Genomic DNA, 113058 nt, shown 5'->3' on the forward strand with positions numbered 1-113058 from the left:
GGGGCCCACCTTGCAGTGGGCCCCGCCTGCCGTCACGCGTACATCCCGGTACGCCCCCGTGTGGGCAATCGTCCCGCTGGGCTGGGGGCGACCCCTCTGGGGCCCCGCAGGGTGTGCGCCAGGTGGACCACTCCGAGGCGCGCCCCAGCACCCCGCTCCCAAGACTGGGAAGCATGATCACGCGCCGCCGCTCCCACCTCCGAGCCTGGGCCCTCCTCGGCGCCCTCCTCGGAGCCACCGGCACCGCCTGGCCCGCCGAGGCGCACCAGGCTCGGGCTCAGGCGCCCGCACTCTGCACCTCGTCCCGCGAACCCGCCCTCGCCGCCCGTATGTCCCAGGACATCGCCGCGGCACTGAAGGACCGCGACGGCACGGTCTCGGTCGCCGTCCACGACCCCGGCCGCGGACTGCGCTGCCGGCTGGGGGACACCCGGCTCTACGACTCCGCCAGCATCGCCAAGGTCCTCATCCTGCAGGCCGTCCTCGGCCGGGCCGAGGAGCTGGGCCGCGCCCCCACCCGCCTGGAGGCCCAGCGGATGAAGGCCATGATCACCCGCTCCGACAACACCGCCGCCACCGACCTCTGGCAGAAACTCTCACGCGCCCGCCTGAACCGGGTGCTGCGCGAGGCCGGCGCCCAGGACACCGTCCTCGGCCACGACCGCTACTGGGGCCTCACCCGCACCACCGCCCGTGACCAACTGGCCCTGCTCGCCGCCGTCTCCCGCCGCACCCAGGCACTCGATCTGATGGGGCAGGTCGTCAGCAGCCAGGCCTGGGGCGTCACCGCGGGCGCGCCCCGCACGGTCAAGGTCCACCTCAAGAACGGCTGGCTGCCCCGCGCCACCCACGAGTGGCGCGTCCACAGCATCGGCATCGCCCGAGGCACGGGCACCACCGGCACCGCCGCCGTCGACTACCGGCTGGCCCTGCTGAGCCACGACAACCCCACCATGCGGTACGGAGTGCGCACCCTGGAGGGGGTCGCCCTCGCCGTGCACCGCGGACTCGCCGGCGGCACGGCGGCCCGCGGCTTCACCCCCGGGCACAGGATCAGCGAGACCCCGGACGGGAGCGTTCCGTCCGGCGCACCGGGACCTCTGCCTCCTGCGCCGCCGCACCCGCCGCAGGAGTGGGGGACGTTCCCAGGAACCGTGCCCCCGTCCCGTACAGCACGAGACCGACGGCGAGCCCCGCGCCGGCCCCGAAGCAGGCCGTCGGAATGACGTCCAAGGGCGTCTCGATCCGGTCCCAGCCCCAGTACGCGGCCCAGCGCAGCACCCGGTGCGCGACACCGGCGAGGACACACCCGCCGATGAGGCCGACCGCGACGAGCCGCCCTCGCCGGCCCGGGACCGGCACGGCGGCGGGCAGCTCCGTGTCCGGCGCGGTGGAGCGCAGCGCCCGCAGCGTGAACCAGCCGAGGAGCCCCAGGGCCAGCGCGGAACCCCCGTACTGCGCGTAGAGGTAGACGGGGAACCCGGCCACGAGCTCGCCGAGGAAGGGGATCGCCCGCGTGCCCCAGCGGTCGAGGTGGGTGAAGGAGTCCCACACCACGTGGGTCGTCGAACCGAGCACCGCCGAGAGGAAGAACCAGCCCGCGAGCACCGCCGTGTGCCGGTCCCGCCAGGGGCGTCCCCGCACGAGCCCGAACACCCGCGCGCGCCACCGGGCGGGCAGCAGCGCGACGAGCGGTTCGCGCACGATCAGCCACAGGGCCACGAGCGCCGCGGTGATCAGCACGTCGGCCGTGACGATCCCGACGGGGGAGTGGGTGACGTCGCCGAAGACCATCGCCCCGGGCACCGCCGTGGCCGCGAAGTAGGTCATGTCAGGCGCGAAGGAGCCCGCGACGAGCGCGGAGGCGACGAGCGGTCCGCGCGCGGTCCCGTCGCGCCGCAGCCCGGGCAGGACGGCGGCGGCATGGCTCAGCGTGAACGGCAAGGCGGGCTCCAACTCGGTTCCGGTGGCGGCGGCCGGGGCGGACGACGGCCGCAGTGCAAGAGGTGTCGGACCCGCAGGTCGGTTCCCGTTTCAGGCCGTTCGGCCCGTATGTGTGCGGAGGTCACCGGTCCGGCTCCGGTCGCGAGGAGGCCGAGAGGTGACGAAAGCGTGAAACACGGTCAGGCGTCAGTACCCGGCGGTACGGAGTTGGCATAGGGTCGCCAGAGGTCACACGCGGGGAGCGTGGGACGCAGTCGATGGGGAGGGGACCACAGGTATGGCAGCGCAATTGGGCCGCCGGCTGCGCAAGGGGGCCACCAGCGGTGCGGTGGTGGCCGCGGCGGTCGCGGCGCTCGCCGCCTCGCAGGCGCCGGAGATGATCCCGCCGCCCACGGACAACGCGGGAGGCGACCGGGCCATCGGCACCGGGGACGCCACGACGCCGCCGTCCGACGGTTCCGCGACGGGCGATTCCCCGTACTTCACCGAACTGCCGCCCCTGAACACCCCGAACAAGCCGGGGGCGCCCACCCACCTGCCGGTGATCACCGGGCCCGCGGAGGCCGGCATACCCGCGTCCGTCCTCGCCGCCTACAAGCGCGCCGAGGCGTCGGTACGCTCGACCGACCCCGGCTGCAACCTGCCGTGGCAGCTGCTCGCCGGCATCGGCAAGGTCGAGTCGGGGCAGGCGCGCGGCGGTGGCGTCGACGCCAACGGCACGACCCTCTCGCCGATCCTCGGCCCCGCCCTCAACGGCGTCGGCTTCGCCAACATCTCGGACACCGACGGCGGCGCCTACGACGGCGACAAGATCCACGACCGAGCCGTCGGCCCGATGCAGTTCATCCCGTCCACCTGGGCGACCTGGGGTCAGGACGCCAACAGCGACGGCAAGAAGGACCCCAACAACATCTACGACGCCGCGCAGGCCGCCGGTCTCTACCTCTGCGCCAACGACCGGAACCTCGCGCTCAAGGCCGACCTCGACCGCGCCGTCCTCAGCTACAACCGCTCGACGGAGTACCTGAACACGGTCCTGTCCTGGTTCGAGTACTACAAGCGGGGCACCCACCAGGTCCCGGACGGCACGGGAGTGCTGCCGGTCGACCGCAGCGACAACCGCGGCCGGGGCAACCGCCCCGCGTCCACCCCGCCGTACTCGCCCCTCCCGACGACGCCCGCGCCGACGACGTCCGCGCCGAAGCCGGTGACGCCGGACCCGAAGCCGTCCGAGACGGGCGTCCCCCCGAAGACCCCGCCGGCGACGACGGACCCCGGCAAGACCCCGACCACCCCGCCGACGAAGCCCACGGTTCCGCCGACGAAGCCGACCGTCCCGCCGACGACGAATCCCACCGTCCCGCCGGCCGCCAGGGTCGCGCGGCTGACGACGGTCGCGACCGGTGCGCTGACGGCCACCACCGGGAACGCCTTCGGCAAGGCCCCCACGGTCGCGGCGCTCGACGCCTCGGGCGCGCCGGTCACCGGGGTGAGCATCAAGTTCGAGATCGTCGGAAGCACCGACGCCCGCTTCGCCGGCGCGAGGACCACGGCCACCGTCACCACCGGGTCGAGCGGCCTGGCGGCCTCTCCCGCGCTGCAGGCGGGCCAGAAGGTCGGCCCCTTCACGGTCCGGGCCACCGTCGTGAACCGCACCCTGGCCGCCGAGTTCACCGCGACGGTCACCGCCCGTCAGGCGGACACCCTCACGCGGCTCGACGGCGACGCCGCCCTGGCCGCCACCACCGGCACCGGGTTCACCCAGCAGCTGCGGGTGAAGGCCACCGACAAGGGCGCGCTCGCCCCCGGTGTCCTCGTCACCGGCGCTGTCGTCACCTCGAAGACCGCGACCGACGCGAGCACCGAGGGCCCGTACTTCAAGGGCGAGGCGGGCGCGACGGCCAGGACCAAGGTCTTCACGACCGACGCGGACGGCCTGATCACCCTCGCCCCCGGCGACCTCCTCGCGGGCGACAAGGCCGGCACGTTCTTCCTCAAGCTGACGGCGCCCGGCGGCGGCAGCACCTTCGTCGAGCTCACGGTCGCGGCGCCCGAGCCCACCCCCGAGCCGTCGACCCCGGAGCCCACGCCCTCCACGAGCGACGCTCCGACCGACTCGCCCGAGGCCACCTCCTCCCCGTCGCCCTCGGCCTGACCCAAGGACCCCTCCCCGCGTCGCGTCCTCCAGCGCCGCCCCTCCGTCCACACCGGACGCGGGGGGGCGGCGCTCCGCGTTACCCGGGTGCAACGTGTTCTCATCTCACGGCCGCGTTGCTACGGTGCCCGACCTGACGCCCTATCAGATCGAGCAGTGGGAGGCCGACCATGCGCGCCCTTGTCGCCGTCGCCATCGGACTCGCCCCAGTCCTCCTCTTCGTCCTCCTCGTCTCCCTGGTAGATCTGCCGCCCGACGGGCCCACCTCGCCCAAACCGCTACTGACCGCCGACCCCGGCCCGAAGAAGTAGGGGGCGACCGTGCGCCGCCGAGCCAGCCTCGTCCTGCTCGCCCTCGCCGTCTGCTGCGCCGCGATGGCCCCGACCCTGCGGTGGTACGCCTTCCCGCGCCTGGCGAAGATCCCGCCGAACCAGTACCAGGAGACCGTCCTGGAGGCCCGGCCGGCGACCCTCCTCAACTACTCCACGCTCAAGGCCGAGAAGGTCGAGAAGATCACGATCATCCAGACCCTCAAGGGCAACGTGGAGGAGTCGAAGCGGATCGAACGCGACGCCGGGCGCGACGTCGTCGTCTGGGACGCCCTCGCCTATGTCACGGGCCCCGACGGCAAGATGGTCTCCAAGATCCCCGAGCGGTACATCTTCGACGCCCACACCCAGGACCCCGTCAACGCCACCGGCGAAACGGTCGACGGCGACCCGGTCCGACGCGAGGGCATCGAGTTCAAGTGGCCCTTCCTCACCGAGAAGCGGGACTACCAGTACTTCGACGCCCAGACCCGGACCTCGGCCCCCATCCACTACAAGGGCACGCAGACCTTCCGCGGCCTGGAGGTCTACTACTTCGAGCAGACCGTCCCCTGGACCAAGGTCCCCATGCCCAAGGCCATGCCGGTCAAGGGCATCACCCCGCAGGTCCTCGCCGACTCGGGCCTCACCCGCTGGTACACCACCAAGCGCATGTTCTGGGTCGAACCGGTCACCGGCGCCCCCGTCAACGGCGAGGAGATCCACAGGGAGGAGCTCCGCAACGCCAAGGCCCTGATGGGCCAGGACACCATCACCGTCTTCGAGGGGCACGTGAAGATGCGCGGCGACTACGTCGACAGCATCGTCGAGATGGTCGGCTCCAACCGTCTGATGGTCATGATGCTCGTCTCCTACATGCCCTGGAGCCTCACCGTCCTGGCCCTCGCCCTCCTCGCCCTCGCCTTCTGGCTGGAGGCCCGCTCCCGTCGCCCGGCGGCGCCGCCGGCAGGATCGCCGCCGCCGGGCCCCGTCACCGCTCCCGTCTGAGCCGCGCGCTGGTGTGCCGAGTCGCTTCCGCCACGGACGGGTCCTCCGGCCACGGATGCTTCGGATACCGGCCCCTCAGCTCCGCCCGGACGGCGCGATAACCCTCCCGCCAGAACGACGCCAGGTCGGCGGTGACGGCCGCCGGCCGCCCGGCGGGGGAGAGCAGATGGACCAGGACCGGCACGCCCGCCACCCGGGGCGTCTCGGCCAGGCCGAACATCTCCTGGAGCTTCACCGCGAGCACCGGCCGCCCGTCGCCGTACTCGACCCGTATCCGCGAACCGCTCGGCACCTCGATCCGCTCCGGCGCGAGCTCGTCCAGCCGGCCCGCCTCGCCCGTCGCCCAGGGCAGCAGCCGCCGCAAGGCCTGCCCGGCGTCGATCCGCCCCAGATCGGCCCGGCGCGCGGCCCGGGACAGCTCCGGCTCCAGCCACTCCTCGGCCCGGTCGACCAGCGCCCCGTCCGCCACGTCCGGCCAGGGCTCGCCCAGCTCCCCGTACAGGAACGCGAGCCGCTCGCGCAGCTCCGAGGCGTCCCGGCTCCACCGCAGCAGCCCGACCCCCTCCCGCCGCAGCCCGTCGAGCAGCGCCTCCCGCACGAGAGCGGGCGCGGCACCGGACCCCAGGGGCCGCACGGTCAGCTCGACCGCGCCCAGCCGGTCCACCGAGCGCGCCACCACATCGCCGTCCTCCCAGTGGACCTCCTCGCCCGTGGCCCGCAGATGACCCGCCGCCCACCGGGCCGTGCCCTCGTCCACCACGGCCGCCAGCCGCACCCGCGCCGTGGCGTCCCGCGCCGTGCGGTCCGCCACCGCCACGGCCAGCCACGGAGTGGACCGCAGCCCCGAACCCTCGGCGAGCCGGGCCCCGCTGCCCGACACCATCAGATAGCCGTCCTGCTCCCGGGCCCTGGCCACCCGCTCCGGAAAGGCCAGCGCCGTCACCAACCCGGCCACGGCGTCCTCACCGCCCGCCCGCGAGCCGACCCCGCCCGTTCCTTCCCTCCCCGCCTCGGCCGCCTCGCCGGCCGAACGCTCCAGGCGCCGCGCCTCCGCCTTCCACCGGGCCGCGTACCCGTCCCCGCCCCGGCGAGCCGACCGCCAGGCCGCCGTCAGATCGTCCCCGTACTCCCGGGGAGGCTCCTCGCTCAGCAGCGCCACCACCTCCGCCGCCCGCCGGACGCCCACCTCGGCGGCGCCGTCGACCAGGGCCCGACCCAGCCGGGGGTGGAGCCCGAGCCTCGACAGCCGCCCCCCGCGCTCGGTGGCCCGGCCGTCCTCGTCCACGGCGCCCACCGCCGCCAGCACGGAACGGGCCGCCGCCATCGCCCCCGCGGGCGGCGCATCGAGCAGAGCGAGCCCCTCCGCCGTCGGATCGCCCCAGCACGCGACCCGCAGGGCGAAGTCCGCGAGGTCGGCGATCCTGATCTCGGGGGAAGGGAACCGAGCCCGGTTCCCGTCCTCGGCCTCCGCCCAGCACCGGTAGACGGTGCCGAAGGCCTCACGCATCGAGCGCCCGGACCGCTGGGTGGCCGCCGCGGTCGACACCGGCACCGTCGCCAGCGACCCCAGCCCCCGCGCGTGGTCCATCCGGGGCTCCCGCGCGAGCCCCGAGTCCACGACGATCCGGACCCCGGGCACCGTCAGGCTCGACTCCGCCACCGAGGTCGACAGCACCACACGGCGCCGCCCGTCCGGCCCGGCACCCCTCAGGACCGCGTCCTGCACCGCCGCCGGCGCCCGGCCGTGCAGCTGGAGCACCTCCGCGTCCAGACCCGCGAGCAGTCCCGCCGTCCGCGCGATCTCCCCCGTACCGGGAAGGAAGCAGAGGACGTCCCCCTCGTGCCGCTCCATCGCCAGCCGGACCGTCGCCGCCACATGCCGCAGCAGCGCCGGGTCCACCCAGGTGCCGTGCGCGGGCCGGATCCCGGCCGGGGGAGCGGCGAACCGGACCGCGTACCCGTGCCCCTCGCCCTCGCTCCGCACGATCGGCGCGGGGTCGCCGCCGTCCACGGACGTCAGAAGCCGCGCCCACGCCTCCGCGTCGCTCGTCGCCGAGGCCGCGATCAGCTTCAGCTCCGGCCGCAGGGCCGTGCGCACGTCGACGAGGAAGGCCAGGGCCGTATCGGCGTCCAGATGCCGCTCGTGGCACTCGTCGAGCAGCACCACGTCCACACCCACCAGCTCGGGGTCGCGCTGCAGCCGCTGGAGCAGGAGACCCGTCGTCACCACTTCGACCCGGGTCGCGGGACCCACCCGCCGCTCACCGCGCACCGAGAAGCCGACGGTCCCGCCGACCTCCTCGCCGAGCAGCCAGGCCATCCGCCGCGCCGCCGCGCGCACCGCCATCCGGCGCGGCTCGGCCACCAGCACCCGCCGCTTCGGTCCGTCCCCTATGAGCCCCGCGAGCGCGAGCGGCACCAGCGTCGTCTTGCCGGTGCCGGGCGGCGCGTGGAGCACCGCCGTGCCGCGCTCCGCGAGCGCGGTCAGCAGCTCGGGCACGGCATGGCGGACGGGAAGCAGGTCGAGTGCGTCGTTTCGGATCACGCACTCAGTCTCGTACGCGCCGAGAAAAGGCGGGTCCGGTTGTCCACAGGACCCACCCATTAATAGGACTGCTCCTGTTAAGAGGACTGATCCTGGCGTTCGCAGACGAAGATCGCCGTGCCCGGGATCAGGTTCCCCCGGAGCGGGGACCAGCCGCCCCACTCCTGACTGTTCCAGGCCGGCCACTCCGGCTCGACCAGATCCACGAGCCGGAAGCCGCCGGCCACCACGTCCCGCACCCGGTCCCCGAGCGTCCTGTGGTGCTCCACGTACACGGCCCGGCCCTGCTCGTCCTGCTCGACGTAGGGCGTGCGGTCGAAGTACGAGGCCGCCACCGACAGACCCTCCGGCCCCGGCTCGTCCGGGAACGCCCAGCGGATCGGGTGCGTCACCGAGAAGACCCAGCGGCCGCCGGGCCGCAGCACCCGGCGGACCTCACGGAAGACCCGTACCGGATCGGCGACGAACGGGACCGCGCCGTACGCCGCGCAGACCAGGTCGAAGGAGCCGTCCCGGAAGGGCAGCGCCCCGGCGTCCGCCTCGACCAGCGGCACGCCCCCGCCGATCCGCAGCGCGTGCTGGAGCTGCCGGTGAGAGAGGTCGAGGGCGACCGGCCGCGCGCCCTGCGCCGCCAGCCAGCGCGAGCACTGCGCCGCCCCCGCGCCGATCTCCAGGACGTCACGCCCCTTCAGCGAGGCGGCCGGGCCGAGCAGCTCCGCCTCGGCCTCGTCGAGCCCCTCGGGCCCCCATACGAACCGGTCGTCGCCCAGGAAGGCCCCGTGCTCGCTCTGGTACTCGTCCGCGTTCCGGTCCCACCAGCCGCGGCTCGCCCGGCTGCTCTCCGCGTCCCCCGCGTCACGCCGGGTCGCCTCGGCGTCGTCCTCGGCCTCGTCCCGGCCCTCGTGCTGTTCGTACTCTTGGTTCATCTCGCCCGCCGATGTAGTTTGCGCTCAGTGCCGCCCGTGGCCGACCCGCCGATGCGGCGTGGATCCGGCGCGGCGGACAAGAAAATGTGCCGGGTTTGCGCGGTTCTGCCCCTGGTGCGCGCTTCGCGCATTGACCCTGTCCGGCCGCCCCCGTATGCTAAAGGTTGCGCTGCGGGCCTGCGCGCCTCAGACGGAGCAGGCCGCGCTCGTACCTGTTGTATGTCCCCTCGGTTTTCGAGGCACCTCCCGTTTCGCGGGCAGGGGCTTCATTGGCTGTCCGGCTTCTTGGTGCGATACGGGCTCTCGGCGTAGCAGTACCTACGACTTTCTGTCCGTAACCGGAGCCCTTTCCCACATGACGAGCAGCACCGAGACCACCGCCACCAGCACCACCCCGCAGGTTGCGGTCAACGACATCGGTAACGAGGAAGCCTTCCTCGCCGCGATCGACGAGACGATCAAGTACTTCAACGACGGCGACATCGTCGACGGCGTCATCGTGAAGGTCGACCGGGACGAGGTCCTGCTCGACATCGGTTACAAGACCGAAGGCGTGATCCCGAGCCGCGAGCTCTCGATCAAGCACGACGTCGACCCGAACGAGGTCGTCAAGGTCGGCGACGAGATCGAGGCCCTGGTTCTCCAGAAGGAGGACAAGGAAGGCCGCCTGATCCTCTCGAAGAAGCGTGCCCAGTACGAGCGCGCCTGGGGCACCATCGAGAAGATCAAGGAAGAGGACGGGATCGTCACCGGTACCGTCATCGAGGTCGTCAAGGGTGGTCTCATCCTCGACATCGGCCTCCGTGGCTTCCTGCCGGCCTCCCTCGTCGAGATGCGTCGCGTCCGCGACCTCCAGCCCTACGTGGGCAAGGAGCTCGAGGCGAAGATCATCGAGCTGGACAAGAACCGCAACAACGTGGTCCTGTCCCGCCGTGCCTGGCTCGAGCAGACCCAGTCCGAGGTTCGCCAGACGTTCCTCACCACCCTGCAGAAGGGTCAGGTCCGCTCCGGCGTCGTTTCCTCGATCGTCAACTTCGGTGCCTTCGTGGACCTGGGTGGCGTCGACGGTCTCGTGCACGTCTCCGAGCTGTCCTGGAAGCACATCGACCACCCGTCCGAGGTTGTCGAGGTCGGCCAGGAGGTCACCGTCGAGGTTCTCGACGTCGACATGGACCGCGAGCGTGTCTCCCTGTCGCTGAAGGCGACGCAGGAGGACCCGTGGCAGCAGTTCGCCCGTACGCACCAGATCGGTCAGGTCGTCCCGGGTAAGGTCACCAAGCTGGTTCCGTTCGGTGCGTTCGTCCGCGTGGACGAGGGCATCGAGGGTCTGGTCCACATCTCCGAGCTGGCCGAGCGCCACGTGGAGATCCCGGAGCAGGTCGTCCAGGTCAACGACGAGATCTTCGTCAAGGTCATCGACATCGACCTCGAGCGTCGTCGCATCAGCCTCTCGCTGAAGCAGGCCAACGAGTCCTTCGGTGCCGACCCGGCCTCGGTCGAGTTCGACCCGACCCTGTACGGCATGGCCGCGTCCTACGACGACCAGGGCAACTACATCTACCCCGAGGGCTTCGACCCCGAGACCAACGACTGGCTCGAGGGCTTCGAGACCCAGCGCGAGGCCTGGGAGACCCAGTACGCCGAGGCGCAGGCTCGTTTCGAGCAGCACCAGGCTCAGGTCATCAAGTCCCGCGAGGCCGACGAGGCCGCCGCTGCCGAGGGCGCTGCCGCCCCGGCCGCCGGTGGCAACGCCGGTGCGGGCATCTCGGGTGGTTCGTACTCCTCGGAGTCGGACGACAACTCCGGCGCCCTGGCGTCGGACGAGGCGCTCGCCGCCCTCCGCGAGAAGCTCGCCGGCGGCCAGAGCTGAACAGGCTCTCCGCTGAGCGCTAGCCGCTAGCGAATCGAGGCCCGCTTCCCTTCGGGGGAGCGGGCCTCGGTCGTTTCCGCGACTTTGCCGAGGCCCTGCCGGACTCCTCCTCCGGAAGATCGGCCCGCGCGGGAATGGTGGTGCGGCTCACGGCGTTGCCAGAGAGAACACGAGGAGGAGCGGTAATCGTGCTTGATCCCCAGGATTTGTACGAATGGGACCCGAAGGGCCTGGCCGTCGTGGACCTGGCCCTGGCGCAGGAGTCGGCCGGGCTGGTCATGCTGTACCACTTCGACGGCTACATCGACGCCGGCGAGACGGGTGAGCAGATCGTCGAGCGGCTGCTCGACACCCTTCCCCACCAGCTGGTGGCCCGCTTCGACCACGACAGGCTCGTGGACTACCGCGCCCGCCGCCCCCTGCTGACCTTCCGGCGCGACCGCTGGACCGCGTACGAGACGCCGTCCATCGAGGTCCGCCTCGTCCAGGACGCCACCGGGGCACCCTTCCTGGTCCTCTCGGGCCCCGAGCCCGACGTCGAGTGGGAGCGGTTCGCCGCCGCCGTCGGGCAGATCGTCGAGCGGCTCGGCGTGCGCCTCGCGGTCAACTTCCACGGCATCCCCATGGGCGTACCGCACACCCGCCCCGTCGGCCTCACCCCGCACGGCACCCGGACGGACCTGATGCCCGGGCACACCAGCCCCTTCGACGAGGCCCAGGTCCCCGGCAGCGCCGAGTCCCTCGTCGAGTACCGGCTCTCGGAGTCCGGCCACGACACCCTCGGCGTCGCCGCCCACGTCCCGCACTACGTGGCTCGCTCGCCGTACCCGGATGCCGCCCTGACCGTCCTCGAGGCCGTCACGGCCGCCACCGGCCTCGTGCTCCCGGGCGTCGCCCACGCGCTGCGGACGGAGGCCCGCCGCACCCAGACCGAGATCGACCGCCAGATCGGCGAGGGCGACGAGGAGCTGGTCGCGCTCGTCCAGGGCCTTGAGCACCAGTACGACGCGGTGGCCGGCGCCGAGACCCGCGGCAGCCTGGTCGCCGAGCCGGTCGACCTGCCGTCGGCCGACGAGCTGGGCCGCGAGTTCGAGCGCTTCCTCGCCGAGCGGGAGGGCGACGCGTAGCCCTCCCCGGGGGCGACGCGCGGTCCTCGTCGGACAGGCCCTAAGCTGCCGCTCATGCTGAAGGTGGGCCTGACCGGCGGGATCGGCGCCGGCAAGAGCGAAGTGTCGCGGCTGCTCGTCTCGTACGGAGCCGTGCTGATCGACGCGGACCGGATCGCCCGCGAGGTCGTCGAACCCGGGACACCGGGGCTCGCGGCCGTCGTGGAGGCCTTCGGGGAAGCCGTCCTGACCGAGAGCGGGACGCTCGACCGGCCGAAGCTCGGCTCCATCGTCTTCGCCGACGCCGACCGGCTGGCCACCCTGAACGCCCTCGTGCACCCCCTGGTCGGGGCGCGATCTGCGGAGCTGGAGAGCCGGGCGGGCGCCGGAGACGTCGTCGTCCACGACGTACCCCTGCTCACCGAGAACGGGCTCGCGCCGCTCTACGACCTGGTAGTGGTCGTGGACGCGTCTCCCGAGACCCAGCTCGACCGGCTCGTACGCCTCCGGGGCATGGCCGAGGCCGAGGCCCGGGCCCGGATGGCCGCCCAGGCCACGCGGGCCCAGCGACTGGCGATCGCGGACCTCGTGATCGACAACGACGGCCCGCTGGAGGCGCTGGAACCGCAGGTGCGGAAGGTCTGGGACGAGCTGGAGCGCCGGGCCGCCGACCCGGCCTGAGACCCGTCACCCGCCACCCGGCGCTGCGCGTCAGGCGCCGGGGTCGGCAACCGGGCGGAGCACCGGCGGAATGCGGCCGCCGGGTTCGGTGTTCCTTCACCTCATCAAGGGAAGGATGCCATCGTGGCCGACACGAACCCGGAAACGCACGTCATCGACTTCCGCGCCGCCGAGCACCTGCTGGCCGCGCGGGACCCGCGTGGCGCCGTGAAGCTGCTGGACTCGGTGATCGCCGCCCACCCCGAGAACACGGCCGCGCGACTGCTGCGGGCCCGGGCGTTCTTCGCCGCCGCCCAGCTCCGTCCGGCCCAGCTGGAGTTCGAGCTGGTCCTGGAGCGCGAGCCGGACAACGCGTTCGCCCACTTCGCCCTGGCCCGCACCTTCGAGCGCTCCGGGCAGACCGCGCAGGCCACCCGGCACTTCCGGCTCGCCGCCGCACTCGACCCGAAGCCGGAGTACCTCCAGGCGGCGGGGTTCGACACGCGGAACTGACGGCCGCGGTTCAGCGGCCCGTGCCGCCGTGATCGGGTTCGTACGGCGGGATGTTCCGGCCCGGCTGCCAGTGCGGGCCCTGGTGGATGTGGTGCAGCACCATCGCCAGGTCGCACACCACCACGAGGAAGAGCACCCCGCATGCCGCCGCCCAGCCGGGACGGCCCACCAGTGAGAAGACGGTCGTACCGAAGGCGGCCCAGAGCAGTCCCCACACAGCCAGCCAGAACCGCATGCGCAGGGGACTGCGCGCGGTCGCCGGTTCGTTCCCGGAACGCATGACGGTCACCATCTCCCGTCCGAGCCCCGAAGGGGGCTCTTCCAGGATGGACCCTGCGGCGGGTGGAGGGAACCGGTCAGTGGATGACGCTGTAGCTGCGCCACGGCAAGGCGCCCGGCGCGATCTCGTTGCTGGTGCTGGTGGGGAGGTAGATGTTGTGCTTCCCCTTGCAGTCGCGCGTCGGGTACAGCCTGATGTCGACGAGGGTGTCGTTCTCGACCCTGGTCGCCCCGCGCGGGACGAGGAGGCGGTGGCAGCCGTTCACCGAGGGGCTCGTCACGGTCACCACGACGTCGCGATCCGTCTCGTACGAGAGCGTGCCGACCATGGTGCGGTCCAGGCTCGAACAGCCGGCGACGGCGAGAGTGAGCAGCACGGCCCCGGTGGCGGTCGTGAGACGCCGGCGAACGGACATGGCGGTTCCTCTTCTGTCGGAGTCCGGGTCTTGTCCCGGCGGCACCTCGGGTGCACCCGGTCCAGGCCACCATCGCGCCCCCGGGCGCCCGTGTCATCCGCTGCTGGGCCGCACGGGCGAACCCGCGTGGCGGCCGTTGTCAGACCCCCGCCGTAAGGTCGGAGATCCAGTCGGACACTCGTCACCCGGTGGGAAGGAGCGCGGAGCCGTGGCACACACCTGGATGACCAGCGCCGCCGTCTTCCTGCCGGCCGGCCTGCCCCGTGAGGGTCGCGTCGCCTTCTGGGCCCCCGACGGCGACGCGCTGCCGGACCCGGCGGAGAGCGGTGCGGAGCGCGTCGAGCTGACCGTCGTCCGACGGCACGGAAGCGGCGCCCGTACGCGGGTCGTGCCCGCCGTCACCCTCCCCGTCGCCGCCGCCCTGCCCCATCTCGTCGCGGCCCGCCGCCACCCGGCCGCCCACCTCGCCACCGCCGGCTGGGGCGCCGCCGCCCTGCACGCTCTGCACCTGGTGGCCCGCGGCCGCATGCTGCCGGGTCTGACCGCCGACGACCTGGACGCCTGGCGGGCCGGCCCGCTGGACGCCGACGACATCGCCCACCTGCGGGCCGTCGCCGCGGCCATGCCGTACGAGGCGCATGCCGTGCCCGCGCCCGGCCCCGGCCCGCTGCGGCTGCCCGAGCCCGAGGCGCTCGTGCGCGCCTTCCTCGACGCGGTCGCCGACACCCTGCCCCGTACCCCGGCCGCCGTCCACGCGGTCGGGGCGCCGTTCGCGGCCCGCGCGCCGCAGCACCTGCCCCGCGCGCGTGCCTGGGCGGCGGAGGCCGCCGCCGGGATGGACGCGGGTGTACGGGTCTCGCTCCGCCTCGACCTGTCGGGGTACGAACTCTTCGACATCGCCGACACGGCCGCGGGGGAGGAGAGCGGTGCCGAGCGCCAGGCCGCCGCCGCGATCCTCCAGATCCACAGCCTCGCCGACCCGACCCTCGTCATCGACGCCCTGGCCCTGTGGGCGGGGGAGGGTGAGCACTTCGGGCCGCGCGCCCGGATCGACGCGGTCCTCGCCCTGCGCCGGGCCGCCCGCGTCTGGCCCCCGCTGGCCCGGCTCCTGGAGCGGGACGTGCCCGACGTCCTCGCCCTCACCGAGGACGAGCTGTACGAACTGCTCGGCCCCGCGGCGGCCCGGCTCGCGGATGCCGGGGTCGCCCTCCACTGGCCGCGCGAGCTGGCCCGCTCGCTGAGCGCCTCCGCCGTCGTCCGCCCCGCCCTGGCCGCGCCCGGCTCCGCGACCGACGGCACGGCCTTCTTCGACAGCGAGGAGCTCCTGCGGTTCAACTGGCAGCTGGCCCTCGACGGCGATCCCCTCACCGAGCGGGAGATGGACCTGCTCGCCGAGGCCCACCGGCCCGTCGTACGCCTCCGCGACCAGTGGGTCGTCGTCGACCCCGACCTCGTCCGCAAGGCCCGCAAGCGCGAACTGGGCCTGCTGGAACCGGTCGACGCCCTCGCCGTCGCCCTCACCGGCACCGCGGAGGTGGACGGCGAGACCGTCCCCGCCGTCCCCGTCGGGGCGCTCGCCGCCCTCCGGGACCGGCTCATGGCCGGCCCCGAGGCCGTGCAGGCCCCGCCCGGCCTGACCGCGACCCTCCGCGACTACCAGCTCCGCGGCCTCGCCTGGCTGGACCTGATGACCTCGCTCGGCCTCGGCGGCTGCCTCGCCGACGACATGGGCCTCGGCAAGACCGTCACGCTCATCGCCCTCCATCTGCGCCGCGCCCGCCGCGCCCCCACCCTCGTCGTCTGCCCGGCGTCCCTCCTCGGCAACTGGCAGCGGGAGGTGGAGAAGTTCGCCCCCGGCACGCCGGTGCGCCGCTTCCACGGCGCCGACCGCGGACTCGACGGGATGGACGGCGGGTTCGTCCTCACCACCTACGGCACCCTGCGCACCAGTGCCGCCCAACTCGCCGAGCGGGAGTGGGGCATGGTCGTCGCCGACGAGGCACAGCACGTCAAGAACCCGTTCTCCGCGACCGCGAAGGCGCTGCGCGAGATCCCCGCACCGGCGAGGGTCGCCCTGACCGGAACCCCCGTGGAGAACAACCTCTCCGAGCTGTGGGCGCTCCTCGACTGGACCACCCCCGGTCTCCTCGGACCGCTCAAGGCCTTCCGCTCCCGCCACGCCCGGGCCGTGGAGAACAACGAGGAGATCGAGCACGCGGAGGCCGTCGAGCGGCTCGCCCGGCTCGTACGGCCCTTCCTGCTGCGCCGCCGCAAGTCCGACCCCGGGATCGTCCCCGAACTGCCGCCCAAGACCGAGTCCGACCATCCCGTGTCCCTCACCCGGGAACAGGCCTCGCTGTACGAGGCGGTCGTCCGCGAGACGATGGCGCAGATCGAGGCCGCCGAGGGCATGGCCCGCCGCGGGCTCGTCATGAAGCTGCTGACCTCGCTCAAGCAGATCTGCAACCACCCCGCGCAGTACCTCAAGGAGCAGGCGCCGCGCGGCAGCGGCACCGCCCGGCTCGCCGGCCGCTCCGGGAAGCTCGCCCTGCTCGACGAGCTCCTCGACACGATCCTCGCCGAGGACGGGTCCGTACTCGTCTTCACCCAGTACGTGTCGATGGCCAGGCTCCTCGCCGACCACCTGGCCGCGCGCGGCATCCAGGCCCAACTGCTCCACGGCGGCACCCCGGTGGCCGAGCGCGAGCGGATGGTCGACCGCTTCCAGGCCGGCGAGATCCCCGTCTTCCTGCTCTCCCTCAAGGCCGCGGGCACCGGCCTCAACCTCACCCGGGCCGGCCACGTCGTGCACTACGACCGCTGGTGGAACCCGGCCGTGGAGGAGCAGGCCACCGACCGGGCCTACCGGATCGGACAGACCCAGCCGGTGCAGGTCCACCGCCTCGTGGCCGAGGGCACGGTCGAGGACCGCATCGCCGAGATGCTGCTAGCCAAGCGCGCCCTGGCCGACGCCGTCCTCGGCTCGGGCGAGGCCGCCCTGACCGAACTGACCGACCGCGAGCTGGCCGACCTGGTGTCCCTGAGGAGGCACGCGTGAACCGCCCGCGCTCCGCCCGTGGGGCCCTGCCCCGCCACGACGACCGCCGCCGCAGCTTCCCGCAGGTAGCGCCCCGCGAGGCGCCCGACGGGCGGTTCGCCGCCACCTGGTGGGGGAACGCCTGGGTGGAGGCGCTGGAGGGCACCGCCCTCGACCCGGCCCGCCTCGCACGCGGGAAGGCGTACGCCGGGCGTGGCCACGTCGACGCGATCACCGTCACCCCCGGCCGGGTCGTCGCCTACGTCCACGGCAGCCGCACCCGCCCGTACCGCACCGAGATCAGGATGCGGACCCTCGGCGACGACGGCTGGGAGCGGTTCCTCGACGAGGCCACGGCCCGCCCCGATCACATCGCCGCGCTCCTCGACAAGGACGTGCCGCACGCCCTGGAGGCCGTCACCGGCCTGCTGCCCGCGCCGGGGGACCTCGTCCCCGACTGCTCCTGCCCGGACGACGGTTACCCCTGCAAGCACGCCGCCGCCCTCTGCTACCAGGCGGCGAGACTCCTCGACGAGGACCCGTTCGTCCTCTTCCTGATGCGCGGGCGCGGCGAGCAGGAGCTGCTCGCCGAGCTCACCCGGCGCAACGCCGCCCGGTCCGCAGCCGAAGCGACCGCCGCCGCGCCGCCGATGCCGACGGTCCCCGCCCCCGCCGCGCTCGCCGCGACGGCGGCCGGACTTCTGCCGCTGCCCCGGCCGTTGGCGCTTCCCGACCGGCCGGGCCGTCCGGCCGTCTTCCCGCCCGATCCCGAAGCCCCCGATCCGCTCGCCCTCGACCTCCTCGCCAGCGAGGCCGCGGTCCGCGCCCACACCTTCCTCGCCACCGGACACGACCCGGTCGCCGCGCTCACCCCCTGGCAGGACGCGGTCCGACTGGCCGCCGCGCACCCCGGTTCCGGGCTCACCGCCTCGACCCGCGCTCTCTACCGCGACCTGGCCTACGCGTTGGACCGCACACCCACGGACCTGGCCCGTGCCGTCGCCGCCTGGCGGCAGGGCGGCGCCGCAGGACTCGCCGTCCTGGAGGAGCCCTGGGACCCGCCGGCCGGCCCGTTCGACCGGGCCCGACCCGCGCTGCTCGCCGCCGACTTCCCCGCCTTCCGGCCCTGGCGCAACCGGCTCTCGACGGAATCGCTCCAGCTCAGGCTGGGCCGGGACGGCCTCTGGTACGGCTACGAGTCGGACGCGGGGCGCGAGGACTGGTGGCCGCGAGGCGAGCCCGATCCGGACCCGGTCGGCGCCCTCACCGACCTGCTGGGAAGGTGACGGGAAGGCGCGCCGACACTCGAACGGCGCCCAGGACACCCCACTCGAAGGAGTGAATCACGCCAACGGCCGGATCCGGCACCCATGTTTGTCGCGTTGATTCCGGTACGGGCGCTTGCCCGTGTACACCTCCGGAAGGCAGGAAGCCATGCGGCAGATTCGCCGAAGTGGTCTGGCCACACTGATGGTCACGGGTGGGGCGCTCGCGCTCTCGGCGGGCGCCGCCCATGCCGACGCCGGTGCACAGGGCGCCGCGGTCGGTTCGCCGGGAGTGATCTCCGGCAACACGGTCCAGCTGCCCGTCCATGTGCCGGTCAACGTCTGCGGCAACACGGTCAACGTCGTCGGGCTGCTCAATCCGGCGGCGGGCAACCGCTGTGCCAACAAGTCCGCCGCGCCCGAGCCGGGTGGCTACGGCGAGGAGGACGGCGGCGGCCGGTCGCACAAGGACCTGCCCGGCACCCCGCGGGGCGGCGAGCAGGGCGGCGGCTCCGAAGGGGGCGGCTTCGAGGGGGGCGGCTCCTCCAACGGCGGTGGCGCCACCGCCGAGACCCACACCGAGGGTTCCCCCGGCATCCTCTCCGGCAACGGCCTCCAGCTGCCGATCGACCTCCCGGTGAACGTCACCGGGAACTCGGTCAACGTCGTCGGCATCGGCAACCCGGCCGTCGGCAACACCTCGGTCAACGGCCCCGGCAAGCCCGCCCAGCCGATCGAGAAGCCGACGCCGCGCCCGCAGACCCCCGTCAAGAACGTGCCGGTTCCGCGTGCCGAGGAGGCCCCGAAGCCCGTCCCCGCGCCCGTCCCCGCCCCGGCCCACGCGCCGCAGGGCGAGTCCGACTCGGTCGCGCTGGCGGCCACGGGTTCGGACACCGTCGGCTACGCCGCGGCGGGGAGCGCCGCGCTGCTGCTCGGCGGCGCCCTGATGTACCGCCGCGCCCGCCGAGCCGGAGACCAGGCCTGACGATCCCGTCCTAGCGCCGGGGACCGGACCCCAGGTCCGTCCGTCGCGCCCCGACCGACGCGCGCTGACGCCCGAGCCGTCAGCCGCGTCCCGGGCCGCGCGTGTCCTCGGCGCCGTGGCGCCAGGCCCGGAGCACCGTCTCGATGGCGGGAGCGACCCTCGTCCGGGCCTGGTGCCGGGGAACGCCCTGCATCAGCAGGCTGTCGTACGGCGTGTCGACATGGCGTACGGAGGCGCGTACGGCGGCGGTGACGGCGCCCCGGTCGAGCGACCGCCCCGCGGCCGTGCGCCCCACGCGCCCGCTGCCCTTCGCCGACGCGTGCTCGGAGATCTCCTCGGCCCGGTCCGCCGGGCAGGACGGGAACAGCCGGAGGATCTCGGCCCGCAGGGTCGCGGTGATCTCGGTGTCGACCGTCGCCCGCCGTGCCGCGTCCCGGGCCCGTCGCCTGGCCCGCGCCTCCGCGTCCGCCAGGCAGGCCGCCTCCGCCCGTGCCAGCGCCGCCTCTTCGACGAGCAGACCCTGACGCTCGTACCGCGTACGGCGCTTGTTGTGCCGTACGACCACGGCCCAGAGGGTGCTGCCCTCCCTGGCGCGCCGGGTGAGTGCCGTGTCCCCCCGGCGCAGGAACACCAGATGGCCCAGGTCGGCGCAGTCCAGGCAGATCAGTGCGTTGTACTCGACGACCATCCGCTCCAGCGGCCCCTGGAGGCATTCCGAGCAGCGGCGCCGCCGCAGCGGCTCCACGACGACGGGCGCGACGAGGTCCACGTCCGGTCTCCCCTCAGCGGACGCCGGGCGCGGCGGCGGCGATGAACGTGGCGAGCGACTCCTTCGCCTGCTCCGAGCGGCGGGCCCGATCCGCCTCGTCGACCGCGTCGTGCATGCAGTGGGACTCCACGAAGGCCGCCTCGGCGAGCCGTCGGGTCTCCGGGTCGTCGCAGACCAACTGGACGCGGAAGAGGGCCTGTCGGGCGGCGGTGCGCTGCCGGTAGGAGGCGTGGCGGGACTCCTCCGCCTCCTTCGAGCCGGGCTTCATGGCCGCCCGGAACCAGCGGTCGTTCTGGCTGTGCCGGTACTCGACGACCGCGCCCGCGAAGGCGCTGTACGTCTCGATCCGCTCCTGGCGCAGCTGCTCGTTCCGGGCGAGTGCGGCTGTCCGCTCGGTGGCCCGCCCTTGGAACCAGTGCGTGGCGACCACACCCAGCAGTGTTCCCATCACGGCTATCAGCGCCACATCCATGACCGGCCGGTCCTCCCCGTTCCCCCGGCCGAAGTCCTCGGCCGCATCGCTCGTCCGCGCCCGAAGATCCTTCGGACCCTCAGATCATGACAGCCGGGGGACGGGACGTCACTGGCGGTAGCTGCTCAGGAAGCGGCCGATGCGGCTGATGGCGGCGTCGAGGTCGTCGGCGTACGGCAGGGTCAGGATGCGGAAGTGGTCCGGGCGCGGCCAGTTGAAGCCCGTTCCCTGCACGACCTGGATCTTCTCCCGCAGCAGCAGGTCGAGGACGAACTTCTCGTCGTCGTGGATCTTGTGCACGGCGGGGTCGAGGCGCGGGAAGGCGTACAGCGCGCCCTTGGGCTTCACGCAGGAGACGCCGGGGATCTCGTTGAGCTTCTCCCAGGCCCGGTCGCGCTGTTCGTGCAGCCGGCCGCCGGGGGCGGTGAGCTCGTGGATCGACTGCCTGCCGCCGAGCGCGGCCTGGATGGCGTACTGGGCGGGGGCGTTGGGGCAGAGCCGCATGGAGGCCAGCATGGTGAGGCCCTCCAGGTAGTTCCTGGCGTGCTGCTTCGGCCCGCTGACGACCAGCCAGCCGGAGCGGAAGCCCGCCACCCGGTACGTCTTCGAGAGCCCGCCGAAGGTCATGACGACCAGGTCCGGGGCGAGGGAGGCGGCCGGGTAGTGGACGGCCTCGTCGTAGACGATCTGGTCGTAGATCTCGTCGGCGAAGACCATCAGGCCGTGGCGGCGGGCGAGATCGAGGATGCCCTCGACGATCTCCTTCGGATAGACCGCCCCGGTGGGGTTGTTGGGGTTGATGATGACGACGGCCCGGGTCCGGTCGGTGATCTTCGACGCCATGTCGTCGAGGTCGGGGTACCAGTCGGCCGACTCGTCGCAGAGGTAGTGCACCGCCTTGCCGCCGGCGAGGGTGGTGACCGCCGTCCACAGCGGGAAGTCGGGGGCGGGGATCAGGACTTCGTCGCCGTCCTCCAGGAGGGCCTGGACGGCCATGGAGACCAGTTCCGACACGCCGTTGCCGAGGAAGACGTCGTCGACGTCGACCTCGGGCAGGCCCATGGCCTGGTAGCGCTGGGCGACGGCGCGGCGGGCCGAGAGGATGCCGCGGGAGTCCGTGTAGCCGTGGGCCTTGGGGAGCATCCGGATCATGTCCTGGACGATCTCCTCGGGTGCCTCGAAGCCGAAGAGCGCCGGGTTGCCGGTGTTGAGGCGCAGGACGCTGTGGCCCGCCTCCTCCAGCGCGTTGGCGTGCTCGATCACCGGACCGCGGATCTCGTAGCAGACCTCGCTCAGCTTGCTCGACTGCCGGAACTCCATGTCCGACCTCCCCAGGTCCCCGGAATCAGTGTTGCTTGGTTTTACCAAGTTCGAGCTTGGAAAGTCCAACAACATGTCTAGACTGCGTCGCATGCCACGTCAGCCACGCCGCCGCAGCTACGACCAGCACTGCGCCGCAGCGCGCGCCCTCGACCTCGTCGGCGACCGCTGGACCCTGCTCGTCGTCCGCGAACTCCTCGCCGGGCCGCGCCGCTACACCGACCTCCACGCCGACCTCCCGGGCGTCAGCACCGACATGCTCGCCGGGCGCCTCAAGGACATGGAGGGCGCCGAGCTCGTCACGCGCCGCCGACTGCCGCCGCCCGCCTCGGCGTCCGTGTACGAACTCACCCCGCGCGGCCGGGACCTGCTGCCCGTCCTGCGCTCGCTCGCCGCGTGGGGGGCGCCCGACCTGGGCGAACCGCGGCCGACCGACGCCGTCCGCGCGCACTGGTACGCGATCCCGCTCCTCGGCCCGCTCGCGGAACTGGGCCCGGGGGTCGTCCAGGTGAGCCTGGACGAGGGGGAGTTCCATGTGCGGATCGGGGGCGACGGGAGCGTGGCGTACGGGGACGGGGCGGCGGACGCCCCCGATGCCCGGCTGCGGACCGACGTGGCGACCTGCCGTGCCCTCGCCGGGGGGGAGTCGACGCTCGCCGCGGCGATCGAGTCGGGGCGCGCAGCCCTCGAACGTACCACGCAGGTCGCGGAGGCCCGCTGACCCGCGTTCCTTGATCGAATTCCCGTGCCGGTCCTCCCTGCCCCGGGTAGCGTATGGCCGTTTCGGCGGCCGTGGAACGTACGGTCGCCCCGCGAACTCGGAGGGCGATTCCATGGGGCTGGGGCTGGACATAGGTGAGGCGGCGCGCGTCGCGCGCCGCCGCAGGAGTCATGCCGTCGCGGGCGCGGTCGGCGCGGTGGCGGTCGTGCCGTCCGCCGCGGTGGCCTCGCCCGGCAGCGGCGTCAGCGGGACCGTGCTCGCCAGGGGCACCTCGGACGGCGCGCTGAGGATCAAGCCGCCCGAGGGCGACACCGATGTCGTCGTCCGGACGATCACCATCGCCCCCGGCGGTTCGACCGGCTGGCACCACCACCCCGGACAGGTCATCGGCGTCGTCCAGACCGGCACGCTCACCCGTACCTTCGACGACTGTTCGGTCGAAGTGACCTCGGCTGGCGAGGCGTTCGTCGAGGCCTCGGGCAGGGAGCACGCCCATGTCGGCCGCAACTTCGGCAGCGAGCCCGTCGTCCTGTACGTGACCTACCTGCTCCCCAAGGGGGCACCGCTCTCGGTCGACGAGCCGGACCCGGCCCGCGCCCAGGGCTGAGCGCCCGCCAGGGCGGCCGCCAGCCGGTCCCGGGCCGCGGTCTGCGCCGCGATCCGTGCGTCGAGGACGGCCAGTCGCTCGCGGGCGATCTCCAGCCCGCGGGCGGACGGCGCGACCGAGGGCATGTCGCCATCGAGGCACGAGCGGAACGCGGACACGTCGTCCAGCGTGAGCCCGGCGGCCAGCAGGTACCGGATGTTCGACACGCGCGCGACGGCGCCTTCCCCGTACACCCGGTATCCGTTGTCCGCCCGGGCCGACGCGATCAGCCCCGCCTGCTCGTAGTGGCGCAGCGCGCGCGGCGACACCCCTGTCCGCCGGGCCAGTTCACCGATACGCAAGGGCGCCACCTCCGTACGCAGTCGTATCACGTGACCAGCGCGCCCCCGTCGACGGGAACGACGGTGCCGGTCAGGAAACCGGCGTCGGGTGCGGCGAGCGAGGTGATCACCCGCGCGACCTCCTCGGGCCTGCCGAGGCGGCCCATCGGGGTGTGCGCGAGCTGCCACGCCCGCAAGGCCGCCAAGCGCTCGGGGGAGAGGCCCATGTGGTCGGCGATCGGGGTCTCGATCGCGCCGGGCGCGACGGCCACCACGCGGACTCCGTCGGGCGCGAGCTCCAGCGCCCAGCACCGGGTCAGGGTCTCCAGGGCGCTCTTGGTCGCGGGATACACGGAGTTGGCGGGCCAGCCGCGCTGTCCGATCGCCGTCGACACGTTCACCACCACGCCCCGGCACTCCTTGAGCGCGGGGACGGCGGCCTGGGTGAGGAGGACGGGGGCGACGAGGTTCGTCTCCAGGAGCGGGGCGATCACGGAGCGGTCGAGGGTGCCGAGCGGGCCGCCGGAGGAGATCCCGGCGTTGTTGACGAGGACGTCGAGACGGCCGTGGGCGGTCACGGCCGCCTCGACGATCTCCTCGGCTGCCCCCTCCGCCGTCACGTCCGCGACGAACGGGCGGATCCCCGGGTGTCCCTCGGCGGCCTCCCGCAACGGCTCCTCCCTGCGCCCGACGGCGACGACCGTCGCCCCCTGTCGGGCGAAGGCGCGCGCGGTGGCCCGGCCGATGCCGGTGCCCGCGCCGGTGACGACGACGACCCTGGTGGGTGTGATGGTGTCCATGAATCCGATGGTCGAACAGTGACGCCAGTGACAAGGTCAAGCCGTGACGAAGCGGAATGCGCCGGGACGCGGGAAGCAGCGGGCAGGATGAGTGGAATGCGATACGAGGCGATCACCTGGGAACGGCTGGCCGGCACGCTCGCCGGGCACCTTGACGCGGCCACACCCGGCGACGGCGGGCCGTGGCTCAAGGTCGCCATCGACGGGCCGCCCGCCGCACCCGGCGGCGAGCTCGCCGGGCTCCTCGCCGAGGCGCTCCGGGCACGCGGCCGAGCCGTCCATGTGGCCGGGACCGGCGGCTTCCTGCGCCCCGCCTCCCTCCGGTACGAGTACGGGAAGCGGGACCCCGACGCGTACTACGACGGGTGGACCGACATCGGGGCCCTCTGGCGCGAGGTCTTCACCCCGCTGGAGCCCGGCGGCACCGGACGCGTGCTGCCCGACCTGTGGGACCCGGCCACGGACCGGGCGACCCGCAGCCCGTATGTGACGCTGCCGCCCGGCGGGGTGCTGCTGCTCCACGGGCCGTTCCTCCTCGGCCACTGGTTCCCCTTCGACCTCACCGTGCACCTGCGTCTCTCGGCCGCCGCCCTCGCCCGGCGCACCGAGGAGTCCTGGACGCTGCCCGCGTTCGCGCGGTACGAGACGGAGGTCGACCCCGTCTCGACCGCCGACGCCGTCGTGCGCGCAGACGACCCGCGCCACCCGGCGTGGACCGGGCTGGGCGGCGGAGGCTGAGGGGCGGGGCTATGGGGCGGGGCTGAGGGGCGAGGTCACGGGGCGGGGTCAAGGGGACTCCGGGGGTCCGGGGCTCCGGGACTCAGGGGGGCGGCCTCCCACGAGAGTGACCGCCTCCGCGCCCGCGCGGCACCCGGCCTCCGCCGCCTTCGCGGCGTCCGCGCCCGCGAGCCGGGCCGCCAGGAACGCCCCGGTGAACGCGTCGCCCGCGCCCGTCGAGTCCACCCGCAGCGCCGCGGGCACCGGAGGCGCCGCCACCCGCGCCGTGACCGCGCCGCCCTCGGCGACCAGCGCGCCCGTCGCTCCGAGCGTGACCACGACCAGCGGATGACGTCGGCTCAGCTCCGCGGCCGCCGCCTCCGGCTCGCGGCCCCCGGCCAGCAGCCGGGCCTCGTCGGCGTTGGGCAGCAGGACGTCGGCGCCCTCCGTCGCCGTCAGGAACCCCTCCACCCCAAGCTCCGCCAGGAACCCGGCGGAGGCCGGGTCCACGCTCACGGGTACGCCCGCCTCCCGCGCGTCCCGCAGCGCCCTCCGGGCCGTCTCGCGGCTCGTCGCGGCGAAGAACAGGTAGCCGGACAGGTGCAGAGCGGCCACCCCGTCGAGCAGGCCGGCCGTCCAGTCGGCGGGGGAGAGGCGCAGCGCGGCGCCGCTGTCGGTGAGGAAGGTCCGCTCCGCCGAGGCGTCGACGAGCGCGATCACGGTGGCCGTCGCCGCCTCCGCGTCCGGGACGAGCAGCGGGCGCACCCCGGCCCGTATCAGCGCCTGCTCGTGCCAGTCCGCCGCGTCCGTCCCGACCCGGCCGAGCAGCCGTACGTCCGCGCAGCCGGAACGGACCGCCCAGCAGGCCGCGTTGGCCCCGGCACCGCCCGGGAGGGTCCGGATCTCCGCCGCCGTGTCCGTCGCGGCGGCGAGGGGCGTCCGGTGCCGGGCGACGACATCCGTCACCACGTCCCCGACGACCAGCAGCGCGCGCCCCGGCCCGCTCACCGGCCGCCCGCGCCGGGTGCCCACGCGCCCCGTATTTCCGCGTGGTACGCCGTCGCGATCCTGGCCGCGAGCCGGACGTTGCCCCGGACCGCCGCGAGGTTCGCCTCCAGGGACGCCCCTTCCGTGTGCACCGTCAGGTATTCGAGCAGGAACGGCGTCACCGCCTGCCCCGTGATCGCCTTCTCCTTCGCCGCCGCGAGCCCCCGCGCGAGGACCCGGTCGTGGAGCGCGGGGTCCAACTGCTCGGTCTCCGGCACCGGGTTGGCCACGACGAGCGCGGCCTGGCGCCCGCCGAGCGCGTCCTGGGCCCGTATGACCGCCGCCACCTCCTCAGGGCTCCGCAGGGTCCAGTCGACGGGCTCGCCCGAGGAGGACAGGTAGAACCCGGGGAAGTGCTCCGTGCCGTACCCGACGACCGTCACCCCCAGCGTCTCCAGGCGTTGCAGCGTGGCCGGCACGTCGAGGATCGACTTCACCCCGGCGCACACCACCGTGATCCCGACCTCGGCGAGCAGCCGCAGGTCGGCGGATTCGTCCTGTGTCTCGCTCCACTCGCGGTGCACCCCGCCGAGGCCGCCGGTCGCGAACACCCGTAGGCCCGCCGCGTCCGCGAGCCACGCCGTCGCCGAGACCGTCGTCGCCCCGGTCACCCCGGTCGCCAGGGCCGGCGCCAGATCGCGGTGGCCCAGCTTCCGCACCGCCGGATCCTCCGCGATCCGGACCAGCGCCGCGCGGTCCAGACCGACTCTTGCGGTGCCGTCGATCACGGCGACGGTGGCGGGGACGGCGCCCCCGGCCCGTACGAGCTCCTCCAGCTCCAGGGCGACGGCCAGATTCCGCGGGCGGGGCAGGCCGTGGGCGATGATCGTCGATTCCAGCGCGACGACGGGACGCCCTTCGAGGAGCGCCTCCCGTACCTCTTCGGACACCTGTGTGGACATGTCCCATTCCTGGCGCGACCACGGGCCCCGCAAACCTCGGTGGCGAGCTCCTGCCACACAACGCACCACCATCGGCCACGGCTGCGGAATCCGTGACGGCGGCGCGGCTCCGGCGGCCGGGGACCGCCGCGGGCCCCGGCGCGCCTCACCGGGAACGTGGTGCGGAATCCGTCGCCGTCGGCGCATTCAGGTAAGTCGCCTGGTAGGAGGCGAAGCGGAGTGATCTGTTCCACCAGATCCCGGTCCCCGGGCGGCTCCGAACCCCCGCTACAGTCACCGCCCATGACGACACATGACGCGCCTTCCTTCGCCGTGCACATCCCCGACGCGGAGCTCGAGGCGGACCCGCTCGACCCCGCCCAGATCGTCTCCGGCACGCCCGAGGTGACGGGCAAGGTGCTGTGGGAGTCCGCCGACGGAAAGCAGGTGCGCGGCATCTGGCAGATCACGCCCGGCGTCGTCACCGACACCGAGGCCAACGAGCACTTCGTGGTGGTCAGCGGACGGGCGACCGTCGCCGTCGAGGGCGGGGAGACCCTGGAGATCGGCCCCGGCGACGCGTGCGTGCTGCGCGAGGGCGACAAGACGACCTGGACCGTGCACGAGACCCTCCGCAAGGCGTACCACATCAGCCTCTGAGGACTCCTGAGGACTCCTGAGGGCGCCCGGGGACTCCCGAGGTGCTCCCGGGTGGCGCTCCCGGGGGCTCCTGTGGTGCTCCTCGCGGTGGCTCCGACGTCCGCGCGGGCAGCGGGAGTTGAAAGTCTGGTAGGAAACCTTCCTATCGGCTAGCATCCCGGCCAGCGGCTTGGCGCGGCGCCCGACCCCCCGGGCGTGACGCGCTCAGCGAGAGCTCTGACCCGGCCGCCGAGCACCACCCCGCCGCGTGGCGCCCGAATCGCCACGCGGCAGGGCCGTCGTGCTCCGCACCGGTGTCCAGCTCTCGCCGACCCCTCAGGCCAGGGAGCCCAGGTATGCGCCTGTTCGCCTCCACACCACCGCGCAGCACCCCCACCACCACCCTCACGACCCCGTTCACCACCACCCGTCTGACCCTCGTCCTCACCGCCGTCCTCCTGCTCGTCGGCGGGCTCCTGCTCGCCCACCCGGACCGGGCCGGCGCCGCCGCCGACTCGCTGATCTCCCAGGGCCGACCGGCCACGTCCTCCTCCGTCGAGGACTCCACCTTCGGCCCGGAGAAGGCCTTCGACGGCGTCTCCACCACCCGCTGGGCCAGCGCCGAGGGCGTCGACCCGCAGTGGATCCGGGTCGACCTCGGCGCCGGGTCCACCGTCTCCCGCGTCAAGCTCGTCTGGGAGGCCGCGTACGCCAAGGCCTACCGCGTCGAGATCTCCGCCGACGGCACCACCTGGACCCGCCTCGCCACCGAGACCGCCGGGAACGGCGCCACGGACGACTGGACCGGACTCACCGGCCAGGGCCGCTACCTGCGCGTCTACGGGACCGCCCGCGGCACCTCGTACGGCTACTCCCTCTTCACGGTGGAGGTCTACGGCACGGCCGGCACCACGCCCCCGCCCACCGGCGCCTTCACCGTCGTCGCGGCCGGGGACATCGCCGCCCAGTGCACGGCCTCCAGCAGCTCCTGCGCCCACCCCAAGACGGCTGCCCTGGCACAGCGGATCGCCCCGTCCTTCTACCTGACCATGGGCGACAACCAGTACGACGACGCCCTGCTCTCCGACTTCCGCAACTACTACGACAAGACCTGGGGCGCCTTCAAGGCGAAGACCCGGCCCGTGCCCGGCAACCACGAGACCTACGACCCGGCCGGCCCGCTCGCCGGCTACAAGTCGTACTTCGGAGCGATCGCCTACCCCCAGGGCAAGCCCTACTACAGCTACGACCAGGGCAACTGGCACTTCGTCGCCCTCGACTCCAACTCCTTCGACGACCCCGCGCAGATCCAGTGGCTCAAGGACGACCTCGCGCGGAACACCAAGGGCTGCCTCGCCGCCTACTTCCACCACCCGCTGTACTCCTCCGGCGGCCACGGCAACGACCCGGTCTCCAAGCCCGTCTGGAAGATCCTCTACGGCGCCAAGGCCGACCTGGTGCTCAACGGACACGACCACCACTACGAGCGCTTCGCCCCGCAGGACCCCGACGGGCGGGCCACCGCCGACGGCATCGTCGAGATCGTCGGCGGCATGGGCGGCGCCGAGCCCTACGACATCGAGACGGTCCAGCCGAACAGCCAGAAGCGGATCAGCGGCCCGTACGGCGTCCTGAAGCTGGATCTCACCGACACCACCTACACCTGGCAGTACGTCGGTACCGACAACCAGGTCAAGGACTCCGGCCCGACCTACACCTGCCACTGATGTACCTCGCGACCACCGGTCGCCGCGACGCGCCGCCCGCCCCCTCGCGGGGCAGGCGGCGCGTCCCGGGCACCGTCCTCGCACTCGGCGCGGTCAGCCTGGTCACCGACATCTCCTCGGAGATGGTGACCGCCGTGCTGCCGCTCTACCTCGTCGTCGGACTCGGCCTCTCCCCGCTCCAGTTCGGGCTGCTCGACGGGCTCTCCACCGGCGCCACCGCGCTCGTACGGATCCTCGGCGGCGCCACCTCCGACCGCGGAGGCCGCCACAAGCAGGTCGGGGGGCTCGGCTACGCCCTCTCCGCCTGCTCCCGGCTCGGCCTCCTCCTCGCGGGCGGCTCGGCCGGCGGGATCGCCGCGGCGATCACCGCCGACCGGCTCGGCAAGGGCGTCCGCACGGCTCCGCGCGACGCGCTCATCACCCTGCACAGCCCGCCCGAGGAGCTGGGCCGTGCCTTCGGCACCCATCGCGCCATGGACACCACCGGGGCCCTCCTGGGCCCGTTGGCCGCCTTCGCCCTCCTGTGGGCCACGGCGGAGGCGTACGAGGCGGTCTTCGCCGTCAGCTTCTGCGTCGGGCTGTTCGGCGTCCTGCTGTGGGTGCTGTGCGTCCCGGGCCGGCGAGGCCCGAAGCCGCGGGGCCGCCCGACGGTGCCGGGACGGTCGGATGCGCCAGGGCGGTCGGTGGTCCCGGGGCGGTCGGCCGTGCCCGGTCCCCGCCCCGCCGCCGAAGCGGCGCCACGCGCGCGTGGCGGGGTCTTCACCGTGCTGCGCTCGCCCGCGTACCGGCGGATCCTCCTCTGCGCCGCCCTCCTCGGAGCCACCACGGTCGGCGACGCCTTCCTCTACCTGCTGCTCCAGCAGCGGCTCGAACTCGACGCCACCTGGTTCCCGTTCCTGCCGCTCGGCGCCGCCGGTGTCTATCTGCTGCTCGCCGTCCCGGCCGGCCGCCTCGCCGACCGCGTCGGCCGCCGCAGGCCGTTCCTGTACGGGCACGGGGCCCTGCTCCTCGCGTACGGGCTGCTTCTCGCCCCCGTGACGGACGTCCTCCTCCTCGGGGGAGTCATCGTGCTCATCGGGACCTTCTACGCGGCCACCGACGGCGTCCTGATGGCCCTGACCGGGCCCTTCCTCGCCGAGGGGCGCCAAGCGGGCGGCCTCGCGCTCGTGCAGACCGCGCAGGCGCTGGCCCGGCTCGGCGCCGCCGTCGCGTTCGGCGCCGTCTGGACGGCGAGCGGGCCGCGCGCCGCGCTCGTGGCGGCGGTCCTGGCCCTCGCCGCGGCCCTGTGCTGCGCCGGGAGACTCCTGCCCACGAGCGGCCCGCCCGCCGCGAGTCCGCCGCCTGCCGAGAGCACCCCGCCCGCCGCCGGTCCCCGACCCGCCGAACCCACGCCCCTCCGAGAGGACTGACCCATGCACGCCGTGACCGATGTCCGCCTGTCCCGCCACGCGCGCGTGTGGATCCTCGTCCTCGCCCTCGTGCTGCTGGGCGGCGGCGCGACCGCCTACACCCTGAGGGCGGCCTCCGGGCGGCAGGCCGGGGCCGCCGGGACTCCGGTGGCCGGCTTCACCCTCGACGGGGGCCGTCCCGGCGCGCTCCACGTCAGGGACACCGCGACCGGGCGCGTCGCGCGCCTGGACCCGTCCGCGTCCGGCGGCCGGGTCGCCGGAGGGCCGGCCTGCGACCGCTTCCACGCCGCCGGGCCGACCGCGCTCTGCCTCGTGCGCCGACCGGGCGTCCCGGCCCGCTCGTACGCCCTGGTGCTCGACGACCGGCTGCGCGAGACGCGCCGGATCGCGCTCCCGGGCATCCCCAGCCGGGCCCGGGTCTCCGCCTCGGGGCGGATGCTCGCCTGGACGATGTTCGCGACCGGCGACTCCTACGCGCGCTCGTCCTTCTCCACCCGCACGTCCATCCTCGACCTGCGCACGGGATACCTGGTGAAGAACATCGAGCAGATCCCGCTGACCCTCGGCGGACGCCGGTACCACGCCCCCGACGTCAACTACTGGGGCGTCTCCTTCGCCGCCGACGACAACCGCTTCTACGCCACCGTCTCGACGGGCGGGCGCACCCATCTCGTCGAGGGAGACATGGCGAACTGGTCGGCCCGGACCCTGCGGGAGAACGTCGAATGCCCCTCGCTCTCCCCGGACGGAACCCGCCTCGCCTTCAAGAAGCGGGTCTCCGAAGGCCCGCGCGAGCCGTGGCGGCTGTACGTCTACGACCTGCGCTCCGGGCGGGAGCACCCCGTCGCCGAGCGGCGCGGCATCGACGACCAGGCCCTGTGGACGGACCCCGGGACCCTCGCGTACGGATACGGGGGAGCGGTCTGGTCCGTGCCGGCCGACGGCACGGGGGAGCCACGGCGACTGGCGCGCGGGGCCTCGTCACCCGCGGTGCCGCGCTGACCGGCGCGCCCCCGGCCGCCGTGCCCGGTTCAGGCCTTCCGGAGGGAGCCGCGGACCGCGAGAGCCGCCATCGGCAGGAGCAGGCACGCGGCGATCGCGTTGAGCGGCCCGTAGCCCGCCTGCGAGACGATCAGGCCCGCCGCGAGGCCGCCGACACCGGCGGCCGTGTTCATCACGAAGTCGGAGAGCCCCTGGACGGCCGCCCGCGCGGCCTGCGGCACCGAGTCGGTCAGCAGCGCCGAGCCGGACACCAGACCGGCGGACCAGCCGAGGCCCAGGACGAAGAGCCCCAGGGCCGTTCGGCCGTGGCTCGCTCCCGCCGTGCCCGCGATGAACGCCGCCACGGCGATCAGCCCGACGGCGAGCCCGATCACCGACAGCCGGCCCAGCCGGTCGGACAGCCAGCCCATCAGGGGCGAGAAGGCGTACATGCCCGCGATGTGGCCGCTGATGACGAGGCCGATCAGCTGGATGTCCGCGCCGTGGTGGGTCAGCGCGACCGGGGTCATCGACATGATCGAGACCATCGCGGTGTGCGAGGCGGCAACGGTGACCAGGGCGAGCCGGGCCCGCGGCGACTCCCGGACCGCGCGCATCCCGGCGCGCAGGGAGCGGCCCTCCGGCTGCTCGCCCGCCCCGGCATCGGCGAGCGCACGGGCGGTGAGCAGCGGGTCCGGGCGCAGGAGGAGGGCGACGACCGCCGCCGAGACGACGAAGACGCCGGCGGCCCACACGAAGGGGCCCGCCGTCGCGGGGATGCCCAGACCGGACACGCTCTCCCCGGCGGGTGCGGCGATGTTCGGCCCGAGCACCGCCCCGATCGTGGTCGCCCACACCACGGTGGAGATGGCCCGGGCCCTGCGGTCGGGCTCGGCGAGGTCGGCGGCGGCGAAGCGGGCCGCCAGGTTGGCCGAGGATCCGGCACCGAAGCCGACGAGTCCGAGCAGGAGCAGCGGGAAGCTCTCGACGACCGCGCCGACCACGACCACCACGGCACCAACTGCCCCGAGCAGGTACGCGAGGACGAGCCCCGCCCGGCGCCCTCGCGAGGCCATCAGCGCGGCCAGCGGCATGGCGAGCAGCGCGGGACCGGCCACCGTCGCCGTGGACGCGAGCCCGGACAGCGCCTCCGTGCCACTGACGTCCTTGGCCAGGACGGCGGCGAGCGCGACGCCGATGGCGATGCCGAGCCCGCCGAGGATCTGGGTGGCGATGAGGACGGCCTGAACCCGTCGGCGCAGCGCGGGCAGTTCGGCCGCGGTGACGGGAGCGGATATCCCGTCGGACAGGGCGACGTCAGGGGCGTCGGGGGAGTTGGTCACTTACGTGAGTGTGCCAGCCGTCCCATCCGATGGGAACGTCCCCCTCAGAACAGCGGCGCGGGCAGCACACCCTCCAGCGCCAGCAGCTGCCGCTTCGTCTCCAGACCGCCCCCGAAGCCCCCGAGCCCGCCGTCGCTCTCCACCACACGGTGGCACGGCACCACCACGGGCAGCGGATTGGCGCCCATCGCCGCTCCGACCGCCTGCGCCGCGCCCGGCTGCCCCACGCGCCGCGCCAGCTCCCCGTACCCCACGACCGTGCCGTACGGGACGCCGGTCGCCAGCTCACGCAGCACCTGCCGGTTGAAGCCGGTCGTCAGGCTCCAGTCCAGCGGCAGGTCGAAGGGGCGCGGGTCGCCCGCGAAGTACGCCTCGAGCCGGCGTATCGCCTCGGCGAGCAGTCCCGAGGCGCACTCCACCGGCTCCACCCCGAACCGCCCGCCCAGGCGGTCGAGCATCTGCACCCGCCGTGCCGCGTCGGCGTGGAACTCGACCCGCACCAGCCCCCGCCCGGTCGCGGCGAGGAAGAGCGGACCGATGTCGCTCTCCACGACCGTCCACTCCACCGCGACGGCCGGCTCGCCGCCCGTCGGCTCCGCTTCGATGTCCATGCCGCCCACGGTACGACCCGCCACTGACAACCCGACGGGAGCGGGCCGACCCGGTCACGGAGCGGACATCGGAGTGCTTCGAAGATCACGGACCGGTCTCGCTCCGGTCTCGCGAGCAGAAATTCCCCGGTCACATGGTCGTGAGGTCCCCGGCGCGCCATAATCTCGCCCCGGTAGTACTACCCAGCGGTACCGACTGTTTTCGGACGACGTGGCACCAGGGGTGGAGGACACACGCTCATGCAGGGCACGGTCGACGGATTCAGCTACGGGCTCGTCACTCCGGTGGCCGCTTTCATCATGGCCTGCCTCGGCGGCGCCCTCGGTCTGAGGTGCACCACGAGGTCGCTCCGCCACCGCGACACCTTCAAGGCGGGGTGGCTCGCCCTCGGCGCCACCTCCATCGGCACCGGCATCTGGACGATGCACTTCATCGCCATGATGGGCTTCTCGGTCCAGCAGGCGCCGATCAACTACGACCGCCCCATCACCTTCGCCAGCCTGGGCGTCGCCGTCCTCATGGTCGGCATCGGGATCTTCATCGTCGGGTACCGCGGGGCGACCGCCCTCACGCTCGTCACCGGCGGCACGATCACCGGCCTCGGCGTCGCCACGATGCACTACCTCGGCATGGCCGGGATGCGCCTCCACGGCCGCATCGAGTACGACACGCTCACCGTCGCCCTCTCCGTGGTCATCGCTGTCGTGGCCGCCACCGCGGCCCTCTGGGCGGCCGTCTCGGTCCATGGATTTCTGGCCAGTCTCGGTGCGAGCCTGGTGATGGGCGGAGCCGTCAGTGGTATGCACTACACCGCCATGGCGGCCGTCAGTGTCCACATCCAGGGCGCCGAGATCCCCGCCGGCACCGGCGACACCGCGACCTCGCTTCTCCTGCCGATGCTGATCGGCCCTGCGGTCTTCCTGATCCTGGCCGCCGTGGTCGTCATGTTCGACCCGCTGCTCGTGATGGGCGACCCCGACTGGCAGCGGCCCGCCGCGCAGAGCGTGCACCGCCCCGGCGTGCCCGCCCCGCGCCACGTGCCGTCCTACGGCGAGCCCGCCAACTGGTCGGCCCGTCCCGCCGGACGCGCTGCCCGCAGGAGCGTCCCCCGCGGCGGCCACCGCTCCCAGGACTGGTGACGGGACACCTCAGGGACGGGCGGTGAGCCGATCACCGCCCGAGTGTCAGTGCCGGGTCGTACGGTGGATCCATGCGGCCCGTTTCCAAGATCGAACGTTCGATGGCGCCCTTCGAGGTCGTCAGCTCCTACCAGCCCAGCGGCGACCAGCCGACGGCCATCGCCGACCTCGAGCGGCGCATCCGCGCGGGCGAGAAGGACGTCGTGCTCCTCGGCGCCACCGGCACCGGCAAGTCCGCCACCACCGCGTGGATGATCGAGAAGCTCCAGCGCCCCACTCTGGTGATGGCGCCGAACAAGACCCTGGCCGCCCAGCTGGCGAACGAGTTCCGCGAGCTCCTGCCGAACAACGCGGTCGAGTACTTCGTCTCGTACTACGACTACTACCAGCCCGAGGCGTACGTCCCCCAGTCGGACACGTACATCGAGAAGGACTCCTCGATCAACGAGGAGGTGGAGCGGCTCCGCCACTCCGCGACGAACTCCCTGCTCACCCGCAGGGACGTCGTCGTGGTCGCCTCCGTCTCCTGCATCTACGGCCTCGGCACGCCCCAGGAGTACGTGGACCGGATGGTCCCGCTCAAGGTCGGCGAGGAGATGGACCGCGACCAGCTGCTCCGCCGCTTCGTCGACATCCAGTACACCCGGAACGACCTGGCGTTCACCCGCGGCACCTTCCGCGTCCGCGGCGACACCATCGAGATCTTCCCGGTGTACGAGGAGCTGGCCGTCCGCATCGAGATGTTCGGCGACGAGATCGAGGCGCTCTCCACCCTCCACCCGCTCACCGGCGAGGTCATCAGCGAGGACCGCGAGCTGTACGTCTTCCCCGCCAGCCACTACGTCGCGGGCCCCGAGCGCATGGAGCGGGCGGTCAACGACATCGAGCGCGAGCTGGAGGTCCGCCTCGCCGAACTCGACAAGCAGGGCAAGCACCTGGAGTCCCAGCGCCTGCGCATGCGGACCACGTACGACATCGAGATGATGCGGCAGATCGGCTCCTGCTCCGGCATCGAGAACTACTCGATGCACTTCGACGGCCGCGAGCCCGGCTCCGCGCCGAACACCCTCATCGACTACTTCCCCGAGGACTTCCTGCTCGTCATCGACGAGTCGCACGTCACCGTGCCGCAGATCGGCGCCATGTACGAGGGCGACGCCTCCCGCAAGCGGACCCTCGTCGACCACGGCTTCCGGCTCCCGTCCGCCCTCGACAACCGCCCGCTGAAGTGGGAGGAGTTCCAGAAGCGCATCGGTCAGACCGTCTACCTCTCGGCCACCCCGGGCACCTACGAACTCTCCCGGGGCGACGGCTTCGTCGAGCAGATCATCCGCCCCACCGGGCTCATCGACCCCGAGGTCGTCGTCAAGCCGACCGAGGGCCAGATCGACGACCTCGTCCACGAGATCCGGCTGCGCACCGAGAAGGACGAGCGGGTCCTCGTCACCACCCTCACCAAGAAGATGGCCGAGGACCTCACCGACTACTTCCTGGAGCTCGGCATCCAGGTGCGCTACCTCCACAGCGACGTCGACACCCTGCGCCGCATCGAGCTGCTGCGCGAGCTGCGCGCCGGCGAGTACGACGTCCTCGTCGGCATCAACCTCCTCCGGGAGGGCCTCGACCTCCCCGAGGTCTCCCTCGTCGCCATCCTCGACGCCGACAAGCAGGGCTTCCTGCGCTCCGGGACCTCCCTCATCCAGACCATCGGCCGTGCCGCGCGAAACGTCTCGGGCCAGGTCCACATGTACGCGGACCGGATCACCCCGGCGATGGAGCAGGCCATCGACGAGACCAACCGGCGCCGCGAGAAGCAGGTCGCGTACAACACGGCCCACGGCATCGACCCGCAGCCGCTGCGCAAGAAGATCAACGACATCGTCGCGACCATCGCCCGCGAGGAGGTCGACACCGAGGAGCTCCTCGGCAGCGGCTACCGCCAGACGAAGGACGGGAAGGCAGCCAAGGCCCCCGTGCCCTCGCTCGCCGCGCACGGCCCCAAGGGCCGGGGCAAGGGCGGCAAGGCCGGTGCGGCGGGCTCGACGGTCGAGCTCGGAAGCCGGCCGGCCACCGAACTGGCCGCGATCATCGAGGAGATGACCGACCGGATGCGCGCCGCCGCCGCCGAGCTGCAGTTCGAGGTCGCGGCCCGGCTCCGCGACGAAGTGGGAGAGCTGAAGAAGGAGTTGCGCCAGATGAAGGAGGCGGGTCTCGCCTGACCGGACACGGTCCGGTGTGTTGCAAGACCGACACAAATCCGGACCGCGGCTCTGCGGTGTCAGTGCCGCTGCGTAGGGTGCTGGACAACCGCACGCACCGGACAGCGGGCGCGGGGAACGCTAACGAGAGGGGCAAGCGCGTGACGGTCAACATGACCAAGGGTCAGGCCATCAGCCTGGAGAAGCAGGGCGGAGGCAGCCTCAACCAGGTGCGGATGGGGCTCGGCTGGCAGGCGGCACCGCGCCGCGGTCTCTTCGGCAAGCGCACGCAGGAGATCGACCTGGACGCCTCGGCCGTCCTCTTCGCGGACAAGCAGCCGGTCGACGTGGTCTTCTTCCGCCACCTGGTCAGCGACGACGGCTCGGTCAAGCACACCGGTGACAACCTCGTCGGCGGCGCGGGCCAGGGCGGGGACGACGAGGCGATCCTCGTCGACCTCCAGCGGGTCCCGGTCCACATCGACACGGTCGTGTTCACCGTGAACTCCTTCACCGGTCAGACGTTCCAGGAGGTGCAGAACGCCTTCTGCCGGATCGTCGACGAGACGAACGGCCAGGAGCTCGCGCGCTACACCCTGGACGGCGGCGGCAACTACACCGCGCAGATCATGGCGAAGGTGCACCGGGTCGGCTCCGGCTGGCAGATGACGGCCCTGGGCAACCCGGCCAACGGCCGGACGTTCCAGGACCTGATGCCGGCGATCCTGCCGCACCTGTAAGCAGGGCCGCGCAGGACGGCACCCACAGCTCCCGGAGGCAGCAGGCCGCCGGGAGCTGTCCCGCACCACCGCACACCGCACCACCGCGCATCCGCTCCACCGCACGTCCGCACCACTTCGTACCGGGAACCGCTGAGGGGAAAGAGCCGATGACGGCCGAGCTGGTCCGGGGGCAGAACCACCCCCTGCCCGACACCCGACTGGAGATCAGGGTGTCGGCCGGTCACCCGGTCGTCGCCGGAGCCGCCCTCGGCGACGAGCGGGGCAGGGTCCCGGGCGTGGAGTGGATCGCCCACCCGGTCGCCCCCTCGCTCCCCGGTGTGGACGTCCCCCGGCAGGTCGCGGCCGACCAGCGCCTCGCCGTCGACCTGGCGGCCGTGCCGGACGCCGTCCACCGCGTCTCCGTCCTCCTGGCGCTGCCCGTGGGCGCCGGCGGGCCGACCTCCTTCGGCAAGGCCGCCGCTCCCTTCGTCGCCGTCACCGGCCCCGACGGCACCGAGATCGCCAGCTACACGATCACCGGGCTCGACAGTGAGTCCGCCGTCGTCGCCCTGGAGCTGTACCGCCGCCAGGGCGCCTGGAAGGTCCGTGCCATGGGCCAGGGGTACGAGGGCGGTCTCGCCGCGCTCCTCGGCGACCAGGGCCTGGAGCACCCCGCCGACCTGGCCGCGTCGATCCTGGCTCCGACCCAGGCTCCGGCTCCGGCTCCGACCCAGGCCCCGACTCCGACTCCGACTCCGACTCCGACTGCGGCTCCGGCTCCCGCCTCCGAGCCCGCCCCCGCCGTTCCCGGGCAGGCCCAGACCCCCGGCGGCCCGATCAGCTACACCCACCCCCGGCGCCGGACCACCACGCCGGAGCCCGCCCCCACGCCCGCCCCCGCCCCCCAAGCGGCGCAGGCGTCGCAGGGCACCGCCCCCGTCCCCGTCGCCGGGGATGCGGCCGGCTGGTCCATGGACGAGCGCCTGTACAACCAGGTGTGGGGGATGTTCGAGGACCTGGCCCGTACCGCCGCCGCCTACCGCAGCGCCTGCGAGTTCGCCGAGTCCCGCCTCGACCGGGAGCTCGACGAGACGCTCACCGACTACCGCTCCCGGGTCGGGGGAGCGAACGACGCCGCGCGGTCGGCCGCCCGCGCCCGTCACGACGAGCTCGTGGAGCGGGCGCGCGAGGTCCTGGACCGGGACCTCGCCCAGCTCGCCGTCGAGTCCGAGGTGGTCGAACCGGCCCTGCCGCCCGCCTACGCCCGCTGGGACAACCCGGCCTGGCACGCCTACCGCCCGCCGGCGGAGGAGCCGATGGCCGTGCGCCTGGGCGACCTCCATCTGCCCGAGCGCACCGAGCTGCGGATCCCCATGCTCGTCCGGCTCCCGCTGGAGCGCGGGCTGTGGGTGGACAGCGGGCGCGGCCGCTCGGAGGCGGCCGGCCTCCTCGACGAGACGGAGCTGCGGCGGCTCGCCCTCGACAGCGCCGTCGCGCACGCGGCCCGACTGCTCGCCGTCCACCCGCCGGGCGGCTTCGCGGTCCACGTCGTGGACGCGGCCGGTGCCGGCGCCGCCGCGCTCGCGCCGCTCGTGGACACCGGCGTGCTCGCCGCCCCGCCCGCCCGGGGAGCGGCGGGAGTCACGGCCGTCCTCGACCAGCTCACCGAGCGGGTCGACCTTCTCCAGATGGCCCTGCGGAACGGCGCCGTCGACGCGCTGCCGCCCGGTCTGGACGAGGCCCGGCAGCTCCTGATCGTGCACGACTTCCCGCACGGCTTCGACGACCGGGCGGTCACCCGCCTCCGCTACCTGGCCGACGAGGGCCCCGGGGTCGGCGTCCATCTGCTGATCGTGGCCGACCGGGAGGACGCCGCCGCGTACGGCCCCGTGCTCGACCCCCTCTGGCGCTCGCTGCTGCGCCTCACCCCCGTCCCCGACGACCACCTCGCCGATCCATGGGTCGGTCACGCGTGGTCGTACGAGCCCCCGATCCTGCCGCCGGGCAGCCGGATCCTCCGTCAGGTGCTCGCGCAGGTCGTGGAGGCCCGCCCGGCAAAGCAGCCCTGACCTGGCCTCTTGGTGGCTCTTTACCCTGCCCTTTACCTTCTCTTGGTCTTTCGGGTAGTCTTCATGGTGCGGAGGGGAGTACTCCCCATGCGCGGCGTACCCGTCAATACGGACGGATCCTCGGTGATCCGATCCCGGGGCGTCGGCCCGACCGTGGTGTGAGCCGCTCGGGTGGAAGAGACCTCCGGCAGCGACGACGCTGATCAAGTAGCCGTACGACGCCGGAGGCGCAGTGGACGTTTCAATGACCCTGTGGGTGCTGACCATTCTCGGTCTGGTCGCCCTCATCGGAGCCGACTTCTTCATCGGGCGGAAGCCCCATGACGTCTCGGTCAAGGAAGCCGGTATCTGGACGATCGTCTGGGTCGTGCTCGCGGTGCTCTTCGGAGTCGGCCTGCTCGTGTTCGGCAACAGCCAGGCGGCCGGGGAGTTCTTCGCCGGCTACGTCACCGAGAAGTCGCTCAGTGTCGACAACCTCTTCGTCTTCATCCTGATCATGGCGAAGTTCTCGGTACCGTCCCACCTCCAGCAGCGCGTGCTGCTCGTGGGTGTCGTGATCGCCCTGGTCCTCCGCACGATCTTCATCGTCGCGGGCGCCGCGGTCATCGCGAACTTCTCGTGGGTCTTCTACATCTTCGGTGCGTTCCTGATCTACACCGCCTGGAAGCTCATCCAGGAGGCGCGCGCCGACGAGGAGGAAGAGGACTGGGAGGAGAACCGTCTCCTCAAGTCCGTCGAGAAGAAGTTCGGCGTCGCCGACAAGTACCACGGCACCAAGCTCTTCATCCGCGTCAACGGCAAGCGCGTCCTGACCCCGCTGATGATCGTCATGATCGCCATCGGCACCACGGACATCCTCTTCGCCCTCGACTCCATCCCGGCGATCTTCGGCCTGACCCAGGACCCGTACATCGTCTTCACCGCCAACGCCTTCGCCCTCATGGGCCTGCGGCAGCTGTACTTCCTGATCGGCGGCCTGCTCAAGAAGCTGGTCCACCTCAGCTACGGCCTGTCGGTGATCCTCGGCTTCATCGGCGTGAAGCTCGTCCTGCACGCCCTGCACGAGTCCGGGGTGCACGTCCCGGAGATCTCCATCGGGTTCTCGCTGGCGGTCATCGGTGGCGTCCTGGTCATCACCACGATCACCAGCCTGATCGCCTCCAAGAAGCAGTCGGAGCGAGCCGCTGCCGAGAGCGCGGCCGACACCAAGGGCGTCGAGGACGCGGACGGCGTCGAGAAGGACAGCGTCGACGCCTGACGCGTCACCCACGGCGACGGCCGGCCAGGGGCACCCGCCCCCGGCCGGCCGTCGCCGTCGTGTTCCGGCCTTCAGGCCGGCGAGCCCTCCACCGCCGCGGAGGGCTCCGGCAGCGTCTCCGGCAGTGTCTCCGGGAGCAGGGCGAAGCAGCCCAGGCTGATCAGGGCCACCACGGTCAGATAGGCCGCGACGCCCCAGGGCGGGCCCGAGCCGCCGTCCGCCGTGAGGGCGGTGGCGACGATGGGCGTGAGGGCGCCGCCGAGGACGCCGGCGAGGTTGTAGCCGACGGCCGCGCCGGTGCAGCGGACGCGGGGCTCGTAGAGCTCCGGGAGGTACGCGGCGATCACCGCGAACATCGTGATGAAGGCCAGCAGCGAGCCCAGGAAGCCGAGGAACATCAGGAACGGCTCCGCGGTGTGCAGCAGGGCCACCATCGGGAACATCCAGAGCGCCGAGGCCGCGCACCCCGCGAGGCACAGCGGGCGACGGCCCCAGCGGTCGGAGAGGTGGGCCACGAAGGGCGTGGCCGCGCCCTTGACCGCCACCGCGGCCATCACGCAGGTCAGCATGACCGTGCTGCTCACCCCGAGCCGCTCGGTGCCGTAGGTCAGGGCCCAGGTGGAGACCGTGTAGAACACCGCGTACCCGACGGCGAGCGCCCCGGCCGTCAGCAGCACGAGACGCCAGTGGTCGCGCGCGACCTCGGCCAGCGGGGCGCTCGCCCGCCGTCCCGACGAGGACAGCTCCTCGAACTGCGGGGTCTCCGCCAGCGAGGAGCGCAGCAGCAGTCCGGCCGCCGCGAGCAGCCCCGCCGCCCAGAACGGCACCCGCCAGCCCCAGGAGCGGAAGTCCGCGTCGCTCAGGCCCGCCGTGAGCGCCAGCATCACCCCGTTCGCGAGGAGGAAGCCGACCGCCGGGCCGATCTGCGGGAAGCTCGCCCACAGCGCGCGCCGGTTCGGCGGCGCGTGCTCGGCCGTCAGCAGGACGGCGCCGCCCCACTCGCCGCCGAGGCCGAGGCCCTGGAGGAAGCGGAGGGCGAGCAGGAGCAGGGGTGCGGCGATGCCGAGTGTCTCGTACGTGGGGACGCAGCCGACCGCGACGGTGGCGCAGCCGGTCAGGAGCAACGAGGCGAAGAGGACGGGACGGCGGCCGTACCGGTCGCCGACGTGCCCGAAGAGGACCGAGCCCAGCGGGCGGGCGACGAAGCCGATGGCGAAGGTGCCGAAGGCGGCCAGGGTTCCGGCGAGCGGGGAGAAGGTCGGGAAGAAGAGCGGCCCGAGGACGAGAGCGGCGGCGGTCCCGTAGACGAAGAAGTCGAAGAACTCGATGGCGGTGCCGACGAGCGAGGCGGTGGCGAGCCGGACCATCGAAGGCGGAGCGGGTGGAGCCGGGGGAGCGGGCGGGGACGGAGCGTGACTGGGGCGCATGTGGCGCCAACTACCCGGCGGCCGCCCCGGTTACGGGGGCGTACGGAAGCGCGCGGCCGGTGAGCCGCGCGCTGTCGGTACGAAGGCCGCTCACCAGCCGCGCTCGCGCCACTCCGCGAGGTGCGGGCGCTCGTCACCGAGCGTGGTGTCCTTGCCGTGGCCCGGGTAGACCCAGGACTCGTCCGGGAGGACGGCGAAGAGCTTGGTCTCCACGTCGTGGATGAGGCTCGTGAAGGCCTCCGGGTCCTTCCAGGTGTTGCCCACCCCGCCGGGGAAGAGGCAGTCGCCGGTGAAGACGTGCGGGTGGCCGTGCGGGTCGTCGTAGACGAGGGCGATCGAGCCGGGGGTGTGCCCGACCAGCCTGCGGGCGGTCAGCTCGACCCGGCCCACCCGGATCGTGTCGCCGTCCTCGACCGGCACGTCGGTGGCGACCGGGATGCCCTCCGCGTCGTACGCCCCCGCGTAGGTCCGGGCGCCTGTGGCAGCGACGACCTTCGACAGGGCCTGCCAGTGGTCGCCGTGCCGGTGGGTGGTGACGACGGCGGTGATGCCGTCGTCACCGATCAGCGTGAGCAGCGTGTCGGCGTCGTTGGCCGCGTCGATCAGCAGCTGCTCGCCGGTCGCCCGGCAGCGCAGCAGGTACGCGTTGTTGTCCATCGGGCCGACCGCGACCTTCGAGATCATCAGGTCCGTCAGCTCGTGCACGTCCGCCGGTCCGCCGACCTTCACACTTCCGCTGTACGTCATGGGCTCAGCCTAGCTCCGCCCACGGACAACAGCGGGTGCTACAGCGGAGGGAGCGCCGGGAGCGGGCCGCCCTCGGTCTTGAGCGCGGAGCCGTCGCGGCGGCCGGCGAGCCAGCCGAGGAGCTCGGGGGCGGGGCCGGTCACGGTCACCTCGGCGCCCTCGGGGGAGCCGGTGGTCCAGGTGCCCGCGCCCTCCGCCGCCACGATCCGGGTCGGCGGGACGGTCGCGTGGCCCGTGAAGCGCTCCGCGAGGAAGTCGATCTCCCGCCGGACGAACTCCTCGGGCAGGTCCTCCAGCTCGTAGCCGACACCCAGGTCGACGTGGTGCAGGGCCACCTCGACCCAGCGGCGGAAGGGGATCCGGGAGGCGCTGTCCGTGACGCCGTTGCGGAGCTCGACGGTGCGGCTCCAGTCGGCGGGCTCGGCACCCGCGGCCTGGAAGCCGTCGCCGCTCTCGCGCAGGTCGGCGAGGTGGACGGCGAGCGGGCGGCTCGCGTCGCGCTCGATGTCGGCGTCGCGGGTCGCGGCGTCGGCGTACATGGGAAGGCCCTGGAGGACGTTCACCAGAGCGTCGGCGTTCCGGGCGATGTGGGCCAGGACATGGCCGCGCGTCCAGCCGGGAAGCCGTGACGGCTCGGCCGTCGCCGCGTTGTCCCAGGAGGCGGCGGCGTCCAGCAGGCGATCGGTCGCTGCTTTGACAGAGGCGAGATCACGTTCGTGGTCGATCATGGCGCCGACCCTAGCGCCGCCACTCGTTCGGGTGAAGCGGTCTCCATGCGGCCGGAAATCGAATGTGCGTGCTATAGGCTCGGTGGAAGCATCCGGCATCCTTGGTTGTTGGGTGTGTCAGGACCTCCGCTCTCTCAAGAAAGGTGCGGACCGGCGTGGCCGACCGTCTCATCGTTCGTGGCGCTCGCGAGCACAATCTCAAGAACGTCTCGCTCGACCTCCCGCGTGACTCCCTCATCGTCTTCACCGGGCTCTCGGGATCGGGCAAGTCCTCCCTCGCGTTCGACACGATCTTCGCCGAGGGGCAGCGCCGCTACGTCGAGTCGCTCTCCTCCTACGCCCGACAGTTCCTCGGCCAGATGGACAAGCCGGACGTCGACTTCATCGAAGGTCTGTCGCCCGCCGTCTCCATCGACCAGAAGTCGACCTCGCGCAACCCGCGCTCGACGGTCGGCACGATCACGGAGGTCTACGACTACCTCCGCCTGCTCTTCGCCCGCATCGGCAAGCCGCACTGTCCCGAGTGCCGCCGGCCGATCTCCCGCCAGTCGCCGCAAGCCATCGTCGACAAGGTCCTTGACCTGCCCGAGGGCAGCCGCTTCCAGGTCCTCTCGCCGCTCGTGCGCGAGCGGAAGGGCGAGTTCGTCGACCTCTTCGCCGACCTCCAGACCAAGGGCTACAGCCGCGCCCGGGTCGACGGCGTGACCGTGCAGCTGAGCGAGCCGCCGACGCTGAAGAAGCAGGAGAAGCACACGATCGAGGTGGTCATCGACCGCCTCACCGTGAAGGACAGCGCCAAGCGCCGCCTCACCGACTCCGTCGAGACCGCGCTCGGACTCTCCGGCGGCATGGTCGTGCTCGACTTCGTCGACCTCCCCGAGGACGACCCCGAGCGCGAGCGGATGTACTCGGAGCACCTCTACTGCCCGTACGACGACCTGTCCTTCGAGGAGCTGGAGCCGCGCTCCTTCTCCTTCAACTCGCCCTTCGGTGCCTGCCCCGACTGCACCGGCATCGGCACGCGCATGGAGGTCGACCCCGAGCTGATCGTCCCGGACGAGGACAAGTCGCTCGACGAGGGCGCCATCCACCCCTGGTCGCACGGGCACACCAAGGAGTACTTCGGCCGGATGATCGACGGCCTCTCCCAGGCTCTCGGCTTCCGCACCGACATTCCGTTCGCCGGTCTTCCGCAGCGGGCCAAGAAGGCCCTCATGTACGGCCACAAGACCCAGATCGAGGTCCGCTACCGCAACCGGTACGGACGGGAGCGCGCGTGGACCAGCCCCGCCTTCGAGGGAGCCGTCTCCTTCGTCAAGCGGCGCCACGGCGAGGCCGAGAGCGACTCCAGCCGCGAGCGCTTCGAGGGCTACATGCGCGAGGTGCCCTGCCCCACCTGTGAGGGCAGCCGCCTCAAGCCGATCGTCCTCGCGGTCACGGTCATGGAGCGGTCCATCGCCGAGGTCTCCGCGATGTCCATCAGCGACTGCGCCGAGTTCCTCTCCCGGCTGACGCTCAACGCCCGCGACAAGAAGATCGCCGAGCGGGTCCTCAAGGAGGTCAACGAGCGGCTGCGCTTCCTCGTCGACGTCGGCCTCGACTACCTCTCCCTCAACCGGGCGGCGGGCACGCTCTCCGGCGGCGAGGCCCAGCGCATCCGGCTCGCCACCCAGATCGGCTCCGGCCTGGTCGGCGTGCTGTACGTGCTCGACGAGCCGTCCATCGGTCTCCACCAGCGCGACAACCACCGGCTCATCGAGACCCTGGTCCGCCTCCGGGACATGGGCAACACGCTCATCGTCGTCGAGCACGACGAGGACACCATCAAGGTCGCCGACTGGGTCGTCGACATCGGCCCCGGCGCCGGCGAGCACGGTGGCAAGGTCGTCCACTCCGGCTCCCTGAAGGAGCTCCTCGCCAACGAGGAGTCGATGACCGGGCAGTACCTGTCCGGCCGCCGGGCGATCGCCACCCCGGACATCCGCCGCCCGGTGGACCCCGGGCGCCGGCTCACCGTCCACGGGGCCCGCGAGAACAATCTGCGGGACATCGACGTCTCCTTCCCGCTGGGCGTCCTCACGGCCGTCACGGGCGTCTCGGGCTCGGGCAAGTCGACCCTGGTCAACGACATCCTCTACACCCACCTGGCCCGCGAGCTGAACGGCGCCAAGTCGGTCCCCGGGCGCCACACGCGCGTGGACGGCGACGACCTCGTCGACAAGGTCGTGCACGTCGACCAGTCGCCGATCGGCCGCACCCCGCGGTCGAACCCGGCGACCTACACCGGCGTCTTCGACCACGTCCGCAAGCTCTTCGCGGAGACGATGGAGGCCAAGGTCCGGGGCTACCTGCCCGGCCGGTTCTCCTTCAACGTCAAGGGCGGCCGCTGCGAGAACTGCTCCGGCGACGGCACGATCAAGATCGAGATGAACTTCCTCCCGGACGTCTACGTCCCGTGCGAGGTCTGCCACGGCGACCGGTACAACCGGGAGACCCTGGAGGTCCACTACAAGGGCAAGTCCATCGCCGAGGTCCTGAACATGCCGATCGAGGAGGCCCTCGACTTCTTCGAGGCCGTCCCGACCATCGCGCGCCACCTCCGCACGCTCAACGAGGTCGGCCTCGGCTACGTCCGCCTCGGGCAGTCCGCCCCCACGCTCTCCGGCGGTGAGGCCCAGCGCGTGAAGCTCGCCTCCGAGCTCCAGAAGCGCTCGACGGGCCGCACGGTCTACGTCCTGGACGAGCCGACCACGGGTCTGCACTTCGAGGACATCTCGAAGCTGATCAAGGTCCTCTCCGGCCTGGTCGACAAGGGCAACTCGGTGATCGTCATCGAGCACAACCTCGATGTCATCAAGACCGCCGACTGGGTCATCGACATGGGCCCTGAGGGCGGCAGCGGCGGCGGCCTGGTGATCGCCGAGGGCACGCCGGAGGAGGTCGCCTCGGTCCCGGCGAGCCACACCGGCAAGTTCCTCCGCGAGATCCTCGACGCCGACCGGATCAGCGACGCCGGCGGATCCGTCCCGGCGGCACGGGGAGCGAAGAAGGCGGCGGCGAAGAAGGCCCCCGCCAAGAAGTCCGCGGCCCCGGCGAAGAAGACGGCCACCAAGGCAGTGGCCACGAAGACGGCGGCCACGAAGACGGCGGCCACCAAGGCCACCGCCAAGAAGGCGACGACCCGGGCCCGCAAGGCCTGACCCGGAGGCGGGGCCCCACCCGGGGCCCCGCTTCTCAGGTCCGGCCCGGCCGACAGCCCGCGGAACTCCGCCGGTATCGTCGGTTCGGTCACGCCTTGCCCCGATCCCACCGTGGAGCGCTCATGTCCGGCCAGTCCAGCCGCCGCACCGTACTGAAGGGTGCCGCCCTCGCCGGCGCCGCCGGGCTGGGAGTCGCCGCCTGCTCCACCGAGTCCAAGCTCGGCCACGCCGTGGTCCCGACCCCGACCGCCCCCGTCGCCCTCGGCGCCCCGGACGAGGTCCCGGTCGGCGGCGCCAAGCTCTACCGCGAGCAGCGGCTCGTGGTGAGCTGCCCGGCCAAGGGCCAGTACAAGGCCTTCAGCGCCCAGTGCACCCACGCCGGCTGTGTCCTCGACAAGGTCGAGGACAACGAAGGCAACTGCCCCTGCCACGGCAGCCGCTTCGACGTGACGACCGGCAAGGCGCTCAAGGGCCCGGCCACGGTCCCGCTCCCCGAGGTCCCGGTCCGCGTGGAGAACGGCGAGCTGGTCGCCGGACCCGAGGCGTAGGTCAGGACCAGTCCCAGTCGATCCCCAGGATCCCCGGGCGCACCCCCTGCTCCACGACGTGCACCGTGCGGTGCCGACCGCTCAGCGTCAGCTCCGCACGGCCGCCGCGCGGCGCGCCCGCCGAGGTCTGGGCGAACCTCCGGCACCGCACCGGAAGCGCCGCCTCGTCGAAGTGCACCTGGAGCACGTACTGCCCGCCGGCGAAGCTGAAGCCACGCACGTACTCCCCGCTCGGCCCCGCGGTGCCGTCCTCGAACCCGTACGAGAACAGGTGCGTGTCCCCGGCCCGCAGCCGCGCGTCGAAGAGCAGCTCCGCGACCACCACGCCCGTCTCCTCGTGCCACCGCACCCGCCCGGTGCGGCAGTTCTCCACGGCCCGCACCGCCACCCGCGACGGATCGCACCCCGGATCCCCGTGGTGGATGGCCAGATAGCGGTCGACCCCGTCCCGGTGCGCCCGCACGACGTGCTGCGACTCGCGCCCCACCAGCTCCCGCGCCGCCCCGATCCGCACCCGCTCGTGGTGCCCCACCGTGTGCAGCCCGCCGTCCGCGGGGGACTCCAGCTCCGCGAGCAGCTCCTCGACCGAGCCGGACACCTCCACCAGTGAGCGGTACGAGCGGCCCGCCGGGCGCTCCACCTCGACCCGGCCGGCCGCGTCGCCCGACAGGAGCCGCAGGAGCGAGTTCCCGGGCAGCTGGAGCACCTCCTCCAGGGCGCGTACGGCCTTGAGGGACTCCGGCCGCTGCGGGCGCCGGGCGCCCTGCTGCCAGTAGCTCAGGCTCGTCACGCCGACCCTGATGCCCCGGTGCGCCAGATGGTGCTGGACCCGCTGGAGCGGCAGCCCGCGCACGGCGAGCGCGGTGCGCAGCGCCAGATGGAAGGGGCCGGTGTGCAGGAGTTGCACGAGATCGGCCTCGGTGTGGCTCACGAGGGCTCCTCAGTGAACATTCACGGTGGGGGAGCGGACCGACGCGCCGCGTGGGGTGGGCGGGCAGGTGGACCGAGGGCGTCCGTTCACACCCGGGTCACACCGTTCACAGTCCGATGTCACCCCGCATTGAAGCGTGTTGACCGGATCCCGACAACGGCCGATGCTCCTGACCAGCGTCCGGACGCGCTCCTCCACTCCCCACATCCCCACCCCCCTCCACGGGAGGAACGCGATGCGCAGCAGGAAACTGTCCCTCGCGGCACTCGCCGCAGCCGCCCTCTTCCTCGCCCCCACCACCTCGGCGTCCGCCGCGCCCACCGGTGAGGACGTCTCCACCCTCGGCTCCAAGCGGCTGAACATCACCATGCAGGCCCAGCAGAAGACCAACTGGTGCTGGGCGGCGGGCGGCAACACCATCGCCACCTGGTTCGGCCGCAACTACAGCCAGAACCAGTTCTGCAACGCCGCCTTCAACCGCCAGCAGGGCTACGACTGCCCCAACAACCAGGCCACCCTCGGCAACGTCCAGACCGGCCTCAGCTGGGCGGGCGTCAACCCCGGCTCGTACGTGACCGGCTGGCTGCGCTACCCGACCGTGCAGACCGAGATCAACGCCGACAGACCGATCGAGACCCGCATCCAGTGGTCGAGCGGCGGTGGCCACATGCACGTGATCTACGGCTACGACGACGCCAACAGCTGGGTCTACTGGGGCGACCCCTGGCCCTCCAGCGACCGCTACAACTGGGCCTCGCACTCCTGGTACGTCAACAACAACTCCTTCTCCTGGACCCACTCGCTCTACCGGATCGGGGCGTGACGACGATGAACGGACGTGCCATCGGCGCCGGTCTCCTGACCACCGCCGCCCTCGTCGCCCTCGGGGCGCTCCCGGCCGCCGCCGCGGAGAACCTGCCGGCCGCGCCGACCCCGGAGCAGGCAGCCTCCGCGCCGCAGACCCTGGACACCCTGTCCCGGTTCTTCGCACGGGACGGGGCGCTCGCCCGTTCGGCGGCCGCCCCGCGCGTCGAGGGCGGATCCGTGCCGGTCCTGATCCTCTCCCCGGACTTCGTCGCCGGGAAGGCGGGGGCGCCCGTCGCCCGCGTCGAGTTCCGGGCCAGCCGGGCCGTCGCCTCGGACGGCCAGAAGGCCTCGCTGTGGACGGTGAAGCAGCCGGGCGGCTGGCAGGTCGTGAACATCGCCACCGGGGACGACGAGATCCGGTACGCCGAGCAGGGCGGGCGCGTGCTGCCCGGCGGCCTCGTCTTCCGGGAGCCGCAGATCGACGCCTGGTACGTCCAGAAGGGCGCGAAGGTGCTGCCCCTGGACGAGGACGCGGTCCGCGCCGTCGGGAAGAACGGGACGAGCCTGGCCGCCTACCGCGAGCGGGTCGCCGAGGCGTACGGGGACAAGCTCCCCGGCTCGGCGTACGCGAGGAAGGGCGCGGCGGGCGGCTACGCCCCGCAGGCGGCGGCACCGGCACCGGCGCCCGCACCCCGTGCGGCGGCGGCCGAGGCGGAGCCCGCGGTCACCGTTGCTTCCGCCGCGGCGGGCGCGGGCGCGTTGCTGGTCCTCGGACTGACCGGCACGGTGCTGATACGCCGACGGAGCGGGGCCGGCGAGGCCTGAGCCGCGCCGGCGGTGCGGGTGGGCGCCGGGAGCGGAGGCGCCCACCAAGGCGCCGCCCCGTGTGCCCACCCGTCCCGCCCCGGCGGGACGACCGCCCACACGGGCAAGAGGCCCGGAGGCGGCTCGCACCGGGACGGGGGGTCAGCGGGCCAGGTACCCCCCGTCGACCGGGAGGATCGCGCCCGTGACGAACGAGGCCTCGTCGGAGGCGAGGAACAGGATGGCGGACGCCACCTCCTCCGGGGTGCCGAAGCGGCCCATCGGGTGGGCCCCGAGTACCTCCCCCAGGTACTCGGGGCCGCCGGGCTCCACGCGGGCGGCGGCGACCCGCTCCGTCTCGATCGTGCCGGGCGCCACCGCGTTCACCCGGATCCCGCGGTCCGCCCACTCCACCGCCAGGTGCTTGGTCAGCCCGCTCGCGACGAACTTCGCCGGGCCGTAGACCGCCTGCCGTGCCTGCCCGGCGACCCCTGAGATCGACGAGGTGCACACGATCGCCCCGCCTCCCGAGGCGAGCATCGCCTCGATCGCGTACTTGCAGGTCAGGAACATGCCACGGCCGTCGACGGCCATGACCGTGTCCCAGTCCGCCGGCTCCGCCTCGGTGATGTCGAGCAGCGGGATGACGCCGGCGTTGGCCACGAGCACGTCGAGCCGTCCGAAGCGCTCGACCGCCGTGTCGATCATCCGCCGGGCGTCCTCCGCCACGGAGACGTCCCCGATCACGGGAACGGCGCCCTCCAGCGTCGCCAGCCGCTCCCCGTCGAGGTCCGCGGCCACCACCCTCGCCCCCTCGGCGAGGAACCGCTCGGCCGTCGCCCGGCCGATCCCGCTCGCCGCGCCCGTGATCACGCACACCCGGTCCGCCAGCCGCCGCGCGGCCCGTCCCGTCACCTGATTCGTCATGTCCCGCCAACGAGCGCGCGAGGCCGGAGTGTCGGTCCCCGCCAGTAGGGTGGGGACCATGGCAGACCCCTCCAGCTACCGCCCCAAGCCGGGGCAGATCCCCGACTCGCCGGGGGTCTACAAATTCCGCGACGAGCACCGCCGGGTGATCTACGTGGGGAAGGCGAAGTCCCTGCGTCAGCGGCTGGCGAACTACTTCCAGCCGCTCGTGAGCCTGCACCCGCGCACGGCCACCATGGTGACGACCGCCGCCTCCGTGGAGTGGACCGTCGTCTCGACCGAGGTCGAGGCGCTCCAGCTGGAGTACTCCTGGATCAAGGAGTACGACCCCCGGTTCAACGTGAAGTACCGGGACGACAAGAGCTACCCGTACCTGGCGGTCACGCTCAACGAGGAGTTCCCGCGCGTCCAGGTCCTGCGCGGCCACAAGAAGAAGGGCGTGCGCTACTTCGGGCCGTACGCGCACGCGTGGGCGATCCGCGAGACCGTCGACCTGATGCTGCGGGTCTTCCCCGTCCGGACGTGCTCGGCCGGCGTCTTCCGGAACGCGGCCTCGGCGGGCCGCCCCTGCCTCCTCGGCTACATCGGCAAGTGCTCGGCACCCTGCGTCGGCCGGGTCACACCCGAAGAGCACCGCGAACTGGCCGAGGAGTTCTGCGACTTCATGGCGGGCCGCACCGGCACGTACATCCGCCGCCTCGAGAAGCAGATGATGATCGCCGCCGAGGACATGGAGTACGAGAAGGCCGCCCGGCTCCGCGACGACATAGAGGCCCTGCGCAAGGCCATGGAGAAGAGCGCGGTCGTCCTCGCCGACGCCACCGACGCCGACCTGATCGCCCTCGCCGAGGACGAGCTGGAAGCCGCCGTCCAGATCTTCCACGTGCGGGGCGGGCGCGTACGCGGCCAGCGCGGCTGGGTCACGGACAAGGTCGAGGCCGTCGACACGGCCGGGCTCGTCGAGCACGCGATCCAGCAGCTGTACGGGGAGGAGAGCGGCGACACGGTCCCCAAGGAGGTCCTGGTCCCGGCCCTGCCGGAGGACACCGAGGCCGTCACCGCCTGGCTGGCCGGCCGCCGCGGCTCCAACGTCTCGCTGCGCATCCCGCAGCGCGGCGACAAGAAGGACCTGATGGAGACGGTCGCGCGCAACGCGCAGCAGGCACTCGTCCTGCACAAGACCAAGCGCGCCAGCGACCTGACCACCCGCTCCCGGGCCCTGGAGGAGATCGCCGAGGCCCTGGACCTGGACTCGGCGCCGCTGCGCATCGAGTGCTTCGACATCTCGCACCTCCAGGGCGAGGACGTCGTGGCCTCGATGGTCGTCTTCGAGGACGGGCTGCCCCGCAAGAGCGAGTACCGCCGCTTCCAGATCAAGGGCTTCGAGGGACAGGACGACGTCCGCTCGATGCACGAGGTGATCGGCCGCCGCTTCAAGCGCTACCTCGCCGAGAAGGAGAAGACCGGCGAGTGGGGTCTCCCCGCCGAAGGTAGGGGACGGGTCGACGGGGACGGTGAGGTTCCGGCGGAGGACGGCCAGGACGACGGTCGGCCCAAGCGTTTCGCGTACCCGCCCCAGCTCGTGGTGGTCGACGGCGGGCAGCCGCAGGTCGCCGCCGCCCGGCGCGCCCTCGACGAGCTCGGCATCGACGACATCGCGGTCTGCGGGCTCGCCAAGCGCCTGGAGGAGGTCTGGCTCCCCGGCGACGACGACCCGGTCGTGCTGCCCCGCTCCAGCGAGGGCCTCTACCTGCTCCAGCGGGTACGTGACACGGCTCACGACTTCGCCATCCGCTACCAGCGCTCCAAGCGGACGAAACGCATCCGGACCAGCCCCCTCGACGCCGTCCCGGGTCTCGGTGAGACGCGGAAACAGGCGTTGATCAAGCATTTCGGCTCGGTGAAGCGGCTCCGACAGGCGACAATCGAGCAGATCCGCGAGGTCCCCGGCATGGGCCTGAAGACCGCGGAGGCGGTCGTCGTGGCCCTCGCTCAGGCGGCCCCGGCCGCACCCGCCGTGAACACGGCGACAGGAGAGATCATGGAAGACGACGGGGGCGGCACGGCATGACCGCGCAGGAACAGCACGAGCAGCACGACGAGCAGGACCGAGAAGACGGAGCAGGACACGTGAGTACGGGCACGAAGGAGACCCCCGGCGACAACGGCGCCGAGGCGGCCATTCCCGAGCTGGTGATCATCTCCGGCATGTCCGGAGCCGGCCGCTCCACCGCGGCGAAGTGTCTCGAGGACCTCGGCTGGTTCGTCGTGGACAATCTGCCGCCCGCGCTGATCCCCACCATGGTGGAGCTCGGCGCCCGCTCCCAGGGCAACGTCGCCCGGATCGCCGTCGTCGTGGACGTCCGCGGCCGGCAGTTCTTCGACAACCTCCGGGACTCCCTCGCCGACCTCGACTCCAAGCAGGTCACCCGCCGGATCGTCTTCCTGGAGTCGTCCGACGACGCCCTGGTCCGGCGCTTCGAGTCGGTCCGCAGGCCGCACCCCCTCCAGGGTGACGGCCGCATCACCGACGGCATCGCCGCCGAGCGCGACCTGCTGCGCGAGCTGCGCGGCGACGCCGACCTGGTCATCGACACCTCCAGCCTCAACGTCCACGAGCTGCGCGCCAAGATGGATGCCCAGTTCGCCGGGGACGAGGAGCCCGAGCTCCGCGCCACCGTCATGTCCTTCGGCTTCAAGTACGGCCTGCCGGTCGACGCCGACCTCGTCGTCGACATGCGCTTCCTGCCGAACCCGCACTGGGTCCCCGAGCTGCGCCCCTTCACCGGCCTCAACGAGGAGGTGTCGAACTACGTCTACAACCAGCCCGGCGCCAAGGAGTTCCTGGACCGCTACACGGAGCTCCTCCAGCTGATCGCCGCGGGCTACCGCCGCGAGGGCAAGCGGTACGTGACCATCGCCGTGGGCTGCACGGGCGGCAAGCACCGCTCGGTCGCCACCGCCGAGCGGCTCGCCGCCCGCATCGCCGCCGAAGGGGTCGAGACCGTCGTCGTGCACCGGGACATGGGGCGCGAGTGAAGCCGTACCGTCGCCGCGTCTCCACGCTGACGGTGCGGCGCACGCTCCGCAGGCGCGGCGCCCAGCCGAAGGTCGTCGCGCTGGGCGGCGGCATGGGCCTCTCGGCCTCGCTGGCCGCCCTCCGCCGGATCACCGGCGACCTCACCGCCGTCGTCACCGTCGCCGACGACGGGGGCTCCAGCGGCCGGCTCCGGGAGGAGCTCGGCGTGCTGCCCCCCGGCGACCTGCGCAAGGCGCTCGCCGCGCTCTGCGGGGACGACGACTGGGGCCAGACCTGGGCCCGGGTCATCCAGCACCGCTTCCAGTCCAAGGGCGAGATCAACGGCCACGCCGTCGGCAACCTGCTGATCGTCGCCCTCTGGGAGCAGCTCGGCGACCCCGTCCAGGCCCTGGACCTGGTGGGCAGGCTGCTCGGCGCCCAGGGCCGGGTGCTGCCCATGTCCGCCGTACCCCTGGAGCTCCAGGCCCTGGTCAAGGGGCACGACCCGGAGCGGCCGGACGACGTGGACACCGTGCGCGGCCAGGCGACCGTGGCGCTCACCCCGGGAGACGTGCAGTCCGTGCACCTCGTGCCGCACGACCCGCCGGCCGTGCCCGAGGCGGTCGCGGCCGTGCTCGACGCGGACTGGGTGGTCGTGGGTCCGGGCTCCTGGTTCTCCTCCGTGATCCCGCACCTCCTCGTCCCCGAACTCCTCGACGCCCTCGCGCAGACGAAGGCCCGGAAGGTGCTCTCGCTGAACCTCGCTCCGCAACCCGGAGAAACAGAGGGCTTCTCTCCGCAGCGTCATTTGGAGGTTTTGGGACGACACGCCCCTAAACTCGCCCTGGACGTGGTGCTCGCCGACGAGGCTGCCGTGCCCGATCGCGAGTCCCTCGCCGATGCCGCCAAGCGGCTCGGTGCCGCGGTCGAGCTGGCGCCGGTGGCCGGGCCCGACGGCTCCGCGAAGCATGACCCGGAGCTGTTGGCCGCCGCGTACGACCGTATTTTTCGGATGCATGGAAGGATCGGCCCATGGCGATGACGGCAGCGGTGAAGGACGAGATCTCCCGGCTTCCCGTCACCCGGACCTGCTGCAGGAAGGCAGAGGTCTCGTCGATCCTGCGGTTCGCGGGCGGGCTGCACCTGGTGAGCGGCCGCATCGTGATCGAGGCGGAGCTGGACACGGCGATGGCGGCGCGCCGCCTGAAGCGGGACATCCTGGAGATCTTCGGACACAGTTCCGAACTGATCGTGATGGCCCCCGGCGGGCTGCGGCGCGGCTCGCGCTTCGTGGTGCGCGTGGTGGGCGGCGGCGACCAGCTGGCCCGCCAGACGGGCCTCGTGGACGGCAGGGGCCGCCCCATCCGGGGTCTCCCCCCGCAGGTGGTCTCCGGCGCGACCTGTGACGCGGAGGCGGCCTGGCGCGGCGCCTTCCTGGCCCACGGCTCGCTGACCGAGCCCGGCCGGTCCTCCTCCCTGGAGGTCACCTGCCCGGGACCGGAGGCGGCGCTGGCCCTGGTCGGCGCGGCCCGCCGGCTCTCCATCGCGGCGAAGGCCCGCGAGGTGCGGGGCGTGGACCGGGTCGTCGTCCGCGACGGCGACGCGATCGGCGCCCTGCTCACCCGGCTCGGCGCGCACGAGTCGGTGCTGGCCTGGGAGGAGCGGCGGATGCGGCGCGAGGTCCGCGCCACCGCCAACCGCCTGGCCAACTTCGACGACGCCAACCTGCGCCGCTCGGCGCGCGCCGCGGTCGCCGCGGGGGCCCGGGTGCAGCGCGCCCTGGAGATCCTCGCCGAGGAGGTGCCCGAGCACCTCGCCGCCGCGGGCCGGCTCCGCATGGAGCACAAGCAGGCCTCCCTGGAGGAGCTGGGTGCGCTCGCCGACCCGCCGCTCACGAAGGACGCGGTGGCCGGACGGATCCGCCGACTGCTCGCGATGGCCGACAAGCGGGCGCAGGACCTGGGCATTCCCGGGACCGAGTCCAACCTGACCGAGGAGCTAGACGACAGCCTGGTCGGCTGACCGGCCGTCCCATCGTCCGGAACCCCGAACTCCGAGCTGCCGGTGCCTTTCTGAGGCACCGGCAGCTTTCTCGTACACCCGCGAGGCACCCTTGACAGGCCCATGAGTGCCCATGAGCCTGGCGTCTGTTCACCTTCGTGGCAGGCAATAGCAAGGGGGGCTCATGAGACGCAGAGCGAGATCGATCCTCGCCGCGGCTTCACTGCTGATCGCGGGAGTGGCGGCGGCACCCGTCGCCGGAGCACAGCCGAACGACCGGGACGGCGGCGACGCCCTCTCCGTATGGCGCGCCGAGGTCACCAAGGAGCAGGTTCCGCTGCTCCTCGAAGCCGGGGCCGACGCGCACGAGATGACCGAGCAGGTGCCCGACAAGGGCTCCGCGACGGTCGAACTCTTCCTCACCGACCGGCAGGCGGGGCAGCTGCGCGGTCAGGGCGTCGAGCTCGCCGAGCACGACCTGAGCGCCCAGGCCGAGAAGCGGGTCGCCGCCGCGGGAGACGGCGTCTTCCGCCCGTACAGCGGCCCGAACGGCCTCAAGCAGGAGATCCTGGACACCGCCCGGGCCAACCCCGGCATCACCAAGGTCGTCTCCATCGGCAAGACCCTCAAGGGCCAGGACATCCTCGCCCTCAAGGTCAGCAAGGGCGCCCAGCGCGCCAAGGACGGCTCCAAGCCCGCCACGCTGTACGTGTCCAACCAGCACGCACGCGAGTGGATCACCCCCGAGATGACCCGGCGGCTGCTCCACCACTACGTCGACAGCTACGGCAAGGACGAGCGGATCACCCGGATCGTCGACACCACCGAGCTGTGGTTCGTGCTCTCCGCCAACCCGGACGGCTACGACTTCACCCACGCCGACCCCGAGAACCGGCAGTGGCGCAAGAACCTCCGGGACAACGACGGCGACGGACGGATCGTGCCGGGCGACGGCGTCGACCTCAACCGCAACTTCGCCTACAAGTGGGGCTACGACAACGAGGGTTCGTCCCCCGACCCGGCCGACGAGACCTTCCGCGGCACCGGCCCGATGTCGGAGCCCGAGACCAAGGCCCTGGACGCCTTCCAGAAGCGGATCGGCTTCTCGTACGGCATCAACTACCACTCGGCCGCCCAGCTCCTGCTCTACGGCGTCGGCTGGCAGGTCGCCACCGACACCCCCGACGACATCGCCCTCAAGGCGCTCGCCGGCACCCCGCAGAAGTCGGCCGTGCCCGGCTACCGGCCGCAGGTCTCCTCGGAGCTGTACATCACCAACGGCGAGGCCGACGGACACGCGGCCAACGTCAACGGCATGCAGATGTTCACCCCGGAGATGTCGACCTGCGCCACCGCCTCCCGGGTCGACCCGAACGACGCCTGGAACCCGGCCGACTGCGCCTCCGTCTTCACCTTCCCGGACGACGAGAAGCTGATCCAGGCCGAGTTCGCCAAGAACATCCCCTTCGCGCTGGCCGTCGCCGAGAGCGCCGCCCGCCCGGACCGGCCCGTCTCCCCGGTCGGCACGGAGGCTCCCGACTTCACCCCGGCCGCCTTCGCCACCTCCTACGCCCGCGGCGGCGAGCAGGAGGTCGCGGTCACCGCGCGCAAGTCCCTGCGCGACAAGACCCTCACCTACCGGATCAACGGCGGCCGCACCCACCGCGAGGAGCTCGACGCCTGGAAGGGCGGCGAGACCTACGGCGGGGAGGACAACCTCTACTTCGACGAGTACCGAGCGGAGGTCGAGGGCGCCAGGCCCGGCGACTCCGTCGAGGTCCGCTTCACCGCCCGCACCCGAGAGGGCCGGGCCACCGCCTCCGCCCCCTTCACCTACAAGGTGGCCGAGCGGCCCCGCGGCGACGTGCTCGTCCTCGCCGACGAGGGCGGCACCACCGCCGCGAAGCACACCGCCGCCTACGTGAAGGCGCTCGCCGACAACGGCCGCAGGGCCGCCGTCTGGGACGTCGCCACCCAGGGCACCCCGGACGCCCTCGGCGTGCTCTCCCACTTCCGCACCGTCGTCTGGTACACCGGCGCCGAGCGGCCCTCCGGGCCCACCCAGCTCGCCGTCCGCGCCTACCTCAACGAGGGCGGCAAGCTGATCAACGCCGGTGAGAAGTCCGGCGGGCTCACCGTGGTCGGCCGGGCCGAGACCAACGACTTCGCCCAGTACTACCTCGGCGCCTACCACCGGGCCGGCCTCAAGAACCCGCCCGCCTTCGCCGGCACCGGTCGCTTCGCGGGCGTCGGCGCGGGCCTCGGCGCCGCCGCCGACAACCCGCTGGACAACGCCGGTGCGTACACCGTCACCTCGGACACCCTGAAGCCGGACGAGTTCCCGCAGTTCGCCGACAGCGCCTCCGCCGGTGACTACCCGGGCGTCCGCACCCCCTTCGAGCCCGCCGAGGGCGCGACCTTCGCGGCCGTCAAGCACGCCGACGGCACCTGGGCCCGGCTCAGCAGGACCGTCGACCTCACCGGCGTCGCCGCCGCGGCCACGCCGCGCCTCGACTTCCAGGTCAGCTACGACACCGAGCCCGGCTACGACAACCTGATCGTCGAGGCCCACACCGTCGGCCAGGACGACTGGACGACGCTGCCCGACGTCAACGGCGGCACCTCCGCCACACCCCCGGCGGACTGCGGCGAGGGCTACTACGTCCGCGACCACCCGTTCCTCGCCCGCTACCTCACCGTCGGCGAGGACGGCTGCGCGGCCACCGGCACCAGCGGTTCCTGGAACGCCTTCACCGGCCCCTCCAACGGCTGGCGGCAGGCCTCCGTCGACCTGAGCGCCTGGGCCGGCAAGCGGGTCGAGCTCTCGATCTCGTACGTCTCCGACCCCGGTACGGGCGAGACCGGCGCCTTCGTCGACGACACCCGCCTCGTCACCGGCACCACCACGGAGCCGGAGGGCTTCGAGACCGGCCTCGGCGCCTGGACGGTACCGGGCGCACCGGAGGGCAGCCCCGGCAACGGCACGGACTGGACGCGCTCCCCGGCGCTCTTCCACTCCCAGGCCGCGGTCACGACACGCGACACCGTGCTCCTCGGCTACGGGCTGGAGCACGTGCCCGGCGCGACCGAGCGGGGACGGATCGTCGGCCGCGCCCTCGGGGTGCTCCGGCGCTGACGGAGAGTAGTGGGGACAAAGGTCCCATGGCGGCCCGTACCCGTTGGTAGGTACGGGCCGCCGGCCATTTTCCCTCACTTTCCGGGCACGCGCGGATGCGCGCGATGTCACTCCGAGCCCCCTGGAGGGGTAGGGTCGTAAGCGGTCGGGGACATCCCTAAAAAACAAAAATCTCGCCGGCGTCGAGTACACCGGCGTAGCTAACGAGGAGATCGGTTCGTGACGATCCGCGTAGGCATCAACGGCTTTGGCCGCATCGGCCGGAACTACTTCCGCGCGCTCCTTGATCAGGGTGCTGACATCGAGATCGTGGCTGTCAACGACCTGGGTGACACCGAGACCACGGCACACCTGCTGAAGTACGACACCATCCTGGGACGCCTCAAGGCCGAGGTCACCCACACCGCCGACACCATCACGGTCGACGGCCACACCATCAAGGTGCTCTCCGAGCGCAACCCGGCCGACATCCCCTGGGGTCAGCTGGGCGTCGACATCGTCATCGAGTCGACCGGCATCTTCACCAAGAAGGCCGACGCCGAGAAGCACATCGCGGGCGGCGCCAAGAAGGTCCTCATCTCGGCTCCGGCCTCCGACGAGGACATCACCATCGTCATGGGTGTCAACCAGGACAAGTACGACGCGGCCAACCACCACGTCATCTCCAACGCGTCCTGCACGACCAACTGTGTCGCGCCGATGGCCAAGGTTCTCGACGAGAACTTCGGCATCGTCAAGGGCCTGATGACCACGGTCCACGCGTACACCAACGACCAGCGCATCCTGGACTTCCCGCACAAGGACCTGCGCCGCGCCCGCGCCGCCGCGGAGAACATCATCCCGACCACGACGGGCGCCGCCAAGGCCACCGCCCTGGTCCTCCCGCAGCTCAAGGGCAAGCTCGACGGCATCGCGATGCGCGTCCCGGTCCCGACCGGCTCCGCCACGGACCTGGTCGTCACCCTGGACCGCGAGGTCACCAAGGACGAGGTCAACGCCGCGTTCAAGAAGGCCGCCGACGACGGCGACCTCAAGGGCATCCTCTACTACACCGAGGACCCGATCGTCTCCTCGGACATCGTCAGCGACCCGGCGTCCTGCACCTTCGACGCCTCCCTGACCATGGTCCAGGAAGGCAACACGGTCAAGATCCTCGGCTGGTACGACAACGAGTGGGGCTACTCCAACCGTCTCGTCGACCTCACCGTCTTCGTCGGCGGCCAGCTCTAAGCTCTAGGGTTCAGGGCAGGCTTTCGATGTGAGCAGGGCTCGGGCAGCGCAATGCCGCGCTGTGCGAGCCCTGTTTGTGTGCTCCACCGCGTACCAAGGAGTCTGTGACAGATGAAGACGATCGACGAGCTTCTCGCCGAAGGCGTCTCCGGCAAGCGGGTGTTCGTCCGCGCCGACCTCAACGTGCCCCTCGAGGGCACGACCATCACCGACGACGGCCGCATCCGCGCCGTCGTCCCCACGGTGAAGGCGCTCGCCGGCGCCGGCGCCCGTGTCGTGGTCGCCTCGCACCTGGGCCGCCCCAAGGGCGCCCCGGACCCGGCGTTCTCCCTCGCCCCGGCCGCCGCGCGCCTCGGTGAGCTGCTCGGCGCCGAGGTGGCCTTCGCGACCGACACGGTCGGCGAGTCCGCCACGGCCACCGTCGCCGGCCTCGCCGACGGCCAGGTCGCCGTGATCGAGAACCTCCGGTTCAACGCCGGCGAGACCTCGAAGGACGACGCCGAGCGCGGCGCCTTCGCGGACCAGCTGGCCGCCCTCGCCGACCTCTACGTCGGCGACGGCTTCGGTGCCGTGCACCGCAAGCACGCCTCGGTCTTCGACCTCCCGGCGCGCCTCCCGCACGCCGCGGGCTACCTCATCGCCACCGAGGTCGGCGTCCTGAAGAAGCTCACGGACGAGGTCCAGCGGCCGTACGTGGTCGTGCTCGGCGGCGCCAAGGTCTCCGACAAGCTCGGGGTCATCGACCACCTCCTGGAGAAGGCCGACCGCATCCTCATCGGCGGCGGCATGGCGTACACCTTCCTCAAGGCCCAGGGCCACGAGGTCGGCATCTCGCTGCTCCAGAAGGACCAGATCCCGGCCGTCCTGGACTACCTGAAGCGTGCCGAGGAGCGCGGCGTGGAGTTCGTTCTCCCCGTCGACGTCCTGGTCTCGCCCGAGTTCCCGGACCTCAAGACCAAGGCTCCGGCCAACCCGACCACGGTCGCCGCGAACGCCATCCCGGCGGACGAGGAGGGCCTGGACATCGGTCCGGAGACCCGTAAGCTCTACGCCTCGAAGCTCGCCGACGCCGGCACCGTTTTCTGGAACGGTCCGATGGGCGTCTTCGAGCACCCCGACTACGCCGAGGGCACCAAGGCCGTCGCCCAGGCGCTCGTCGACTCCCCGGCCTTCACGGTCGTCGGTGGTGGCGACTCCGCCGCCGCCGTGCGCACGCTGGGCTTCGACGAGAAGGCATTCGGCCACATTTCGACCGGCGGCGGCGCCTCCCTCGAGTACCTCGAGGGCAAGACGCTGCCCGGCCTCGCCGCACTGGAGGACTGACCCCCAAATGAGCACCCGCACCCCGCTGATGGCGGGCAACTGGAAGATGAACCTCAACCACCTCGAGGCCATCGCCCACGTCCAGAAGCTCGCCTTCGCCCTGACCGACAAGGACTACGACGCCTGTGAGGTCGCGGTCCTGGTCCCCTTCACCGACCTGCGGTCCGTCCAGACCCTGATCGACGGTGACAAGCTCAAGATCAAGTACGGCGCCCAGGACCTCTCGGCGCACGATTCCGGTGCCTACACCGGTGAGATCTCGGGCTCGATGCTGGCCAAGTTCAAGTGCGCCTACGTGGCCGTCGGCCACTCCGAGCGCCGCCAGTACCACGCCGAGAACGACGAGGTCTGCAACGCCAAGGTGAAGGCCGCCTTCAAGCACGGCGTGACCCCGATCCTCTGCGTCGGTGAGGGCCTCGACGTCCGCAAGGCCGGCCAGCAGGTCGAGTACACGCTCGCCCAGCTCGACGGCGGCCTGAAGGACGTCCCGGCCGAGCAGGCCGAGACCATCGTGATCGCGTACGAGCCGGTGTGGGCCATCGGCACCGGCGAGGTCGCCACTCCCGAGGACGCGCAGGAGGTCTGCGGGGCGATCCGCGGCCGTCTCGCGGAGCTGTACTCGCAGGAGCTGGCCGACAAGGTCCGCATCCAGTACGGCGGCTCGGTCAAGGCCGGCAACGTGGCCGCGATCATGGCGCAGCCGGATGTCGACGGCGCCCTGGTGGGCGGCGCGGCGCTGGACGCCGACGAGTTCGTCAAGATCGCACGCTTCCGCGACCAGTGACCTCACCGGTGAGTATGCGGTAGCGGAGTTACGTCGTACCCTTGCGGGGGTCGGGCAGGCGCCCGGCCCCCGTCCGTATAAGTCCGAGGAAGTTGGTCCAGCCGTGGTTATGGGGTTCTCGATCGCCCTGATCGTCTTCAGCGCGCTGCTGATGCTGCTCGTGCTGATGCACAAGGGGAAGGGCGGCGGCCTCTCCGACATGTTCGGTGGCGGCATGCAGTCGTCCGTCGGTGGCTCCTCGGTCGCCGAGCGCAACCTGGACCGGATCACGGTTGTGGTCGGTCTGCTCTGGTTCGCCTGCATTGTGGTACTTGGTCTGTTGATGAAGTTGGACGGGTAACTCCGAACACTGGACGCGCGTTGGGCCTTACGTAGACTGGGGCATCTTCGAGCACCATCACGCAGGGAGTTACGACCGTGGCAAGTGGCAACGCGATCCGGGGAAGCCGGGTCGGAGCGGGGCCGATGGGCGAGGCCGAGCGGGGCGAATCGGCGCCGCGCGCCCGCATCTCCTTCTGGTGCTCGAACGGGCACGAGACGCAGCCGAGCTTCGCCAGCGACGCGGCGATCCCGGAGACCTGGGACTGCCCACGGTGCGGCTTCCCGGCAGGTCAGGACCGGGACAACCCGCCGGACCCGCCGCGCACGGAGCCGTACAAGACCCACCTCGCCTATGTGCGGGAGCGGCGCAGCGACGCGGACGGCGAGGCGATTCTCGCCGAGGCGCTCGCCAAACTGCGCGGCGAGATCTGAGCGTGGTGTGACGATGTGACGAACGGGCCTTGCCTGCGAACTCTGTTCGCGGACAAGGCCCGTTCGCCGTCTCCCCACCGGCGATCCCCCGTCGGACCGGCGCTGTCAGTGGTGCCTTCTACAGTCGGTCGGGCAGAAGATCACCGACGCGGGGGGACGGCATGACGGCGACGACGGACGCGGTGGCCGCCAAGGCCGTACCCGACTGGAGGGGCGGCTTCGGACGCCTGTGGACGGCCGCGGTGGTGTCCCGGTTCGGCGACTCGCTGCGCACCGCCGCCCTGCCCCTGCTCGCCGCCTCCCTCACCGACGACCCCCTCCTCATCGCCTCCGTCACCGCCTGCGGCTTCCTGCCCTGGCTGCTCTTCGGACTCCTCGGCGGAGCCGTCGCCGACCGGGTCGACCAGCGGCGGGCCATGTGGGCCGTCGACCTCGTCCGCGGCGCACTCATGGCTGCGTTCGCCGTGGCCGTCGCGTTCGGACACGCGACGATCGCCCTGCTGCTCGTCCTCGCCTTCGCCCTCACCACCCTGCAGACCCTCTTCGACAACGCCGCCACGGCGCTCCTCCCCGCCCTCGTCCCCACCGAGGCCCTGGCCGCGGCCAACGCCCGCCTGATGACCGGTCAGCAGTTCGCCGGCGGACTCCTCGCCGCGCCCCTGGTGCCCGCCCTGCTCCTCGCCGGGGACGCCGTGCCGTACGTGGCCGACGCCGCCACCTACACCCTCGCCGCGCTCCTCATCGCCTCCCTGCGCACCGGAGCGGCCGACCGGCCGCCCCGCCCGGCCGGGTCCACCCTCCGCAAGGAGATGGCCGAAGGGATCGCCGCCCTCCGCCGGGACCGGCCCCTGAAGTGGCTCTGTGCGGCGACCACCCTCTGCAACATCGGCATGGGCGCCCTCATCGCCACCCTCGTCGTCCACGTGACGGACGGGCGGCAGGCCGGAACCGCCGGAAACGCCGCATACGCGGCCACCATCACCGCCTACGCGGTGGGCGGCGTCGCCGGCGGCTTCCTCGCCCGCCGCGTCGCCGAGCGGACCGGACGGATACGCGCCGTGGCCCTCGCCGGGACGGCGCAGACGGTCTGCCTCGTCCTGATGGGAACCGTCCCCGTCCTCGGGGCATCGATCGCGGCCATGGCGGTGTTCGGCTTCATGGGGACGGTGTGGAACGTCAACCAGACGACCCTCATGCAGGAGCGCGCCCCCGAGGGGATGCTCGGCCGCATCGCCGCGGCCTTCCGCACCCTCGCCGTCGCGGGCGCTCCGCTGGGGGCCCTCCTCGGCGGCGCCGCGGCCGCCGGCTGGGGACCGCACACACCCGCCCTCGTCGCGGCGGCACTGTTCGCGCTCGCCGTAGCGTCGTTGGCCCCCCTGATCAATTAGGTTGGAGGGGCAGCGGGGCAGACATACGAGAAGAAGTGGGCGATGTCCGAGATGAACAACGAAGGCCGCACCAGGCTGAACCGGCTGCCCGAGTGGGCTGCCCTCGGCAAGCACCGTGAGCAGCTGGGCGAGACCCACCTGCGCGAGCTGTTCGCCGCGGACCCGGCCCGCGGCACCGACCACACCCTGCGGGTCGGCGACCTCCACCTGGACTACTCCAAGCACCTCGTCACCGACGAGACGCTGACCCTGCTGCGCGAACTCGCCGCCGCCACCGGCGTGGCCGAGCTGCGCGACGCCATGTTCCGCGGCGAGAAGATCAACACCACCGAGGACCGCGCGGTCCTCCACACCGCGCTGCGCGCCCCGCGCGAGGCCGTGATCGAGGTCGACGGGGAGAACGTCGTCCCCGGTGTCCACGCCGTCCTCGACAAGATGGCCGCCTTCTCCGACAAGGTCCGGGCGGGCGAGTGGACCGGCCACACCGGCAAGCCCGTCAAGAACATCGTGAACATCGGCATCGGCGGCTCCGACCTCGGCCCCGCCATGGCCTACGAGGTCCTGCGCTCCTTCACCCAGCGGGACCTGACGCTCCGTTTCGTCTCCAACGTGGACGGCGCCGACCTCCACGAGGCCGTCCGCGACCTCGACCCGGCCGAGACCCTCTTCATCGTCGCCTCGAAGACCTTCACCACCATCGAGACGATCACCAACGCCACCTCCGCCCGCGACTGGCTCCTCACCGGCCTGGGCGCCGGCCAGGAGGCCGTCGCCAAGCACTTCGTGGCCCTCTCGACCAACGCCGAGAAGGTCGAGGAGTTCGGCATCGACACCACGAACATGTTCGAGTTCTGGGACTGGGTCGGCGGCCGCTACTCCTACGACTCCGCCATCGGCCTCTCCCTGATGATCGCCATCGGCCCGGAGCGCTTCCGCGAGATGCTCGACGGCTTCCACCTCGTCGACGAGCACTTCCGCACCGCCCCGCCCGAGGAGAACGCACCGCTGCTCCTCGGCCTCCTCGGCGTCTGGTACGGCGCGTTCTTCGACGCCCAGTCGCACGCCGTCCTGCCGTACTCCCACTACCTGTCCAAGTTCACCGCCTACCTCCAGCAGCTCGACATGGAGTCCAACGGCAAGTCGGTGGACCGCCAGGGCAACCCGGTCGACTGGCAGACCGGCCCCGTCGTCTGGGGCACCCCCGGCACCAACGGGCAGCACGCCTACTACCAGTTGATCCACCAGGGCACCAAGGTCATCCCGGCCGACTTCATCGGCTTCGCCCGGCCCGTCGCCGACCTGCTCCCCGGCCTCGTCGCCCAGCACGACCTGCTGATGGCCAACTTCTTCGCCCAGACCCAGGCACTCGCCTTCGGCAAGACGCCCGAGGAGGTACGGGCCGAGGGCGTCCCCGAGGAGCTCGTCCCGCACAAGACCTTCCAGGGCAACCACCCGACCACCACGATCCTGGCCGACGCGCTCACCCCGTCCGTCCTCGGCCAGCTGATCGCGCTCTACGAGCACAAGGTCTTCGTCCAGGGCGCGATCTGGAACATCGACTCCTTCGACCAGTGGGGCGTCGAGCTCGGCAAGGTCCTCGCCAAGAAGATCGAGCCGGTCCTGACGGGTGCCGCCGGGGCCCAGGGCGGCGAGCAGCTCGACAGCTCGACCGCCGGGCTCGTCTCCGCCTACCGCGCGCTGCGCGACCGGGGCTGATCGCATGAGGGGGGAGAACGCGGTGCGGCTGCGACCGCCCAGGAACGCCGTGGACGAGCGGGCCGTCGCCTGGTGGCGGAGCCAACTCCTGGTGACCACCGCCGTGCCGGTGGTCGTCCTCGCCGTCCTCGGCGCGCTCATCGGGCCCGCCCGGTTCTGGCTGCTGCTCGCGGCCGGGGCCATCGCGGCCCTGGGCCTCGGCTGCGCCGCGTTCTTCCCCGCATGGTGGTTCCGGGTCCACCGCTGGGAGGTCACCGACGAGGCCGTCTACGTCCGCACAGGGGCCCTCTGGCAGGAGTGGCGGATCGCCCCGATGTCCCGGATCCAGACGGTCGACACCGTACGCGGCCCGTTGGAGCAGCTCTTCCGGCTCGGCACGGTCACGGTGACCACCGCCTCCTCGAAGGGCGCCCTCCGGATCGCGGGACTCGACCACGAGCTCGCCGCCGAACTCGGCGAACGGCTCACGGCCCTCACCCAGGCCACCCCCGGGGACGCCACATGAGCGAGGCCGCACCCGGCGAGGACCGGTACGTCGGCGACGGAGACATCGGCGACGGAGACATAGGCGGCGCCGGCCGGCCGAGTGTGGCGGTCCCCGGCGAGGAGTGGCGGCGCCTGGACCGGCGCATGCTCCTGGCCACCGCCGCCGTCCTGTGCGGCGTGGCAGGCGGCGCCGGACTCCCCGCGACGGTCGGCCTCGCCGGATCCAGGCCGCTGTGGCAGGTCCTCTCCTGGGTCCTCGCCGGAGCGCTCCTCCTCGTCCTCGGCGGCACCGCCGCCGACTACGTCCGCTGGCGTCGCACCCGCTACCGGATCGGCCCCGAGCGGGTCGAACTCCACACCGGGCTCCTGCTGGTCAAGCGCCGCTCCTTGGCCCGTGAGCGCATCCGCAGCGTCGACCTCACCGCCAACCCCCTCCAGCGCCTCCTCGGCCTCGTGAAGGTCCGCATCGGCACCGGCGAGAGCACCGGCGGCAGCGAGTCCACGCTCGAACTCGACCTGGTCACCCGCGCCGAGGGCGAGCTCCTCCGCCACGACCTCCTCGCCCGCGCCGCCACCGACGCCGGCGTTCCCGACGAGGGCGCCCTCGCCACCGTCGACCCGCGCTGGATCCGCTACGCCCCGGTCTCCTTCGTCGCCCCGGCCCTCGGCGGCGCGGCGGCCGGAGCCGTCATGCAGGTCAGCGAATGGTTCGGCGCCCAGGCCGAGGTCATCGACTGGATAGGGGAGCGCTTCCGGGACGTCTCCCTCGTCTGGATGCTCGTCGACCTGGCCCTCATCGCCACCGTCGTGGGAGCCGTCGGAGCCCTCGGGCTCTGGGTCGAGATGTGGTGGAACTACCGCCTGGAGCGCGAGCCCGGCGGCACCCTGCGCGTCCGCCGCGGCCTCCTCACGGCGCGCTCGGTCTCCATCGAGGAGCGTCGGCTGCGCGGGATCGAGGTCGTCGAGCCGCTCGGGGTGCGCCTGGCCGGGGCCGCCCGCGTCGACGCCGTCGCCACCGGCCTCGCGAAGGACGACGGCGACAAGCACGCCGACCTCAAGACCCTGCTGCCGGCCGTGCCCCGGGAGCTCGCCGACCGCGTCGCCGCCCAGGTCCTCGGCGAGCCGGAGCCGCCCACCGGTGCGCCGCTCGCCGCCCACCCCCGCGCCGCCCGCACCCGCCGGCTGCGGTGGGCCCTGTGGTCCGTGGCCGCCCCGGTCGCCCTCCTCGCCGGCCTCGGACTCCTCCTCACCCCGGTCCTGCTGTACGTCGCGGCGGGCTGCGCCGTCGTCCTCACCCCGCTCGCCGTGCTCCTCGCCCTCGACGCGTACCGCAGTCTCGGACACGGCGTCAGCGGCGCCTATCTGGTGACCCGTTCGGGCACGGTCCGACGCACCACGGTCGCCCTCCAGCGCTCCGGCGTCATCGGCTGGACCGTCAAGCAGTCGTACTTCCAGCGCCGCGCGGGCGTCCTCACCCTGACCGCCACGACGGCAGCCGGGGACGGCGCCTACGACATCCTCGACGCGGGCGAGAGCCAGGGCCTGACCTTCGCCGCCGAGGCCGTACCCGACCTCCTCGCGCCCTTCGTCGAGCCCGTACGAACGCCGGAGGCCCGGTCCACCGAGGGGTGAACCGGGCCTCCGGGCGTGCGGTCGAAAAGCAGGCGGTATCAGGCGGAAGCCGGCGGATACAGGTTCCGCGGCAGCTCCGAGGCGGCCGCCGCGTCGAGCAGCCACAGGGTGCGCGAGCGCCCGTAGGCGCCCGCCGCGGGGGCCTGCACCTCGCCCGCGCCCGACAGAGCGATGGCCGCGGCCTTCGCCTTGTCCTCGCCGGCCGCGAGCAGCCAGACCTCCTTGGCCGCCCTGATCGCCGGAAGCGTCAGGGAGACCCGGAGCGGCGGCGGCTTGGGAGCGCCGTGCACCCCGACCACCGTCCGCTCGGTCTCGCGGACCGCAGGCAGCTCGGGGAAGAGCGAGGCCACGTGCGTGTCCGGGCCGACGCCCAGCATCAGCACGTCGAAGGTCGGCACCCCGCCGTGGTCGCCAGGACCCGCGGCGGCGGCCAGCTCCTCCGCGTACGCGGCGGCGGCGGCGTCGACGTCGGAGCCGTACGGACCGTCCGAGGCCGGCATGGCGTGCACCCGCGCCGGGTCGAGAGGCACCCGGTCGAGCAGCGCCTCACGGGCCTGGGTGACGTTCCGCTCGGGGTCTCCTGAAGGCAGGAAGCGCTCGTCGCCCCACCACAGGTCGAGCCGCGACCAGTCGATCGCGTCCCGCGCGGGAGCCGTGCCGAGCGCCGCAAGCAGGCCGTTGCCGTTGCGTCCGCCGGTCAGCACCACCGAGGCGGAGCCGCGGGCGGACTGGGCGTCGACGATCTTCGTGATCAGCCGGGCCGCGGCGGCCTGCGCCATCAGCTCCTTGTCACGGTGGACGACCAGCTGAGGGGTGCTCACTTGGCCGCCGCCTTCTTGGCCGGGGCCTTCTTCGCGCTCTTGGCCGGGCCCGGCGCAGGCGCCGACTCCACGACCGCGACCGTCTCGGCGGCGGGCTCGGGAGCGACGGGCTCGGGAGCGATGGTCGCCGCCTCCTCGTCGAGCCGTTCGAGACCGAACTTGAGCGCCGTCGCGTAGGTGTCGTCCGGGTCGAGCCGGCGCAGCTCCTCCGCGATCAGCTCGGCCGTCTCGCGGCGCTTGAGCGCCACGCCACGGTCCGGCTGTCCCTGGATGGAGAGCGTCGCGAGCGAGCCGTCCGGCCGGTCCAGCACGATCGGCCCGGAGCTGGTCTCCATCCGTACGGAGGTGAGACCGGGCCCCGTCGACTTCGAGCGCCGCACCGGCACCTTCAGCCGCTCGGCCAGCCACATCGCGAGCAGCTCGACGCTCGGGTTGAACTCCTCGCCCTCGACCTCGGCCGAGGTGACCTCGCACACGACCTGGTCGAGCGCGGCGGCCAGCATCGAGCGCCACGGGGTGATCCGGGTCCACGAGAGGTCCGTGTCGCCCGGGGTGTACGTCTCCGCCCGCGCCGTCAGCTCCTGGATGGGCTGCTCGGCGGCGTACGTGTCGGTCACCCGGCGCTGGGCGAGCGCGCCCAGCGGGTCGTTCGCCGGGTCGGTCGGCGCGTTCACCGGCCACCAGACGACGACGGGCGCGTCCGGGAGGAGCAGCGGAAGCACCACCGACTGGGCGTGGTCGACGACCTCGCCGTACAGCCGGAGGACAACCGTTTCGCCGGTGCTGGCGTCGGCGCCGAGGCGGACCTCGGCGTCGAGCCGCGCCTGGGCGCGGTCCCGCGGGGAGCGCGAGACCCGCTTGATGACGACGAGCGTCCGCGAGGGGTGCTCGCGGGACGCGTCGTTGGCCGCCTTCAGGGCGTCGTAGGCGTTCTCCTCGTCGGTGACGATGACGAGGGTGAGCACCATGCCGACGGCCGGCGTGCCGATCGCCCGCCGCCCGAGCACCAGCGCCTTGTTGATCTTGGAGGACGTGGTGTCCGTCAGGTCGGTCTTCATGGCCGGCGCCAGCTCCGTCCGTCTCGTGCGAGCATCTCGTCCGCCTCGACCGGACCCCAGGTCCCGGACTGGTACTGCGCGGGCTTGCCGTGCTTGTCCCAGAACTGCTCGATCGGGTCGAGGATCTTCCAGGACAGCTCGACCTCCTCGACGCGCGGGAAGAGGTTCGAGTCGCCGAGCAGGACGTCGAGGATGAGCCGCTCGTACGCCTCGGGGCTGGACTCCGTGAAGGACTCGCCGTACGCGAAGTCCATCGACACGTCCCGGATCTCCATCTGGGTGCCGGGCACCTTGGAGCCGAACCGCATCGTGACGCCCTCGTCCGGCTGGACCCGGATCACGATGGCGTTGCGGCCGAGTTCCTCGGTCGCGGTGTGGTCGAAGATGGAGTGCGGGGCGCGCTGGAACACGACCGCGATCTCCGTGACGCGACGGCCCAGACGCTTGCCGGTGCGCAGGTAGAAGGGGACGCCCGCCCAGCGGCGGTTGTCGATCTCCAGCTTGACGGCCGCGTAGGTGTCGGTCTTCGACTGGGGGTCGATGCCGTCTTCCTCCAGGTAGCCGACGGCCTTCGCGCCGCCCTGCCACCCGGCCGCGTACTGGCCGCGGACCGTGGACGCGCCCAGGTCCTTGGGCAGCTTCACCGCGCCGAGGACCTTGGTCTTCTCGGCGGCGAGCGCGTCGGCGTCGAAGGAGGCGGGCTCCTCCATCGCGGTCAGCGCGAGCAGCTGGAGCAGGTGGTTCTGGATGACGTCACGGGCCGCGCCGATGCCGTCGTAGTACCCGGCCCGGCCGCCGATGCCGATGTCCTCGGCCATGGTGATCTGCACGTGGTCGACGTACGACCGGTTCCAGAGCGGCTCGAAGAGGGTGTTGGCGAAGCGGAGCGCCAGGATGTTCTGGACGGTCTCCTTGCCGAGGTAGTGGTCGATCCGGAAGACCGCCTCGGGCGGGAAGACCTCGTGGACGACCTCGTTGAGCTCCTTGGCGGAGACCAGGTCGTGGCCGAAGGGCTTCTCGATGACCGCACGGCGCCAGGAGCCGTTCTTCTGGTCGGCCAGGCCGTGCTTCTTCAACTGCTGGACGACCAGCGGGAAGAACTTCGGCGGCACGGAGAGGTAGAAGGCGAAGTTGCCGCCGGTGCCCTGCGCCTTGTCCAGCTCCTCGACGGTGGACTTCAGCTTCTCGAAGGCCTCGTCGTCGTCGAAGTCGCCCTGGACGAACCGCATGCCCTGGATCAGCTGCTGCCACACCTCCTCGCGGAACGGGGTGCGCGCGTGCTGCTTGACCGCCTCGTAGACCTCCTGCGCGAAGTCCTCGTCCTGCCACTCACGGCGGGCGAAGCCGATGAGCGAGAAGCCCGGCGGCAGCAGGCCGCGGTTGGCCAGGTCGTAGACGGCAGGCATCAGCTTCTTACGGGACAAATCGCCCGTGACGCCGAAGATCACCAGACCCGACGGCCCCGCGATACGCGGGAGCCGTCGGTCTGCGGCGTCACGGAGCGGGTTGGCTCCGTGGACTGCGCTCAAAGTGCTTACGCCTCCGAAGGTGCGAGGCGCGAGAGCTCCGCCTCGGTGGACTTGAGAAGGTCGTTCCAGGACGCCTCGAACTTCTCGACGCCCTCGTCCTCGAGGAGCTGGACGACATCGTCGTAGGCGATGCCCAGCTTCTCGACGGCCGCGAGCTCGGCACGCGACTGGTCGTACGTGCCGCGCACGGTGTCACCGGCGACCTCGCCGTGGTCGGCGGTGGCCTCCAGAGTGGCTTCCGGCATGGTGTTGACCGTGCCGGGGGCGACCAGGTCCACGACGTACAGCGTGTCCTTGTACGCCGGGTCCTTGACACCGGTCGAGGCCCACAGCGGACGCTGCTTGTTGGCCTGCGCCTTGTCGAGGGACGCCCAGCGCTCGCCGCTGAACACCTCCTCGAACGCCTCGTAGGCCAGACGGGCGTTGGCCAGGGCGGCCTTGCCCTTGAGCGCCTTGGCCTCGTCGGTGCCGATGCCGTCCAGGCGCTTGTCGATCTCCGAGTCCACGCGGGACACGAAGAAGGACGCCACGGAGTGGATCTTCGAGAGGTCGAGGCCGCGCTCGCGGGCCTTCTCGAGACCCGCCAGGTAGGCGTCCATGACCGCGCGGTAGCGCTCCAGCGAGAAGATCAGCGTCACGTTGACGCTGATGCCGAGGCCGATGACCTCGGTGATCGCCGGCAGACCCGCCTTGGTGGCCGGAATCTTGATCAGCGTGTTGGGGCGGTCCACCAGCCAGGCCAGCTGCTTGGCCTCGGCGATGGTGGCGACCGTCTCGTGGGCGAGACGGGGGTCGACCTCGATGGAGACCCGGCCGTCCTGGCCGTCGGTCGCCTCGAAGACCGGCCGCAGGATGTCGGCGGCGTCGCGGACGTCCGCCGTCGTGATCATGCGGATGGCCTCGTCGACGGTCACCTTGCGGGCGGCGAGGTCGGCGAGCTGCTGCTCGTAACCGTCACCGTGCGAGATGGCCTTCTGGAAGATCGACGGGTTCGTGGTCACACCGACCACGTGGCTCTGGTCGATGAGCTCGGCCAGGTTGCCGGACGTGATCCGCTTGCGCGAGAGGTCGTCCAGCCAGATCGCGACGCCTTCGTCGGAGAGGCGCTTGAGAGCGTCTGTCATGAGAGTTGCATCTCCATTAAGTCGTACGTATTCGCGTCAGCGCGCGACGGCGTCGAGAGATTCCCGCGCGGCGGCGACGATCGCCTCCGGCGTGAACCCGAACTCGCGGAAGAGGACCTTCGCGTCCGCCGAGGCACCGAAGTGCTCCAGCGAGACGATCCGGCCGGCGTCCCCGACGTAGCGGTGCCAGGTGAGACCGATGCCGGCCTCGACCGCGACGCGGGCCTTGACCGACGGCGGCAGGACGGAGTCCTTGTACGCCTGGTCCTGCTCCTCGAACCACTCGACGGACGGCATCGAGACCACACGGGTCGGGACACCGGCGGCCTGGAGCTGCTCGCGGGCCTCGACGGCCAGGTGCACCTCGGAGCCGGTCGCGATCAGCACGAGCTCGGCGGGGCCGCCCTCGGCCTCGAAGAGCACGTAGCCGCCCTTGGCCGCGTTCTCGTTCGACGCGTAGGTCGGCACACCCTGACGGGTGAGGGCGAGACCGTGCGGGGCGCCCTTGCCGAAGACCTTGGTGTGCCGCTTCATGATCTCGCGCCAGGCGATCGCCGTCTCGTTGGCGTCGGCCGGGCGGACCACGTTCAGACCCGGGATCGCGCGCAGCGAGGCGAGGTGCTCCACCGGCTGGTGCGTCGGGCCGTCCTCGCCCAGACCGATCGAGTCGTGCGTCCACACGTACGTCACCGGCAGGTGCATCAGGGCCGACAGACGCACGGCGTTGCGCATGTAGTCGGAGAACACCAGGAAGGTGCCGCCGTAGATGCGGGTGTTGCCGTGGAGCGCGATGCCGTTCATCTCGGCGGCCATCGAGTGCTCGCGGATGCCGAAGTGGATCGTGCGGCCGTACTTGTCGGCCTCCGGCAGCGGGTTGCCCTCGGGCAGGAACGACGAGGACTTGTCGATCGTCGTGTTGTTCGAGCCGGCGAGGTCGGCCGAGCCGCCCCACAGTTCGGGGATGACCGCGCCGAGCGCCTGGAGGACCTGGCCAGAGGCGGCACGGGTGGCGATGCCCTTGCCGGGCTCGTAGACCGGGAGCTTCTCCTCCCAGCCGGCCGGCAGCTCGTTCGCCTGGATGCGGTCGAACTCGGCGGCGCGCTCCGGGTTGGCCGTACGCCACTCGGCGAGCGACTTCTCCCAGGCGGCGCGGGCCTCACGGCCACGGTCGCCGAGCGAGCGGGTGTGCGCGATGACCTCGTCGGTGACCTCGAAGGTCTGCTCCGGGTCGAAGCCCAGGACACGCTTGGTGGCCGCGATCTCCTCGTCGCCGAGCGCCGAGCCGTGCGAGGCCTCGGTGTTCTGCGCGTTCGGGGCGGGCCAGGCGATGATCGAGCGCATCGCGATGAACGACGGACGCTCGGTCTCGGCCTCGGCGGCACGGACCGCCGCGTACAGCGCGGCCGGGTCCAGGTCGCCGTTGGACTTCGGCTCGACGCGCTGGACGTGCCAGCCGTACGCCTCGTACCGCTTCATCGTGTCCTCGGACACGGCGGTCTCGGTGTCGCCCTCGATCGAGATGTGGTTGTCGTCCCACAGCAGGATCAGGTTGCCGAGCTTCTGGTGGCCGGCGAGCGAGGACGCCTCGGCGGAGATGCCTTCCTGGAGGCAGCCGTCGCCGGCGATCGCGTAGATCCGGTGGTCGAACGGGGAGGTGCCGGGGGCCGCCTCCGGGTCGAACAGACCGCGCTCGTAGCGGGCGGCCATCGCCATGCCCACGGCGTTGGCGACACCCTGGCCCAGCGGGCCCGTCGTCGTCTCGACGGCGGCCGTGTGGCCGTACTCCGGGTGACCGGGGGTCTTGGAGCCCCAGGTACGGAAGGCCTTCAGGTCGTCCAGCTCGAGACCGAAACCACCCAGGTACAGCTGGGTGTAGAGGGTCAGGGACGAGTGGCCGGCGGAGAGGACGAACCGGTCACGCCCGACCCACTCGGGGTCGGCCGGGTCGTGCCGCATCACCTTCTGGAAGAGGGTGTACGCGGCGGGCGCCAGGCTCATCGCCGTACCGGGATGGCCGTTGCCGACCTTCTGTACGGCGTCCGCGGCCAGGACGCGGGCGGTGTCGACGGCCCGCTGGTCCAATTCGGTCCACTCGAGGTCTGTGGTGGTCGGCTTAGTGCTCACCCTGGGTCAGGGCTCCTCTCCACATGTTCTGAAGCCGGTGACTGAGGGTGTACCGGCGGTGTCGAGCCTACCCCCGAAGAAGCCCCCTCTTTTCGTGTGCGGGCCCCTCAAATGAGCGGACAGAGCAAGACTGCCGGTGGCCGTATGAGTTCGCCTCCCGAGCGGTGTCCACACCTTGGGACACACCCCTCCAACACGACCCCACCCCCGCGAAGATCGGCGTCTGGGCAACGTCTACAGTGGCGTGGTACGCGCAAGCTTCACCCCGTCTTCATACGGGGAGCTTGCTGGGAATTTCTCTGTCAGGGGTGTGCGTGACGGCCGTCGAGTCCCGACCCGCAGGGGTCGTCTTGACTCCCAGCCCGGGGGGCCATCGGCCGTTCGGGGCCCGCGTCAAGGCATACGTGGCGCTGACCAAGCCGCGGATCATCGAACTGCTGCTCATCACGACCGTTCCGGTGATGTTCCTCGCCGAGCAGGGCGTGCCGAACCTGTGGCTGGTGCTCGCCACCTGCTTCGGCGGCTACCTGTCGGCGGGCGGCGCCAACGCGCTGAACATGTACATCGACCGCGACATCGACGCGCTGATGGACCGCACCTCGCAGCGTCCACTGGTCACCGGCGTGCTCACGCCGCGTGAGGGCCTCGTCTTCGGTCTCAGCCTCGCCGTGATCTCCACGATGTGGTTCGGCCTGCTGGTCAACTGGCTCTCCGCCGCACTCTCGCTCGGCGCGCTCCTCTTCTACGTGGTCGTCTACACGATGATCCTCAAGCGGCGGACCGCGCAGAACATCGTCTGGGGCGGCATCGCCGGCTGCCTGCCGGTGCTCATCGGCTGGTCGGCCGTGACCAACTCGATGTCGTGGGCCGCGATCATCCTCTTCCTCGTCATCTTCTTCTGGACGCCGCCGCACTACTGGCCGCTGTCCATGAAGGTGAAGGAGGACTACGCCCGCGCCGGCGTGCCGATGCTCCCGGTCCTCGCCTCCAACAAGGTCGTGGCCAAGCAGATCGTCGCCTACAGCTGGGTGATGGTCGCCGTCTCGCTGCTGCTGACCCCGCTCGGCTACACCGGCTGGTTCTACACGGCCGTGGCGCTGCTCACCGGCGGCTGGTGGCTGTGGGAGGCGCACGGGCTGCTCAACCGCGCGAAGGCGGGCGCCACCGGCGCGAAGCTCAAGGAGATGCGCCTCTTCCACTGGTCCATCACCTACGTCTCGCTGCTCTTCGTGGCGGTCGCGGTGGACCCCTTCCTCCGCTAGCACCCGATTCGCCGGACAGGACCCGAGGCCCTTTCCGCTCAGATGATTTGCTCGGTCGACGGCCGGGTCACGTGGGATAGGCCACGTGACCCGGCCGTCGCCAGTAGATCTACCCCTCGGTAGCATCTTTTTCATGGCAGAAACGAAGCAGGAAGAGCGCAAGGCGGCCCGGCTCGCCAAGGAGATCAAGGCCTTCTCCAAGGAGCACGGCGGCACCGAGGGGCACCTCGCGCACATCGGCCAGGCGGGCACCCGGATCGTCCTCGTCGGCACCGACGGCGGCTGGGGCGACCTCGTCGCGCCGAGCTACGAGATCGCGAAGCAGGCCGCCGAGAAGGCCGGTCTCACGCTCCACGAGGAGTTCGACGGCGAGTTCGCCGCCAAGGTCGTCACCGGCCCGTACGAGTGGAGCCGGATGGCCGGTATCCAGATCGGCGGCCCCTCCAACAGCTGAGGCAACAACCTCGCGCGGGGCTCACCCGTTAGGACGTGTGGAGACACGTCCACACAGGGAGCCCCCCGAGATGATCGACACGCCGAGCCTGGTGGACCAGTACTGCCACGGAGTGCTCCGTACGGAGCTCGGCCTGGGCACCTTCGAGACCCACCTCGGCGCGCACCTCGGCGACCGGCCCGGCGGTCCGTCCGGGCTGCCCGCCGCCGGGACGACGTTCTTCGACACGCAGACCGGTTTCGCGGTACGGCGCTGGTGCCCGCCGCTCCTCGGCCTCGAACCGCACTGCCCGCCCGCCCGCTACCTCGCCCGCCGTCGTGAGCTCGGCGTCGTCGAGGCGGGCCGACGGCTGCTCAGGGCCGCCGGGATCTCCACGTACCTCGTGGACACGGGGCTCGCCGGCGACCTGACCCGGCCGGCGGAGATCGCCGCGGCCGCCGGGGCGGAGGCCCACGAGATCGTCCGCCTCGAACCCCTCGCCGAACAGGTCGCCGACACCTCGGGGACCGTCGAGGCGTTCCTCGCCAACCTCGCCGAGGCCGTCCACGGCGCCGCCGTGAACGCCGTGGCCTTCACCTCGGTGGAGGGCGTACGCCGAGGGCTCGCCGTGGCGCCCGAACCACCCGGACCGGGGGAGGTGCGCGGGGCCGCGGGGCGCTGGCTGGCCGGACGCCCGGCGGGCGGGCGGCTCACCGACCCCGTCCTGCTGCGGCACCTGCTCTGGATCGCCGTCACCGCCGGGCGCCCGCTCCAGCTGCACACACGGGACCACGACCCGGCCCTCCTCGGCGCCTTCGCCGCCGCCACGACAGGGCTCGGCACCGACCTCGTCCTGCTGCACGCCTACCCGCACCACCGCGCGGCGGCGCACCTGACCGTCGTCCATCCGCACGTGTACGCGGACCTGGGCCCGGCCCTCGCCCACACCGGGGCCCGGGCGGCGGCCGTCCTCGCCGAGGTCCTGGAGTCGGCGCCCTTCGGCAAACTGCTGTTCTCCAGTGGCGCCCACGGACTGCCCGAGCTCCACGTCGTCGCCGCCGGCGTCTTCCGCTCGGCGCTCACCCGGGTGCTGGGCGAGTGGGTCGTGGAAGGCGCCTGGTCCCACGCGGACGCCCAGCGCGTCGCCACGATGATCGCGGCCGGGAACGCCCGACGGGTCTACCGCCTCGAACCCGCTGTCAGTCCCCGTTGGTAGCGTGCGCAGCAGATGGAAACGATCATGGGGGAGACGGCAGCCATGGGAGAGACGACCGTGCACGAGGTCGACGGCGCGAGGATCGAGCAGGCGCTCGACGGCATCAGGGGGCGGATCTTCGGCCGCTGGCACGACCTCCGGTACGGCAGCGGCATGTCGCTGACCGGCCTCGGGGAGACCCGCGACGAACTCCTGGACCACATCGGCGCCCGCACCCTGGAGGACCCCGCGCTCGCCGCGGACCCCTCCCGCGCGGCGCTGCTCACCGCCGCCGAGTGCGCACTCGGCGTCCTGGGCATCGGCTGCTTCCCCGACGGGGACTGGGACGTCCCGCTGCCCCTCGCGGGCGAGACCCTGAGCAGCGACGACCAGCTCTTCGACGAGGGCTGGGACCGGGGACACCGGGTGCCCACCGCGCGGACCTGGGTGGACGCCTTCGCACTCTGCCTGATCAGCGGGCTCGCCTGGGAGCGCCGACGGGTGATCGGGCCGCTGCTCCACGAGGACTACGCGCCCGCGATCCGCTCCGGCGTGCCGTACTCGCGCTTCGACTCGGTCTCGGAGCCGGCTGACCTCGCCGAGATGGACGCCCTGTGCGCCTACCTGACGGTGGAGCACGGCCCCATTCCCGGCGCCGTGCCCGGCGACGTACCGCTGCGCCGGCCCGGTGCGGAGGAGCTGGCGGCCGCGGCGGCACGACTCGACGCGGCGGGGGAGCTGAGCCCGGACCAGCGGCTGCTGCGCGTCCTGCTCGACGACGACCGCGAGGCCTTCGAGCGGGCCCTCGTGGAGCGGCTCGACGCACACCGGGCGGGCGTCGGCGCCGACGCCGAGCCGAGGACCCTGCTGCCGGTGGGGACCGTCGCCCTGGCCGCCCTCGCCCACCTGGCACACGGCTGGGAGCCGACGGTCCGCTCCGGCTACCTGCCCGGGGCGCTGCTCAGCGCGCCGGTGTCCGCATAGCCGGACCGCCCGGACCCCCGCCGGTGCGGCGGGGCTCCGGGCGGTCCGGGGTGTTCTCAGGCGCTCGCGAGCGCGGAGTCGGTCTGGGCCGGGATGTCCGCCGTGGGGACCGGGCGCTCGCGCATGCTCAGGGCGAGCCGCAGCACCGCGATCCACATGAGCGACGAGCCGAGCATGTGCACGGCGACCAGGACCTCGGGGACTCCGGTGAAGTACTGGACGTAGCCGATCCCGCCCTGCGCGAGCAGCACGACCATCAGGTCGCGGGCGCGGGCCCGGGTGTCGACCGGGGCGTCCACCACGCGCAGCACCAGCCACATGGCGAGCGCGAGCGCGCAGACGACCCAGGCGGCGATGGCGTGGAGGTGGGCGGCGTCCGTCCAGTCCCACGGCATGCGCGGGACGTCGCTGCTGTCACCGGCGTGCTTGCCGGCGCCGGTCACGGTCGTACCGAGCGCGATCAGCAGACCCGAGGAGATCGTGATCGCCCACGACAGCTTGCGCACCGGGCGCGGCACGCGCGGCCGGGGCGGGGTGTCGCCCTCGCCGGTCCGGTGCCAGGTGATCACGGCCACCGTGAGCAGGGCGTTCGCGGCGAGGAAGTGGCCGGCGACGGTCCACGGGTTGAGGCCCATCCACACCGTGATGCCGCCGATGACGGCGTTGCTCATCACGATCCAGAACTGCGCCCAGCCCCAGCGGGTGAGGTTGCGGCGCCACGGCTTGGTGGACCGGGTGGCGATGATCGCCCAGCCGACGGCCGCCGACAGGACGTACGTCAGCATCCGGTTGCCGAACTCGATCAGGCCGCGGTAGCCCTGCTCGGGCGTGACGATGAGGCTGTCTTCCGTGCACTTCGGCCAGGTGTCGCAGCCGAGACCGGAACCGGTCAGCCGGACCGCGCCACCCGTGACGATGATGAGAACGCTCATCACGACGGCGGAGAGCGCGGCACGCCGGAGCGTCCGGGGGGACGGGGTCCAGCGCTGGGCGATGGAGGCGAGGGGGTTCAGCACGGGCCCCATCGTAGGACGGGGCTTGTGCACGCTTTCACGAGGGGGGTGGCTTGTCGGGAAACGTCACCCTCTGAACCCCTCCGGCTACTCCCAGCGGAAGAATTTCGCCGCCGCGCCGAGGCCGAGGATCGCCCAGACCGCCAGGACCAGGGCGTTGCCCCACGGCATTGCCGCGCCGTGCTGGAGGACGTCCCGCAGGCCGTCCGAGAGGGCGGAGATCGGGAGCAGTTCCAGGAGCGAGCGGGCCGGTTCCGGGAACTTGTCCAGCGGCACGATGACCCCGCCGCCCACCAGGAGCAGCAGGAAGACCAGGTTGGCGGCGGCCAGGGTGGCCTCCGCCTTGAGGGTGCCCGCCATGAGCAGGCCGAGGCCCGAGAAGGCCGCCGTGCCGAGGACCAGGAGCAGCAGGACGGAGAGCGGGTTCCCTTGCGGGGACCAGCCGAGTGCCAGGGCGATGGCGGTGAGGAGGGCGACCTGGAGCACCTCGGTGACGAGGACGGCGAGCGTCTTGGCCGTCATGAGCGCCCAGCGGGGGAGCGGTGAGGCGCCGAGTCGCTTGAGCACCCCGTACCGGCGCTCGAAGCCGGTCGCGATGGCCTGGCCGGTGAAGGCGGTCGAGAGCACGGCGAGCGCGAGGACGCCCGGGGCGAGGAAGTCGACGGCCTCGCCGGCGCCCGTGTCGACGATGTCGACCGTGGAGAAGAGGACGAGGAGCAGCGAGGGGATGATCACCGTCAGGAGGAGCTGCTCGCCGTTGCGCAGCAGCATCCGGGTCTCCAGGGCCGTCTGCGCCGCGATCATCCGGCCGACGGGGGCGGCGCCGGGCTTCGGGGAGTAGGTACCCGTGCTCATGACCGCAGCTCCTTGCCCGTGAGCTCAAGGCTGTGTCCGCCCGGGGGGCAACCCCCGGACCCCCGGCTGACCCTGGTGTCGTCCGGCATCATCCGCGCAGCTCCTTGCCCGTGAGCTCAAGAAAAACGTCTTCGAGGGTGTGGCGTTCGACGGAGATGCCCTCGGGCATGACGCCGTGCTGGGCGCACCAGGTGGTGACCGTGGCGAGCAGCTGGGGGTCGATGGTGCCCGTGATGCGGTACGTGCCCGGGAGGGGCTCCGCGGCGGCCGTGCCGTCCGGGAGTGCCTTGAGCAGGGCGCCCAGGTCGAGACCGGGGCGGCCGGTGAAACGCAGGGTGTTCTCGGCGCCGCCGCGGCAGAGCTGCTCGGGGCTGCCCTGGGCGGCGACCCGGCCGGCGTCGATGATGGCGACGTCGTCGGCCAGCTCCTCGGCCTCCTGCATGAAGTGCGTGGTGAGGACGATCGTCACGCCGTCGGCGCGCAGCTCGCGTACGAGGTCCCAGGTGGCGCGGCGGGCCTGCGGGTCGAGTCCGGCGGTCGGCTCGTCGAGGAAGACGAGCTCGGGGCGGCCGACGACGGCCATGGCGAGCGCGAGGCGCTGCTGCTGGCCGCCGGAGAGCCGGCGGTAGGTGGTGCGGCCGCAGGAGCCGAGGCCGAGCCGCTCGATCAGGGCGTCCACGTCCAGGGGGTGGGCGTGCAGCTTCGCCATGTGGCGGAGCATCTCGTCGGCCCGGGCGCCCGAGTAGACGCCACCCGACTGGAGCATCACGCCGATCCGGGGGCGGAGCGCGGCCGCGTCGGCGACCGGGTCGAGGCCGAGGACGCGGACGGTGCCGCCGTCGGGTCGGCGGTAGCCCTCGCAGGTCTCGACGGTGGTGGTCTTGCCGGCCCCGTTGGGGCCGAGGACGGCGGTGACGGTGCCCGCCCGCACGTCGAGGTCGAGGCCGTCGACGGCGGTTTTGTTTCCGTACCGCTTGACCAGGCCACGTACCTGGACGACGGACTCATTTCCCATGGGCGGAAGTCTAGAGAGGGGGCGGAGGTCCTCCCGGCGCGGGGCCCGGGTCGCCCCGGGGGGTCGGGACGTCTCGCGGGGTGGGTTCAGGGGCTGTGGCCTGCGTGTACTGGTGCATCGGGCGCCTCGGGGAGGGGCCGGTCCGCGGGCCGAATTCGTCCTACGAATGATCATTTCCGCAGGTCAGGTAAGCCTTACCTGAGTGACGCACGGCACCGCCGCCGCCGACGACGCGGCTTGTCAGTCCCTGATTAATTACGCAACAATGGCGTTGTGAAAAACGTTGGCGCGGCTCCGGTGGAGGAACTCGCGACCCGAGAGCGTTCCACGCGCAACCGGGTCGCGCGGTCGATCCTGGATCACGGCCCCTCGACCGTCGCCGACCTGGCCGGGCGGCTCAGCCTGACCCAGGCCGCCGTCCGACGCCACCTCGACTCGCTGGTCGCGGAGAACGTCGTCGAGGCCCGTGAGCAGCGCGTCTACGGCACCCGCTCCCGCGGTCGCCCCGCGAAGATCTTCGCGCTCACCGACTGCGGCCGGGACGCGTTCGACCAGTCGTACGACTCCCTGGCCGTCGAGGCGCTCCGCTGGATCGAGCGCAACGCCGGTGGGGAAGCGGCGGTCGCCGCCTTCGCCCGCGACCGCATCGAGGCCCAGGGCGACACGTACAGGGAAGCCGTCGAGACGGCCGATCCCGCCCGGAAGACCGAGGCGCTCGCCAAGGCCCTGACGGCGGACGGGTACGCTGCCACTGCGCGGAACGCGCCGGTCGGCGAGCAGCTCTGCCAGCACCACTGCCCGGTCGCACACGTCGCCGAGCAGTACCCGCAGCTGTGCGAGGCGGAGACGGAGTTCTTCTCCCGCCTCCTGGGAACGCACGTCCAGCGTCTGGCCACCATCGCGCATGGTGACGGCGTCTGTACGACGTTCATCCCGCACAGCGCCCCACAGACCAACTCATCAGCATCTGTCAGCACGGCCGGGAGGAACCCCGCATGACCACCGAGATCAGCCACCCCGAGCTTGAGGGCCTGGGTCGGTACGAGTACGGCTGGGCCGACTCCGACGCGGCCGGTGCCACCGCGAAGCGCGGTCTGAACGAGGACGTCGTCCGCGACATCTCCTCGAAGAAGAACGAGCCCGAGTGGATGCTGAACCTGCGTCTCAAGGGTCTGCGGCTCTTCGGCAAGAAGCCCATGCCGACCTGGGGCTCCGACCTCTCCGGCATCGACTTCGACAACATCAAGTACTTCGTGCGGTCCACCGAGAAGCAGGCCGAGTCCTGGGAGGACCTGCCGGAGGACATCAAGAACACGTACGACAAGCTCGGCATCCCCGAGGCGGAGAAGCAGCGCCTCGTCGCCGGTGTCGCCGCCCAGTACGAGTCCGAGGTCGTCTACCACCAGATCCGCGAGGACCTGGAGGAGCAGGGCGTCATCTTCGTCGACACCGACACGGCGCTGAAGGAGCACGAGGAGCTCTTCAAGGAGTACTTCGGCACCATCATCCCGGTCGGCGACAACAAGTTCGCCTCCCTGAACACGGCCGTGTGGTCCGGCGGCTCGTTCATCTACGTGCCGAAGGGCGTGCACGTCGAGATCCCGCTCCAGGCCTACTTCCGTATCAACACGGAGAACATGGGCCAGTTCGAGCGGACGCTGATCATCGTCGACGAGGACGCCTACGTCCACTACGTCGAGGGCTGCACCGCCCCGATCTACTCCTCGGACTCGCTGCACAGCGCCGTGGTCGAGATCATCGTGAAGAAGGGCGGCCGCTGCCGCTACACGACCATCCAGAACTGGTCGAACAACGTCTACAACCTGGTGACCAAGCGCGCCGTCGCCTACGAGGGCGCCACCATGGAGTGGGTCGACGGCAACATCGGCTCCAAGGTCACCATGAAGTACCCGGCCGTCTACCTCATGGGCGAGCACGCCAAGGGCGAGACCCTGTCCATCGCCTTCGCGGGCGAGGGTCAGCACCAGGACGCCGGCGCCAAGATGGTGCACATGGCCCCGAACACCTCCTCGAACATCGTCTCCAAGTCGGTGGCGCGAGGCGGCGGCCGCACCTCCTACCGCGGTCTCATCGAGATCGGCGAGGGCGCCCCGGGCTCCAAGTCCAACGTGCTCTGCGACGCGCTGCTCGTCGACACGATCTCCCGCTCGGACACGTACCCCTACGTGGACGTGCGCGAGGACGACGTCTCCATGGGCCACGAGGCCACCGTCTCCAAGGTCTCCGAGGACCAGCTCTTCTACCTGATGAGCCGCGGCCTCACCGAGTTCGAGGCCATGGCGATGATTGTCCGCGGCTTCGTCGAGCCCATCGCCAAGGAGCTCCCGATGGAGTACGCCCTGGAGCTCAACCGGCTGATCGAGCTGCAGATGGAAGGTTCGGTCGGCTAAGGCCCCGCACCGCACCGCAGCGACCGATTTTCTTTACGTACGCAGGAAGAGAGCAACACGACAGCCATGGCTGAGGCTCAGAACATCCCCGCGGGCTCCACCACCGCGGGCTCGATCGCGGTGGCCGCCGAGTCCACCGTCGCCACGCGCATGAGCGCGCCCCCGTCCTTCGACGTCGCGGACTTCCCGGTCCCGCACGGTCGCGAGGAGGAGTGGCGGTTCACGCCGCTCGCGCGACTGCGCGGCCTCCACGACGGCACCGCCGTCGCGTCCGGCGAGGGCGTCAAGGTCGAGGTCCAGGCCCCCGAGGGCGTCACCGTCGAGACCGTCGGCCGTGACGACGAGCGTCTCGGCAAGGCCGGCAAGCCCGTCGACCGTGTCGCGGCCCAGGCGTACTCCTCCTTCGAGAAGGCCTCGGTCGTCACCGTCGCCAAGGAGGCCGTCCTCACCGAGCCGATCCGCATCGCCGTGCACGGCGAGGGCGGGGTCGCCTTCGGCCATCAGGTGATCGAGCTCGGCGCCTTCGCCGAGGCCGTCGTGGTCATCGACCACACCGGTGACGCGGTGCTCGCCGCCAGCGTCGACTACGTGCTCGGCGACGGCGCCAAGCTGACCGTCGTCTCCGTCCAGGACTGGGACGAGAAGGCCGTCCACGTCGCCCAGCACAACGCGCTGGTCGGCCGCGACGCCTCCTTCAAGTCGGTCGTCGTCACCTTCGGCGGCGACGTCGTCCGCATCCACCCGCGCGTCGAGTACGCGGGCCCCGGCGGCGAGGCCGAGCTCTTCGGTCTGTACTTCACCGACGCCGGCCAGCACCAGGAGCACCGCCTCCTGGTCACCCACAACCTCCCGCACTGCAAGTCCAACGTGGCCTACAAGGGCGCGCTGCAGGGCCAGGACGCACACGCGGTGTGGATCGGTGACGTCCTCATCCAGGCCGCCGCCGAGGGCACCGACACGTACGAGCTCAACCGGAACCTGGTCCTCACGGACGGTGCCCGGGTCGACTCCGTGCCGAACCTGGAGATCGAGACCGGCGAGATCGCCGGCGCCGGTCACGCCTCGGCCACCGGCCGCTTCGACGACGAGCAGCTCTTCTACCTGATGTCCCGCGGCATCCCGCAGTCCGAGGCCCGCCGCCTCGTCGTCCGCGGCTTCTTCGCGGAGCTGGTCCAGCAGATCGGTCTGCCGGACGTCCAGGAGCGTCTCCTCGCCAAGATCGAGGCCGAGCTGGAGGCCTCCGTCTGATGGCCTTCGTCCGAGTCTGCGCGCTGAGCGAGCTGGAGGCCGACACCCCGAAGCGGGTCGAGGTCGACGGCACGCCGGTGTCGGTCGTGCACACCGAGGGCGAGGTGTTCGCGATCAACGACATCTGCTCGCACGCGAACGTCTCCCTCTCGGAGGGCGAGGTCGAGGACTGCGCCATCGAGTGCTGGCTGCACGGGTCGAGCTTCGACCTGCGCACCGGGAAGCCCTCCGGCCTGCCGGCGACGCGCCCCGTGCCCGTATACCCCGTAAAGATCGAAGGGGACGATGTGCTCGTCTCCGTCACCCAGGAGTCCTGAGTCACCCATGGCAACGCTTGAAATCCGCAACCTGCACGTCTCCGTCGAGGCCGAGAACGGCCCCCGCGAGATCCTCAAGGGTGTCGACCTGACCATCAAGCAGGGCGAGACCCACGCCGTCATGGGCCCCAACGGCTCCGGCAAGTCGACCCTGGCGTACTCGCTCGCCGGCCACCCGAAGTACACGGTCACCGGCGGCACCGTCACCCTCGACGGCGAGGACGTCCTGGAGATGTCGGTCGACGAGCGCGCCCGCGCCGGCGTCTTCCTGGCCATGCAGTACCCGGTCGAGGTCCCCGGCGTCTCGGTCTCCAACTTCCTGCGCACCTCCGCCACCGCCATCCGCGGCGAGGCCCCCAAGCTGCGTACCTGGGTGAAGGAGGTCAAGTCCGCGATGGAGCAGCTCCAGATGGACCCGGCCTTCGCCGAGCGCAACGTCAACGAGGGCTTCTCCGGCGGCGAGAAGAAGCGCCACGAGATCCTCCAGCTGGAGCTCCTCAAGCCGAAGATCGCGATCCTCGACGAGACCGACTCCGGCCTGGACGTCGACGCGCTGCGCCAGGTCTCCGAGGGCGTCAACCGCGTCCGCGAGACCGGCGAGGTCGGCACCCTGCTGATCACGCACTACACGCGCATCCTGCGCTACATCAAGCCCGACTTCGTCCACGTCTTCTCCGAGGGCCGCATCGTCGAGTCCGGCGGCGCCGAGCTCGCCGACAAGCTCGAGAACGAGGGCTACGAGGCCTACAGCACGAAGGGTGGCGCATCCGCGTGACATCTGCCCATCAGGGGCTCTCCGGCCTCCTCGACACCGAGGCGATCCGCAAGGACTTCCCGCTCCTGGATCGCGTGGTCCACGACGGCAAGAAGATCGTGTACCTCGACTCCGCGGCGACCTCGCAGAAGCCGCGCCAGGTCCTCGACGCGCTCAACGAGTACTACGAGCAGCACAACGCCAACGTGCACCGCGGCGTCTACCTGGTTGCCGAGGAGGCGACGGCGCTGTACGAGGGCGCCCGCGACAAGGTCGCGGCGTTCATCAACGCGCCGAGCCGCGACGAGGTGATCTTCACCAAGAACGCCTCGGAGTCGCTCAACCTCGTGGCCAACATGCTGGGCTGGGCCGACGAGCCCTACCGCGTGGACCACGAGACCGAGATCGCCATCACGGAGATGGAGCACCACTCCAACATCGTGCCGTGGCAGCTGCTCGCGCAGCGCACGGGCGCGAAGCTGAAGTGGTTCGGCCTCACCGACGACGGCCGTCTCGACCTCTCGAACATCGAAGAGGTCATCACCGAGAAGACCAAGATCGTCTCGTTCACGCTGGTCTCGAACCTGCTGGGCACGATCAACCCGGTGGAGACGATCATCCGCCGCGCCCAGGAGGTCGGTGCGCTCGTCTGCATCGACGCCTCCCAGGCGGCCCCGCACATGGTCCTGGACGTGCAGGCGCTCCAGGCCGACTTCGTGGCCTTCACCGGCCACAAGATGTGCGGCCCGACGGGCATCGGCGTGCTGTGGGGACGGCAGGAGCTCCTGGAGGACCTCCCGCCCTTCCTCGGCGGCGGCGAGATGATCGAGACCGTCTCGATGCACTCCTCGACCTACGCTCCGGCCCCGCACAAGTTCGAGGCGGGTACGCCCCCGATCGCCCAGGCCGTCGGCCTCGGCGCGGCCGTGGACTACCTGTCGGCGATCGGCATGGAGAACATCGCGCGCCACGAGCACGCGATCACCGAGTACGCCGTCCGGCGCCTCCAGGAGGTCCCGGACCTGCGGATCATCGGCCCCACCACGGCCGAGGACCGAGGCGCGGCGATCTCCTTCACGCTGGGCGACATCCACCCGCACGACGTGGGCCAGGTGCTCGACGAAGAGGGCATCGCGGTCCGGGTCGGCCACCACTGCGCGCGGCCGGTCTGCCTGCGGTACGGAATTCCTGCGACCACGCGGGCGTCGTTCTATCTGTACTCCACCCCGGCCGAGGTCGACGCCCTCGTCGCGGGTCTGGAGCACGTACGGAACTTCTTCGGGTAGGGGTCGGTCGTGAAGCTGGATTCGATGTACCAGGACGTCATCCTGGACCACTACAAGCACCCCCACGGGCGCGGTCTTCGGGACGGCGACGCCGAGGTGCACCACGTCAACCCGACGTGCGGCGACGAGATCACGCTGCGCGTGAAGTACGAGGGCTCGCGCATCGCGGACGTCTCGTACGAGGGTCAGGGCTGCTCGATCAGCCAGGCTTCGGCCTCGGTCCTGAACGAGCTGCTCGTCGGCAAGGAACTGGCCGAGGCGCAGAAGATCCAGGGCACCTTCCTGGAGCTGATGCAGTCCAAGGGCCAGATCGAGCCGGACGACGCGATGGAGGAGATCCTGGAGGACGCGGTCGCGTTCGCGGGCGTCTCCAAGTACCCGGCCCGGGTGAAGTGCGCGCTGCTCAGCTGGATGGCGTGGAAGGACGCGACCGCCCAGGCGCTGGGTGACGACGAGAAGTCTGTGAGGAAGTCGGCATGACCGAGAACGCTGGGGCCACCATGAAGCCGGCCTCCGAGGAAGAAGTCCGCGAGGCGCTGTACGACGTCGTCGACCCCGAGCTGGGCATCGACGTGGTCAACCTCGGTCTGATCTACGGCATCCACATCGACGACTCGAACGTCGCGACGCTGGACATGACCCTGACGTCGGCGGCCTGCCCGCTGACCGATGTGATCGAGGACCAGGCGAAGTCCGCGACGGACGGCATCGTCAGCGAGCTCAAGATCAACTGGGTCTGGATGCCGCCGTGGGGTCCGGACAAGATCACGGACGACGGCCGCGAGCAGCTTCGCGCGCTCGGCTTCAACGTCTGAGAGACGGACTCGTGTGAAACGGCCGTGCCCTTCGGGGCACGGCCGTTTCGCGTACGCGGTGCCGCTGCGTCAGTGCCGTCTGCCCCAGTCGCCGCGCGGGCCCGTGTCGGGGCCGGGGGAGAGGCCGGCGGCCCGGGCGAGGTCCGGGGCCAGGTTCTCCTTGCGGATGCGCAGGTCGACGTAGATCAGGGACGTCACGAGCGGGGGGAAGACGGAGACGGCGAGCTGGCTGACCAGCTGTCCGACGAGCACGAAGGCGATGATCACGGCGAAGGCGGCGATCGTCGCGCTCTCGCCGTCGCCGGAGAAGTCGATGGCGGCGATCGGCGCCGAGGCCACGATCGAGAGCAGCTGCTGGATCACCCAGCTGACGAAGGTGGTCGCCACCGCGACGAGCAGCATGATGCCGAAGGAGCGCCACCAGAAGCCGCGGACCAGGGCCGAGGAGCGGCGCATCGAGGCGATCGCGCCCTGGCCCTCCATGACCGCGGCCGCCGGGGCCAGGCTGAACTTCACCCAGATCCAGAGCGCGAGCGGGGTGACGAGCAGGGCCAGGAGGAAGGCGAGGACGGGCAGGAGGAGGTAGTTGCCGTCCGGAACGCCGTTCGAGTCGGCCGTGGCCGAGAACAGCGCCAGGAACATGCCGACCGTGCCGACGAGGACGATCGCGAACGGGAGCATCAGGGCGGCGCTCGTCAGGAACACGGTGCCCAGGACGGCCGGCATCCGGGACCAGGAGCGGCGCCAGAGCGCGCCGAAGCGGGTCGGGCGGCCGAGGACGGCTTCCTGGATCACCGCGGGGCAGGCCGCCGCCATCAGGGCGTTGGCGCAGACGATCGCGATCACGGCGGCGATCCAGACGAGGACGAACGCGACGATCAGCGGCCGGACGTCGTCCCACTGGGGCTCCTGGCCCACGGGCAGGTCGAACACCGCGGGGAAGAGGTCGCTCACGGCCGCGTACGCGATGCCGATGGCCGCCCCGACGAAGAGGAGCGCCGTGCCGTAGACGGCGGCGGTGACGCCGAGCAGCTGCTTCCAGTGGCGCCCGAAGGCGGCGAAGGTGCCGGAGAGGATCGCCCCGAGGGTGAGCGGTGCCAGGGGTATGACCCCGGGTCTCGGAGGCGGAGGCGGCGGCGGGTAGCCGTAGCCGTACGGCGGCACGGGGGGGAACGTCATGCCGGACACCGTATCCGTAGCCGATGCGCACATCCGTACTATTTCATGTGTACGCCTGTACGCATCGATGTGTACGCTCGTACGCATGGGATACGGACTCCTGGCGGGCGCCATCGTGGCGGAGATCCTCGCCACCACCTCGATGAAGTACAGCGACGGCTTCTCCAAGCTCTGGCCCTCGCTGATCACCGGCGCGGGTTACCTGATCGCCTTCGCGCTCCTCGCGCAGGCCCTCAAGACGCTCCAGGTCGGCACCGCGTACGCCATCTGGTCCGGTGTCGGCACCGCCGCCGTCGCCACGATCGGCATCCTCTTCCTCGGTGAGACCCTCAGCCTCGCCAAGATCGCCGGGATCGTCCTCATCGTCGCCGGGGTCGCCGTCCTCAACCTCGGCGGCGCGCACTGATGGCCCGGGCCCGCCGCCACGACCCCGAGCGGCGCGAGCGGATCGTCGCCGCGGCCCTCCGGGTCGTCGGGCGGTCCGGCCTCGCCGGACTGAGCCACCGCACGGTGGCCGCCGAGGCGGACGTGCCGCTCGGCTCCACCACGTACCACTTCGCCTCCCTCGACGAACTCCTCGTCGCCGCCCTCCGCGAGGCCAACGAGGGCTTCGGGAGGCTGCTCCGCGAGAGCCCCGCCCTCGCCGATCCGGCCATCGGCCTCGCCACCGCGCTCTCCCGGCTCCTCGCGGAGTGGATGGGCGGCGAACGCACCGGCGTGGAGCTGGAGTACGAGCTCTATCTCGCCGCCCTCCGCCGGCCCGCCCTCCGCCCGGTCGCCGCGGAGTGGACCGAGTCCGTCGTCGCCGCGCTCTCCGCCCGGACCGATCCCGCCACCGCACGCGCCCTGGTCGCCCTCATGGACGGCATCTGCCTCCAGGTCCTGCTCACCGGCGGCACGTACGACGAGGAGTACGCGCGCGAGATGCTGGCGCGGGTGCTGGAGCCGGGCCGGTAGGCGGGCCTGTCTGTAGGGGGTGTCGGCTCATCCGGCGTCCGGGGCGGAGCCTGCGGCCAGGTGGTGCGCCAGCTGGGACGGGTGCGTCAGCTGGGGGTAGTGGCCGGCTCCGGCGATCTCGGTCACCGGGTGGTCGACGGCCGCGACCAGCGGGTCCTTCGCGCCCACGACGATCCTGACCGGCACACCCACCCGGTCGAGCAGCGCCCGCGAGCGACGGCGCTCGGCGGCGTCCGTGCGCAGCGCCGCGGCCACCCGGCGCGCCACCCCGCGACGGCGCAGATCCGCCGCCGCGCTCTCCACCTCCGCCCCCTCGGGAACGCCCAGCGTCCGGGCCAGCCGGGCGGCGGACATGCGGCGGAGCACCGGCGCCGCCAGGCCCGAGCGGGCGAGCCGCGCCGCAGGGGCCTGGAGGAACGCCGGGGAGACGAGGACGAGCTCGCTGACGCGGTCCGGGTGGTCGACGGCGAAGCGGAGCGCGGGTCCGCAGGCCGCGGAGTGCGCGACCAGCACCGGGCGCGTCGACACGGGGCTCAGCAGGTCGGCCAGCCACGCGTCCACCGGCCGGTCCGTCGCGGCCGAACGGCCGAGGCCCGGCAGGTCGGGGGCGAGGACCGGACCGGGAAGGAGGGCGGCGAGGGGCGCCCAGAGGTCGGCGTTCATCGGCAGGCCGTGCAGCAGGACATGGGCGGGGTGCTGCCGCTCGCCGGTCACCCAGGTGCGACTGCCCGCCACGGCGTGGAAGCCGTACGGGCGGAGCCAGGGCGAGGCCCCGCCGAACCGCGCCGCCACCAGGTCGTCGGCCCACTCGCGCAGGGCGTCGGCGGCCGGCGGCATCTCCAGGCCGGCGCTCGCGGCGAAGGCGCGGGCGGACGCCGTCGGATAGCGGTCGTTCGACAGGAAGGACAGCGTCTCGGGATCGGCTCCGGTCAGCTTCGGCGGCAGCCGCCGCAGCAGGCCTGCGGGGACGGTCCGCCGAGGGGCCCGGACGCCGGTGTGCTCGGCGACCGTCCGGATCAGGTCGGGCAGGAGGGGCGTGCTGTCGTCGAGCACCCAGTAGTGCTCGCCCGCGGGCGCGGAGGGGACCTCAGCCAGGAACCGCGCGAAGTAGTCGATGGTGGTGATCGGCAGGAACGTGTCGCGGCTGCCGGGCAGCGCGGGGAGCCGCCCGCGCCACAGGTCCTCGACGAGGGAGGCGAGGCCGACGTACTGGCCGGGCCCGATCACGGTGCTGGGATTGGCGATCGTCAGCGGGACCCCCAGCTCGCGGGCCCGGGTGCGCACCGCGAGGTCGGCCTCGGACTTGGAGGCCTCGTACGCGCCGAGAGCGGCATAGTCGGCGGGGCCGTCGGCCGCGCTCACCCGGTAGCCGCTGATGTGCACCAGGCGCCGCAGCCCGGGCAGCGCGGCGGCCCATTCGAGTACGTGGAGCGCCCCGGTGACATTGGTCGCCCGCGCCTCCTCCGCGCCGAGGCCGAAGGCGAAACGGGCGGCGGCGTTGTAGACGTCCCGCGCCTCGGGCAGCCCCGAGAGCGGCCGGGTGATGTCGGCGGTGACGATCTCGAGACCGGCGGTGTCCACGCCCTGGGAGGTCAGCCAGGGGGTGAGGGTGTCCTTGCGTACGGCTGCCGCCACCCGCAGGCCCCGGGTGAGCAGCTCGGCGACGAGGGAGCGGCCGATGAAGCCGGTCGCGCCGAAGACGATCGCGTCCATGGGACTCCTTGGAGAGGTTGATGAACACTGAATAGATCGGTCTACATATTTTTTGGGCAGAAGGAAGGCCCGCCGTCGTGCGGCGGGCCTCGGTCAGCCCAGCAGAGTGTGGACCTGGCGGGCGACACGCTCCAGAGGGTCCCTGCTGCGGTGCGCCCGGGCCAGCAGGAGCGCCCCCTCCACCAGGGCCAGGACCGTGACGGCGAGGTCGTCGGCGTCCGGGCGGCTCGACAGCCGTGCGCGCAGGGCCGTCTCCCAGGAGGAGTAGACCTCCGAGCACACCTCCTGGAGCGGGTCGTTGGCGGCGGCCGTCTCCAGTGCCACCGTGGCCACCGGGCACCCCTTGCGCCAGTCCGACTCCGCGAGCCGGTCGCCCAGGTGGCGCAGCACGCCTTCGACGAACTCCGCCGGTGAGGGGTCGGTGCCGGCCGGCTCGCCCAGGGCGTCGCCGATCGCCTGCCCTGCCCGCCGGACGGACTCGCCGACCAGCTGGTCCTTGCCGCCGGGGAAGTGGAAGTAGAGCGAGCCGCGGGGTGCGCCGCTGGCCGCGATGACCTGGTTGAGTCCCGTGCCGAAGTACCCGGCCGTCTCCACCAACTCCTGTGTCGCGTCGAGGAGTCGGTCCCGCGTCTCGGCGCCCTTCTGTCCCATGACCGTAAAGTAGACCGATCTATATATTTTCTCAACCCTCCCCCCGGTCCTCTCCCCGGTCCCCTTCCCCGCCTACGCGCTCGACCGACACCTGAGACCGGTTGGCCCGCGCGGGGGCCCGACCGTTAGGTTTTCCGTCATGACCACTGCTCCTCGCACCACCGGCGCCGTCGCCGCCGGCCTCGCCACCATCGCCGGTGACGGCTCCGTTCTCGACACCTGGTTCCCCGCCCCCGAGCTGACCGACGCGCCCGGCCCCGCCGGCACCGAGCGGCTCAGCCCCGACGAGGCCGTGAACGCCCTCGGCGAAGGGGCCGCCAAGGCCCTCGGCGTGGACGCCCGCCGCGGCGTCGAGGTGGTCGCCGTCCGTACCGTCATCTCCTCGCTCGACGACAAGCCGCTCGACGCGCACGACGCCTACCTGCGCCTGCACCTGCTCAGCCACCGGCTGGTCAAGCCGCACGGCCAGAGCCTGGACGGCGTCTTCGGCCTCCTCACCAACGTGGCCTGGACCTCGCTCGGCCCGGTCGCCGTGGACGACATCGAGAAGGTCCGGCTCAACGCCCGCGCCGAGGGCCTGCACCTCCAGGTGACCTCGATCGACAAGTTCCCGCGCATGACCGACTACGTCGTGCCCGCCGGGGTCCGCATCGCCGACGCCGACCGGGTGCGCCTCGGCGCCCACCTCGCCGCCGGTACCACCGTCATGCACGAGGGCTTCGTCAACTTCAACGCCGGCACCCTCGGCACCTCGATGGTCGAGGGCCGGATCTCCGCCGGCGTCGTCGTGGGCAACGGCTCCGACATCGGCGGCGGCGCCTCCACCATGGGCACCCTGTCCGGCGGCGGCAACGTCGTCATCTCGATCGGCGAGCGCTGCCTGATCGGCGCCGAGGCGGGCGTCGGCATCGCCCTCGGCGACGAGTGCGTCGTCGAGGCCGGTCTGTACGTCACGGCCGGCACCCGGGTCACCATGCCCGACGGTCAGATCGTCAAGGCCCGCGAGCTCTCCGGCGCCTCGAACATCCTCTTCCGCCGCAACTCGGTCACCGGAGCCGTCGAGGCCCGCCCGAACAACGCGGTCTGGGGCGGACTGAACGACATCCTCCACAGCCACAACTGATGCGGTGACTCTGCGTCAACAGTCGACGTTAGGCAGGACGCAGAGTCACTGTACGCAGACAAGGCGAGGAGTCGACATGAGGACGAAGCCCACGGTCGCCGGGGTGCTCACGGCGGTGGCGGTGCTGCTGCCGGCCGGCACGGCCCAGGCGGACGAGACACACACGCACAACGGCCCGACCGTGACGAACGGCCCGAGTCTCTCCCTCCACACCGGGCAGATCGACGACCCGCTGGAGGACGTCCTGGAGCACGCCGCGATCCTGGGCCGGACCTACACGACCGACTCCGCCTGAAGCAGCGCTTCGAGCGCACCCCGCAGCCCGTCGACCGTCTCCCGGTCGGCGGGCTGCAGCGGTTCGCGCACGGGCCCGCCGAGCAGCGCCTTGGCGGTCACCGTGCCGGGCAGCCCCGAGGCCATCATCAGCTCGGCCAGCGGCATCGTCCGGGCGTGGAGCAGGGCCGCGCCCGCGGTGTCTCCGGCGTCGAAGGCGTCCAGGACCGCGCGCAGCTGCCGCGGCGCCACATTGGCCACCGTGCTGACATAGCCGGCGCCGCCGACCGCGTACAGCGGCAGGTTCAGCTCCTCGGCACCCGAGTAGTACGCGAGCCCGGTCTCCGCGATCAGCCGGGCCGAGGCCAGGAGGTCGTACGAGCAGTCCTTCACCGCCACGATCCGCGGGTGCTCGGCGAGCCGCCGCATCGTCGCCGGCTCGACGCGCGTGCCCGTGCGGCCGGGGATGTCGTAGACCATCACCGGCAGCTCCGTCGCGTCCGCGACCTTCAGGAAATGCGCCTCGACGGCCGCCTGCGGAGGCCGGCTGTAGTACGGGGTGACGACCAGCAGCCCGTCGGCGCCCGCCTTCTCGGCCTGGCGGGCCAGCTCCGCGGTGTGCCGGGTGTCGGCGGTGCCGACGCCCGTGAGGAGCGACGGGCCCGGACCCACGACCTCCCGGACGGCGCGGACGAGCGCGGTCTTCTCGGCGTCCGTGGTGGTCGGCGACTCACCGGTGGTGCCGTTGAGGACCAGGCCGTCGCAGCCCTCCGCCACCAGGTGCGCGGCCAGCTCGCCCGCCCGGTCGAGGTCGAGCGCGCCGGAGGGGGCGAAGGGCGTGATCATCGCGCAGAGCGCGCGGCCGAAAGGGCGTTCAGTGCTCATCCGGCCAGTCTGGGTGCGAATGACCGTGAAGGTCCACTTAGTTCTGCTTGGCCGGAGAATTCAGTTCTGCTGAACGATGGCCGTCTGGCATGATCGGCCGCCTCGACATCCTCGTCAACTGCGCGGGCACCACCCTCCCCCATAGCCTTAAGGGCATGGGGGGACCCCCACCATCCCGCACGACGACCTCGAAGCCGCCTCGCCCGACGTGTGGCGGCACCTCTACGACGTCAACGTCATCGGCGTCTGGCAGACCGTCACCGCCGCCGTCCCGCACCTGCGGAAGACCCGCGGCAGCATCGTGACGATCTCCTCCCAGGCCGGCGTCCGCCCGGGCGGCAGCTCCATCCCGTACGCGGTCTCCAAGGCCGCCGTCAACCACATGACGAAGCTCCTCGCCAAGACCCTCGGCCCCGACGTGCGGGTCAACGCGGTCGCGCCCGGACTCATCGACACCCCCTGGTTCGACGGGGTCGACGGCGCCGACGCGGCCAAGGCCCATGTCGCGGACGTCGTCCCGCTGCGCCGGGTCGGCAGCCCCGAGGACATCGCGCGGGCGGTCTTCGACCTGGCCCACGCCTCGTTCATCACCGGCGAGGTGCTCCTCGTGGACGGCGGCGGGCACCTGCTCGGCTGACCCGTCCCTCAGAGGGGCAGCTTGAATCCGTCGTGGCTGCGCGCGAAGCCCAGCGAGGCGTAGAAGCGGTGGGCCTCCGTCCGCCGCTTGTCGCTGGTCAGCTGGACGAGCGCGCAGCCGCGCGCGCAGGCCCGCGCCACGGCCCGCTCCATCAGCTCCCGCCCGAGACCGCCGCCCCGCCGGTCGGCCCGGATCCGTACCGCCTCGATCAGGGCCCGCTCGGCGCCGCCCTTGCCGAGCCCCGGGATGTACGTGATCTGGAGGCAGCCCAGGGCCTGCTCGCCGTCCGTCAGGACCAGCATCTCGTTGCGCGGATCGGCCTCGATGTCGGCGAAGGCCCGCTCGTACGCCTCGGTGACGGTGATCGAGGCCGGGTCCACGGCCGTGTCCTCGTCGGCCAGGAGCGCGAGGACGGCGGGGAGTTCGTCTCGGGTCGCGGGGCGCAGGGTCAGGTCGCGAAGGATCATGGCGCGAAGTCTCGCACGGGGACGAGGGTTGACCTCAACCTTGGTTGAGGGAGGACCGTGGAGGCATCCGAAGAACAGGAGATCTTCCATGAACGCCGTCGCCCACCCCGATGCCCGCCCCGACCTCCACCGCTCCGGAGTCGGCGCCGTCCTCGTCAGCACCTGGCGGGTCGGCACCCCCGAGCGCCAGCGCGCGGCCGTCGACGCCATCCGCAAGGCATGGGAGAGCAGGGAGTGGCCCGACCTCGGGCTGCTCTCGTACAGCGTCCACGTCGGGACCGACGGGGACACGCTGCTGCACTACTCGCAGTGGACCGCCGAGGAGGCGTACGAGGACTTCGTCCGCACCTACCGCGACGACCGGAACGCCGAGATCGACGCCGCCGTGCCCGGCATCGAGCGGGTGGAGCTCCGCCGCTACGCGCCGATCCACCGGTCCGCCGTCCGCGCCGGGAGGGGCACGGGGGAGCTGCCCGGGATCGTCGTGGTCGTCGAGGCCGACTTCGGCGGGCCCGAAGCGGGGAGCCGGGAGGACTGGGTGGACACCGTGTTCACCGCCATGGACGAGGACGCGGCGACGCGGCCGGGGTCCGGTGGGGCCGCCGCCCACTTCCATCTGTCCACCGACGGCGGCCGGGTCCTGAACTACGCCGAGTGGGAGAGCGAGCAGGCCCATGTGGAGTGGCTGGCGGACGACGCCCGGCTGGACGAGGCCTGGACGCGGGTGCACCACTACCCGGGGCTCGTGGGCGGCCGGGTGAAGCGGTACACGCCCGCGCTCAGCCTGAGCGCGGGCGTGTGACCGGGGCGCGGGGCCCCGGGTGACTACGGGCGGAAGCGGACGACCTGCGGGTCGTGGTCGCTGTCCTGGTCGGCGAACTCGGCGTTGATGTGCACGCTGTCGTACTCGAAGTGGCGCACGCCCGGGCTCGTCAGGATCTGGTCGAGGACCTGGCTGTTGCCCTGGTAGACGTACGAGTACCGCTCCGAGCGCGGCAGCGACTTCACGGCCGGGTACAGCACGTCGCCGTCGGCCAGCGCCTCCGTGGTCCCGGAGAACTCGAAGTCGTTGATGTCACCCACGACCAGGACGTCGGCCTGCTTCTCCAGGGCGACGATGTCCTTCACGAAGGCGTTGACGGCCTGCGCCTGGAGCAGGCGCTTCGCCTCGGAGGAACGGTTCGGCGGCTGGTGGTGCGAGACGATCGACTCGTCGCCGCCCTTCGAGCCGAAGTGGTTGGCGATCACGAAGACCGTGCGGCCGCGGAAGACGAACTCACCCGCGAGCGGCTTGCGGCTGCTGTCCCAGGCGGTGTTCGCCGGGTCGATCCGGCCGGGGGACACCGTCAGGGCAGCGCGGCCCTTCGAGCCCGTCACGGCAGTGGCGGAGGTCTCGTCGGTGGCCGCGCGGTCCGTGAAGGAGACCCGCTCGGGGTTGAAGAGGAAGACCTGGCGGATGTTGCCGCCGGGCTCGCCGCCGTCCTTGTTGTTCTGCGGGTCGACCGAGCGCCACTCGTACGCCGGGCCGCCGGCCGCGACGATCGCGTCCGTGAACTTCTTGACCGTCTGGTCGGCGGCGACCGTGCCGTCGTTCTTCGCGCCGTTGTTGTCCTGGATCTCCTCCAGGGCCAGGATGTCGGGCGAGGCCAGGTTGTCGACGACCGCCTTCGCGAGGGCGTCGAACTTCTCCTGCGGGTCGGTCGGGTCGAGGTTCTCGACGTTGTACGTCGCCACGGCCAGCTCGTTCTTGTGCTGCTTGTCCGTGCTCTCGCGCTCCAGGCCGCTGTCCTCGACCGTGCCGAGCGTGCGGGCCGTCAGCGTGTAGCCGCCGAACTGGTTGAAGTCGAGCGGGCCCTCGGTCGTGCCCCTCAGCCAGTCGCCGACGTTCGCCTTCGGGAAGGGCTGCTGGGCGATCGGGGTCAGCGACTGGATCTGGAGCCGGCCGGTGTTCTGGGACTCGTACGAGCCGTAGACCGTGCCGCCGCGCCAGTTGCGGTTCTCCCAGGGCTTCACCGTCACCCAGAGCTCGGAGTACGGGTCGGTGGCGCCGACCACCCGCGAGGTGCCGACGCGGACGTTGGTGCCCTCCAGGGACTCGTAGTAGTCCAGGGCGTACGTCTCCGGGTCCAGCGTCAGGCCGTTGATCGAGCCGCCGGCGGCCGGGTCGCCCTCCGGGGTGTACTCGTCGGGGACGGACCAGGGGGCGATCGTCACCGGGGCCGGGACGGCGTTGCCCTTCGAGACCACCGTGATCACGGGCTTGGAGAGCTGGGTCAGCGACTGGTTGCCGGAGTTCAGGCCGCCCGGGACGTACTCGGTGACCGTGCCGTTCACACTGACCGCGTCGCCGACGGCGACGGTCGGGACCGAGCTGGTGAAGACGAACAGGCCCTCGCTGGTCGCCGGGTTCGCGTCGGCCTCGGGGTCCTGGATCCAGAATCCGCGCGAGCCGTAGGTGCGGACGCCGGTGACGATGCCCGTCACGCCGGTGACCTGCTTGCCCACGAGCGGGGAGACGCGGGTGGTGCCCTGGATGTCGTGGACGCGCGTGCCGGTGGCGCTGTCATCGGCGGCGGCGCTCGTCGAACCGGCCAGCAGCCCGGCGGCGAGCGCGGCGGCGACGACGGCGGAGACGGCGGCGGATCTCGGTATGGAGGAAGGCATCAAGGGCTCCGGAAGGTGCTTGGAGGATCGGCAGATGAATCTACGCGCGTCAATCTCTTGTGAGAGAGGGGAACTTGTCAAGAGTCGACGGGTGTACGAAGGCTGACGGATCCGTGAACCGGCGGACAGCCCCCCGGATGCGTCTACGCTGAGTACCGCTCTTTCCCGGGAGTTCCCCCCTCCCGCCCCCCTCCTGTGCCACTTCCGTCCCACCCCCCGTCCCACCCGTACGCGTCGAGGAGACACCCCACATGTCAGCGGAGCAGCCCACCCTTCCCCCCGTTCGGCTTCCCGCGGACGCGGAGCTGGCGCGGGACGCCCTGGCCGCGCCCCTCCTCGCCCGCGCCGTGCGGCTCGCCCGCTGGGCCGGCCCCGAGACGCGGGTCGGCGCGGGCGGCGAGCTCGTCGACGAGCAACTGCAGGACGCCGTCGACGTCCTGGGCCTCACGGTCGAGGCGGACGGAGAGGACGCCGGCGAGGGCGTCGGCTCCTTCGAGGACACCGAGGCCTACGAGGAAGCCGTCGAGGAGGCCGAGATCCTGGCGGCCGACGCCTGGCGGCTCGCCGTCGACACCGGCCTCGTCGCGGTCGAGGACGGCGCGGACGACGAGACGCCCGGCGGAGCGGGGCCCGGCGAGAACCTGGCGCTGGTCACCGACGGGTCGCCCCAGGACGTCCTCGCGATCTGGCTGGACGGCTTCGACGCGGTCTTCGCCGACGCCGTCGTGCCCGTCCTCGACGACCTGGACACGATCGTCGGCGAGGACGGCGAGATCGACCTCGCGTCCCTGGACTGGGACCCCGAGATGGAGGGCGAGTTCCTGGAGGGCGTGCTCGGCAACCTCTACCTGCTGACCGTCAGCGAGGGCGGACCCGGCGACGGCCCGGTCCCGCTGCCCGCGCTCGCCGCCTCGATGGTCGTCCCCGACGACATGGGCGAACCGACCGACGACGTCCTGGAGCAGGTCTCGGACGCGATGATGCGGCTCGACGAGCAGTTCCGCCTCCTGGAGGCCATCGGGCTCGTCGAGTACCAGCCCGTCGACGAGGCCCTGATGGCCGAGGAGGGCGAAGAGCCCGCCGCGCCGCTCGACGACGAGGACGTCTCGCGCTACGGCATGGTCCGGCTCACCACGCTCGGCCTCTACGGCGTCCGGGCCCGGATGCTCGACGCCGGTGTGGACGCGCCCGCCGTCGGCGACCTCGCCGACAAGGGCGCCGACGCGCTCCTCGGCGGCATCGCCGGCTACCCGGAGGCCGCCGCGCGCGCCGAGACGGCCGCGTGGCTCTCCGGCCGCGAGGTCGAGACCGCGGCGCGGGAGCTGCTGCACGCCGCGCGGGGCGCGGACGCGGGCTCTCCGCTGCGTCGCCTCCACTGCCAGCAGGCGCTCTCCCTGGTGGGCGCGGAGGCGGAGCCCGCGGTCCGGGAGGTCCTGGACGACGCGGAGCTCGGCGGCCTGGCGCGGGTCTGGCTCGCGGAGCGGGGCGCGGCGGACGTGCCCGCGCCCTCCGAGTCGATGGTCTTCTGGCTGGCGATCGACACGATCGCGGCGCAGCTCGACGCCGACGGCGATCTGCAGGAGGTCCAGGAGCTGATCGAGGGGCTCACCGGCCGGCACAGCGGCTTCTTCGAGGCGGCCTGGCGGGTGGAGCACCCGGCGACGGGGGAGGTGCTGGAGGCGATGGGCCGGCTGCACCGGGACAAGACGGCCGCGAAGGAGGCCCGCAAGGCGGCCTTCAAGGCCCGCTCGCGGTCCGGGTCCTGACGGTTCGGACACCGGTCGGGCGCCGGCCGCTCCCGGCGGACGCCCGACAGGGTCCGGCGGGGGCGTGACCGGGCTCGGCGGGGGCGTGACCGGGCTCGGGTCGGGTCCGTGCGGGTGGTGTCGGCTCGCCGCCGGTCGGTGTCCGTTCGGCGCGGGGCCTGCGCCGGTCGGTGTCCGCTCGGGGGCGGGTCCGTGCCGGTCGGTGTCGGCTCGGTGCCGGGTCCGTGGCGGTCGGCTCCCGGCGGTCCCGGTGGTGGTCGCTCCTGTGATGCCCGGCCGGCGTTCCCGCGGTGTTTAGCTCGCGTTCGAGGGGGCACGGGAGGGTGGTTCGTATGATCCACCCGCCCCAGGGAGACCCTTACATCATGCCGCTCAATCGCCGAGAGTTCACCAAGCAGACCGCCGTCGCCGGCGCGGGGCTCGCCCTCACCGGCGTCGTCGGTGCTCTCGCCACCGCGCCCGAGGCGCTCGCCTCCGACGAGTCGGAGGTGTACGGAGCCGGGCACGGCGAGAGCCACGGCCACGCGCTCGGGTACGGGCCGCTCGTCGCCGACCCCGAGGGTGTCCTCGCCCTGCCGGCCGGGTTCTCGTACCGCATCGTCACGCACAGCGGCGTGACCCGTATGGAGAGCGGCGAGTTAACTCCCTCCAACCACGACGGCACCGCGGCCTTCGCCGGCCCGCGCGGCACCACGTACCTGGTCAACAACCACGAGCTCTACGGCCCCCGCGCGAACTGGCCCCACCCGGTCCCGCTCACCGAGGGGCTCGTCTACGACCCGACCGCCCCCGGCGGCTGCACCGTCGTCGAGATCCACCGGGACGGCACCGTCGCGGAGTGGGTCGGCCTCGCCGGCACCTCCACCAACTGCGCGGGCGGCAGCACCGCCTGGGGCACCTGGCTGACCGGCGAGGAGAACTCCGACCTCGCGGGCGTCAACGGCATGACCAAGGACCACGGCTACATCTTCGAGGTCGACCCGCGCGACCGGGGCGCCAACCTCGACCCGAAGCCGATCAAGGCCTTCGGCCGCTACGACCACGAGGCCGTCGTCATCGACCCCAAGCGCGGCCACGCCTACCTCACCGAGGACGCCGCCCTCCCCTTCGGGCTGCTCTTCCGCTGGGTGCCGCCGAAGGGCTTCGAGCACGGGCGCGGAAAGCTCCGTACGCTCGCCGACGACGCCGGTGTGCTCCAGGCCTTCAAGTGCACCGACTCCGGGGGCCGTTTCGTCGACGACCTGTCCCGGGCGACCCGCATCGGCACCGTCTACGGCGTGGACTGGGTCGACGTCCCCGACCGCGACGCCCGCACGGTCCCCGTCCGCAAGCAGTTCGGCCCCGGCGAGGTCACCCGCGGCTGCAAGCTGGAGGGCATGTGGTGGGCCGACGGCGGCGCGTACGTCGTCTCCTCCTTCGCGCGCGCGGAGTGGAGCCCCGGCGCCGCGCACGACGGCCAGGTCTGGTTCTACGACCCCAAGCGCCGCACCCTCACCCTCAAGGTGCTCCTCGGTGTGAACGCCGCGCCCGAGGAGGACGGCGCCCTCGACGGCCCCGACAACATCACCGTCTCCCCGTACGGCGGGATCGTCATCGCCGAGGACGGCCGGGGCGTGCAGCACCTCTTCGGCGCGACCGACTCCGGCCGGACGTACCCGATCGCCCGCAACGACCTCAACGACGCCGAGTTCACCGGGGTCTGCTTCTCGCCCGACGGCGGGACGCTGTTCGCCAACATCCAGGAGCCGGGCATCCTGCTCGCGATCACCGGCCCCTGGCGCCGCCAGCCCCGCCGCTGAGTCATGGGCCGGGCTCCGGGCTGCCCTTTCGGACCGCCCTGTCTGCCCCTCTGACCCCTGGTCAGGTCCATGGGCTGACATCTAACATGTCAGCCCATGGACGCACTGAGGCCCGTGGGCCGGACCCTTCTGCGCGACCGGGCGTACGAGGCACTGCGCGAGGCCATCGTGCGCGGCGACCTCGCCCCCGGCGCCCCGCTGAAGGACGCCGACCTCGCCGACCTCCTCGGGCTCTCCCGCGCGCCCGTGCGCGAGGCCCTGGCCCGGCTCTGCGACGAGGGGCTCGTCGAGACCAAGCCGCAGAGCTACACCCGGGTCACCCGGCCGGTCAGCCGGGTGGTCAGGGACGCCGCCTCCGTCGTGCGCGTGATGCACGAACTCGCCGCCCGCACCGGGGTTCCGCTGCTCGGCCCCGAGGGCGTCCGCACCATGCGCGAGGCCAACGAGCGCTTCGCGGCGGCCGTCCGCGACTCCGACGTCGAGGCCGCGCTCCGCGCCGACGACGAGCTCCACCAGGTCCTCGTCGTCGCCAGCGGCAACCACGCCGCCGCCGCCACCATCGCGCGCTACACGCCCCTGATCCGCCGCGTCGAGCGGCGGCTCTTCGGCGACTCCGGCAGCTGCGGCTCGGCCGAGCTGCACGCCCGGCTGATCGACGCGTGCGAGAGCGGGGACGCCGAGGCGGCGGTCCGGATCACCACCGAGATCTGGGCGGCGCTCGAACAACTCGCGGACGACGCCGTCGAGGTGGCCGAGGTCACCGGCATCCCGGCGCCCGCGGAACACCCGTAGCGCCTCCAGCCCCCCTCGAAGCCTCTTCACCCACCGGGAGCCGTCTTGCCGATCACCGATTTCGCACGCTATCCGCTCCTCTTCGGGCCCTCCCCGGTCCACCCCCTCGAACGGCTCACCCACCACCTCGGCGGCGCCACGCTCTGGGCCAAGCGCGAGGACTGCAACTCCGGTGTCGCGTACGGCGGGAACAAGACCCGCAAGCTGGAGTACCTGGTCGCCGATGCCCTCGCCCAGGGCTGCGACACGCTCGTCTCCATCGGCGGGGTCCAGTCCAACCACACCCGCCAGGTCGCCGCCGTCGCCGCCCGGGCCGGGCTTGCCTGCGTCCTCGTGCAGGAGAGCTGGGTCGACTGGCCGGACCCCGTCTACGACAAGGTCGGCAACATCCTGATCAGCCGCCTCGCCGGCGCCGACGTCCGCCTCGTGCGGGCGGGCTTCGGCATCGGCTTCAAGGAGAGCTGGGAGCAGGCCCTGCGGGAGGTCGAGGAGGGCGGCGGGAAGCCGTACGCGATCCCGGCGGGAGCCTCCGACCACCCGCTCGGCGGTCTCGGCTTCGCGAACTGGGCGTACGAGGTGGCCGAGCAGGAGCACGAGCTCGGCGTCCACTTCGACACGGTGGTCGTCTGCTCGGTGACCGGCTCCACGCAGGCCGGAATGGTCGCGGGCTTCGCCGCGCTCGCCGAGGAGGGCGGACCGGCCCGCCGGATCATCGGCGTCGACGCCTCGGCGAAGCCCGGTCCGACACATGAGCAGATCACCCGGATCGCCCGCGACACCGCCGCGCTCATCGGCGTCGAGCGCGAGGTGACCGCGGCCGACGTCGAGCTCGACGAGCGCTACCACGCCGGCGTCTACGGCCTCCCGGACGAGGCCACCCTCGACGCGATGCGGCTCGCCGCCCGCACCGAGGGCATGATCACCGACCCCGTGTACGAGGGGAAGTCGATGGCGGGCCTGATCGATCTGGTGGAGCGGGGAGAGATCGGCCGGGACTCGACCGTTCTCTACGCCCACCTCGGCGGTCAGCCCGCCCTCAACGGTTACAGCGCGCTGTTCTCGTAAGGGAGGGGCAAGACACCCCCTAAGTGCTGAGCCCGCCGCTCAGAGCGACTGGGCGGCGGGCTTCACCATGCCCCGGACCGTCCGCGACTTCACGAACTCGCCCATCGCCGTCATCTCCCACTCACCGGTGAACTGCTTGATCAGCTTGGCCATCATCACGCCCGTCTGCGGCTCGGCGGTGGTGAGGTCGAAGCGGACCAGCTCCTCGCCGGTCGCCGCGTCCATCAGCCGGCAGTAGGCCTTCGCGACCTCGGTGAACTTCTGGCCGGAGAAGGAGTTGACCGTGAAGACCAGGCCGGTGGCGTCGGCGGGCAGCCGGCCGAGGTCGACGACGATCACCTCGTCGTCGCCCGCGCCCTCGCCCGTGAGGTTGTCGCCGGAGTGCTTGATCGAGCCGTTGAGGATCGACAGCTTGCCGAAGTAGCAGCTGTCCAGGTGGTTGCGCTGCGGCCCGTACGCGATGACGGAGGCGTCCAGGTCGATGTCCTTGCCGCGGTACGCGGGCTCCCAGCCGAGGCCCATCTTGACCTGGGAGAGCAGCGGCCGGCCGCCCTTGACCAGGGACACCGTCTGGTTCTTCTGGAGGCTGACCCGGCCCTTGTCGAGGTTGATCTTGCCGGTGGAGACGGGGGCCGCGGCGGGGGCGGCCGGGGGAGCGGCCGGTGCCGGGGGCGCCGAGGCCGCGATCCGCGGGTCCAGCGGGGCGGTGACGGGCGGCGCGGGCGGGGCCGGCGGGGCGACGGGAGCCGGGGCGGGCGCCTGGGCGGCGGCGGGCTCGTCGTCCACGGAGACGCCGAAGTCCGTCGCGATGCCGGCCAGCCCGTTCGCGTATCCCTGGCCCACGGCGCGGGCCTTCCACGCGCCGTTGCGCAGATAGATCTCGACGACCACCAGCGCGGTCTCCGTGGCCAGCCGCGGCGGGGTGAAGGTGGCGAGGACGGTGCCGTCGTCCGCGTTCCGCACGGTCGCCGTGGGCTCGATGCCCTGGAAGGTCTGGCCGGCGGCGTCGGGGCTCGCCGTGACGACGATCCTCTCGATGCCGGCCGGGAGCGCGCCCGTGTCCACCACGATCGCGTCGGGCGCGGTGCCGCCGCCGGAGCGGTAGGTCACACCGGGCCCGGCGGGCTGGTTGTAGAAGATGAAGTCGTCGTCCGAGCGCACCTTGCCGTTGGCGCCGAGCAGCAGGCCCGAGACGTCGAGCCGCACCGGGGCGGCGACGTCCACCGCCACGCGCGCGGCGGTGAGAGGGATGTTCGAGCCGGGGGTCATAGCGGTCATGCCAGGGGTAACGATCCGGACGGCTTTGCCGTTCCCTTACCCTCGCCGGGTTCGGCCACTTTGGTTACGCGGATGGTTCCTGGCCTGCCGCTCGTTGCCGAAGCGGTACGCGCCCGTCCACCGGGCCATGACCAGCTGGGCGTCCCCCGCCTCCACCTCCGCGAGGAACTTCTCCGCCCGCCCGCCGCGCAGCACGCCCGCGGCGCGTCCGTGGTGGGTGAGGACGACGGAGCCGTCACGGCGGCGCTCGTAGGTGAATCCCTGGGGTCTCGGCATGCCGGGCATCCTGCCGTTCCCGGTCAGATCCGTCATATGAATATTCTTTCGACCCATGGGGACAGTGGGCGGGAGTTCGTTCCGCACGGAGGACGTCGACGAGGCGCGCGAGGAGCTCGACGCGCGCTACTACGCCAACCGCATGGACGTGGTCGACCGGCAGAGGCCCTTCGCGGCGCGCTTCGACACCGTCGCCCTCGGGCCGCTGGTCATCGGCGACCTGAGCTGCGGGACCGACGTGCGGATGAGCTTCGGGGAGCTCGGCGCGTACCACCTGAACGCGCCGCTCAGCGGCCGGATGGAGATGCGCCAGGGCAGCCGCACCGGGATCGTCGCGACGGCCACCGAGGCACTGCTCCTCGACCCGGCGGGGGACACCTTCCTCGACCGCTGGAGCGGGGACTGCCGGACCCTCTCCGTGAAGATCGGGGCGGCCGAGCTGAGCGACCGCCTGGAACGGCTCCTCGGCCGCCCGGTGAGCGGTCCGCTCGCCTTCGCGCCCCGCCTGGACATCTCGCGCGGCCCCGGCCTGAGCTGGGTCCGCTTCGCCCGCCAGGTCGCCTACGAGGCGCTCGCGGGGGAGGGGCTCGCCCACCACGAGCTGGTGGCGCGGCCGCTCCAGGAGGCGCTGCTCAACGGACTGCTCCTGGCCGCCGAGCACCCCTGGCGCGAGGCGCTCGCCCACCCGGCGGAGGCGCGCCGCCCGGCGCCGGTCAAGCGCGCGATGGACGCGGTTCGGGAGCGCCCCGAGCACCCGTTCACGACCACCGAACTCGCGGCCCTGGCCCGGGTGAGCGTGCGCCGCCTGCAGGAGTCCTTCCGGGAGTACGTGGGGATGTCGCCGATGGCGTACGTGCGGGAGGTCCGTCTCGACCGGGTGCGCGAGGAGCTGCGGGCGGCCGCACCGGACGAGCTGACCGTGAGCGAGGTGGCCTGGCGCTGGGGCTTCGCCCACCAGGGCAGGTTCGCCGCCCGCTACCGCGAGAAGTACGGCGAGTCCCCGTCCCGGACCTTGCGGGCGTGCGGTTGACCCGGCGTCCGGGCGTCCGGGGGAGGGGCGAGCGGGGCGCCGCGTGAGCGGACCGCGCAATCCGGACAGAGGCCGCGTTCGGCGGCTCGCGATGATCTTCGTCCGCGTTTAACGTGGACAAGTCCGGTCTGCCAGCGCGCACCCGTGACCCGGGCCCCGGCCGGCTCCCCCGTTTAAGTCCGGCCGGGTCCTGTGTACGTCCGCCCCGTCCCGGTGGCGAAGGTCAGTGCGGCCAGCGCGGCGGGTCCACGCAGAAGTGGCCGCCCAGGTAGAGGTCGTCGGCACTGCCCTCCTCGGGAAGTCCCTTGTCGGCGACGATCTTCTCCGCGTAGACCTCCGAGTCGTCCTGCGGGTCGTAGCCGAGGGCCCGGGCCGTCGAGAGGTCCCACCACGCACGGGTGTTGGCGGAGGAGCCGTACGCCACGGTGTGGCCCACGGACTCCGCGGTGAGCGAGGCGTGCAGGAGGCGGGCGCAGTCCGCGGGGCTGAGCCACATCGAGAGCATCCGCACCGAGGTGGGCTCGGGGAAGCAGGAGCCGATGCGCACGGAGACCGTCTCGATGCCGTGCAGGTCCCAGTAGAGCTGGGCCAGGTCCTCGCCGAAGCACTTGGAGAGGCCGTAGAAGGTGTCGGGGCGGTGCGGGGTGTCGACCGGGACGACCGGCTCGCCCTCGCGCGGGCGGCGGGTGAAGCCGACGGCGTGGTTGCTGGAGGCGAGGACGACGCGCCGGACGCCCTCCTCGCGGGCGGCCTCGTAGAGGTTGTACGTCCCGGCGATGTTGGCGGCCATGATCTTGTCGAAGTCGGCCTCCAGGGAGATCCCCGCCAGGTGCACGACCGCGTCGACGCCCCGGACCGCCTCGCGCAGCGCCGTGCGGTCCGCGAGGTCGGCGACGACCGCGTCCGGCGCCCCTTGCACGGGGGCGACGTCCAGGAGGCGGAGCTCGTAGCCGTACGGGGGCAGCAGCTCCCGCATCAGCGTGCCGACGCCGCCGGCGGCGCCGGTGAGGAGGACGGTGCGGGGTGCGGACATGGAGTGGTTCTCCTCCGTCGAGTGGCGTCGATTGCCATGCAGATGGGTGTCGTTCACAACCGTGGACACGGTAGGGAGCGGTCCGACGGAGCGTCAAGACTCCGTCATACGGCGTGTTCTCTTCTTGACCGGCCCTTCCGGGCTGTTCTAGCGTGCAGCACGTCGGTGTTCAAGAATATGGATGACAGTCAGAACTGTGCACGACTGTGCAGAGGGACGGCTGTACGCGACGGACTTCCTGGGAGCCTCCGTGACCACTGCCCCGCTCGCCGGCCGGCTCGACGGCCTGCTCTTCTTCCCCGTCACCGCCTTCGGGCCGGACGGCTCCCTCGACCTCGACGCCTTCCGCGCCCACGTCCGCGCGGGCGTCGACGCGGGCGCCGCGGCCGTCTTCGCCTGCTGCGGCACGGGCGAGTTCCACGCCCTCACCCCCGAGGAGTTCCGGATCTGCGTCGCCGCCGCCGTCGAGGAGGTCGCGGGCCGCGTCCCCGTCGTCGCCGGAGCCGGCTACGGCACCGCGCTCGCGATCCAGTACGCGCGGCTCGCCGAGGAGGCCGGCGCCGACGGGCTCCTCGCCATGCCCCCGTACCTCGTCGTGGCCGACCAGGCCGGGCTGCTCCGCCACTACACCGAACTCGCCGCCGCCACCTCGCTGGACGTCATCGTCTACCAGCGGGACAACGCGATCCTCACCCCCGAGACGGCCGTCGCCCTCGCCCGCACCGACGGCGTCATCGGCCTCAAGGACGGCCTCGGCGACCTCGACCTCATGCAGCGCATCGTCAGTGCCGTCCGCTCCGAGGGCCTCGACCTGCTGTACTTCAACGGCCTGCCGACCGCCGAACTCACCGGCGCCGCCTACCGGGGCATCGGCGTCACCCTCTACTCCTCCGCCGTCTTCTGCTTCGCCCCCGACCTCGCCCTCGCCTTCCACCGGGCCCTCACCACCGGCGACGACGCGACCGTGGACCTGCTCGTCGACGGCTTCTACCGGCCGCTCGTCGAACTCCGCGCCCAGGGCCGGGGATACGCCGTCTCGCTCGTCAAGGCGGCCGTACGGATGGAGGGTCTGGACGTCGGAGGCGTACGGCCGCCGCTCAGCGAGCCCGCCCCCGAACACCTCGCGGAGCTCGCCCGGCTCATCGAGCGCGGCCGGGCCCTCCTGAAGGAGGCCGGAGCGTGAGAACGGCGGCCTTCCTCTACCCCTGGGACGTCGACGGCGACCCCGCCGCGCCCGGACTCCTCGCGGAGCTGGGCATCGCACAGGTCACGCTCGCCGCCGCCTACCACTCCACCCGGGCGCTCAGCCCCCGCCACCCGGCCCACCGGATCGTCACCGCCGAACACGCCGCCGTGCTCTACCCGCCGGACCCGGACCGCTGGGCGGGCCGCGCGCTCCGCCCGTACACGGCGGGGGACTGGGCCCCCGGGGACTCCTACGGCCGGGCCGCCGAGGCGCTCGCCGGCACCGGGCTCGACGTGCACAGCTGGGTCGTCCTCGCCCACAACTCCCGGCTCGGCGCCGAGCACCCCGAGACCTCCGTCGTCAACGCCTACGGCGACCGCTACCCCTGGGCCCCCTGCATCGCCCTCCCCGACGTCCGCGCCCTGCTCGTCGACCTGGCCGCCGAGGCCGCCGTACGCCCCGGGGCGGCCGGCACCGAGCTGGAGTCCTGCGGCTGGTACGGCCTCGCCCATCTCCACGCCCACGACAAGACCTCCGGCGTCCCGCTCGGCGACCGCGAGCAGTACCTGATGTCCCTCTGCTTCTGCCCCTCCTGCCGCGAGGGGTACGGGAACGGCGGCGCCGACCCCGATGAACTGGCCGCCGCCGTACGCCGGGCCCTCGCGCCCGTCTGGGCCGGCTCCGGACCGGCGCTCGGGCTCGGCGACCTGGAGGCCCCCGTCCTGGCCTGGCGCTCCGGGACCGCCCGCTCTTTCCAGGAGGCCGCCGTGGCCACCGTACGGGCCGCCGCCCCGCCCGGCTTCCGCGTCCTGCTGCACGCCGACCCCGACCCGTACCGCTGCGGCGCCGACGCCGGCACGGACCCGGCCCACGTCCTCGCCCTCGCGGACGGCGTGGTCGCCCGCCCCCCGAAGGTCGCCTCCTTCGCCGCCCACGCCGGCCCCGGCAGGGTCGTCGCCGCCAATCTCTCCGTCGTCACCGGCATGGGCGGCGCCCCCGACCACCTGGCCCGCGACGCCGAACGGGCCCGGGCCGCGGGCGCGACCGAACTGCGGCTCTACCACGCGGGACTGGCCTCGGACGCGGACCTGGACGCGGTCCGTACGGCGCTGCTCAAGCTGGACATCCCCTAGGGCGTGCGGCGTTCTGCGCGCAGGCGGCGCACGGCCAGTGCGTAACCGATCCCCGCGATCAGCGCGGTGAAGAGGCAGACGACCAGGACGGCCATGGCCACCCAGAGGAACCGCCGAGCACGTCCCCTGTGGTGGAGACCTCTCCCCGCTCGAACTCGCAGACGACGGACGGGGGAAACGCCTCGAACCGCGATCCCGTCGGCGTGCCCGGCCCCTCGGTCCAGCCCCGACCGCACTCGTCGTCGGCGTTCAGCGTGCCGAACAGAGCCAGCGCCGAGCCGATCCCCGTGGCGACGAGCGCGCCCCTGAACACCGCCCACAGGCGATCGGTCCGGTAGCCGCCGTGCGTCGGTGTGTGCGACATCCGCGCACCCTAGTCGATGCGCGTCAACCGGCTTGCTCCCGGCGGGCGTTCAGCAGACGCAGGGCCGAGGCGCGGGTGGCGGCGACGTGGGCGCGGGCCAGGGACTCCGCGGCGGATTCGTCGCGGTCGCGGACGGCCTCGTAGAGCCGTTCGTGGGCGCCGCACATCGGTTCGCCGTCCGCATCGGCGGAGGTGAGCCGGAAGAGGCGGCGCAGGCGGGAGTCGAGCGGGGCCATCAGGTCCACCAGCAGGGGGTTGCCGGAGAGCTCGACGATCCGCCGGTGGAAGTCGGCGTTGAGGGAGACGGCCTCGCGGAGCCGTCCCGACTCCGCCGCCCGCCGCGCCCGGGCGAGGAGCTCCTCCATCGCGGCGAGGTCCTCGGGACGCGCGTGCCGGGCGGCGAGGCGGGCGGCCAGGCCCTCCAGGTTCTCCCGTACGTCGAAGAGGTGCGCGGCGTCCTCCGGGCCGAAATCCGTCACCACCGCACCCCGGCGCGGCTGCACGGAGAGGAACCCCTCCGACTCCAGCCGCTGCATCGCCTCGCGCACCGGCACCCGGGAGACCCGCAGCTCGTCGGCGATCTCCCGCTCCACGAGCCGCGTCCCCGCCGCGTACTCCGCCTCGATGATCCGCTCGCGCAGCTCCGCGTAGACCCGCTCCCGCAGGGACGGGTGGGTGTCCCCGGCGGCGGAGCCGCGGGGGGCGGGGCGGGGGGCGGTCATGGGAAGGGCTCCAGTCCGGCGGGGTCGGGGCTGCCGCCGCTGCCCGATCTTCGCAGACCGGCGGGGCCGGCCCGTCAGACCAGGCGGCCGTCCCTCGCCACCACCCGGCCCGCGCGGACCACCAGGTCGCGGCGGGGGCGGTCGACCACCACCTGGGGGAGGCACTCGCCGTCGACGAGCATGAAGTCGGCGGGGGAGCCCGGGCGCAGGTCGGCCTTCGGGAGGCCGAGGAGCTCCGCGCCGCCGTCGGCCGCGAGGCGGAAGCAGGCCTCCAGGTCCTCGTCGAGCCGCGCGTCCAGGGCCCAGCCGGCGAGCCAGGCGCGGTGCAGCATGTCCGCGTCGCCGAACGGGCTCCAGCTGTCCCGCACCCCGTCCGAGCCGAGCCCGACCCGGACCCCGCGCTCCGCGAGGCGCCGGAAGGGCAGGATCGTCGTCTCCGACAGGGCGACCGTGGTGAGGGAGATCCCGGCCTCCGCGAGCAGGTCCGCCGTCTCGTCCAGCTCCCGTGCGGCGAGGCCCGCGACCGCGAAGGCGTGCGCGACGCTCACCCGGCCCTGGAGGCCGAGGGCCCGGGTGCGGGCGGCGATGTCCCGCAGCGGGGCGAGGCCGCGCTCGCCCCGGTCGTGGAGGTGGATGTCGAGCCCGAGGCCGTGCCGCTCGGCGAGCGCGAAGACCGTGCCGAGCTGATCCCCCTCCCCGTCCCCTTCCGCGTCGAAGCCGGCCGGGTCGATGCCGCCGATGTGCGTGACGAGACCGCTCGCGGCGGCCTCCGCCAGGAGCTCGGCCACCCCCGGCGTGCGGACCACCCCGTGCTGCGGGAAGGCGACCAGCTCCACGTCGACGATCCCGGCCAGCTTCCCGACCGCCTCGGCGACCCCCTCGATCCCGGAGAGGCCGTAGGCCGGGGCCACGTCGGCGTGGGCGCGCATCGCCCGGGTGCCCTGGGCCGCCGCGTGCGACATCAGCCGCAGCGCCCGCTCGCCCACCGGGGCCGGGAGCGCGCGGGCGAGCTCCACGTCCCCGGCGACGTAATCGGCGATGCCCTGAGCCGGCCGCCTGCTGTGCCAGGGCTCGCCCCAGGACGTCTTGTCGGGGTGGATGTGGGCGTCGACCAGGGTCGGCAGGGCCAGCCGGCCGCCCCCGTCGACCCGCTCGACGACGGCGCCCGGCGGGACCTCGGCCACGAGCAGGCCGTCCACGGCGATCAGCTCGCCGGCCGGGCCCCCGGAGGGCAGCCGTACGTCGTGGAACACGGTCGCGGTGCCGATCGGCTGCGGCGGGGTCGTCACGGGGTCTCCTCGGGGCTTCGACGGTCTGGTATACCAGCTCTTGGTATACCACGAAGATCCCGGCGGGCGAGGGCCCGCTTCTCACCAGGCCAGGTCCTCCAGAGCGTCCAGGTCCGGCACCACGTTCGCCGCCATCGGACCCGCGTCCATGTCCTCCACCCGCAGCTCGGCCCAGAT

At 72.3% G+C, this 113058-nt stretch carries 104 protein-coding genes and 1 pseudogene (1 of these 105 only partly in view); 66 read left to right on the forward strand and 39 right to left on the reverse strand.

Annotated features, from left to right (window positions below; translation table 11 throughout):
- Positions 1-545 precede the first annotated feature (545 nt).
- Positions 546-842, forward strand: a pseudogene (locus SGA01_RS42200) (serine hydrolase); the annotation flags it as partial.
- A gap of 211 nt (positions 843-1053) precedes the next feature.
- Here the strand turns inward: SGA01_RS42200 and SGA01_RS23400 are convergent.
- Entirely contained in the window at positions 1054-1944 is an 891-nt protein-coding gene (locus SGA01_RS23400) for a DUF4184 family protein (protein WP_141298384.1), read from the reverse strand.
- A 277-nt stretch (positions 1945-2221) separates the two neighbouring features.
- Here SGA01_RS23400 and SGA01_RS23405 point away from each other — a divergent pair, with 277 nt between their 5' ends.
- From SGA01_RS23405 to pgfA, 3 genes are all read left to right on the forward strand, one after another.
- Positions 2222-4099 (forward strand): lytic transglycosylase domain-containing protein, encoded by a 1878-nt coding sequence (locus SGA01_RS23405; RefSeq protein ID WP_141298385.1) that lies wholly within the window; start codon positions 2222-2224, stop codon positions 4097-4099.
- A 170-nt stretch (positions 4100-4269) separates the two neighbouring features.
- On the forward strand, positions 4270-4410 hold the full coding sequence (locus SGA01_RS23410) for an SPW_0924 family protein (protein WP_107105423.1): 141 nt from the start codon (positions 4270-4272) through the stop codon (positions 4408-4410).
- A gap of 9 nt (positions 4411-4419) precedes the next feature.
- A complete protein-coding gene (gene pgfA, locus SGA01_RS23415; RefSeq protein ID WP_141298386.1) occupies positions 4420-5415 on the forward strand; it encodes a cell envelope lipid trafficking protein PgfA in 996 nt (331 codons plus the stop codon).
- Here pgfA and hrpB read toward each other — a convergent pair.
- Positions 5399-7960, reverse strand: a complete 2562-nt coding sequence (gene hrpB / locus SGA01_RS23420) for an ATP-dependent helicase HrpB (protein WP_141298387.1) — start codon at positions 7958-7960, stop codon at positions 5399-5401. The genes pgfA and hrpB overlap by 17 nt on opposite strands.
- A gap of 77 nt (positions 7961-8037) precedes the next feature.
- On the reverse strand, positions 8038-8886 hold the full coding sequence (locus SGA01_RS23425) for a class I SAM-dependent methyltransferase (protein WP_141298388.1): 849 nt from the start codon (positions 8884-8886) through the stop codon (positions 8038-8040).
- Positions 8887-9241: 355 nt separating this feature from the next.
- Here SGA01_RS23425 and rpsA point away from each other — a divergent pair, with 355 nt between their 5' ends.
- The 4 genes from rpsA to SGA01_RS23445 all read left to right on the forward strand — a co-directional run bounded on the left by rpsA (position 9242) and on the right by SGA01_RS23445 (position 13035).
- Positions 9242-10756, forward strand: coding sequence for a 30S ribosomal protein S1 (rpsA, locus tag SGA01_RS23430; RefSeq protein WP_030325237.1), 1515 nt, complete (start codon positions 9242-9244; stop codon positions 10754-10756).
- A gap of 188 nt (positions 10757-10944) precedes the next feature.
- Entirely contained in the window at positions 10945-11883 is a 939-nt protein-coding gene (locus SGA01_RS23435; protein ID WP_055644138.1) for a PAC2 family protein, read from the forward strand.
- 54 nt (positions 11884-11937) lie between these two features.
- Positions 11938-12543 carry a dephospho-CoA kinase gene (coaE, locus tag SGA01_RS23440; protein ID WP_141298389.1) on the forward strand — a complete coding sequence of 202 codons (606 nt, stop codon included), beginning with the start codon at positions 11938-11940 and terminating at the stop codon, positions 12541-12543.
- A 123-nt stretch (positions 12544-12666) separates the two neighbouring features.
- A complete protein-coding gene (locus SGA01_RS23445) occupies positions 12667-13035 on the forward strand; it encodes a tetratricopeptide repeat protein (RefSeq protein ID WP_055644140.1) in 369 nt (122 codons plus the stop codon).
- 10 nt (positions 13036-13045) lie between these two features.
- On the opposite strand, the gene SGA01_RS23450 is transcribed toward SGA01_RS23445, so the two are convergent.
- Complete coding sequence (locus tag SGA01_RS23450) at positions 13046-13315, reverse strand: DUF6343 family protein (protein WP_141298390.1); 270 nt, start codon at positions 13313-13315, stop codon at positions 13046-13048.
- 76 nt (positions 13316-13391) lie between these two features.
- Positions 13392-13730, reverse strand: a complete 339-nt coding sequence (locus SGA01_RS23455; protein ID WP_141298391.1) for a hypothetical protein — start codon at positions 13728-13730, stop codon at positions 13392-13394.
- A gap of 223 nt (positions 13731-13953) precedes the next feature.
- Between SGA01_RS23455 and SGA01_RS23460 the strand changes: the two genes are divergently transcribed.
- From SGA01_RS23460 to SGA01_RS42605, 3 genes are all read left to right on the forward strand, one after another.
- The gene (locus tag SGA01_RS23460; protein WP_141298462.1) at positions 13954-16788 is read left to right on the forward strand and encodes an SCO1167/SCO6262 family helicase; all 2835 of its coding nucleotides are present in this window, start codon (positions 13954-13956) and stop codon (positions 16786-16788) included.
- A complete protein-coding gene (locus tag SGA01_RS23465; protein WP_141298392.1) occupies positions 16785-18053 on the forward strand; it encodes an SWIM zinc finger family protein in 1269 nt (422 codons plus the stop codon). The genes SGA01_RS23460 and SGA01_RS23465 overlap by 4 nt, the downstream gene beginning before the upstream one ends.
- Before the next feature lie 148 nt (positions 18054-18201).
- Positions 18202-19017: a chaplin gene (locus SGA01_RS42605; RefSeq protein WP_141298393.1), complete on the forward strand. Its 816-nt coding sequence runs from the start codon at positions 18202-18204 to the stop codon at positions 19015-19017.
- A 79-nt stretch (positions 19018-19096) separates the two neighbouring features.
- Here the strand turns inward: SGA01_RS42605 and SGA01_RS23475 are convergent, their stop codons facing one another.
- The 3 genes from SGA01_RS23475 to SGA01_RS23485 all read right to left on the reverse strand — a co-directional run bounded on the left by SGA01_RS23475 (position 19097) and on the right by SGA01_RS23485 (position 21578).
- Complete coding sequence (locus SGA01_RS23475; protein WP_141298394.1) at positions 19097-19786, reverse strand: DUF2293 domain-containing protein; 690 nt, start codon at positions 19784-19786, stop codon at positions 19097-19099.
- 13 nt (positions 19787-19799) lie between these two features.
- A complete protein-coding gene (kilB, locus tag SGA01_RS23480; protein ID WP_055644145.1) occupies positions 19800-20258 on the reverse strand; it encodes a plasmid transfer protein KilB in 459 nt (152 codons plus the stop codon).
- Between the two features lie 108 nt (positions 20259-20366).
- Positions 20367-21578 (reverse strand): pyridoxal phosphate-dependent aminotransferase, encoded by a 1212-nt coding sequence (locus tag SGA01_RS23485; RefSeq protein WP_141298395.1) that lies wholly within the window; start codon positions 21576-21578, stop codon positions 20367-20369.
- A 91-nt stretch (positions 21579-21669) separates the two neighbouring features.
- On the opposite strand from SGA01_RS23485, the gene SGA01_RS23490 reads away from it, so the two are divergent.
- Both SGA01_RS23490 and SGA01_RS23495 read left to right on the forward strand, forming a co-directional pair.
- Entirely contained in the window at positions 21670-22299 is a 630-nt protein-coding gene (locus tag SGA01_RS23490) for a winged helix-turn-helix transcriptional regulator (RefSeq protein WP_174867437.1), read from the forward strand.
- 112 nt (positions 22300-22411) lie between these two features.
- Positions 22412-22906 (forward strand): cupin domain-containing protein, encoded by a 495-nt coding sequence (locus SGA01_RS23495; protein ID WP_141298397.1) that lies wholly within the window; start codon positions 22412-22414, stop codon positions 22904-22906.
- Here the strand turns inward: SGA01_RS23495 and SGA01_RS23500 are convergent.
- Together SGA01_RS23500 and SGA01_RS23505 are read right to left on the reverse strand one after the other, a co-directional pair.
- Positions 22840-23247 carry a MerR family transcriptional regulator gene (locus SGA01_RS23500; protein WP_195832732.1) on the reverse strand — a complete coding sequence of 136 codons (408 nt, stop codon included), beginning with the start codon at positions 23245-23247 and terminating at the stop codon, positions 22840-22842. The two genes, SGA01_RS23495 and SGA01_RS23500, sit on opposite strands and share 67 nt — an antisense overlap.
- A 26-nt stretch (positions 23248-23273) precedes the next feature.
- Entirely contained in the window at positions 23274-24026 is a 753-nt protein-coding gene (locus SGA01_RS23505; RefSeq protein ID WP_141298398.1) for an SDR family NAD(P)-dependent oxidoreductase, read from the reverse strand.
- 96 nt (positions 24027-24122) lie between these two features.
- Between SGA01_RS23505 and SGA01_RS23510 the strand changes: the two genes are divergently transcribed.
- The gene (locus SGA01_RS23510; RefSeq protein ID WP_141298463.1) at positions 24123-24764 is read left to right on the forward strand and encodes a nucleoside/nucleotide kinase family protein; all 642 of its coding nucleotides are present in this window, start codon (positions 24123-24125) and stop codon (positions 24762-24764) included.
- 48 nt (positions 24765-24812) lie between these two features.
- Here the strand turns inward: SGA01_RS23510 and SGA01_RS23515 are convergent, their stop codons facing one another.
- The gene (locus SGA01_RS23515) at positions 24813-25775 is read right to left on the reverse strand and encodes a carbohydrate kinase family protein (protein ID WP_167534168.1); all 963 of its coding nucleotides are present in this window, start codon (positions 25773-25775) and stop codon (positions 24813-24815) included.
- Positions 25748-26692 (reverse strand): pseudouridine-5'-phosphate glycosidase, encoded by a 945-nt coding sequence (locus SGA01_RS23520; RefSeq protein WP_141298399.1) that lies wholly within the window; start codon positions 26690-26692, stop codon positions 25748-25750. The genes SGA01_RS23515 and SGA01_RS23520 overlap by 28 nt, the downstream gene beginning before the upstream one ends.
- Positions 26693-26974: 282 nt before the next feature.
- Between SGA01_RS23520 and SGA01_RS23525 the strand changes: the two genes are divergently transcribed.
- From SGA01_RS23525 to SGA01_RS23540, 4 genes are all read left to right on the forward strand, one after another.
- On the forward strand, positions 26975-27331 hold the full coding sequence (locus SGA01_RS23525; RefSeq protein WP_141298400.1) for a cupin domain-containing protein: 357 nt from the start codon (positions 26975-26977) through the stop codon (positions 27329-27331).
- A gap of 335 nt (positions 27332-27666) precedes the next feature.
- A complete protein-coding gene (locus tag SGA01_RS23530) occupies positions 27667-29037 on the forward strand; it encodes a discoidin domain-containing protein (RefSeq protein WP_141298401.1) in 1371 nt (456 codons plus the stop codon).
- Positions 29037-30446: an MFS transporter gene (locus SGA01_RS23535; protein WP_141298402.1), complete on the forward strand. Its 1410-nt coding sequence runs from the start codon at positions 29037-29039 to the stop codon at positions 30444-30446. Before SGA01_RS23530 ends, SGA01_RS23535 begins: the two co-directional genes overlap by 1 nt.
- A gap of 3 nt (positions 30447-30449) precedes the next feature.
- Positions 30450-31448: a TolB-like translocation protein gene (locus tag SGA01_RS23540; protein WP_055644155.1), complete on the forward strand. Its 999-nt coding sequence runs from the start codon at positions 30450-30452 to the stop codon at positions 31446-31448.
- A 29-nt stretch (positions 31449-31477) separates the two neighbouring features.
- Here the strand turns inward: SGA01_RS23540 and SGA01_RS23545 are convergent, their stop codons facing one another.
- Positions 31478-32770, reverse strand: coding sequence for an MFS transporter (locus SGA01_RS23545; protein WP_141298403.1), 1293 nt, complete (start codon positions 32768-32770; stop codon positions 31478-31480).
- A 44-nt stretch (positions 32771-32814) separates the two neighbouring features.
- The gene (locus tag SGA01_RS23550) at positions 32815-33381 is read right to left on the reverse strand and encodes a methylated-DNA--[protein]-cysteine S-methyltransferase (protein ID WP_141298404.1); all 567 of its coding nucleotides are present in this window, start codon (positions 33379-33381) and stop codon (positions 32815-32817) included.
- Positions 33382-33621: 240 nt separating this feature from the next.
- On the opposite strand from SGA01_RS23550, the gene SGA01_RS23555 reads away from it, so the two are divergent.
- From SGA01_RS23555 to SGA01_RS23575, 5 genes are all read left to right on the forward strand, one after another.
- Positions 33622-34521, forward strand: a complete 900-nt coding sequence (locus SGA01_RS23555) for an MHYT domain-containing protein (RefSeq protein WP_141298405.1) — start codon at positions 33622-33624, stop codon at positions 34519-34521.
- A 71-nt stretch (positions 34522-34592) separates the two neighbouring features.
- Entirely contained in the window at positions 34593-36740 is a 2148-nt protein-coding gene (gene uvrB / locus SGA01_RS23560; RefSeq protein ID WP_141298406.1) for an excinuclease ABC subunit UvrB, read from the forward strand.
- Positions 36741-36880: 140 nt separating this feature from the next.
- Entirely contained in the window at positions 36881-37459 is a 579-nt protein-coding gene (locus SGA01_RS23565; RefSeq protein WP_055644160.1) for a TerD family protein, read from the forward strand.
- Positions 37460-37608: 149 nt separating this feature from the next.
- Positions 37609-39510, forward strand: a complete 1902-nt coding sequence (locus SGA01_RS23570; protein ID WP_141298407.1) for a TerD family protein — start codon at positions 37609-37611, stop codon at positions 39508-39510.
- A gap of 232 nt (positions 39511-39742) precedes the next feature.
- The gene (locus SGA01_RS23575) at positions 39743-40768 is read left to right on the forward strand and encodes a TerC family protein (RefSeq protein ID WP_141298408.1); all 1026 of its coding nucleotides are present in this window, start codon (positions 39743-39745) and stop codon (positions 40766-40768) included.
- Positions 40769-40839: 71 nt separating this feature from the next.
- On the opposite strand, the gene SGA01_RS23580 is transcribed toward SGA01_RS23575, so the two are convergent.
- From SGA01_RS23580 to SGA01_RS23590, 3 genes are all read right to left on the reverse strand, one after another.
- The gene (locus SGA01_RS23580) at positions 40840-42135 is read right to left on the reverse strand and encodes an MFS transporter (protein WP_141298465.1); all 1296 of its coding nucleotides are present in this window, start codon (positions 42133-42135) and stop codon (positions 40840-40842) included.
- Positions 42136-42285: 150 nt separating this feature from the next.
- On the reverse strand, positions 42286-42942 hold the full coding sequence (locus SGA01_RS23585; RefSeq protein ID WP_055644163.1) for an MBL fold metallo-hydrolase: 657 nt from the start codon (positions 42940-42942) through the stop codon (positions 42286-42288).
- A 38-nt stretch (positions 42943-42980) separates the two neighbouring features.
- Positions 42981-43670, reverse strand: coding sequence for a maleylpyruvate isomerase family mycothiol-dependent enzyme (locus SGA01_RS23590; RefSeq protein WP_141298409.1), 690 nt, complete (start codon positions 43668-43670; stop codon positions 42981-42983).
- A 155-nt stretch (positions 43671-43825) separates the two neighbouring features.
- Between SGA01_RS23590 and uvrA the strand changes: the two genes are divergently transcribed.
- Positions 43826-46870, forward strand: a complete 3045-nt coding sequence (gene uvrA, locus SGA01_RS23595) for an excinuclease ABC subunit UvrA (protein WP_141298410.1) — start codon at positions 43826-43828, stop codon at positions 46868-46870.
- A 122-nt stretch (positions 46871-46992) separates the two neighbouring features.
- On the forward strand, positions 46993-47418 hold the full coding sequence (locus SGA01_RS23600; RefSeq protein WP_141298411.1) for a Rieske (2Fe-2S) protein: 426 nt from the start codon (positions 46993-46995) through the stop codon (positions 47416-47418).
- A gap of 1 nt (position 47419) precedes the next feature.
- Here the strand turns inward: SGA01_RS23600 and SGA01_RS23605 are convergent, their stop codons facing one another.
- Entirely contained in the window at positions 47420-48349 is a 930-nt protein-coding gene (locus SGA01_RS23605; protein WP_141298412.1) for a hypothetical protein, read from the reverse strand.
- Between the two features lie 235 nt (positions 48350-48584).
- On the opposite strand from SGA01_RS23605, the gene SGA01_RS23610 reads away from it, so the two are divergent.
- The gene (locus SGA01_RS23610; protein ID WP_141298413.1) at positions 48585-49172 is read left to right on the forward strand and encodes a papain-like cysteine protease family protein; all 588 of its coding nucleotides are present in this window, start codon (positions 48585-48587) and stop codon (positions 49170-49172) included.
- A 5-nt stretch (positions 49173-49177) separates the two neighbouring features.
- Entirely contained in the window at positions 49178-49981 is an 804-nt protein-coding gene (locus SGA01_RS23615; RefSeq protein WP_141298466.1) for a hypothetical protein, read from the forward strand.
- A 141-nt stretch (positions 49982-50122) separates the two neighbouring features.
- On the opposite strand, the gene SGA01_RS23620 is transcribed toward SGA01_RS23615, so the two are convergent.
- Positions 50123-50887, reverse strand: coding sequence for an SDR family NAD(P)-dependent oxidoreductase (locus SGA01_RS23620; protein WP_141298414.1), 765 nt, complete (start codon positions 50885-50887; stop codon positions 50123-50125).
- 58 nt (positions 50888-50945) lie between these two features.
- Here SGA01_RS23620 and uvrC point away from each other — a divergent pair, with 58 nt between their 5' ends.
- From uvrC to SGA01_RS23690, 14 genes are all read left to right on the forward strand, one after another.
- On the forward strand, positions 50946-52958 hold the full coding sequence (gene uvrC / locus SGA01_RS23625; RefSeq protein ID WP_141298415.1) for an excinuclease ABC subunit UvrC: 2013 nt from the start codon (positions 50946-50948) through the stop codon (positions 52956-52958).
- A complete protein-coding gene (rapZ, locus tag SGA01_RS23630; protein ID WP_055644171.1) occupies positions 52955-53926 on the forward strand; it encodes an RNase adapter RapZ in 972 nt (323 codons plus the stop codon). Before uvrC ends, rapZ begins: the two co-directional genes overlap by 4 nt.
- On the forward strand, positions 53923-54948 hold the full coding sequence (locus SGA01_RS23635) for a gluconeogenesis factor YvcK family protein (RefSeq protein ID WP_141298416.1): 1026 nt from the start codon (positions 53923-53925) through the stop codon (positions 54946-54948). The genes rapZ and SGA01_RS23635 overlap by 4 nt, the downstream gene beginning before the upstream one ends.
- Positions 54939-55928 carry a DNA-binding protein WhiA gene (gene whiA / locus SGA01_RS23640; RefSeq protein WP_024758019.1) on the forward strand — a complete coding sequence of 330 codons (990 nt, stop codon included), beginning with the start codon at positions 54939-54941 and terminating at the stop codon, positions 55926-55928. Before SGA01_RS23635 ends, whiA begins: the two co-directional genes overlap by 10 nt.
- A 163-nt stretch (positions 55929-56091) precedes the next feature.
- Positions 56092-59043, forward strand: coding sequence for a M14 family metallopeptidase (locus SGA01_RS23645; RefSeq protein ID WP_141298417.1), 2952 nt, complete (start codon positions 56092-56094; stop codon positions 59041-59043).
- Between the two features lie 219 nt (positions 59044-59262).
- Positions 59263-60273 carry a type I glyceraldehyde-3-phosphate dehydrogenase gene (gene gap / locus SGA01_RS23650; RefSeq protein WP_141298418.1) on the forward strand — a complete coding sequence of 337 codons (1011 nt, stop codon included), beginning with the start codon at positions 59263-59265 and terminating at the stop codon, positions 60271-60273.
- A gap of 111 nt (positions 60274-60384) precedes the next feature.
- A complete protein-coding gene (locus tag SGA01_RS23655; protein WP_141298419.1) occupies positions 60385-61596 on the forward strand; it encodes a phosphoglycerate kinase in 1212 nt (403 codons plus the stop codon).
- 7 nt (positions 61597-61603) lie between these two features.
- A complete protein-coding gene (gene tpiA / locus SGA01_RS23660) occupies positions 61604-62380 on the forward strand; it encodes a triose-phosphate isomerase (RefSeq protein WP_141298420.1) in 777 nt (258 codons plus the stop codon).
- Positions 62381-62489: 109 nt separating this feature from the next.
- A complete protein-coding gene (gene secG, locus SGA01_RS23665; RefSeq protein WP_030205174.1) occupies positions 62490-62720 on the forward strand; it encodes a preprotein translocase subunit SecG in 231 nt (76 codons plus the stop codon).
- 77 nt (positions 62721-62797) lie between these two features.
- Positions 62798-63133 carry an RNA polymerase-binding protein RbpA gene (locus SGA01_RS23670; protein ID WP_071891222.1) on the forward strand — a complete coding sequence of 112 codons (336 nt, stop codon included), beginning with the start codon at positions 62798-62800 and terminating at the stop codon, positions 63131-63133.
- Between the two features lie 161 nt (positions 63134-63294).
- Positions 63295-64521, forward strand: coding sequence for an MFS transporter (locus tag SGA01_RS23675; protein WP_141298421.1), 1227 nt, complete (start codon positions 63295-63297; stop codon positions 64519-64521).
- Between the two features lie 51 nt (positions 64522-64572).
- Positions 64573-66237 carry a glucose-6-phosphate isomerase gene (pgi, locus tag SGA01_RS23680; RefSeq protein WP_141298467.1) on the forward strand — a complete coding sequence of 555 codons (1665 nt, stop codon included), beginning with the start codon at positions 64573-64575 and terminating at the stop codon, positions 66235-66237.
- Positions 66238-66241: 4 nt separating this feature from the next.
- Complete coding sequence (locus SGA01_RS23685; RefSeq protein WP_055644178.1) at positions 66242-66742, forward strand: PH domain-containing protein; 501 nt, start codon at positions 66242-66244, stop codon at positions 66740-66742.
- Positions 66743-66867: 125 nt separating this feature from the next.
- Entirely contained in the window at positions 66868-68355 is a 1488-nt protein-coding gene (locus SGA01_RS23690; protein WP_141298468.1) for a PH domain-containing protein, read from the forward strand.
- Between the two features lie 38 nt (positions 68356-68393).
- On the opposite strand, the gene pgl is transcribed toward SGA01_RS23690, so the two are convergent.
- Genes pgl through tkt form a run of 5 tightly spaced genes read right to left on the reverse strand, consistent with a single transcriptional unit; the run spans position 68394 to position 75011 of the window.
- Positions 68394-69176, reverse strand: coding sequence for a 6-phosphogluconolactonase (gene pgl, locus SGA01_RS23695; RefSeq protein ID WP_141298422.1), 783 nt, complete (start codon positions 69174-69176; stop codon positions 68394-68396).
- A complete protein-coding gene (gene opcA, locus SGA01_RS23700) occupies positions 69173-70234 on the reverse strand; it encodes a glucose-6-phosphate dehydrogenase assembly protein OpcA (protein ID WP_141298423.1) in 1062 nt (353 codons plus the stop codon). The genes pgl and opcA overlap by 4 nt, the downstream gene beginning before the upstream one ends.
- Entirely contained in the window at positions 70231-71763 is a 1533-nt protein-coding gene (gene zwf, locus SGA01_RS23705; RefSeq protein ID WP_055644181.1) for a glucose-6-phosphate dehydrogenase, read from the reverse strand. Before zwf ends, opcA begins: the two co-directional genes overlap by 4 nt.
- A gap of 5 nt (positions 71764-71768) precedes the next feature.
- Positions 71769-72887 carry a transaldolase gene (gene tal / locus SGA01_RS23710; protein WP_055644182.1) on the reverse strand — a complete coding sequence of 373 codons (1119 nt, stop codon included), beginning with the start codon at positions 72885-72887 and terminating at the stop codon, positions 71769-71771.
- A gap of 36 nt (positions 72888-72923) precedes the next feature.
- Positions 72924-75011: a transketolase gene (gene tkt, locus SGA01_RS23715; protein WP_141298424.1), complete on the reverse strand. Its 2088-nt coding sequence runs from the start codon at positions 75009-75011 to the stop codon at positions 72924-72926.
- Between the two features lie 314 nt (positions 75012-75325).
- On the opposite strand from tkt, the gene SGA01_RS23720 reads away from it, so the two are divergent.
- From SGA01_RS23720 to SGA01_RS23735, 4 genes are all read left to right on the forward strand, one after another.
- On the forward strand, positions 75326-76273 hold the full coding sequence (locus SGA01_RS23720; RefSeq protein ID WP_141298425.1) for a heme o synthase: 948 nt from the start codon (positions 75326-75328) through the stop codon (positions 76271-76273).
- 133 nt (positions 76274-76406) lie between these two features.
- Complete coding sequence (locus tag SGA01_RS23725) at positions 76407-76727, forward strand: hypothetical protein (protein ID WP_055644185.1); 321 nt, start codon at positions 76407-76409, stop codon at positions 76725-76727.
- 70 nt (positions 76728-76797) lie between these two features.
- Complete coding sequence (locus SGA01_RS23730; RefSeq protein ID WP_141298426.1) at positions 76798-77922, forward strand: amidohydrolase family protein; 1125 nt, start codon at positions 76798-76800, stop codon at positions 77920-77922.
- 24 nt (positions 77923-77946) lie between these two features.
- The gene (locus SGA01_RS23735; protein ID WP_141298427.1) at positions 77947-78885 is read left to right on the forward strand and encodes an immunity 49 family protein; all 939 of its coding nucleotides are present in this window, start codon (positions 77947-77949) and stop codon (positions 78883-78885) included.
- Between the two features lie 56 nt (positions 78886-78941).
- Here SGA01_RS23735 and SGA01_RS23740 read toward each other — a convergent pair whose 3' ends face one another.
- The 3 genes from SGA01_RS23740 to SGA01_RS23750 all read right to left on the reverse strand — a co-directional run bounded on the left by SGA01_RS23740 (position 78942) and on the right by SGA01_RS23750 (position 81768).
- On the reverse strand, positions 78942-79910 hold the full coding sequence (locus tag SGA01_RS23740) for a COX15/CtaA family protein (RefSeq protein WP_141298428.1): 969 nt from the start codon (positions 79908-79910) through the stop codon (positions 78942-78944).
- Between the two features lie 75 nt (positions 79911-79985).
- Positions 79986-80753, reverse strand: a complete 768-nt coding sequence (locus tag SGA01_RS23745; RefSeq protein ID WP_141298429.1) for an ABC transporter permease — start codon at positions 80751-80753, stop codon at positions 79986-79988.
- A gap of 88 nt (positions 80754-80841) precedes the next feature.
- Entirely contained in the window at positions 80842-81768 is a 927-nt protein-coding gene (locus SGA01_RS23750; protein ID WP_141298430.1) for an ABC transporter ATP-binding protein, read from the reverse strand.
- Between the two features lie 273 nt (positions 81769-82041).
- Between SGA01_RS23750 and SGA01_RS23755 the strand changes: the two genes are divergently transcribed.
- The 8 genes from SGA01_RS23755 (at position 82042) to SGA01_RS23790 (ending at position 88599) form a co-directional block, all read left to right on the forward strand.
- Positions 82042-82767 (forward strand): helix-turn-helix transcriptional regulator, encoded by a 726-nt coding sequence (locus SGA01_RS23755; protein ID WP_055644191.1) that lies wholly within the window; start codon positions 82042-82044, stop codon positions 82765-82767.
- On the forward strand, positions 82764-84179 hold the full coding sequence (gene sufB / locus SGA01_RS23760) for a Fe-S cluster assembly protein SufB (RefSeq protein WP_055644192.1): 1416 nt from the start codon (positions 82764-82766) through the stop codon (positions 84177-84179). The genes SGA01_RS23755 and sufB overlap by 4 nt, the downstream gene beginning before the upstream one ends.
- A gap of 66 nt (positions 84180-84245) precedes the next feature.
- A complete protein-coding gene (sufD, locus tag SGA01_RS23765; protein WP_141298431.1) occupies positions 84246-85427 on the forward strand; it encodes a Fe-S cluster assembly protein SufD in 1182 nt (393 codons plus the stop codon).
- Positions 85427-85744 (forward strand): bifunctional 3-phenylpropionate/cinnamic acid dioxygenase ferredoxin subunit, encoded by a 318-nt coding sequence (locus SGA01_RS23770; protein ID WP_030322524.1) that lies wholly within the window; start codon positions 85427-85429, stop codon positions 85742-85744. Before sufD ends, SGA01_RS23770 begins: the two co-directional genes overlap by 1 nt.
- A gap of 7 nt (positions 85745-85751) precedes the next feature.
- Positions 85752-86519 (forward strand): Fe-S cluster assembly ATPase SufC, encoded by a 768-nt coding sequence (gene sufC, locus SGA01_RS23775; RefSeq protein ID WP_024757174.1) that lies wholly within the window; start codon positions 85752-85754, stop codon positions 86517-86519.
- Positions 86516-87784 carry a cysteine desulfurase gene (locus SGA01_RS23780; RefSeq protein ID WP_141298432.1) on the forward strand — a complete coding sequence of 423 codons (1269 nt, stop codon included), beginning with the start codon at positions 86516-86518 and terminating at the stop codon, positions 87782-87784. The genes sufC and SGA01_RS23780 overlap by 4 nt, the downstream gene beginning before the upstream one ends.
- A gap of 9 nt (positions 87785-87793) precedes the next feature.
- Positions 87794-88264 carry a Fe-S cluster assembly sulfur transfer protein SufU gene (gene sufU / locus SGA01_RS23785; protein ID WP_055644195.1) on the forward strand — a complete coding sequence of 157 codons (471 nt, stop codon included), beginning with the start codon at positions 87794-87796 and terminating at the stop codon, positions 88262-88264.
- Positions 88261-88599 carry a metal-sulfur cluster assembly factor gene (locus SGA01_RS23790; RefSeq protein WP_055644196.1) on the forward strand — a complete coding sequence of 113 codons (339 nt, stop codon included), beginning with the start codon at positions 88261-88263 and terminating at the stop codon, positions 88597-88599. Before sufU ends, SGA01_RS23790 begins: the two co-directional genes overlap by 4 nt.
- A 69-nt stretch (positions 88600-88668) precedes the next feature.
- Here the strand turns inward: SGA01_RS23790 and SGA01_RS23795 are convergent, their stop codons facing one another.
- On the reverse strand, positions 88669-89778 hold the full coding sequence (locus tag SGA01_RS23795; protein ID WP_141298433.1) for an oxidoreductase: 1110 nt from the start codon (positions 89776-89778) through the stop codon (positions 88669-88671).
- Positions 89779-89845: 67 nt separating this feature from the next.
- Between SGA01_RS23795 and SGA01_RS23800 the strand changes: the two genes are divergently transcribed.
- A complete protein-coding gene (locus SGA01_RS23800) occupies positions 89846-90184 on the forward strand; it encodes a DMT family transporter (protein ID WP_435841424.1) in 339 nt (112 codons plus the stop codon).
- Positions 90184-90735 carry a TetR/AcrR family transcriptional regulator gene (locus SGA01_RS23805; RefSeq protein WP_141298434.1) on the forward strand — a complete coding sequence of 184 codons (552 nt, stop codon included), beginning with the start codon at positions 90184-90186 and terminating at the stop codon, positions 90733-90735. Before SGA01_RS23800 ends, SGA01_RS23805 begins: the two co-directional genes overlap by 1 nt.
- 27 nt (positions 90736-90762) lie before the next feature.
- Here the strand turns inward: SGA01_RS23805 and SGA01_RS23810 are convergent, their stop codons facing one another.
- Both SGA01_RS23810 and SGA01_RS23815 read right to left on the reverse strand, forming a co-directional pair.
- Positions 90763-92448, reverse strand: coding sequence for an alpha/beta fold hydrolase (locus SGA01_RS23810; RefSeq protein ID WP_141298435.1), 1686 nt, complete (start codon positions 92446-92448; stop codon positions 90763-90765).
- Between the two features lie 93 nt (positions 92449-92541).
- Complete coding sequence (locus SGA01_RS23815; RefSeq protein ID WP_141298436.1) at positions 92542-93099, reverse strand: TetR/AcrR family transcriptional regulator; 558 nt, start codon at positions 93097-93099, stop codon at positions 92542-92544.
- Positions 93100-93238: 139 nt separating this feature from the next.
- Between SGA01_RS23815 and dapD the strand changes: the two genes are divergently transcribed.
- Together dapD and SGA01_RS23825 are read left to right on the forward strand one after the other, a co-directional pair.
- Positions 93239-94222, forward strand: coding sequence for a 2,3,4,5-tetrahydropyridine-2,6-dicarboxylate N-succinyltransferase (gene dapD / locus SGA01_RS23820; RefSeq protein WP_055644200.1), 984 nt, complete (start codon positions 93239-93241; stop codon positions 94220-94222).
- 76 nt (positions 94223-94298) lie between these two features.
- A complete protein-coding gene (locus tag SGA01_RS23825; RefSeq protein ID WP_055644201.1) occupies positions 94299-94517 on the forward strand; it encodes a hypothetical protein in 219 nt (72 codons plus the stop codon).
- Here the strand turns inward: SGA01_RS23825 and dapA are convergent.
- A complete protein-coding gene (gene dapA, locus SGA01_RS23830; protein ID WP_141298437.1) occupies positions 94496-95380 on the reverse strand; it encodes a 4-hydroxy-tetrahydrodipicolinate synthase in 885 nt (294 codons plus the stop codon). The two genes, SGA01_RS23825 and dapA, sit on opposite strands and share 22 nt — an antisense overlap.
- 208 nt (positions 95381-95588) lie before the next feature.
- On the opposite strand from dapA, the gene SGA01_RS23835 reads away from it, so the two are divergent.
- Entirely contained in the window at positions 95589-96017 is a 429-nt protein-coding gene (locus SGA01_RS23835; protein WP_371866131.1) for an SDR family NAD(P)-dependent oxidoreductase, read from the forward strand.
- An 8-nt stretch (positions 96018-96025) separates the two neighbouring features.
- Here SGA01_RS23835 and SGA01_RS23840 read toward each other — a convergent pair whose 3' ends face one another.
- On the reverse strand, positions 96026-96484 hold the full coding sequence (locus SGA01_RS23840; RefSeq protein WP_167534169.1) for a GNAT family N-acetyltransferase: 459 nt from the start codon (positions 96482-96484) through the stop codon (positions 96026-96028).
- 88 nt (positions 96485-96572) lie between these two features.
- Here SGA01_RS23840 and SGA01_RS23845 point away from each other — a divergent pair, with 88 nt between their 5' ends.
- Positions 96573-97286: an antibiotic biosynthesis monooxygenase gene (locus tag SGA01_RS23845; protein ID WP_141298438.1), complete on the forward strand. Its 714-nt coding sequence runs from the start codon at positions 96573-96575 to the stop codon at positions 97284-97286.
- 23 nt (positions 97287-97309) lie between these two features.
- On the opposite strand, the gene SGA01_RS23850 is transcribed toward SGA01_RS23845, so the two are convergent.
- Positions 97310-99148, reverse strand: coding sequence for a DUF8508 domain-containing protein (locus SGA01_RS23850; RefSeq protein ID WP_141298439.1), 1839 nt, complete (start codon positions 99146-99148; stop codon positions 97310-97312).
- Between the two features lie 251 nt (positions 99149-99399).
- On the opposite strand from SGA01_RS23850, the gene SGA01_RS23855 reads away from it, so the two are divergent.
- The 4 genes from SGA01_RS23855 (at position 99400) to SGA01_RS23870 (ending at position 104570) form a co-directional block, all read left to right on the forward strand.
- Positions 99400-100914, forward strand: coding sequence for a hypothetical protein (locus SGA01_RS23855; protein WP_141298440.1), 1515 nt, complete (start codon positions 99400-99402; stop codon positions 100912-100914).
- Positions 100915-101279: 365 nt separating this feature from the next.
- Positions 101280-102713, forward strand: coding sequence for an alkaline phosphatase PhoX (locus tag SGA01_RS23860; protein WP_141298441.1), 1434 nt, complete (start codon positions 101280-101282; stop codon positions 102711-102713).
- A gap of 96 nt (positions 102714-102809) precedes the next feature.
- Positions 102810-103505 (forward strand): GntR family transcriptional regulator, encoded by a 696-nt coding sequence (locus SGA01_RS23865; protein WP_141298442.1) that lies wholly within the window; start codon positions 102810-102812, stop codon positions 103503-103505.
- A 45-nt stretch (positions 103506-103550) separates the two neighbouring features.
- Complete coding sequence (locus tag SGA01_RS23870; protein ID WP_141298443.1) at positions 103551-104570, forward strand: 1-aminocyclopropane-1-carboxylate deaminase; 1020 nt, start codon at positions 103551-103553, stop codon at positions 104568-104570.
- Between the two features lie 39 nt (positions 104571-104609).
- Here SGA01_RS23870 and SGA01_RS23875 read toward each other — a convergent pair whose 3' ends face one another.
- Entirely contained in the window at positions 104610-105848 is a 1239-nt protein-coding gene (locus tag SGA01_RS23875) for a TerD family protein (protein WP_174867441.1), read from the reverse strand.
- A gap of 36 nt (positions 105849-105884) precedes the next feature.
- Positions 105885-106124: a hypothetical protein gene (locus tag SGA01_RS23880; RefSeq protein WP_141298444.1), complete on the reverse strand. Its 240-nt coding sequence runs from the start codon at positions 106122-106124 to the stop codon at positions 105885-105887.
- A gap of 55 nt (positions 106125-106179) precedes the next feature.
- Between SGA01_RS23880 and SGA01_RS23885 the strand changes: the two genes are divergently transcribed.
- A complete protein-coding gene (locus SGA01_RS23885) occupies positions 106180-107154 on the forward strand; it encodes an AraC family transcriptional regulator (protein WP_141298445.1) in 975 nt (324 codons plus the stop codon).
- Positions 107155-107377: 223 nt separating this feature from the next.
- Here SGA01_RS23885 and SGA01_RS23890 read toward each other — a convergent pair whose 3' ends face one another.
- Complete coding sequence (locus tag SGA01_RS23890) at positions 107378-108187, reverse strand: NAD-dependent epimerase/dehydratase family protein (RefSeq protein ID WP_141298446.1); 810 nt, start codon at positions 108185-108187, stop codon at positions 107378-107380.
- Positions 108188-108437: 250 nt separating this feature from the next.
- Here SGA01_RS23890 and SGA01_RS23895 point away from each other — a divergent pair, with 250 nt between their 5' ends.
- Entirely contained in the window at positions 108438-109370 is a 933-nt protein-coding gene (locus SGA01_RS23895; RefSeq protein WP_141298447.1) for a 5-dehydro-4-deoxyglucarate dehydratase, read from the forward strand.
- Positions 109367-110506, forward strand: coding sequence for a hypothetical protein (locus SGA01_RS23900; protein WP_141298448.1), 1140 nt, complete (start codon positions 109367-109369; stop codon positions 110504-110506). Before SGA01_RS23895 ends, SGA01_RS23900 begins: the two co-directional genes overlap by 4 nt.
- A 387-nt stretch (positions 110507-110893) precedes the next feature.
- Here SGA01_RS23900 and SGA01_RS23905 read toward each other — a convergent pair whose 3' ends face one another.
- From SGA01_RS23905 to SGA01_RS23915, 3 genes are all read right to left on the reverse strand, one after another.
- Positions 110894-111592, reverse strand: coding sequence for a GntR family transcriptional regulator (locus SGA01_RS23905; protein WP_141298449.1), 699 nt, complete (start codon positions 111590-111592; stop codon positions 110894-110896).
- Positions 111593-111666: 74 nt separating this feature from the next.
- The gene (locus SGA01_RS23910) at positions 111667-112881 is read right to left on the reverse strand and encodes an amidohydrolase (protein WP_141298450.1); all 1215 of its coding nucleotides are present in this window, start codon (positions 112879-112881) and stop codon (positions 111667-111669) included.
- A gap of 81 nt (positions 112882-112962) precedes the next feature.
- Positions 112963-113058, reverse strand: partial view of a SpoIIE family protein phosphatase gene (locus tag SGA01_RS23915; RefSeq protein WP_141298451.1) — the 3' portion only. It continues 2682 nt past the right edge of the window; the window shows 96 of its 2778 coding nt (coding positions 2683-2778); its start codon lies beyond the right edge, outside the window; it ends in the stop codon at positions 112963-112965.

Source organism: Streptomyces gardneri (genome assembly GCF_006539185.1).
Taxonomy (GTDB): domain Bacteria; phylum Actinomycetota; class Actinomycetes; order Streptomycetales; family Streptomycetaceae; genus Streptomyces; species Streptomyces gardneri.

What these genes read in the sequence shown, in the direction of transcription:
- SGA01_RS23405 (WP_141298385.1), top strand. Translation starts at nt 2,222, where the DNA reads ATGGCAGCGCAATTGGGCCGCCGGCTGCGCAAGGGGGCCACCAGCGGT.
- SGA01_RS23410 (WP_107105423.1), top strand. Translation starts at nt 4,270, where the DNA reads ATGCGCGCCCTTGTCGCCGTCGCCATCGGACTCGCCCCAGTCCTCCTC.
- SGA01_RS23425 (WP_141298388.1), bottom strand. Translation starts at nt 8,886, where the DNA reads ATGAACCAAGAGTACGAACAGCACGAGGGCCGGGACGAGGCCGAGGAC.
- rpsA (WP_030325237.1), top strand. Translation starts at nt 9,242, where the DNA reads ATGACGAGCAGCACCGAGACCACCGCCACCAGCACCACCCCGCAGGTT.
- coaE (WP_141298389.1), top strand. Translation starts at nt 11,938, where the DNA reads ATGCTGAAGGTGGGCCTGACCGGCGGGATCGGCGCCGGCAAGAGCGAA.
- SGA01_RS23450 (WP_141298390.1), bottom strand. Translation starts at nt 13,315, where the DNA reads ATGCGTTCCGGGAACGAACCGGCGACCGCGCGCAGTCCCCTGCGCATG.
- SGA01_RS23455 (WP_141298391.1), bottom strand. Translation starts at nt 13,730, where the DNA reads ATGTCCGTTCGCCGGCGTCTCACGACCGCCACCGGGGCCGTGCTGCTC.
- SGA01_RS23460 (WP_141298462.1), top strand. Translation starts at nt 13,954, where the DNA reads ATGACCAGCGCCGCCGTCTTCCTGCCGGCCGGCCTGCCCCGTGAGGGT.
- SGA01_RS42605 (WP_141298393.1), top strand. Translation starts at nt 18,202, where the DNA reads ATGCGGCAGATTCGCCGAAGTGGTCTGGCCACACTGATGGTCACGGGT.
- kilB (WP_055644145.1), bottom strand. Translation starts at nt 20,258, where the DNA reads ATGGATGTGGCGCTGATAGCCGTGATGGGAACACTGCTGGGTGTGGTC.
- SGA01_RS23485 (WP_141298395.1), bottom strand. Translation starts at nt 21,578, where the DNA reads ATGGAGTTCCGGCAGTCGAGCAAGCTGAGCGAGGTCTGCTACGAGATC.
- SGA01_RS23490 (WP_174867437.1), top strand. Translation starts at nt 21,670, where the DNA reads ATGCCACGTCAGCCACGCCGCCGCAGCTACGACCAGCACTGCGCCGCA.
- SGA01_RS23495 (WP_141298397.1), top strand. Translation starts at nt 22,412, where the DNA reads ATGGGGCTGGGGCTGGACATAGGTGAGGCGGCGCGCGTCGCGCGCCGC.
- SGA01_RS23505 (WP_141298398.1), bottom strand. Translation starts at nt 24,026, where the DNA reads ATGGACACCATCACACCCACCAGGGTCGTCGTCGTCACCGGCGCGGGC.
- SGA01_RS23510 (WP_141298463.1), top strand. Translation starts at nt 24,123, where the DNA reads ATGCGATACGAGGCGATCACCTGGGAACGGCTGGCCGGCACGCTCGCC.
- SGA01_RS23520 (WP_141298399.1), bottom strand. Translation starts at nt 26,692, where the DNA reads ATGTCCACACAGGTGTCCGAAGAGGTACGGGAGGCGCTCCTCGAAGGG.
- SGA01_RS23525 (WP_141298400.1), top strand. Translation starts at nt 26,975, where the DNA reads ATGACGACACATGACGCGCCTTCCTTCGCCGTGCACATCCCCGACGCG.
- SGA01_RS23530 (WP_141298401.1), top strand. Translation starts at nt 27,667, where the DNA reads ATGCGCCTGTTCGCCTCCACACCACCGCGCAGCACCCCCACCACCACC.
- SGA01_RS23535 (WP_141298402.1), top strand. Translation starts at nt 29,037, where the DNA reads ATGTACCTCGCGACCACCGGTCGCCGCGACGCGCCGCCCGCCCCCTCG.
- SGA01_RS23540 (WP_055644155.1), top strand. Translation starts at nt 30,450, where the DNA reads ATGCACGCCGTGACCGATGTCCGCCTGTCCCGCCACGCGCGCGTGTGG.
- SGA01_RS23550 (WP_141298404.1), bottom strand. Translation starts at nt 33,381, where the DNA reads ATGGACATCGAAGCGGAGCCGACGGGCGGCGAGCCGGCCGTCGCGGTG.
- SGA01_RS23555 (WP_141298405.1), top strand. Translation starts at nt 33,622, where the DNA reads ATGCAGGGCACGGTCGACGGATTCAGCTACGGGCTCGTCACTCCGGTG.
- uvrB (WP_141298406.1), top strand. Translation starts at nt 34,593, where the DNA reads ATGCGGCCCGTTTCCAAGATCGAACGTTCGATGGCGCCCTTCGAGGTC.
- SGA01_RS23570 (WP_141298407.1), top strand. Translation starts at nt 37,609, where the DNA reads ATGACGGCCGAGCTGGTCCGGGGGCAGAACCACCCCCTGCCCGACACC.
- SGA01_RS23580 (WP_141298465.1), bottom strand. Translation starts at nt 42,135, where the DNA reads ATGGTCCGGCTCGCCACCGCCTCGCTCGTCGGCACCGCCATCGAGTTC.
- SGA01_RS23585 (WP_055644163.1), bottom strand. Translation starts at nt 42,942, where the DNA reads ATGACGTACAGCGGAAGTGTGAAGGTCGGCGGACCGGCGGACGTGCAC.
- SGA01_RS23590 (WP_141298409.1), bottom strand. Translation starts at nt 43,670, where the DNA reads ATGATCGACCACGAACGTGATCTCGCCTCTGTCAAAGCAGCGACCGAT.
- SGA01_RS23600 (WP_141298411.1), top strand. Translation starts at nt 46,993, where the DNA reads ATGTCCGGCCAGTCCAGCCGCCGCACCGTACTGAAGGGTGCCGCCCTC.
- SGA01_RS23610 (WP_141298413.1), top strand. Translation starts at nt 48,585, where the DNA reads ATGCGCAGCAGGAAACTGTCCCTCGCGGCACTCGCCGCAGCCGCCCTC.
- SGA01_RS23615 (WP_141298466.1), top strand. Translation starts at nt 49,178, where the DNA reads ATGAACGGACGTGCCATCGGCGCCGGTCTCCTGACCACCGCCGCCCTC.
- SGA01_RS23620 (WP_141298414.1), bottom strand. Translation starts at nt 50,887, where the DNA reads ATGACGAATCAGGTGACGGGACGGGCCGCGCGGCGGCTGGCGGACCGG.
- uvrC (WP_141298415.1), top strand. Translation starts at nt 50,946, where the DNA reads ATGGCAGACCCCTCCAGCTACCGCCCCAAGCCGGGGCAGATCCCCGAC.
- rapZ (WP_055644171.1), top strand. Translation starts at nt 52,955, where the DNA reads ATGACCGCGCAGGAACAGCACGAGCAGCACGACGAGCAGGACCGAGAA.
- whiA (WP_024758019.1), top strand. Translation starts at nt 54,939, where the DNA reads ATGGCGATGACGGCAGCGGTGAAGGACGAGATCTCCCGGCTTCCCGTC.
- SGA01_RS23645 (WP_141298417.1), top strand. Translation starts at nt 56,092, where the DNA reads ATGAGACGCAGAGCGAGATCGATCCTCGCCGCGGCTTCACTGCTGATC.
- SGA01_RS23655 (WP_141298419.1), top strand. Translation starts at nt 60,385, where the DNA reads ATGAAGACGATCGACGAGCTTCTCGCCGAAGGCGTCTCCGGCAAGCGG.
- tpiA (WP_141298420.1), top strand. Translation starts at nt 61,604, where the DNA reads ATGAGCACCCGCACCCCGCTGATGGCGGGCAACTGGAAGATGAACCTC.
- secG (WP_030205174.1), top strand. Translation starts at nt 62,490, where the DNA reads ATGGGGTTCTCGATCGCCCTGATCGTCTTCAGCGCGCTGCTGATGCTG.
- SGA01_RS23675 (WP_141298421.1), top strand. Translation starts at nt 63,295, where the DNA reads ATGACGGCGACGACGGACGCGGTGGCCGCCAAGGCCGTACCCGACTGG.
- pgi (WP_141298467.1), top strand. Translation starts at nt 64,573, where the DNA reads ATGAACAACGAAGGCCGCACCAGGCTGAACCGGCTGCCCGAGTGGGCT.
- SGA01_RS23685 (WP_055644178.1), top strand. Translation starts at nt 66,242, where the DNA reads ATGAGGGGGGAGAACGCGGTGCGGCTGCGACCGCCCAGGAACGCCGTG.
- SGA01_RS23690 (WP_141298468.1), top strand. Translation starts at nt 66,868, where the DNA reads ATGCTCCTGGCCACCGCCGCCGTCCTGTGCGGCGTGGCAGGCGGCGCC.
- opcA (WP_141298423.1), bottom strand. Translation starts at nt 70,234, where the DNA reads ATGAAGACCGACCTGACGGACACCACGTCCTCCAAGATCAACAAGGCG.
- tal (WP_055644182.1), bottom strand. Translation starts at nt 72,887, where the DNA reads ATGACAGACGCTCTCAAGCGCCTCTCCGACGAAGGCGTCGCGATCTGG.
- SGA01_RS23725 (WP_055644185.1), top strand. Translation starts at nt 76,407, where the DNA reads ATGGCAGAAACGAAGCAGGAAGAGCGCAAGGCGGCCCGGCTCGCCAAG.
- SGA01_RS23730 (WP_141298426.1), top strand. Translation starts at nt 76,798, where the DNA reads ATGATCGACACGCCGAGCCTGGTGGACCAGTACTGCCACGGAGTGCTC.
- SGA01_RS23735 (WP_141298427.1), top strand. Translation starts at nt 77,947, where the DNA reads ATGGGGGAGACGGCAGCCATGGGAGAGACGACCGTGCACGAGGTCGAC.
- SGA01_RS23740 (WP_141298428.1), bottom strand. Translation starts at nt 79,910, where the DNA reads ATGGGGCCCGTGCTGAACCCCCTCGCCTCCATCGCCCAGCGCTGGACC.
- SGA01_RS23745 (WP_141298429.1), bottom strand. Translation starts at nt 80,753, where the DNA reads ATGAGCACGGGTACCTACTCCCCGAAGCCCGGCGCCGCCCCCGTCGGC.
- SGA01_RS23750 (WP_141298430.1), bottom strand. Translation starts at nt 81,768, where the DNA reads ATGGGAAATGAGTCCGTCGTCCAGGTACGTGGCCTGGTCAAGCGGTAC.
- sufB (WP_055644192.1), top strand. Translation starts at nt 82,764, where the DNA reads ATGACCACCGAGATCAGCCACCCCGAGCTTGAGGGCCTGGGTCGGTAC.
- sufD (WP_141298431.1), top strand. Translation starts at nt 84,246, where the DNA reads ATGGCTGAGGCTCAGAACATCCCCGCGGGCTCCACCACCGCGGGCTCG.
- SGA01_RS23770 (WP_030322524.1), top strand. Translation starts at nt 85,427, where the DNA reads ATGGCCTTCGTCCGAGTCTGCGCGCTGAGCGAGCTGGAGGCCGACACC.
- sufC (WP_024757174.1), top strand. Translation starts at nt 85,752, where the DNA reads ATGGCAACGCTTGAAATCCGCAACCTGCACGTCTCCGTCGAGGCCGAG.
- SGA01_RS23790 (WP_055644196.1), top strand. Translation starts at nt 88,261, where the DNA reads ATGACCGAGAACGCTGGGGCCACCATGAAGCCGGCCTCCGAGGAAGAA.
- SGA01_RS23795 (WP_141298433.1), bottom strand. Translation starts at nt 89,778, where the DNA reads ATGACGTTCCCCCCCGTGCCGCCGTACGGCTACGGCTACCCGCCGCCG.
- SGA01_RS23800 (WP_435841424.1), top strand. Translation starts at nt 89,846, where the DNA reads ATGTGTACGCTCGTACGCATGGGATACGGACTCCTGGCGGGCGCCATC.
- SGA01_RS23805 (WP_141298434.1), top strand. Translation starts at nt 90,184, where the DNA reads ATGGCCCGGGCCCGCCGCCACGACCCCGAGCGGCGCGAGCGGATCGTC.
- SGA01_RS23810 (WP_141298435.1), bottom strand. Translation starts at nt 92,448, where the DNA reads ATGGACGCGATCGTCTTCGGCGCGACCGGCTTCATCGGCCGCTCCCTC.
- SGA01_RS23815 (WP_141298436.1), bottom strand. Translation starts at nt 93,099, where the DNA reads ATGGGACAGAAGGGCGCCGAGACGCGGGACCGACTCCTCGACGCGACA.
- dapD (WP_055644200.1), top strand. Translation starts at nt 93,239, where the DNA reads ATGACCACTGCTCCTCGCACCACCGGCGCCGTCGCCGCCGGCCTCGCC.
- SGA01_RS23825 (WP_055644201.1), top strand. Translation starts at nt 94,299, where the DNA reads ATGAGGACGAAGCCCACGGTCGCCGGGGTGCTCACGGCGGTGGCGGTG.
- dapA (WP_141298437.1), bottom strand. Translation starts at nt 95,380, where the DNA reads ATGAGCACTGAACGCCCTTTCGGCCGCGCGCTCTGCGCGATGATCACG.
- SGA01_RS23840 (WP_167534169.1), bottom strand. Translation starts at nt 96,484, where the DNA reads ATGATCCTTCGCGACCTGACCCTGCGCCCCGCGACCCGAGACGAACTC.
- SGA01_RS23845 (WP_141298438.1), top strand. Translation starts at nt 96,573, where the DNA reads ATGAACGCCGTCGCCCACCCCGATGCCCGCCCCGACCTCCACCGCTCC.
- SGA01_RS23850 (WP_141298439.1), bottom strand. Translation starts at nt 99,148, where the DNA reads ATGCCTTCCTCCATACCGAGATCCGCCGCCGTCTCCGCCGTCGTCGCC.
- SGA01_RS23855 (WP_141298440.1), top strand. Translation starts at nt 99,400, where the DNA reads ATGTCAGCGGAGCAGCCCACCCTTCCCCCCGTTCGGCTTCCCGCGGAC.
- SGA01_RS23860 (WP_141298441.1), top strand. Translation starts at nt 101,280, where the DNA reads ATGCCGCTCAATCGCCGAGAGTTCACCAAGCAGACCGCCGTCGCCGGC.
- SGA01_RS23865 (WP_141298442.1), top strand. Translation starts at nt 102,810, where the DNA reads ATGGACGCACTGAGGCCCGTGGGCCGGACCCTTCTGCGCGACCGGGCG.
- SGA01_RS23875 (WP_174867441.1), bottom strand. Translation starts at nt 105,848, where the DNA reads ATGACCGCTATGACCCCCGGCTCGAACATCCCTCTCACCGCCGCGCGC.
- SGA01_RS23880 (WP_141298444.1), bottom strand. Translation starts at nt 106,124, where the DNA reads ATGCCGAGACCCCAGGGATTCACCTACGAGCGCCGCCGTGACGGCTCC.
- SGA01_RS23885 (WP_141298445.1), top strand. Translation starts at nt 106,180, where the DNA reads ATGGGGACAGTGGGCGGGAGTTCGTTCCGCACGGAGGACGTCGACGAG.
- SGA01_RS23890 (WP_141298446.1), bottom strand. Translation starts at nt 108,187, where the DNA reads ATGTCCGCACCCCGCACCGTCCTCCTCACCGGCGCCGCCGGCGGCGTC.
- SGA01_RS23905 (WP_141298449.1), bottom strand. Translation starts at nt 111,592, where the DNA reads ATGACCGCCCCCCGCCCCGCCCCCCGCGGCTCCGCCGCCGGGGACACC.